100 protein-coding genes and 1 tRNA gene (2 of these 101 running past the window's edge) are annotated in these 115343 nt (G+C 37.3%); 63 read left to right on the forward strand and 38 right to left on the reverse strand.

Annotated features, from left to right (window positions below; translation table 11 throughout):
• From RM573_RS07065 to lpxC, 12 genes are all read left to right on the forward strand, one after another.
• A protein-coding gene (locus tag RM573_RS07065) for a UDP-N-acetylmuramoyl-L-alanyl-D-glutamate--2,6-diaminopimelate ligase (RefSeq protein ID WP_311579373.1) crosses the window boundary here: on the forward strand, nt 1-564 show its end. Its footprint begins 966 nt before the window's first position; the window shows 564 of its 1530 coding nt (coding positions 967-1530); the start codon falls outside the window, past its left edge; it ends in the stop codon at nt 562-564.
• A complete protein-coding gene (locus RM573_RS07070; protein ID WP_311579376.1) occupies nt 561-1958 on the forward strand; it encodes a UDP-N-acetylmuramoyl-tripeptide--D-alanyl-D-alanine ligase in 1398 nt (465 codons plus the stop codon). The genes RM573_RS07065 and RM573_RS07070 overlap by 4 nt, the downstream gene beginning before the upstream one ends.
• Nucleotides 1958-3040, forward strand: coding sequence for a phospho-N-acetylmuramoyl-pentapeptide-transferase (gene mraY, locus RM573_RS07075; protein ID WP_311579379.1), 1083 nt, complete (start codon nt 1958-1960; stop codon nt 3038-3040). The genes RM573_RS07070 and mraY overlap by 1 nt, the downstream gene beginning before the upstream one ends.
• 38 nt (nt 3041-3078) lie before the next feature.
• A complete protein-coding gene (murD, locus tag RM573_RS07080) occupies nt 3079-4443 on the forward strand; it encodes a UDP-N-acetylmuramoyl-L-alanine--D-glutamate ligase (RefSeq protein WP_311579382.1) in 1365 nt (454 codons plus the stop codon).
• 23 nt (nt 4444-4466) lie between these two features.
• Nucleotides 4467-5654 (forward strand): cell division protein FtsW, encoded by a 1188-nt coding sequence (gene ftsW / locus RM573_RS07085; protein WP_432280227.1) that lies wholly within the window; start codon nt 4467-4469, stop codon nt 5652-5654.
• Complete coding sequence (gene murG / locus RM573_RS07090; RefSeq protein WP_311579384.1) at nt 5651-6742, forward strand: undecaprenyldiphospho-muramoylpentapeptide beta-N-acetylglucosaminyltransferase; 1092 nt, start codon at nt 5651-5653, stop codon at nt 6740-6742. The genes ftsW and murG overlap by 4 nt, the downstream gene beginning before the upstream one ends.
• A gap of 20 nt (nt 6743-6762) precedes the next feature.
• Nucleotides 6763-8217: a UDP-N-acetylmuramate--L-alanine ligase gene (murC, locus tag RM573_RS07095; RefSeq protein WP_432280228.1), complete on the forward strand. Its 1455-nt coding sequence runs from the start codon at nt 6763-6765 to the stop codon at nt 8215-8217.
• Nucleotides 8210-9166, forward strand: coding sequence for a D-alanine--D-alanine ligase (locus RM573_RS07100; RefSeq protein WP_311579386.1), 957 nt, complete (start codon nt 8210-8212; stop codon nt 9164-9166). The genes murC and RM573_RS07100 overlap by 8 nt, the downstream gene beginning before the upstream one ends.
• 12 nt (nt 9167-9178) lie before the next feature.
• A complete protein-coding gene (locus RM573_RS07105) occupies nt 9179-9958 on the forward strand; it encodes a cell division protein FtsQ/DivIB (protein WP_311579388.1) in 780 nt (259 codons plus the stop codon).
• Between the two features lie 5 nt (nt 9959-9963).
• Nucleotides 9964-11199 (forward strand): cell division protein FtsA, encoded by a 1236-nt coding sequence (ftsA, locus tag RM573_RS07110; RefSeq protein WP_311579391.1) that lies wholly within the window; start codon nt 9964-9966, stop codon nt 11197-11199.
• 122 nt (nt 11200-11321) lie between these two features.
• A complete protein-coding gene (ftsZ, locus tag RM573_RS07115) occupies nt 11322-12485 on the forward strand; it encodes a cell division protein FtsZ (protein ID WP_311579394.1) in 1164 nt (387 codons plus the stop codon).
• A 121-nt stretch (nt 12486-12606) separates the two neighbouring features.
• A complete protein-coding gene (gene lpxC, locus RM573_RS07120) occupies nt 12607-13524 on the forward strand; it encodes a UDP-3-O-acyl-N-acetylglucosamine deacetylase (RefSeq protein ID WP_311579398.1) in 918 nt (305 codons plus the stop codon).
• 75 nt (nt 13525-13599) lie between these two features.
• Here the strand turns inward: lpxC and RM573_RS07125 are convergent, their stop codons facing one another.
• On the reverse strand, nt 13600-14067 hold the full coding sequence (locus RM573_RS07125; protein WP_311579401.1) for a DUF721 domain-containing protein: 468 nt from the start codon (nt 14065-14067) through the stop codon (nt 13600-13602).
• Nucleotides 14068-14178: 111 nt separating this feature from the next.
• On the opposite strand from RM573_RS07125, the gene RM573_RS07130 reads away from it, so the two are divergent.
• The 3 genes from RM573_RS07130 to mutT all read left to right on the forward strand — a co-directional run bounded on the left by RM573_RS07130 (nt 14179) and on the right by mutT (nt 18460).
• Nucleotides 14179-15036, forward strand: coding sequence for a M23 family metallopeptidase (locus tag RM573_RS07130; protein WP_311579404.1), 858 nt, complete (start codon nt 14179-14181; stop codon nt 15034-15036).
• A gap of 99 nt (nt 15037-15135) precedes the next feature.
• Nucleotides 15136-17838, forward strand: coding sequence for a preprotein translocase subunit SecA (secA, locus tag RM573_RS07135; protein ID WP_311579407.1), 2703 nt, complete (start codon nt 15136-15138; stop codon nt 17836-17838).
• Between the two features lie 223 nt (nt 17839-18061).
• Nucleotides 18062-18460 (forward strand): 8-oxo-dGTP diphosphatase MutT, encoded by a 399-nt coding sequence (mutT, locus tag RM573_RS07140; protein ID WP_311579410.1) that lies wholly within the window; start codon nt 18062-18064, stop codon nt 18458-18460.
• A 23-nt stretch (nt 18461-18483) separates the two neighbouring features.
• On the opposite strand, the gene yacG is transcribed toward mutT, so the two are convergent.
• From yacG to RM573_RS07185, 9 genes are all read right to left on the reverse strand, one after another.
• The gene (yacG, locus tag RM573_RS07145; RefSeq protein ID WP_311579413.1) at nt 18484-18720 is read right to left on the reverse strand and encodes a DNA gyrase inhibitor YacG; all 237 of its coding nucleotides are present in this window, start codon (nt 18718-18720) and stop codon (nt 18484-18486) included.
• A gap of 61 nt (nt 18721-18781) precedes the next feature.
• The gene (gene zapD / locus RM573_RS07150; protein WP_311579416.1) at nt 18782-19528 is read right to left on the reverse strand and encodes a cell division protein ZapD; all 747 of its coding nucleotides are present in this window, start codon (nt 19526-19528) and stop codon (nt 18782-18784) included.
• Between the two features lie 78 nt (nt 19529-19606).
• Nucleotides 19607-20242, reverse strand: coding sequence for a dephospho-CoA kinase (gene coaE, locus RM573_RS07155; RefSeq protein WP_311579419.1), 636 nt, complete (start codon nt 20240-20242; stop codon nt 19607-19609).
• Between the two features lie 56 nt (nt 20243-20298).
• Nucleotides 20299-21192 (reverse strand): prepilin peptidase, encoded by an 894-nt coding sequence (locus RM573_RS07160; RefSeq protein WP_311579422.1) that lies wholly within the window; start codon nt 21190-21192, stop codon nt 20299-20301.
• A gap of 93 nt (nt 21193-21285) precedes the next feature.
• Nucleotides 21286-22536 (reverse strand): type II secretion system F family protein, encoded by a 1251-nt coding sequence (locus tag RM573_RS07165; RefSeq protein ID WP_311579424.1) that lies wholly within the window; start codon nt 22534-22536, stop codon nt 21286-21288.
• Nucleotides 22537-22667: 131 nt separating this feature from the next.
• Nucleotides 22668-24377: a type IV-A pilus assembly ATPase PilB gene (pilB, locus tag RM573_RS07170; RefSeq protein ID WP_311579426.1), complete on the reverse strand. Its 1710-nt coding sequence runs from the start codon at nt 24375-24377 to the stop codon at nt 22668-22670.
• A gap of 127 nt (nt 24378-24504) precedes the next feature.
• Complete coding sequence (locus RM573_RS07175) at nt 24505-24957, reverse strand: pilin (protein WP_311579429.1); 453 nt, start codon at nt 24955-24957, stop codon at nt 24505-24507.
• 384 nt (nt 24958-25341) lie between these two features.
• Nucleotides 25342-26253 carry a carboxylating nicotinate-nucleotide diphosphorylase gene (gene nadC / locus RM573_RS07180; RefSeq protein WP_311579431.1) on the reverse strand — a complete coding sequence of 304 codons (912 nt, stop codon included), beginning with the start codon at nt 26251-26253 and terminating at the stop codon, nt 25342-25344.
• 36 nt (nt 26254-26289) lie between these two features.
• Nucleotides 26290-26814: a retropepsin-like aspartic protease family protein gene (locus tag RM573_RS07185; protein ID WP_311579434.1), complete on the reverse strand. Its 525-nt coding sequence runs from the start codon at nt 26812-26814 to the stop codon at nt 26290-26292.
• A gap of 152 nt (nt 26815-26966) precedes the next feature.
• Here RM573_RS07185 and ampD point away from each other — a divergent pair, with 152 nt between their 5' ends.
• The 7 genes from ampD to RM573_RS07220 all read left to right on the forward strand — a co-directional run bounded on the left by ampD (nt 26967) and on the right by RM573_RS07220 (nt 37837).
• Nucleotides 26967-27554, forward strand: a complete 588-nt coding sequence (ampD, locus tag RM573_RS07190; protein WP_311579437.1) for a 1,6-anhydro-N-acetylmuramyl-L-alanine amidase AmpD — start codon at nt 26967-26969, stop codon at nt 27552-27554.
• Nucleotides 27555-27656: 102 nt separating this feature from the next.
• Complete coding sequence (ampE, locus tag RM573_RS07195; protein WP_311579440.1) at nt 27657-28586, forward strand: beta-lactamase regulator AmpE; 930 nt, start codon at nt 27657-27659, stop codon at nt 28584-28586.
• A gap of 293 nt (nt 28587-28879) precedes the next feature.
• On the forward strand, nt 28880-29650 hold the full coding sequence (pdhR, locus tag RM573_RS07200) for a pyruvate dehydrogenase complex transcriptional repressor PdhR (protein WP_432280224.1): 771 nt from the start codon (nt 28880-28882) through the stop codon (nt 29648-29650).
• 146 nt (nt 29651-29796) lie between these two features.
• Entirely contained in the window at nt 29797-32472 is a 2676-nt protein-coding gene (gene aceE / locus RM573_RS07205; RefSeq protein ID WP_311579443.1) for a pyruvate dehydrogenase (acetyl-transferring), homodimeric type, read from the forward strand.
• 20 nt (nt 32473-32492) lie between these two features.
• Nucleotides 32493-34154 (forward strand): dihydrolipoyllysine-residue acetyltransferase, encoded by a 1662-nt coding sequence (aceF, locus tag RM573_RS07210; protein WP_311579446.1) that lies wholly within the window; start codon nt 32493-32495, stop codon nt 34152-34154.
• A 198-nt stretch (nt 34155-34352) separates the two neighbouring features.
• A complete protein-coding gene (gene lpdA, locus RM573_RS07215; RefSeq protein ID WP_311579449.1) occupies nt 34353-35783 on the forward strand; it encodes a dihydrolipoyl dehydrogenase in 1431 nt (476 codons plus the stop codon).
• Nucleotides 35784-35884: 101 nt separating this feature from the next.
• Nucleotides 35885-37837 (forward strand): alpha/beta hydrolase family protein, encoded by a 1953-nt coding sequence (locus RM573_RS07220; RefSeq protein ID WP_311579452.1) that lies wholly within the window; start codon nt 35885-35887, stop codon nt 37835-37837.
• A gap of 74 nt (nt 37838-37911) precedes the next feature.
• Here RM573_RS07220 and RM573_RS07225 read toward each other — a convergent pair whose 3' ends face one another.
• Nucleotides 37912-38997 (reverse strand): OmpA family protein, encoded by a 1086-nt coding sequence (locus RM573_RS07225; protein WP_311579454.1) that lies wholly within the window; start codon nt 38995-38997, stop codon nt 37912-37914.
• A 200-nt stretch (nt 38998-39197) separates the two neighbouring features.
• Here RM573_RS07225 and RM573_RS07230 point away from each other — a divergent pair, with 200 nt between their 5' ends.
• Nucleotides 39198-39530, forward strand: coding sequence for a hypothetical protein (locus tag RM573_RS07230; RefSeq protein WP_311579457.1), 333 nt, complete (start codon nt 39198-39200; stop codon nt 39528-39530).
• A gap of 78 nt (nt 39531-39608) precedes the next feature.
• Here the strand turns inward: RM573_RS07230 and RM573_RS07235 are convergent, their stop codons facing one another.
• Together RM573_RS07235 and RM573_RS07240 are read right to left on the reverse strand one after the other, a co-directional pair.
• Nucleotides 39609-42416 (reverse strand): bifunctional aconitate hydratase 2/2-methylisocitrate dehydratase, encoded by a 2808-nt coding sequence (locus tag RM573_RS07235; protein WP_311579460.1) that lies wholly within the window; start codon nt 42414-42416, stop codon nt 39609-39611.
• Nucleotides 42417-42851: 435 nt separating this feature from the next.
• Nucleotides 42852-43133 carry a peptidylprolyl isomerase gene (locus RM573_RS07240; protein ID WP_311579462.1) on the reverse strand — a complete coding sequence of 94 codons (282 nt, stop codon included), beginning with the start codon at nt 43131-43133 and terminating at the stop codon, nt 42852-42854.
• A gap of 324 nt (nt 43134-43457) precedes the next feature.
• Here RM573_RS07240 and RM573_RS07245 point away from each other — a divergent pair, with 324 nt between their 5' ends.
• Genes RM573_RS07245 through RM573_RS07255 form a run of 3 tightly spaced genes read left to right on the forward strand, consistent with a single transcriptional unit; the run spans nt 43458 to nt 45677 of the window.
• Complete coding sequence (locus tag RM573_RS07245) at nt 43458-44006, forward strand: RNA polymerase sigma factor (RefSeq protein ID WP_311579465.1); 549 nt, start codon at nt 43458-43460, stop codon at nt 44004-44006.
• Entirely contained in the window at nt 43999-44733 is a 735-nt protein-coding gene (locus RM573_RS07250) for a hypothetical protein (RefSeq protein ID WP_311579468.1), read from the forward strand. Before RM573_RS07245 ends, RM573_RS07250 begins: the two co-directional genes overlap by 8 nt.
• Nucleotides 44734-44738: 5 nt before the next feature.
• Nucleotides 44739-45677, forward strand: a complete 939-nt coding sequence (locus tag RM573_RS07255; protein ID WP_311579471.1) for a hypothetical protein — start codon at nt 44739-44741, stop codon at nt 45675-45677.
• Between the two features lie 102 nt (nt 45678-45779).
• Here the strand turns inward: RM573_RS07255 and RM573_RS07260 are convergent, their stop codons facing one another.
• From RM573_RS07260 to RM573_RS07280, 5 genes are all read right to left on the reverse strand, one after another.
• Nucleotides 45780-46196: a hypothetical protein gene (locus RM573_RS07260; protein WP_311579474.1), complete on the reverse strand. Its 417-nt coding sequence runs from the start codon at nt 46194-46196 to the stop codon at nt 45780-45782.
• A 277-nt stretch (nt 46197-46473) separates the two neighbouring features.
• A complete protein-coding gene (locus tag RM573_RS07265) occupies nt 46474-48651 on the reverse strand; it encodes a malate synthase G (RefSeq protein ID WP_311579477.1) in 2178 nt (725 codons plus the stop codon).
• A gap of 314 nt (nt 48652-48965) precedes the next feature.
• Entirely contained in the window at nt 48966-49676 is a 711-nt protein-coding gene (locus tag RM573_RS07270; protein ID WP_311579480.1) for an LrgB family protein, read from the reverse strand.
• A complete protein-coding gene (locus RM573_RS07275) occupies nt 49669-50025 on the reverse strand; it encodes a CidA/LrgA family protein (protein WP_311579483.1) in 357 nt (118 codons plus the stop codon). Before RM573_RS07275 ends, RM573_RS07270 begins: the two co-directional genes overlap by 8 nt.
• Before the next feature lie 9 nt (nt 50026-50034).
• Entirely contained in the window at nt 50035-50979 is a 945-nt protein-coding gene (locus tag RM573_RS07280) for a LysR family transcriptional regulator (RefSeq protein ID WP_311579485.1), read from the reverse strand.
• A 332-nt stretch (nt 50980-51311) separates the two neighbouring features.
• Here RM573_RS07280 and RM573_RS07285 point away from each other — a divergent pair, with 332 nt between their 5' ends.
• The 5 genes from RM573_RS07285 (at nt 51312) to RM573_RS07305 (ending at nt 58606) form a co-directional block, all read left to right on the forward strand.
• Nucleotides 51312-52913 carry an isocitrate lyase gene (locus RM573_RS07285; RefSeq protein WP_311579487.1) on the forward strand — a complete coding sequence of 534 codons (1602 nt, stop codon included), beginning with the start codon at nt 51312-51314 and terminating at the stop codon, nt 52911-52913.
• 350 nt (nt 52914-53263) lie between these two features.
• Nucleotides 53264-55243 carry a methyl-accepting chemotaxis protein gene (locus tag RM573_RS07290; protein ID WP_311579489.1) on the forward strand — a complete coding sequence of 660 codons (1980 nt, stop codon included), beginning with the start codon at nt 53264-53266 and terminating at the stop codon, nt 55241-55243.
• A 173-nt stretch (nt 55244-55416) separates the two neighbouring features.
• Entirely contained in the window at nt 55417-55860 is a 444-nt protein-coding gene (locus RM573_RS07295; RefSeq protein WP_311579490.1) for a hypothetical protein, read from the forward strand.
• Nucleotides 55861-55982: 122 nt separating this feature from the next.
• A complete protein-coding gene (locus RM573_RS07300) occupies nt 55983-56522 on the forward strand; it encodes a hypothetical protein (protein WP_311579492.1) in 540 nt (179 codons plus the stop codon).
• Between the two features lie 482 nt (nt 56523-57004).
• Nucleotides 57005-58606 (forward strand): protein adenylyltransferase SelO, encoded by a 1602-nt coding sequence (locus RM573_RS07305; protein ID WP_311579494.1) that lies wholly within the window; start codon nt 57005-57007, stop codon nt 58604-58606.
• A 13-nt stretch (nt 58607-58619) separates the two neighbouring features.
• Here the strand turns inward: RM573_RS07305 and RM573_RS07310 are convergent, their stop codons facing one another.
• The gene (locus RM573_RS07310; RefSeq protein ID WP_311579496.1) at nt 58620-59054 is read right to left on the reverse strand and encodes a CBS domain-containing protein; all 435 of its coding nucleotides are present in this window, start codon (nt 59052-59054) and stop codon (nt 58620-58622) included.
• A 319-nt stretch (nt 59055-59373) separates the two neighbouring features.
• On the opposite strand from RM573_RS07310, the gene RM573_RS07315 reads away from it, so the two are divergent.
• The 6 genes from RM573_RS07315 (at nt 59374) to RM573_RS07340 (ending at nt 66999) form a co-directional block, all read left to right on the forward strand.
• On the forward strand, nt 59374-61512 hold the full coding sequence (locus RM573_RS07315; RefSeq protein WP_311580346.1) for an ABC transporter permease subunit: 2139 nt from the start codon (nt 59374-59376) through the stop codon (nt 61510-61512).
• 15 nt (nt 61513-61527) lie between these two features.
• Entirely contained in the window at nt 61528-63165 is a 1638-nt protein-coding gene (pstA, locus tag RM573_RS07320) for a phosphate ABC transporter permease PstA (RefSeq protein ID WP_311579498.1), read from the forward strand.
• 78 nt (nt 63166-63243) lie between these two features.
• Nucleotides 63244-64068, forward strand: a complete 825-nt coding sequence (gene pstB, locus RM573_RS07325; protein WP_311579500.1) for a phosphate ABC transporter ATP-binding protein PstB — start codon at nt 63244-63246, stop codon at nt 64066-64068.
• Nucleotides 64069-64089: 21 nt separating this feature from the next.
• Nucleotides 64090-64776, forward strand: coding sequence for a phosphate signaling complex protein PhoU (gene phoU / locus RM573_RS07330; protein WP_311579503.1), 687 nt, complete (start codon nt 64090-64092; stop codon nt 64774-64776).
• A gap of 237 nt (nt 64777-65013) precedes the next feature.
• Nucleotides 65014-65694 carry a TIGR00153 family protein gene (locus RM573_RS07335; RefSeq protein ID WP_311579505.1) on the forward strand — a complete coding sequence of 227 codons (681 nt, stop codon included), beginning with the start codon at nt 65014-65016 and terminating at the stop codon, nt 65692-65694.
• Nucleotides 65695-65703: 9 nt separating this feature from the next.
• Nucleotides 65704-66999 carry an inorganic phosphate transporter gene (locus RM573_RS07340; RefSeq protein WP_311579507.1) on the forward strand — a complete coding sequence of 432 codons (1296 nt, stop codon included), beginning with the start codon at nt 65704-65706 and terminating at the stop codon, nt 66997-66999.
• Nucleotides 67000-67084: 85 nt separating this feature from the next.
• Here the strand turns inward: RM573_RS07340 and RM573_RS07345 are convergent, their stop codons facing one another.
• Together RM573_RS07345 and RM573_RS07350 are read right to left on the reverse strand one after the other, a co-directional pair.
• Nucleotides 67085-67822, reverse strand: coding sequence for a hypothetical protein (locus RM573_RS07345; protein ID WP_311579509.1), 738 nt, complete (start codon nt 67820-67822; stop codon nt 67085-67087).
• Between the two features lie 77 nt (nt 67823-67899).
• Nucleotides 67900-68640: a substrate-binding periplasmic protein gene (locus RM573_RS07350; RefSeq protein ID WP_311579511.1), complete on the reverse strand. Its 741-nt coding sequence runs from the start codon at nt 68638-68640 to the stop codon at nt 67900-67902.
• Nucleotides 68641-68804: 164 nt separating this feature from the next.
• Between RM573_RS07350 and RM573_RS07355 the strand changes: the two genes are divergently transcribed.
• On the forward strand, nt 68805-69182 hold the full coding sequence (locus RM573_RS07355; RefSeq protein ID WP_311579514.1) for a YacL family protein: 378 nt from the start codon (nt 68805-68807) through the stop codon (nt 69180-69182).
• Nucleotides 69183-69277: 95 nt separating this feature from the next.
• Nucleotides 69278-70441, forward strand: a complete 1164-nt coding sequence (locus RM573_RS07360; RefSeq protein WP_311579516.1) for a PQQ-dependent sugar dehydrogenase — start codon at nt 69278-69280, stop codon at nt 70439-70441.
• Nucleotides 70442-70548: 107 nt separating this feature from the next.
• On the opposite strand, the gene RM573_RS07365 is transcribed toward RM573_RS07360, so the two are convergent.
• Nucleotides 70549-71391, reverse strand: coding sequence for an HDOD domain-containing protein (locus RM573_RS07365; RefSeq protein ID WP_311579519.1), 843 nt, complete (start codon nt 71389-71391; stop codon nt 70549-70551).
• A 221-nt stretch (nt 71392-71612) separates the two neighbouring features.
• Here RM573_RS07365 and RM573_RS07370 point away from each other — a divergent pair, with 221 nt between their 5' ends.
• Nucleotides 71613-72701: a WD40/YVTN/BNR-like repeat-containing protein gene (locus RM573_RS07370; RefSeq protein ID WP_311579522.1), complete on the forward strand. Its 1089-nt coding sequence runs from the start codon at nt 71613-71615 to the stop codon at nt 72699-72701.
• 88 nt (nt 72702-72789) lie between these two features.
• Here the strand turns inward: RM573_RS07370 and RM573_RS07375 are convergent, their stop codons facing one another.
• Nucleotides 72790-73908 (reverse strand): NF038122 family metalloprotease, encoded by a 1119-nt coding sequence (locus tag RM573_RS07375; RefSeq protein ID WP_311579525.1) that lies wholly within the window; start codon nt 73906-73908, stop codon nt 72790-72792.
• A gap of 605 nt (nt 73909-74513) precedes the next feature.
• Between RM573_RS07375 and RM573_RS07380 the strand changes: the two genes are divergently transcribed.
• The 10 genes from RM573_RS07380 to RM573_RS07425 all read left to right on the forward strand — a co-directional run bounded on the left by RM573_RS07380 (nt 74514) and on the right by RM573_RS07425 (nt 89435).
• A complete protein-coding gene (locus RM573_RS07380) occupies nt 74514-78461 on the forward strand; it encodes a hybrid sensor histidine kinase/response regulator transcription factor (protein WP_311579528.1) in 3948 nt (1315 codons plus the stop codon).
• A 122-nt stretch (nt 78462-78583) separates the two neighbouring features.
• On the forward strand, nt 78584-80041 hold the full coding sequence (locus RM573_RS07385; RefSeq protein ID WP_311579531.1) for a hypothetical protein: 1458 nt from the start codon (nt 78584-78586) through the stop codon (nt 80039-80041).
• A 14-nt stretch (nt 80042-80055) separates the two neighbouring features.
• Nucleotides 80056-80442, forward strand: coding sequence for a hypothetical protein (locus RM573_RS07390; RefSeq protein WP_311579534.1), 387 nt, complete (start codon nt 80056-80058; stop codon nt 80440-80442).
• A gap of 74 nt (nt 80443-80516) precedes the next feature.
• The gene (locus RM573_RS07395) at nt 80517-80735 is read left to right on the forward strand and encodes a hypothetical protein (RefSeq protein ID WP_311579536.1); all 219 of its coding nucleotides are present in this window, start codon (nt 80517-80519) and stop codon (nt 80733-80735) included.
• Between the two features lie 185 nt (nt 80736-80920).
• Nucleotides 80921-84871, forward strand: a complete 3951-nt coding sequence (locus tag RM573_RS07400) for a S8 family serine peptidase (RefSeq protein ID WP_311579538.1) — start codon at nt 80921-80923, stop codon at nt 84869-84871.
• Nucleotides 84872-85786: 915 nt separating this feature from the next.
• The gene (locus RM573_RS07405) at nt 85787-87121 is read left to right on the forward strand and encodes a site-specific integrase (RefSeq protein WP_311579540.1); all 1335 of its coding nucleotides are present in this window, start codon (nt 85787-85789) and stop codon (nt 87119-87121) included.
• A complete protein-coding gene (locus RM573_RS07410; protein ID WP_311579543.1) occupies nt 87118-87747 on the forward strand; it encodes a hypothetical protein in 630 nt (209 codons plus the stop codon). The genes RM573_RS07405 and RM573_RS07410 overlap by 4 nt, the downstream gene beginning before the upstream one ends.
• 89 nt (nt 87748-87836) lie before the next feature.
• Complete coding sequence (locus tag RM573_RS07415) at nt 87837-88040, forward strand: helix-turn-helix domain-containing protein (RefSeq protein ID WP_311579546.1); 204 nt, start codon at nt 87837-87839, stop codon at nt 88038-88040.
• A gap of 1 nt (nt 88041) precedes the next feature.
• Nucleotides 88042-88518, forward strand: a complete 477-nt coding sequence (locus RM573_RS07420; protein ID WP_311579549.1) for a hypothetical protein — start codon at nt 88042-88044, stop codon at nt 88516-88518.
• 278 nt (nt 88519-88796) lie between these two features.
• Nucleotides 88797-89435 (forward strand): YagK/YfjJ domain-containing protein, encoded by a 639-nt coding sequence (locus RM573_RS07425; protein ID WP_311579552.1) that lies wholly within the window; start codon nt 88797-88799, stop codon nt 89433-89435.
• On the opposite strand, the gene RM573_RS07430 is transcribed toward RM573_RS07425, so the two are convergent.
• On the reverse strand, nt 89432-89653 hold the full coding sequence (locus tag RM573_RS07430; RefSeq protein ID WP_311579555.1) for a hypothetical protein: 222 nt from the start codon (nt 89651-89653) through the stop codon (nt 89432-89434). The genes RM573_RS07425 and RM573_RS07430 overlap by 4 nt on opposite strands.
• Nucleotides 89654-89724: 71 nt before the next feature.
• On the opposite strand from RM573_RS07430, the gene RM573_RS17510 reads away from it, so the two are divergent.
• The 3 genes from RM573_RS17510 to RM573_RS07440 all read left to right on the forward strand — a co-directional run bounded on the left by RM573_RS17510 (nt 89725) and on the right by RM573_RS07440 (nt 91207).
• Nucleotides 89725-89958 (forward strand): recombinase family protein, encoded by a 234-nt coding sequence (locus tag RM573_RS17510; protein ID WP_432280225.1) that lies wholly within the window; start codon nt 89725-89727, stop codon nt 89956-89958.
• A 99-nt stretch (nt 89959-90057) separates the two neighbouring features.
• Nucleotides 90058-90582, forward strand: coding sequence for a hypothetical protein (locus RM573_RS07435; protein ID WP_311579558.1), 525 nt, complete (start codon nt 90058-90060; stop codon nt 90580-90582).
• Between the two features lie 55 nt (nt 90583-90637).
• The gene (locus RM573_RS07440; protein WP_311579561.1) at nt 90638-91207 is read left to right on the forward strand and encodes a hypothetical protein; all 570 of its coding nucleotides are present in this window, start codon (nt 90638-90640) and stop codon (nt 91205-91207) included.
• A gap of 131 nt (nt 91208-91338) precedes the next feature.
• On the opposite strand, the gene RM573_RS07445 is transcribed toward RM573_RS07440, so the two are convergent.
• Nucleotides 91339-91415: transfer RNA gene (locus RM573_RS07445), tRNA-Ile, on the reverse strand.
• A gap of 189 nt (nt 91416-91604) precedes the next feature.
• On the reverse strand, nt 91605-94352 hold the full coding sequence (locus tag RM573_RS07450; RefSeq protein WP_311579564.1) for a choice-of-anchor B family protein: 2748 nt from the start codon (nt 94350-94352) through the stop codon (nt 91605-91607).
• Nucleotides 94353-94561: 209 nt separating this feature from the next.
• On the opposite strand from RM573_RS07450, the gene RM573_RS07455 reads away from it, so the two are divergent.
• Nucleotides 94562-95335: an MbnP family copper-binding protein gene (locus RM573_RS07455; protein ID WP_311579567.1), complete on the forward strand. Its 774-nt coding sequence runs from the start codon at nt 94562-94564 to the stop codon at nt 95333-95335.
• Nucleotides 95328-96500: a methanobactin export MATE transporter MbnM gene (locus RM573_RS07460; RefSeq protein WP_311579569.1), complete on the forward strand. Its 1173-nt coding sequence runs from the start codon at nt 95328-95330 to the stop codon at nt 96498-96500. Before RM573_RS07455 ends, RM573_RS07460 begins: the two co-directional genes overlap by 8 nt.
• Nucleotides 96501-96611: 111 nt before the next feature.
• Here RM573_RS07460 and rpoD read toward each other — a convergent pair whose 3' ends face one another.
• The 4 genes from rpoD to rpsU form a co-directional block, all read right to left on the reverse strand.
• The gene (gene rpoD, locus RM573_RS07465; RefSeq protein ID WP_311579571.1) at nt 96612-98453 is read right to left on the reverse strand and encodes an RNA polymerase sigma factor RpoD; all 1842 of its coding nucleotides are present in this window, start codon (nt 98451-98453) and stop codon (nt 96612-96614) included.
• Between the two features lie 147 nt (nt 98454-98600).
• Nucleotides 98601-100355 carry a DNA primase gene (gene dnaG, locus RM573_RS07470; RefSeq protein WP_311579573.1) on the reverse strand — a complete coding sequence of 585 codons (1755 nt, stop codon included), beginning with the start codon at nt 100353-100355 and terminating at the stop codon, nt 98601-98603.
• A gap of 190 nt (nt 100356-100545) precedes the next feature.
• On the reverse strand, nt 100546-100992 hold the full coding sequence (locus tag RM573_RS07475) for a GatB/YqeY domain-containing protein (RefSeq protein ID WP_311579576.1): 447 nt from the start codon (nt 100990-100992) through the stop codon (nt 100546-100548).
• Between the two features lie 42 nt (nt 100993-101034).
• Nucleotides 101035-101250 (reverse strand): 30S ribosomal protein S21, encoded by a 216-nt coding sequence (gene rpsU / locus RM573_RS07480; protein WP_076420232.1) that lies wholly within the window; start codon nt 101248-101250, stop codon nt 101035-101037.
• Between the two features lie 229 nt (nt 101251-101479).
• Here rpsU and tsaD point away from each other — a divergent pair, with 229 nt between their 5' ends.
• The gene (gene tsaD / locus RM573_RS07485; RefSeq protein WP_311579584.1) at nt 101480-102523 is read left to right on the forward strand and encodes a tRNA (adenosine(37)-N6)-threonylcarbamoyltransferase complex transferase subunit TsaD; all 1044 of its coding nucleotides are present in this window, start codon (nt 101480-101482) and stop codon (nt 102521-102523) included.
• 59 nt (nt 102524-102582) lie between these two features.
• Here the strand turns inward: tsaD and plsY are convergent, their stop codons facing one another.
• Nucleotides 102583-103179 carry a glycerol-3-phosphate 1-O-acyltransferase PlsY gene (plsY, locus tag RM573_RS07490; protein WP_432280226.1) on the reverse strand — a complete coding sequence of 199 codons (597 nt, stop codon included), beginning with the start codon at nt 103177-103179 and terminating at the stop codon, nt 102583-102585.
• A 189-nt stretch (nt 103180-103368) separates the two neighbouring features.
• On the opposite strand from plsY, the gene folB reads away from it, so the two are divergent.
• The 4 genes from folB (at nt 103369) to RM573_RS07510 (ending at nt 106515) form a co-directional block, all read left to right on the forward strand.
• Nucleotides 103369-103725, forward strand: a complete 357-nt coding sequence (gene folB, locus RM573_RS07495) for a dihydroneopterin aldolase (protein ID WP_311579586.1) — start codon at nt 103369-103371, stop codon at nt 103723-103725.
• Nucleotides 103725-104216, forward strand: a complete 492-nt coding sequence (gene folK / locus RM573_RS07500) for a 2-amino-4-hydroxy-6-hydroxymethyldihydropteridine diphosphokinase (RefSeq protein ID WP_311579590.1) — start codon at nt 103725-103727, stop codon at nt 104214-104216. Before folB ends, folK begins: the two co-directional genes overlap by 1 nt.
• Nucleotides 104217-104226: 10 nt before the next feature.
• On the forward strand, nt 104227-105054 hold the full coding sequence (locus RM573_RS07505; RefSeq protein WP_311579593.1) for an undecaprenyl-diphosphate phosphatase: 828 nt from the start codon (nt 104227-104229) through the stop codon (nt 105052-105054).
• Between the two features lie 303 nt (nt 105055-105357).
• A complete protein-coding gene (locus tag RM573_RS07510) occupies nt 105358-106515 on the forward strand; it encodes an acyl-CoA dehydrogenase family protein (protein WP_311579596.1) in 1158 nt (385 codons plus the stop codon).
• Nucleotides 106516-106589: 74 nt separating this feature from the next.
• Here the strand turns inward: RM573_RS07510 and RM573_RS07515 are convergent, their stop codons facing one another.
• Nucleotides 106590-108020, reverse strand: coding sequence for a diguanylate cyclase (locus RM573_RS07515; protein WP_311579598.1), 1431 nt, complete (start codon nt 108018-108020; stop codon nt 106590-106592).
• A 190-nt stretch (nt 108021-108210) separates the two neighbouring features.
• On the opposite strand from RM573_RS07515, the gene RM573_RS07520 reads away from it, so the two are divergent.
• A complete protein-coding gene (locus RM573_RS07520) occupies nt 108211-109050 on the forward strand; it encodes a tetratricopeptide repeat protein (RefSeq protein WP_311579600.1) in 840 nt (279 codons plus the stop codon).
• Between the two features lie 101 nt (nt 109051-109151).
• Here RM573_RS07520 and msrA read toward each other — a convergent pair whose 3' ends face one another.
• Nucleotides 109152-109691: a peptide-methionine (S)-S-oxide reductase MsrA gene (msrA, locus tag RM573_RS07525; RefSeq protein WP_311579602.1), complete on the reverse strand. Its 540-nt coding sequence runs from the start codon at nt 109689-109691 to the stop codon at nt 109152-109154.
• 175 nt (nt 109692-109866) lie between these two features.
• Nucleotides 109867-110979, reverse strand: coding sequence for a DUF3083 family protein (locus tag RM573_RS07530; protein ID WP_311579605.1), 1113 nt, complete (start codon nt 110977-110979; stop codon nt 109867-109869).
• Between the two features lie 188 nt (nt 110980-111167).
• On the opposite strand from RM573_RS07530, the gene RM573_RS07535 reads away from it, so the two are divergent.
• Both RM573_RS07535 and rmf read left to right on the forward strand, forming a co-directional pair.
• Entirely contained in the window at nt 111168-111386 is a 219-nt protein-coding gene (locus RM573_RS07535) for a DUF3820 family protein (RefSeq protein ID WP_311579608.1), read from the forward strand.
• 291 nt (nt 111387-111677) lie between these two features.
• On the forward strand, nt 111678-111851 hold the full coding sequence (gene rmf / locus RM573_RS07540) for a ribosome modulation factor (RefSeq protein WP_311579611.1): 174 nt from the start codon (nt 111678-111680) through the stop codon (nt 111849-111851).
• 129 nt (nt 111852-111980) lie between these two features.
• Here the strand turns inward: rmf and RM573_RS07545 are convergent, their stop codons facing one another.
• The 4 genes in view from RM573_RS07545 to modA are tightly spaced (at most 55 nt apart) and all read right to left on the reverse strand, a layout consistent with a single transcriptional unit that may run on beyond the window.
• On the reverse strand, nt 111981-112730 hold the full coding sequence (locus RM573_RS07545) for a HesA/MoeB/ThiF family protein (RefSeq protein WP_311579614.1): 750 nt from the start codon (nt 112728-112730) through the stop codon (nt 111981-111983).
• Nucleotides 112731-112785: 55 nt separating this feature from the next.
• On the reverse strand, nt 112786-113883 hold the full coding sequence (modC, locus tag RM573_RS07550; RefSeq protein WP_311579617.1) for a molybdenum ABC transporter ATP-binding protein: 1098 nt from the start codon (nt 113881-113883) through the stop codon (nt 112786-112788).
• Between the two features lie 17 nt (nt 113884-113900).
• Nucleotides 113901-114593: a molybdate ABC transporter permease subunit gene (gene modB, locus RM573_RS07555; protein WP_311579619.1), complete on the reverse strand. Its 693-nt coding sequence runs from the start codon at nt 114591-114593 to the stop codon at nt 113901-113903.
• Nucleotides 114586-115343 carry the 3' portion of a molybdate ABC transporter substrate-binding protein gene (gene modA, locus RM573_RS07560; protein ID WP_311579622.1) on the reverse strand. Its footprint extends 82 nt past the window's final position, so only the last 758 of its 840 coding nucleotides appear in the window; its start codon lies off the right edge, out of view; its stop codon occupies nt 114586-114588. The genes modB and modA overlap by 8 nt, the downstream gene beginning before the upstream one ends.

Genomic DNA, 115343 nt, shown 5'->3' on the forward strand with positions numbered 1-115343 from the left:
AACCTACTTGCTGCGATTTCAGTGCTAATGATTGAAAAAATTGCCTTGTCGGATATTGCAAAAGCCGTGCAGTCTTTAACTGCCGTTATTGGTCGTATGGAGGCATTTTCTGCGGCTAATCAACCGGTTGCAATCGTTGATTATGCCCATACACCTGATGCGTTAGAAAATGCTTTGCAAGCATGTCGTCAACATTGTCATGGTGCACTTTGGGTCGTATTTGGCTGTGGTGGTGACAGAGACAAAGGTAAACGTCCATTGATGGGGAAAATTGCCGAAGCAAATAGCGATCATATTATTGTTACTAATGATAACCCTCGAACAGAAAACGCAGAAAGTATTGCGCAAGATATTCTTGCAGGGTGTCATCAACCAGAGAAAATTACTGTGCTACTTGAGCGCCAACAGGCGGTGATGTCAGCACTGAAAAAAGCTAAAAAAGAAGATGTGGTATTGCTTGCCGGAAAAGGTCATGAAGATTATATCATCATGGGCGATCAACACATTCCCTATAACGAGAGAGCGCTAGTACGCTCATTTTATGCTCATGGAGCAGCATCATGATCCCTTTACATTTATCTGAAATAGCGCAAGCGTTGGATGGTCAACTTATTGGTGAAGATAAAGAGATCCATCAAATTGTTACTGACAGCAGGGCGTTACAATCAGGTGAGGTATTTCTTGCGTTAAAAGGTGCCAACTTTGATGGCCACCGTTTTTTATCGCAAGTACAAGAAGCAGGTTGTTCGGCGGTGATTGTTGATCATGATTGCCAGTTAACGGTTCCACAAATTATTGTCGCGGATACCCATAAAGCACTCGGTAAAATAGGTGCGTATGTAAAAGCAAAAGTTGCTCCTAAAACTGTCGCTATAACAGGCAGTAGCGGTAAAACTACCGTGAAAGAAATGGTTGCGGCAATTTTATCGCGATTAGGTCATGTTTTAGCAACGAAAGGCAATTTTAATAACGATATTGGCGTACCACTTACCTTACTACGTTTGGAAGAAAACCATGATTTTGCCGTGGTTGAATTGGGGGCGAATCATATGGGAGAAATCGCCTATACCTCAGCACTTGTTCAGCCTGATGTTGCGGTGATTAATAATATTGCGGCTGCTCATTTAGAAGGGTTTGGTGATTTATGTGGCGTAGCGCGAGCAAAAGGTGAAATCTTTGAAGGCATGAAAGAAGATGGCGTTGCGCTTTATAACCAAGATTGCAAATTAGCCAATAAATGGCAATGGCGTTTAGTGGATAAAACGGTGCGCCGTTTTTCTTGTTTTAATCAAGCCGATTGTTACAGCGCGGATGTTGTGCTTGACGAGAATGGCTGTGCCAATTTCACATTAAACAGTGCGTTAGGTAGCGCATATATCGAATTAACGGTTCCAGGTAGACACAATGTCTGCAATGCCGTTGCCGCCGCCTCTATTGCCATTGAGTTTGGTGCCAGCATTGATGATATCCGTTTAGGTTTAGCGGAGATGGAGCCTGTGAATGGTCGATTGAATCTGCATCAATTAACGGAACATTTTAAACTTATCGATGATACCTATAACGCGAATGTTGAATCGATCAAAGCGGCAACCGATCTATTAGCCAGTTACCCAGGTCGTCGAGTATTAATATTGGGTGATATGGGTGAATTAGGTGCGGAAGCACGTAGTTATCATCAAGAAGTCGGTGAATATGCTAAAGAGCGTGATATTGATGATCTCTTAACCTTAGGTGTCTTGAGTCAAAACACGTCAGATGCTTTTAACCAAGGTAATAGTAGTAAAGGTAGTCATTTTAGTGAGCGAGAAAATTTGCTCGCGAAACTACAAGAATTATTGGCTGATGAAAGACAGCAAATTTCTATTTTAGTGAAAGGATCACGCAGTGCACACATGGAACACGTGGTAACCGACATTATTAATTGGCAAAACAGTCAATTAAAAGAGGAATCAGCTTAATGTTACTTTGGCTTGGCGAGTATCTCACTCAGTATTACAGTGCGTTTAATGTATTTTCCTACTTAACTTTTCGGGCGATTATTTCTACGTTGACAGCATTGGTGATTTCTTTGTACTTCGGGCCGAAATTGATCCGCGGATTACAGCGCATGCAAATTGGCCAAACGGTACGTGATGATGGCCCAGAAAGTCATTTATCAAAGTCAGGTACGCCGACAATGGGGGGGATTTTGATTTTAGCCTCAATAGTCGCAAGTGTTTTATTGTGGGCAGATTTATCAAATACTTATGTTTGGGTTGTCCTTTTTGTTGTGGTCAGCTTTGGTATTATTGGTTTTGTTGATGATTACCGTAAGGTGATCCGCAAAGATTCTAATGGCTTGATTGCTCGTTGGAAGTATTTTTGGCAAACCATTATTGGTTTAACTACGGCTTTATTTTTGTTTTACATTGCCCAAGGCCCTGAAGAAACTTCACTGATTATTCCGTTTGTAAAAGACGTATTACCGCAATTAGGTATTTTTTATGTAGTGATGACGTATTTTGTCATTGTTGGAACCAGTAATGCCGTCAACCTAACTGACGGCTTAGATGGTTTAGCGATTGTTCCCACGATCATGGTGGCCGGCGCTTTTGCTCTTTTTGCCTATGTAACAGGTAATGCCAATTTTTCTGAATATTTAAATATTCCCCATATCGCAATGACGAGTGAGCTGGTTGTGGTTTGTACTGCCATTGTTGGTGCCGGTTTGGGATTTTTATGGTTTAACACTTATCCCGCACAAGTATTTATGGGCGATGTTGGTTCACTTGCTTTGGGGGCTTCATTAGGTGTGATTGCCGTATTGGTTCGCCAAGAGTTAGTGTTATTTATTATGGGTGGCGTGTTTGTCATGGAAACTGTGTCCGTTATTTTGCAGGTTGGTTCTTATAAATTAAGAGGGCAACGTATTTTTAGAATGGCACCGATCCATCATCATTATGAATTGAAAGGTTGGCCTGAGCCACGCGTGATTGTCCGCTTTTGGATAATTTCCTTAGTGTTAGTGCTTATTGGCTTAGCCACGTTAAAACTTCGTTAAAAAATACTAATAAATAGTGATATGAAAAGAGAGAAAAGATGTTAGAGCGAGTTATCGCACAGTTAAAAAACAAACAAATACTGGTATTAGGTGCAGGCCTTACCGGTATGTCGTGTGTGCGTTTTTTGACTAGTCATCAGCTTGCTTGTCATGTCAATGATAGTCGCGAAACGATTATTGAAAACGAAGAATTTAGCCAAAAGTTTCCGGCCTGTTCATTGTCATTAGGGGCATGGGATCACCAAAAAATACATGAGGCGCAAATCATCTTAGTTAGTCCTGGCATTGATTTAGCCGCTGAAGGCTTGATTGACCATATTGCCAATGATTGTCAGGTTATCGGGGATGTTGAACTTTTTTGCCAAATAACCGACAAGCCAATAATCGCAGTAACCGGCTCTAACGGTAAATCAACATTAGTGACACTCTTAACGCATATCGGCACAGCGCTTGGTCACAAAGTTGCCTTAGGCGGAAATATTGGTGTTCCTGTGCTTGAGCAATTATCCAATCAAATAGATTGCTACATTCTTGAATTATCGAGTTTTCAGCTTGAAACCTTACAGAGTATGAATGCGGTTGCGGCATCGGTACTGAATGTCAGTGATGATCATTTAGATCGACATAAAACACTTGAAAATTATAGTGAGATTAAACAGCGAATTTATCAACAATGCGAAACCGCTGTGATCAATCGAGATGATCCCTTAAGTTTTTCACAGGTCAATAGACAATCAAAACCAGTTATTTCATTTGGAAGTGATGGTGGAAAAACGGGTGAATTTGGCTTGATTCATCAAGATTCGAAACTGTATTTAGCGCTGGGCGAAGAAAAATTAGTTTCACTCGAAGCTTTGCCATTAGCAGGCGTACACAATGCATTAAATTATTTAGCCGCATTAGCACTAGGTCATTGTTTAGGTTGGCCTATTGAGGAAATGATCAGTCATTTATCTTCATTTGAAGGCTTAGCGCATCGCTGTCAACGTATTGCTACCAGTGACAATATCACGTGGATCAATGACTCCAAAGCCACTAATGTAGGTGCGACGTTAGCGGCAATTAACGGTTTATCGTCAACCTTAATTGATAATAAGTTAATTTTAATTGCTGGTGGTGATGGCAAAGGTGCTGATTTTTCACCATTAAAAACGGCAATTAATAATGCGGTAAGTTACGTTTTTACCTTAGGTAAAGATGGCGAAGAAATCGCAAAACTTACTGAAAATAGCCAACAAGTAGGTAGCTTAACGGAAGCCGTAAGTTTAGCCAAACAACAAGCAAATGCCGGCGATATTGTGCTACTTTCACCCGCGTGCGCCAGTATTGATATGTTTAAAAACTTTGCACAACGTGGTGATATGTTTACTGATGCGGTCATTGCATTACAGGAGGCTAGTTAATGTCAGCAACTAGTTTATCGTTTATGCAATTAAAATTACCTGACTGGATGCTGATGCAGCCGTCAGCCACATCTACTTTTGACCGTAGTTATTTAGTCTTAGCTGTTGCTATGTATGCGATAGGCTTGGTAATGGTAATGAGTTCATCAATGCCGGTGGCTGAGCGATTATTTGATAATCCGTTCCACTTTTTTATTCGTCATGCCATTTATATTGTATTAAGCATCGGCATAGCGGCATTTGTTTTACAAATACCAATGAGTCGCTGGCATCAACATAGTGGTCATTTATTGATTTTAGCCATTAGTTTATTGATTGTCGTTTTACTCGTTGGTCGCACGGTAAATGGCTCCACTCGTTGGATTGTTATTGGACCTATCACTATTCAAGCGGCAGAGCCTGCCAAGTTATTTTTCTTCTGTTATCTATCTGCGTATATGGTAAGGCGTCGTGATGAAGTCATGGAAAACGTGAAAGGCTTTATTAAACCTTTAGTGGTTTTTGGTGCTCTAGCTGGCCTACTGTTATTCCAACCTGACTTAGGCACAGTAGTTGTAATGTTTGTAACTACATTTGGCTTGTTGTTTTTAGCGGGGGCGAAACTATGGCAGTTCATCTCCATTGCTGGTGTTGGTTTAATGGCCATTGGCGCACTCGCTTATTTTTCACCTTACCGATGGGCTCGTGTTACTGGCTTTTTAGACCCATGGGCTGACCCTTTTGGCACGGGATATCAATTAACACAATCGTTAATGGCTTATGGTCGTGGTGAATTATTGGGCCAAGGTTTAGGTAACAGTATTCAAAAATTAGAATATTTACCAGAAGCACATACCGATTTCGTCATGGCGATTTTAGCGGAAGAGTTTGGCTTTGTCGGTGTTTCAGTTGTATTGATTTTGAGCATGATTTTAGTAGTTAAAGCGTTGATGTTAGGTAGAAAAGCAATTCAAAAAGAAAAGTATTTTGAAGGCTTCTTTGCCTTTTCAATTGGTATTTGGTTTAGCTTTCAAACGGCAGTGAATGTTGGGGCAAGTGCAGGAATTGTTCCGACTAAAGGGTTAACTATGCCCTTGATCAGCTCAGGTGGTAGTTCAATGATTATTATGAGTATGGCCTTAGCTGCTTTGATTCGTATTGATCACGAAATTCGTTTGCAAAGTATTCAAGCTACGGCAGGTTACGGCAAAAAAGGGGGGCGCAGTAAATGACAACGGCTAAACGTCCCACGTTATTAATTATGGCTGGTGGTACAGGTGGGCATATTTTCCCAGGTATTGCTGTGGCCGAATATTTACAACAGCAAGGTTGGGATATTCATTGGTTAGGTACAGCAAAAAGAATGGAAGCTGAAATTGTACCGAAACATGGTTTTGATATTTCCTTTATCAATATTGCTGGATTAAGAAATAAAAACTGGCAAGCGTGGTTGAAAACACCGTTTAAATTAATGCAGTCGGTGATGCAGTCAATGGCGGTTATTCGCAAAGTAAAGCCGGATGTTGTGTTAGGCATGGGTGGGTATGCCAGCGCTCCTGGTGGTGTTGCTGCTTGGTTACTAAGAAAACCCTTAGTATTGCATGAACAAAATGCGGTGGCGGGTATGAGTAATCGTTTTTTAGCCAATATAGCCACAAAAGTGTTAAGTGCATTTCCGGGGGCATTTAAGTCGCGGGTTAAGCATCAAGTGGTTGGTAATCCTTTGCGTAGTGGTATTGTTGCACTAGAGCAAAATACTTCTGACAAACCCGCGAGCAGTAAAAAAGTGCTAGTAGTGGGTGGTAGCTTAGGCGCGCAAATATTGAATGAAACAGTGCCGCAAGCAATGAAACAAATTAAATTGCAAAATATTACCGTGTGGCATCAAACCGGTAAAGGCAATCAAACTTCGGTACTAAATAGTTACCAAGCATACGGTTTGCCAAAAGAGAACATTAAAGTAACTGAGTTTATCGAGGATATGGTACAAGCCTATGCTTGGGCTGATGTGGTTGTTTGTCGTGCAGGTGCGTTAACGGTTTCAGAATTAGCAATGGCGGCAAAACCTGCGATATTTGTTCCTTTGCCGCACGCGGTTGATGATCATCAAACAAAAAATGCCATGTATTTAGTCGAAAGAAATGCCGCAAAACTTATCACACAAAAAGAATTTAATGGTACTAGCTTAGCGCAAATGTTGAACAGTATATTTGTCTCCGATTCAGTAGTTAAGTCAATGTCTAAAGCGGCACATGATGCCTCACATGCTGACGCCACTATTCGAGTCGCTCAAACGTGTATTGAGTTGGTATCACCATGAGTAATGAAATGAGAAAAACGATAACTAAAACGTCGAGCAATGCGATGAACGCTTTGATAAAAATACCTGAAATGCGCCGAGTAAAGTCAATCCATTTTGTTGGTATTGGTGGTGCAGGTATGGGAGGTATTGCCGAAGTTTTACTGAATGAGGGTTATCAAATTACCGGTTCTGATATCGGTGAAAATCAAGTGGTGGCACGACTACGTAAACTCGGCGCTACTATCGCGATTGGTCATCATCAAGATAACGTTAAAGACGCTAGTGTTATTGTGGTATCAACGGCAATTGATCAAGAAAACCCTGAAATAAAACAAGCCGCAATATTACGTATTCCGGTAGTACGCCGTGCGGAAATGTTGGCTGAATTAATGCGTTTTCGTCATGGTGTCGCTATTGCTGGTACGCATGGAAAAACGACAACCACGAGTTTAATTGCCAGTATTTTTGCTGAAGGAGGGTTAGATCCAACCTTCGTTATTGGTGGTTTATTAAATAGTGCCGGCACGAATGCACGCTTGGGCACGAGTCGTTACCTTATTGCTGAAGCCGATGAAAGTGATGCGTCATTTCTTCACTTACAGCCTATGGTTGCGGTGATCACCAATATTGATGAAGACCACATGGAAACTTATCAAGGTGATTTTGAAAAGTTAAAAGATACCTACATCGAATTTTTACACAATTTGCCGTTTTATGGCCTTTGTGTGGTGTGTATTGATAATCCTGTTGTGCGAGAAATTTTACCTCGGATCGGTCGTCAAGTGATCACTTATGGCTTTTCAACCGATGCAGATGTCGTGGCAACAAATTATCAGCAAAATGGCGGAGTTAGTTACTTTACCGTTGAAAGAGAAGGTATGCCAGAACTTGATCTAAGCGTGAATTTACCGGGCCAACATAATGTTTTAAACGCGTTAGCTAGTATTGCAGTTGCCACCGATGAAGGTGTTGATGATGAAGCCATTGTTAATGCGCTGGGCAAATTTGCTGGCATCGGACGTCGCTTCGAACAATTAGCTGATTTAACGACCGATAAAGGAAAAATGGTCTTAGTTGATGATTATGGTCATCATCCTCGAGAAGTGGCAGCGACCATTAAAGCAATGCGCAATGGCTGGCCTGACAAACGTTTAGTGATGATTTTTCAACCTCATCGTTATTCTCGAACCCGTGATTTATATGAAGACTTTGTAGAAGTGCTGTCTCAAGTTGATTGTTTATTATTACTCGATGTATATGCCGCGGGAGAAACACCAATATTAAGTGCAGACAGTAAAAGTTTAGCACGCAGTATTCGTCAACGAGGACAGTTAGAACCTATTTACGTTGGCGATGTTGCTCAATTAGCAGATTTATTAAAAGCCCAGTTACAAGATGGAGACATGGTCATTACTCAAGGTGCTGGGAATATCGGCAGTATTTCGCGTCAATTAGCGGTTAACCCTTTATTTATGGAGGGTGAAAATGACTAGTACACCGATACATTGTGAAAAAATAGCCGTGTTATATGGTGGTGACTCTGCAGAGCGCGAAGTGTCTTTACGTTCGGGTGAGGCGATAGCGAAAGGCTTGAAACAGTCGGGTTATGATGTCGTGCTGGTTGATACAAAAGGTTACTGCTTATCACAGTTAAGCCAATTAAAAATCGATAGAGCGTTTATTGCGCTACATGGTCGTGGTGGCGAAGACGGTTGTATTCAAGGAGCTCTTGAGTTTATGGGGATTCCTTATACTGGCTCAGGTGTTCTAGGCTCGGCACTATCAATGGATAAAAATCGTAGTAAGCAAGTGATGCAAGCCGTAGGTTTGCCAACTGCACCATTCGTTATTGTTGAACAAACAGATTTTCACTCAGAAAACGTTAGCGAAATCCTTAAGCAATTAGGCGGCAAAGTTATGGTTAAACCCGCTCATGAAGGCTCGAGCATCGGCATGGCGATGGCGGAAACTACCGAGCAATTAAGCGAAGCTTTAAACGAGGCATTTGTTTTTGATGATGAGATTCTTGTTGAAGCCTGGATTAATGGCCCTGAGTACACCGTAAGTATTTTAGGTGATGAAGCCTTACCCGCGATACATATGGAAACTCCTAACGAATTTTATGATTATGATGCGAAATATCAAGCCAATACCACGCAATATCATTGTCCTTGCCATTTATCTCACAGTGATGAATCAACATTAAAGACATTAGCATTAAAAGCGTTCAAAGCAACGGGTGCGAAAGGTTGGGGACGCGTTGATGTAATGCGTAATGAAAAAAATGAATGGCAAATTTTGGAAGTGAATACTGTACCGGGTATGACAGAAACGTCATTGGTACCTAAAGCGGCTAAGGTACATGGATTAAATTTTTCAGAACTGGTTTGTAAGATTATAGAACTGAGTAAACAGCAACGTAATAGTGCGAAAGAGCATTAAAAGCTAATACATATGACTAAGAAGAAAGAGCAATTAGCAATCACTAAAAACAATGAAGAAACATTGCATTGGAGCTTTTGGCTAGGTGTTAGTTTTTTTGTGTTAGTGATTGTTGCGATTTGTTCTTTAGGCTGGTTTGTTACCGATAAAATGTCAGCAGACGAGTCAGCTCCTGTTACCTCTGTGGTGATCAGCGGTGAAATGGTTTACACCCACAAAGCGGATATAGAACAAGCGATAGAGAGCATTAATTTAAGTAACTTTTTTAATGTGGATGTTAACCAAGTACAAAATGAAGTGGCTAATTTACCTTGGGTATTTTCGGTTTCTGTACGGAAAAAATGGCCAAATGAGTTAAAAATTTATGTGGTGGATCAAACGCCAATTGCTTATTGGAATGGTGATTTTTTGATAAACCAACAAGGTGTTGCTTTTCAGGCAGATATCACTCGAATTCAACATCCTTTACCGGCATTTTATGGCCCAGAAGGTACTGAACTAGTAGCACTGGATAATTATATTAATTTAAGTGAATTACTTAATTATCGGGCTTTAGGGATAGATGAATTAGTGTTGTCGGAACGTTTTTCTTGGCAGTTAACCTTGAATGACGGCGTTACATTAAATTTAGGCAGAGAAAAAAGAGTACAACGTATTCAACGATTTATGGATGTATACCCATTAATCAAAAAGAATAAAAAAGCAGATCAACAAGTTGATTATGTTGATTTACGTTATGACACAGGGCTAGCCGTTGGCTGGAAACCCTCAACAGAAAAAGAAAGAGTTTAACGTTAATGTCAAAAGTACATGAAAGAAACCTCGTCGTAGGTCTAGACATTGGAACATCAAAAATATCTGTGGCTGTTGGAGAGATTACCCCTGACAAAAAATTAAGTATTGTCGGTGTAGGAAATCAACCAGCGAGAGGCATGGATAAAGGTGGCGTTAATGATCTTAATTTAGTGATTCAGTCGATTCAACGAGCGATTAATGAAGCTGAATTGATGGCAGATTGTCAGATCACCTCAGTGTATTTAGGGATTTCAGGCAAACATATCAGTTGTCAAAATGAAAACGGTATGGTGCCAATTAATGATAAAGAAGTGATCCAAGAAGACGTTGATAATGTGATTCACACCGCGCGTTCAGTACCTATTTCTGCAGAGCGTAGAATGTTGCATGTGCTTCCTCAAGAATACTCAATTGACTGTCAAGACGGTATCAAAAGCCCTATTGGTATGTCAGGGGTAAGAATGGAAGCAAAAGTTCATATTGTCACGTGTGCCAATGATATGGCGAAAAATATCGTCAAATGTGTTGAGCGATGCAACTTAAAAGTGGATCAACTGATATTTTCTGCCCTTGCCTCTAGTTATGCCGTGGTAACAGAAGATGAGAAAGAGCTGGGTATTTGTGTCGTTGATATTGGCGCTGGAACTATGGATATTTCCGTGTTTACTGGTGGTGCACTTCGCCATACAGCAGTGATCCCTGTAGCGGGTAACCAAGTAACGAGCGATATAGGTAAAATTTTTAGAACACCATTGAGTCATGCCGAAGAAATTAAAGTGCAATATGCCTGTGCGTTACGTCAATTGGTAAGCATGGAAGAAAATATAGAAGTGCCAAGTGTTGGTGGTCGTGTTGCTCGTTCTATGTCTCGTCATACCTTAGCTGAAGTTGTTGAACCGAGATATCACGAATTATTTGAACTGATCCAAGAAGAATTAAGAGAAAGTGGTTTAGAAGATCAAATTGCTGCAGGTTACGTGTTAACCGGTGGTACGTCAAAAATGGAAGGTGTCGTTGAGTTTGCAGAAGAAGTCTTTCAAATGCCGGTGCGAGTTGCTGTGCCACAAGATGTCTCAGGATTAAAAGAATACGTTAACGATCCAACGTACGCCACGGTTGTTGGTCTATTACATTATGGCATGCAAGCAAGTGAACAAGTGAATAATGAAACAAAATCAACGGAAGGCGTGGCAAGTATTGGTGCACGAATTTTAGCTTGGTTTAAAGGCGAATTTTAATTGTTGTTGAGTGGATATTTGGCTTAACGCAATTTTAACGAAAGAAGTAAAAAGAAGTACAAAGAAGTATTTTTAAAAAAGAAGTTTTGGTGGAACAAAACGATAATAATCGGAGAGAGAAAATGTTTGAATTAATGGAAGACCATAACGAAGAAGCAGTAATTAAAGTCATTGGTGTTGGTGGAGGCGGTGGAAACGCTGTTGAACACATGGTGTGTCAAACCATCGAAGGTGTAGAATTTATAACTGCCAATACTGACTCGCAAGCGTTACGAAATTCTTCAGCTAATGTCACCTTACAAATGGGCGGTGACGTGACTAAAGGTTTAGGTGCTGGAGCTAACCCAGAAATTGGCCGTCGTAGTGCTGAAGAAGATAGAGAAACCATTAAAGAAACCTTACAAGGCGCAGATATGGTTTTTATCGCTGCTGGTATGGGTGGTGGTACAGGTACTGGTGCTGCTCCCGTGGTTGCTGAAGTTGCGAAAGAAATGGGCATTTTAACGGTTGCTGTTGTTACTAAGCCTTTCCCTTTTGAAGGTAAGAAGCGAATGAATTATGCCGAGCAAGGTATCGAATTCTTATCAAAAAATGTTGATTCTTTGATCACTATCCCTAATGAAAAATTATTAAAAGTACTCGGGCCTGGTACTTCATTATTAGATGCTTTTAAAGCCGCAAATAATGTTTTATTAGGAGCGGTTCAAGGTATTGCGGAACTTATTACGCGTCCTGGACTCATAAATGTGGATTTCGCCGATGTTCGCACCGTAATGTCTGAAATGGGCACTGCCATGATGGGGTCTGGTTTAGCATCAGGTGAAGATCGTGCTGAAGAAGCTGCAGAAGCCGCTATTTCAAGTCCATTACTTGAAGATGTTGATCTTGCTGGTGCTCGCGGTATTTTAGTCAATATCACAGCTGGTATGGATATTAGTATTGACGAATTTGAAACAGTAGGTAATGCAGTAAAAGCATTTGCTTCTGAAAATGCGACTGTTGTTGTAGGTGCGGTGATTGATCCAGAAATGACTGAAGACTTACGCGTAACGGTAGTTGCAACGGGTATTGGTGCTGAACGAAAGCCTGATATCACTTTAGTGAATCCAGCGCCTGCTATGGAACCCATTGCGGTAGGTCAAGAGTTTATTGCTAATCCACAAACGGAAGTGAGCTCTCAACCAGTAACAATGCAAGAGGCAAATGCACAAGCACAAAAGGTGCCTGCGGCGGATCTAGATAATTACCTAGATATTCCTGCATTTTTAAGAAAACAAGCGGATTAATTTATTTTTTAAATTAATAAATGCTGAAGTTTTGATTTTGTTATGCTTTTTTGCTATATTATGCGCCCGTCATTATTCGACGACGTATTATAAGTAAAATATAGGCTTAAGAAGGCTGTTTATGATTAAACAACGTACCATTAAAGAAAGTATATCGGCAGTAGGTGTTGGTTTACACAAAGGCGAAAAGGTGCAGATCACTCTCCGACCTGCGCCAGCAAATACGGGTATCGTATTTCGTCGTGTAGATTTAAAACCTGTCGTTGATATTAAAGCGACACCTGAAGCAGTAGGTGAAACGACTTTATGTACATGTTTAGTGAATGAGCAAGGCGTTCAGATTTCCACCGTCGAACACTTGCTTTCTGCTGTTGCAGGTTTAGGAATTGATAACTTAGTTATTGATGTTGATTCTCCTGAAATTCCAATTATGGATGGCAGTGCACTACCGTTTGTTTATTTAATTCAATCGGTAGGCATCGAAACCTTAAATGTTGCTAAGCGCTTTATTCGTATCACGAACACCATCCGTGTCGAAGAAGGTGACAAATGGGCAGAATTAAAACCATATCAAGGTTTTAAGGTTAATTTTGCTATCGAATTTGAACATCCTGTTATCGCTAATACTTGCCAAACAATGAGTATGGATTTATCAAGCTGCTCATTTATTAAAGAAATTAGTCGCGCACGTACTTTCGGTTTTATGAAAGACATAGAATTTTTACGTTCTCATAATTTAGCCTTAGGTGGCAGCTTAGAGAATGCGATAGTACTGGATGAATATCGTATGTTGAACAAAGATGACTTACGTTATGATGATGAATTCGTAAAACATAAAATCTTAGATGCCATTGGTGATCTATACATGTGTGGTAGTAGTATTTTAGGCGAATTAAATGCGTTTAAATCAGGCCACGGTTTGAATAACTTATTACTGCGAGAAGTATTTAAACAAGTGGATTCATGGGAATGGGTTACTTATGAAAACGAAGTAGAATCTCCTATTGAATTTCAAGAAATAAGTGCCAATCAATTTTAAGAACTAAGTGTCTTACTAAAAAACTAGCGAATAAAGCTAGTTTTTTTATGTCTGAAAATTAACGAGATTGTAAAGTTAATTGGGTTTATTCGCTAAACGGGCGAGCTTTTGTAATTTTTTCTTTAAGCTTTCTGGCGCATTTTCTGCAATTTCATTTAATTGATTTGCGGTTTTTTGTGAAATATTCCTGACAACAGGAGGGTTAATTGGTTGTTTAATCGGCTGTTGGTTGCGATAAGGTGAAACTTTTATTTCAATCTGATTAAATTCCCCTGCAGACACTTCCGATAACTTTTGACTGATTTTTACCCGTTCAAACTGTAATCGCTGGCCCCAAGTAGCAGAAATCACCTCAATAACGATAGAATTTTGTTTGAAATTGGCAATATGCCATACTTCTGCTGGCAGGTCGGGGCATGTTTGTCGTACAATATCTGCTAAGATAGTTAAAGAGTTGGTTTTTGCCGCTATTTGTGCCAAAGTGCCCGATGAAGATTTCATCAAGCTTGATGTGTCGAGTGGTTTTTTAGTTTTTCTAACCATAAATCAACCAGTTATATTTTATCATTCTGAATGACAAGAGTGATACTAAACGAAATAAAGAGAGTTATGAGTTTAACACTACTATACCGTGGAAAAAATGTTAGATTTTCAATGAAATTAAATAAATTTCATTGGTTATCAGCCATTGTAATTTTTTCTATCGTATCAGGTTTTGTTGTACACCTGCTTATTTCTTCAGACGCCAAACCTAATTTACCGCTTTATAGTATCAAAGATAATACTCACCAAGTCGAAAAACCTAGTGAGATTAACGATCAACAAGTGGTTGCTTTAACCATGAAGTTGGCCGAATTACAAAGCCAAGTTTTACGGTTAAATGCATTGGGCGATCGCCTTGCAGAGCAAGCTAATATTCCTGAAAATGAATTTAATTTTGAAGCCTTACCGCCTAGTGGCGGTCCAATGGTTCAAAGTCAGGGCAGTGAAAAAAGAAGTTTAGTTGAGTTATTAGCCGATATTTCAAAAGTTGAATTAGCACTGTCATTTGAAGAAAAACAACTTGAGATGCTTGAATCTATTACTTTGGGTCACCATATAGAAAGTATGAGCTATTTATCGGGTAGACCAATTAAAAAAGGGTGGCTTTCATCTTATTTTGGTACCCGTAAAGATCCGTTTAATGGTCAACCTGCAATGCACAAAGGTATTGATTTTGCTGGTAAGGAAGATGCTGACATCATTACTACTGCATCAGGCGTTGTCACTTGGGCCGCAAAACGTTATGGCTACGGAAATTTAATAGAAATAAATCACGGTAAAGGGATAAAAACCCGATACGGTCACAATAAAAAAATATTGGTAAAAGTGGGTGATGTTGTCAGTAAAGGGCAAGTCATTGCTAAAATGGGAAGCACAGGTCGTTCTACAGGCCCTCATGTACATTATGAGATTCTCCGTAATAACACTCAAATAGACCCAATTAAGTACGTTTATCGAAAAGCTAAATAGTTTTTTGTATAATATTTTTTCTGTGATCGGCCTTGGCCGATCACTTTTATTTTGAAGCAAACAATATGCTTCGCGATTTTATAAAATGGTTAAAACAAGATGTTTGTAAATTTAATGACAAAACTGTTTGGTAGTCGTAATGATCGATTAATCAAACAAATGCAAAAAGAAGTTGTAAAAATAAATGCACTAGAGCCAGTTTTACAAGCACTGAGTGATGAAGAATTAAAAGCAAAAACAACTGAATTTAAAGAACGTATTGCTAAAGAAGAAACATTAGACAGCATATTGCCTGAAGCATTTGCCGTTGTTAGAGAAGCAAGTAAACGTGTTTTTGGTATGCGCCATTTTGACGTGCAAATGATCGGCGGCATGGTGCTTAACAATGGTAAAATTGCTGAAATGCGTACCGGTGAAGGTAAAACGTTAACCGCTACTTTACCGGCATATTTAAATGCATTAACAGGCAAAGGTGTTCACGTAATTACCGTCAACGACTACCTTGCTAGTCGTGATGCCGATTGGGCTAGACCACTATTTACATTCTTAGGAATGACCGTTGGTTGTAATATTCCTGGCATGTCTCCACAAGAGAAGCAAGCGGCTTATCAATCAGATATTACTTACGGAACCAACAATGAATTTGGTTTCGATTACCTACGTGACAATATGGCGTTTTCGCCAGAAGAACGCGCACAAAAGCCATTAAACTTTGCCATTATTGATGAAGTGGATTCAATCCTGATTGATGAGGCGCGTACACCACTTATTATATCTGGCCAAGCAGAAGATAGCTCTGAACTTTATAAAATGATCAATACCGTTGTTCCTACATTAGAGCAACAAAATGAAGAAGATAAAGACGAAGAAACAGGCCAAAAAGAAGACTTTGTTGAAGGTGACTTCACTATTGATGAAAAAGCCAAACAAATTTACTTAACCGAACGCGGTCAAATTCGCATTGAACAAATCATGCAAGAAAAGAATTTGATTGAAGAAGGCGATTCATTATTCTCCGCCAGTAATATCACTTTACTTCATCATGTCATGGCCGCTTTACGTGCTCATAAATTATTCCAAAAAGATGTTGATTATATCGTTAAAGACGACGAAATTATTATTGTAGATGAGCACACAGGTCGAACAATGGAAGGACGTCGTTGGTCTGAAGGTTTACATCAAGCGGTAGAAGCGAAAGAAGGTGTTAATATTCAAAATGAAAACCAAACACTGGCCTCTATTACTTTCCAAAACTTTTTCCGTTTATACAATAAATTATCTGGTATGACAGGTACTGCCGATACAGAAGCTTTCGAATTTAATCATATTTATGGTTTAGAAACGGTTGTTATTCCAACGAATCAGCCGATGATCCGAAAAGATTTACCTGATCTAATTTATTTAACCGCAGAAGAAAAATTTGAAGCCATTCTTGAAGACATTCAAGATTGTGTGAAGCGTGGTCAACCTGTCCTTGTCGGTACTATTAGTATTGAAACGTCAGAATTCTTATCTTCATTTTTGAAGAAAGCTAAGATTAAACACAAAGTACTAAACGCTAAATTTCACCAACAAGAAGCCGAAATTGTTGCCGATGCCGGTAAAGTTGGTGCGGTAACTATTGCTACCAATATGGCCGGTCGTGGTACGGATATTGTCTTAGGGGGTAATTTTGATGCCATTGTTGATAAGTTAAAAAATCCTACAGAAGAAAATATCGCGAAAGCGAAAGAAGCTTGGCAAGCCGAGCACGATAAAGTACTTGAATTAGGCGGCTTACATATTGTTGCCACGGAACGCCATGAATCGCGTCGTATTGATAACCAATTACGTGGTCGCTCGGGTCGCCAAGGTGATGCTGGTTCAACACGCTTTTACTTATCGATGGAAGATGGCTTAATGCGTATTTTCGCATCAGAGCGTATTACCAACATGATGCGTAAGCTTGGTATGGAACGTGGTGAAGCTATTGAACATCCTTGGGTGACGAAAAGTATTGAAAATGCGCAACGAAAAGTGGAAGGGCGTAACTTCGATATTCGTAAACAATTATTAGAATTTGATGACGTTTCTAACGATCAACGTAAAGTTATTTACGAACAACGCAATGAATTAATGGATGAATCTGATATTAAAGAGGTTATCTCGGCAATTCGCGCTGATGTTGTTAATGGTATTATTGATCAACATATTCCACCTCAATCGTTAGAAGAGATGTGGGATGTTGCTGGCTTGGAAGAGCGTTTTAAAGGTGACCTAACCATTGAAATGCCGATAGCGCAATGGTTAAAAGAAGACACTAAGCTGCACGAAGAAACACTCAGAGAGAAAATTTTAGCGACGGTTGAAGAGCAATACGAAGCTAAAGAAGCTATGGTGGGGCCTGAAGTTTTACGTCAGTTTGAAAAAGCCGTTATGTTGCAAAGTTTAGATTCTCATTGGAAAGAACATTTAGCGGCAATGGATCATTTACGCCAAGGTATTCATTTACGTGGTTATGCTCAAAAGAATCCGAAACAAGAATTTAAACGTGAGTCATTTGAATTGTTTTCTGAATTATTAGAGAACTTAAAATATGACGTCATCGGGATTTTAAGTAAAGTGCAAATTCGTGCTGAATCGGATGTTGAAGCAGTAGAAGAGCAACACCGTAAAGCGGATGAAGTGCCAAAAGAGTTTTCTCATGAATCATCAGAGGCTGCCACTTCACCAAAACCGCAAACTCCACGTGTTGGACGAAATGAACCTTGTCCGTGTGGCTCAGGTAAGAAATATAAACAGTGCCACGGTAAATTGAGTTAATTAAAATTCATCTTGTCGTTGTAAAACTTAATTTCATTGTTAGCAGTACTCATTGACGAGCGTCAACTCCGTGCTTCTTCCTCGAAATTAAACCATACAACTTAAAGTTGAATATTTAATGGAACAAATAAAGAAGCTTTGAAAATGCCAATCACATGATTGGCATTTTTGTTTAAAGAAAGTGATTTATCACAGCGTGTGAAAAATTAAATTGAGAGAAAATATGAAATTAGTACATGTTGCCGTTGGTGTTATCGTTTCCGAGGGTGAGGTTTTTTTGACTAAACGCTTAGAACACGTCCATCAAGGTGGAAAATGGGAATTCCCAGGTGGTAAGGTTGAAGCAGGCGAATCTGTCGCTCAAGCGCTTCATAGAGAGCTAAAAGAAGAAATTGCTATCGATGTATTATCATGTATGCCTTTACTTGAAATCGTCCATGATTATGGCGATAAGGCGGTGAAGTTAGAGGTTTTCTTAGTCGATAACTTTCAAGGAGAGCCTACGGCACAAGAAGGTCAACAACAAGCTTGGTTTCATGTTAATGAATTGAGTGAAATTGACTTCCCTGACGCGAACATTAGCATTGTTGAGAAACTTAAAGCATTGTACGCTCAACGTTAGTTGAGCATACTCGCTATGTCATACTATTCTGGTTCGACAAAAAATTTATTATGTTGTAAAAATTCATCTTCTAATGCATCTAACATTTCTTCGCTAATTTGCACATCTTTTTGAACGGGTTGAGAAATTTTATGGTTTTCATCAGCCCAATCGCCTAAATCAATCAATTGGCAACGTTTGCTACAAAATGGTCGAAATTCATTTTCTGGTAACCATTGAACTTGTTTATCACAGGTAGGGCAAGGGACTTTTAACGTCATAAGAATATTTCTTTGGAAAAATAACAAGGATTATAAAAAAAACACCACTGGGTTACTAGCACTAACAACGCGCTAATTGAAATAGCACTTGTTGATCAAAATATTTTCGTCCGGTTTCATTACATGGCAGCATGAATCGAATGGAATAACGGAATTTATTGCCACTGACTGTCGGGTAATAATTAGCACCTTTCGCTACTTTGATGCGTAGTAGCAAGATCCCTTCACCATTGTCTTGATAAAAGCCACTTTGACATTGAACATCTTCAAAATTGGTCCGTTGTCTAATAAACTTTAAAATCAGGGCTAATGATGAAAAAATTTGTGCTAATAATGATAACCAATGATGAATATCTTTTTCGATGTCAGCGTGTGGACGATTAAGCCATAAAGTCAGTTGTGGCAAATCAAAACTACAACTACCGCCTTGCATGGCATAACGTTGCTTTAAAGTAGAGAGAAACTTATCTTCTTTAAGTTGCGCCCATTGTGGCGTTGGGTTTTTTAGTTGGCACAGTAAAGAAACAGATTGTTTTAAATTATCTTCTAAAATGCTGTTATCTATATTTGGTGCTCGCGACCAAATGACAAGATTTTGTTCTAATTTTTCCAGATCTTTGATTAACTCGCCTCGAATATCATTTCGTTCTAAAGTGTCTAAGATGGCAAAGAAAGAAGAGAAAAAGATTTGATGGCTAAGGTTGATATCGCATTGCAAACAATCTTTTGCTTGAGAATATAATTGCTCAAGTTTTAAATAGTTTCTAATACGCTCATTGAGCGGATGTTCATACAATACAGACGACATTTTGAAACGCTTTAGCTTAATGATTTAACAGAGTATTATTTCTATACTACCTATAGACTTAACAAATGGCTAATATTTTTACTTTTTGAAAGATTGTTCAGCTAGATCATCTGTTTTGGCTTGGTTTTGGTAATGTTTATGTAAAGTTGTCACCTGAGCTTTTACTTGTTGTAAATCCGCTGATTCATTATCAATCACTTGATTCGCTAACCCTATGCGTTTTTCCCTACTAATCTGACTATTGATAATGGCGTTAACTTCTTGTTGATCACTGTTATCTCGCCGACAAGTTCGCTTTAGTTGTGTATCGACAGAAACATCAACCACTAGCACAGTATTGACTAAAACGTGTAAGTTATTCTCTAGCAATAATGGGGCTGATAAGATGCAGTAATCTCCTGAAGCTGCTGCTAATGCCGATAAAATTGATTGTCTAATTAACGGGTGTAATAAAGCGTTTAGCCATTGTTTTTCGTCATCATTGGCAAATACTTTACTGCGTAAGGCGCTTCTATTTAATTCACCGTTTTCAAGTAAAATTTCTTGGCCAAAATGTTGCGCGATTGCTGTTAAGGCTGCGCTGTTAGGGGTTACGACTTGACGCGCGATAATGTCTGCATCTATGATTTCGATTCCTAAGTCAGCAAACATATTTGATACGGTTGTTTTACCGCTACCAATGCCACCTGTTAAACCAACAATGTACTTTGCCATTATTAAACTCGTTAGATGTATTTAATCGTTTTTATTTTGTTATAGGCTCATTGGCTTTAAGGCATGATGAAACTTAAATAACTTTGCCAAATCCCTTCACCCCAAAGCAAACAAATCCAACCCGCAATGGCTAAATATGGGCCAAAAGGAATGGCTTGTTCGCGTGCGTGATTTTTAAAAATCATTAATGATATGCCAATAATGGCACCGACAGCAGAAGCCATGAGTATTAATAAAGGCAATAACTGCCAACCCATCCAAGCACCGAAGACAGCCAATAATTTAAAATCACCATGACCCATACCTTCTTTACCTGTGATTAGCTTGAATAACCAAAAAACCGAGAATAAACTCATATAACCTGCAACAGCACCAATAACAGCTTGATCTAAAGGAACAATCAAGCCATCAATATTAATGAGTAAACCCAGCCACAAAAGAGGATAAGTAAATTGATCTGGCAGTAACATATGATCGAAATCAATCATGGTTAAACAGATAAGGCCCCACGTGAGAATTAATACGAAAAAAGTAATGGGAGCAACGCCATAATGCAAGGCTACTACTAAACTTAATAATGCCGTAACACTTTCAACAATAGGATAACGAATAGAAATAGCGGTTTTACATTGACTACATTTACCTTTTAACATTAACCAGCTGAGCACAGGAATATTTTCATAGAAACGAATTTCATGGTTGCAATGTGGGCAAGTTGAGTTTGGTTTTGATAAGGTGATTGATTCCGTTTTCTTTGCTTTTTCCGTGGTATCTTTTAGTTCATCAGCCAGAAACTCTCGGCATTCTTTATACCAACCTTGTTCTAACATCTTTGGCAAGCGAAATATAACGACATTTAAAAAGCTGCCAATAGTTAAGCCAACAATAACAACGGTTATATAAAAACTTAAAGGGTAATACTCAAAGGCAGTAATAACATCAGAAAACACGGAGAACCTACTTGCAATACTTGAATTGAAAAGAGTGTGGCGATACGTTCTCGCCACAGTGAATTACGTGATACTTTCATTGATAAAAAGTGATTAAACGACCATACCAATTTGGAATATAGGCAGGTACATTGCCACTATTAAACCGCCGATAACCACCCCTAAAACCGCCATTATCATTGGTTCTAAAAGAGCGGTTAAATTGTCTACGGCATCATCGACTTGTTGTTCGTAGACCGTGGCTACTTTTGCTAACATATCATCAACCGCGCCTGATTCTTCACCAATAGCCACCATTTGAATTACCATATCAGGGAATATACTACAGTTTCGCATGGCTAAGTTCATTTGCATCCCTGAAGTTACTTCTGAGCGAATTTCTAAAATGGCATCGCGAAATACCGCATTGCCTGACGCGCCAGCTGCAGACTCTAAAGCATCCGGTAACGGTACACCGGCAGCAAAGGTAGTGGCAAGGGTGCGAGCATAACGCGCGACGGCGGCTTTTTCTAAAATATCACCCACCACAGGTAATTTTAAAATTTTCTTATCGACACTATCACGAAATTTTTGACTTTTTAAATGCGCTTTTTTGAAAAGGTACATCGCCGCAAAAATAGCACCGAGTCCTATATACCAATAAGCCTGCATAAAATCGGATATTCCTAAAACAAATAAAGTGAAGGCAGGTAATTCTGCGCCGAAACTATCAAAGATTTCTTTAAACACCGGCACAACAAAGATTAATAAAATAGAGGTAACAATAGCGGCAACGACTAATACCGCAATTGGATAAGTCATGGCCTTTTTTATTTTAGCTTTTAATGCTTCGGCTTTTTCTTTATAGGTAGCAACACGATCATAAATGGTTTCTAAAGCACCCGATTGTTCCCCTGATTGCACTAAGTCGCAATACAAACTATCGAAATATTTAGGATGTTCACGTAAGCACTCTGACAAGGGGATACCTGATTGTAATTTGATACTAATATCACCTAACAGTTTTTGCATATTACCATTACTGTGACCTTTACCGATCATTTCAATCGATTGCACTAAAGGTACACCGGCGCCTAACATAGTGGCTATTTGACGAGTAACTACTGCGATATCGGCGGGGACAATCTTTTTATCGCCACCTAAGCCAAATAAAGCCTTAGGTTTTTTCTTCACTCTTCCTGGGGTAACGCCTTGTTTTCTTAATTGCGCTTTTAATTCCAGCATACTCGCAGCAGGCAGCTCGCCACTTACTTTTTTGCCTTTGCGATTCACCCCTTGCCATTGAAAGACATCGAGTTCTTTTGTGGTGGCGATTTTTTGTTTTGCTGAAGCTGCAGCTGCCATATAAACCCCTAGTAGTTATACTCGATTAACGCTCATCTAATATTCGAACTTATATCAAATATTAGCGCATAGCAATTGTTGCTAACCTACTGCTTACATTTTGAACGCTAAAATCTAGTTGCAATTTTGCTTTATGAATTTGTCACGCGATTAATTTCTTCTAAACTCGTCATGCCTTGCATGGCTTTTTTAATGCCAGATTGCCTTAAGTTATCAAAACCTTCTTTTTGACATTGGGCGGCAATATCTAATGAGTTACCGCCTTCCATAATAATATTAGCCACTTGTTCGCCAATTTTTATCACTTCATAAATACCGACGCGGCCTTTATAACCACCAGTACATTGATCACAACCGACAGGTTTAAATAAAGTAAATTGGCCAATTTTATCTTCTGGGAAACCTTGTTTAAGTAATTCCGCTTCTGGAATAACTTCTTCTGCTTTACATTGAGTGCATAACCGACGTGCTAAACGCTGAGCAATAATAATACTAACAGAGCTGGCTACGTTATAGGAAGGCACTCCCATATTAAGTAAACGAGTCAAGGTTTCAGCGGCTGAATTAGTATGTAGGGTGGATAATACTAAGTGACCAGTTTGAGCAGCTTTGATAGCAATTTCAGCGGTTTCTAAATCTCGGATTTCACCTACCATAACAATATCGGGATCTTGACGAAGAAAAGAGCGTAGTGCGCTTGGAAACGTTAAGCCAGCTTTAGTGTTTATTTGTACTTGGTTAATCCCTTCTAAGTTGATTTCTACCGGATCTTCGGCGGTGGAAATATTACGCTCTTGGGTATTTAATATATTTAAACCGGTATAAAGAGAAACGGTTTTACCCGAACCGGTTGGCCCTGTAACTAATATCATGCCTTGAGGCTGGGCGAGAGCATCCATATAGATTTTTTTCTGCTCTGCCTCGTAGCCAAGCATATCGATACCAAGCATAGCACTGGAAGAGTCTAAGATCCGCATTACAATTTTTTCGCCCCACATGGTGGGTAGAGTACTGACTCGAAAATCGATGGATTTACGTTTGGATAACGCCAATTTTATCCGGCCATCTTGCGGCACACGACGCTCGGCAATATCAAGCTTAGACATGACTTTTAATCGGGCTGCCATTCGAGATGACAATGAAATAGGCGGTTTAGCAACTTCGGTTAAAATGCCATCAACGCGAAATCGAATACGATAAGATTTTTCGTAAGGTTCAAAATGTAAATCTGAGGCGCCTTTTTTAATCGCATCGAGCAGTATTTTATTAATATAAACAACGATAGGGGCATCTTCTTTACCGCCAGTAGCACCGTCGCTGTCATCTTCAGTTCTTTCTTCTTGAACATCAATGCCAGAGAGTTCTTCAGTATCAATATCACTGATATCTAATGCATCGCTTTCTTCTTCTAATACTTTATCAATACAGGCATGTAAACTTTTTTCATTGGTCAGTACTAATTCAGTGGTAAAGCCGGTATTAAATTGAATTTCTTCAAGTGCGTCTAAATTGGTTGGATCAGACATAGCAACAAATAACACTTTACCACGTAAAAATAACGGTAAGGCATTATGTTTGCGGATCAGCTTTTCATTGCGAATACCTTCTGGGACTAGGCTTGTATCGAAATGTTGTAAATCTATGAGCGCATAGCCAAAACTTCGCGATAAAATACTGGCTATATTTTGGGCGTCAAAATTTTTATCTTCAACCAGATAACGTACAAAAGGTTTTTTCTGCTGAATAAAATCAGCACTGATTTCATCCAGTTGCTCAGAAGTCACTAAATTATGCTTAGATAAAGCTGATAAAACACTAGATTGTTGATGCAGTCCTTTCATAACGCCTTGGTTGTACTCAATTTAATAGTAACGTTTTACAGTGTAACTCATTTTTGTACACAAAGAAAAAGAGTTGTTTAGAAAGTAAAAAAGCTCCCGTAGGAGCTTTTTTTAAATTATATTAATATTAACATAGACCAGCGGTTAAACAAGTGCCGCCTTCAGTCCAGACAATACCACCTTGCGCATCAACTGTTGCTGTAAGAGTGTATGTAGCATTAGTAACACCACCAGCACTTAAATCAGAAGTGATTGTAATTACACCGTCAGCCATATTCGCACCAGTTACATGTGTTGCTGCAAGAGCGCCTGGATCATCTTTGGCTGGAATACCAAACTTGGCAGCGTCTAAATCTGTTTTTGCTGCACCTTTGGTTTGAGCTGCAATACTAGCTGCATTCTTGTATATCCCTGAAGCTAATATAACTTCAGCGAATTTAGCTCTATCAGCATATGTTTGATAAGCCGGTAATGCTACCGCGGCTAAAATACCGATAATCGCAACTACGATCATCAATTCAATTAATGTAAAACCTTTGTTAGTTTTTGCTGTTGCTAAGTTTTGTAATGTTTTTTTCATAATAATTAAATCCATACTCTAATTACGGGGGCTGACTTCATACTGCGACAAAATTTGTGAAATGTAAAATTTTGTATCGACTTTTTTTGCATTTTTTTACTTTTTTTTCAAAAAAGTCCATTTTTAGGTGAAATCAGCTTGATTTTTAACAGAATGTTTACGAATTTTTTTTGCCTTTAATGGTAAAAAAATTGGTTCAAGTAAAAAGTAGTTGAAAAATAGTTAAATGATTACTGCTAACATGCCAAGAAAATTTATGATTTTGATTGAGGGAGTCAAAAAGTTAGTTAAGCAAGTATTTACTTACCGAATAAACTGTTTGGTATAAAAAAAAACGGGCCGATCGTGAACAATTGGCCCGTTTTTTTGATGATATGAATTCAATCAGACAAAACGCATTGAAAGATCAACGGCGTTGACATGTTTTGTAAGCGCACCTGACGAAATAAAATCAACGCCAGCTTTGGCATAGGTGGTTAATGTTTCTATGGTCATATTGCCGGATACTTCTAGCTTTGTTTTACCTTGAGATATATCGGCTGTTAACTTAACCGCTTGTTCTATCATCTCAGGAGTAAAATTATCTAACATAATGATGTCAGCTTGGGCATTTAACGCTTGAGTTAGTTCTTCAATACTCTCTACTTCAACTTCAACGGTAATGCTAGGGTGGTTTGATTTTGCTGTGCTGATCGCTTTTGCAATACCCCCACAAGCGGCGATGTGATTTTCTTTAATTAAAAAAGCGTCAAATAACCCAATACGATGATTAACGCCACCGCCACATTTTACCGCGTATTTTTGTGCGCTACGTAAACCTGGTATCGTTTTTCTGGTATCTAATAACTTCGTATTAGTGCCTGATAAACATTCAACATATTTACAAGTAGTTGTTGCTGTACCAGATAAGCTTTGTAAAAAATTGAGCGCGGTACGTTCACCGGTTAGTAGAGCTCGTGCATTGCCTGATAATTCAAATAAGGTGGTATTGGCTTTAACCGCTTGTCCGTCAGTAACGAACCAAGTGATTTTTGTCGCTTGTTCTCCGGTAAAACCAAAGGCGTTATCAAGTTGTAAAAAAACTTGATTTACCCACTCTACGCCACAGATCACACATTCATCACGGCAAATAATATTAGCAACTGCTTGATTGTCTGCCGGGATCAGTTCGGCAGTAATATCAAGGGTATTGGTTATTTCTGTAGGTTGAGTGACGCCAAGATCTTCACATAATGCCCAAGCAACAGTTTGCTCAATATCGTGTTGAAGTTCTGATGAATGTTGAGAAGAGGTCATTAAATTTTCGCTTAATAATTTTAAAAGGGTAAAACACTAACGCTCACGTAAAATGAGCAAGTTTCCTGATTGACTAAATTCTACCTTTTTTAAGGCACTCATGCCCAATAGAATTTCATTTGATTTCATACCTGGGTTAATACTTGCACTGATATTATATAAAAACAAATTGCCAATATTAAGTTGGTCTATCATCGTTTTATACACTCTGACATTACCATTAGCGGTTTGTGCAATATGACTTCCTTGACTAGTTAATTGTAATTTGTCAGCAATATGAGCAGGAATTGATACATTTGTCGCGCCCGTATCAAGAAGAAAGGTTACGTTTTGATTATTAATTTTGCCCTGAGTAACATAGTGACCTTGCTTATTTTGCAATAATCTCACTTCTGCTTTTCCAGATTCAGTTAGACGATACTCAGGTTGTGCATTCGGATTCCATTGCTGTTCCAAAATATCTTGAAAGACAAACACCAGTAAAGCTAACACTATCAACCATGCAATCCAGATAAATATTTTGCCCATTTTATTGGTACTTATTTCTGGTTGTGATGTCATTAGCTTTAATTTCCTTGCGATCATTTAACGTTGCGGCTGTAGCGTGTTACAGCAATTGCGTGATTTGTCGTTGCACTTTATAACCTTGGCTTTGAATACACGCATACAAACAGTATGATAGTGAGTATATCAATATTTATTGTGCGATTTGTATGCCTAAACCAACAATTTCTCAATCTGACGCAATTATGACTATCAATCAAGGATGGTTAGAGCAGGCTGAAAAATGTATTTCACCTCATTATGACCAACGTGAGCACTGTGCAAGTGACGAAATATCTTTACTTGTGATCCATAATATTTCACTTCCTGCAAGGCAATTTGGTGGTCAGTATATTTCTGATTTATTTTTAGGTCGGTTAGATCCCCAAGCTCATCCGAGTTTTGAAGAAATTTATCAATTACGCGTATCAGCCCATTGCCTTATTCGTCGTGATGGCCAGATTATTCAATATGTTTCTTTTAATGACCGAGCCTGGCATGCGGGTGTGTCAAACTATCAAGGCAAAGAAAAGTGCAATGATTTTTCCATAGGAATAGAGCTGGAAGGTGCGGATGATATTCCTTATACTAACGAACAATATCAACAACTTAGCCAGTTAACTTTATCACTGATCACCACTTACCCTTTAATAGCGGGTAATATCACTGGTCATTGTGATATTGCACCGAGTAGAAAAACAGATCCTGGTGATGCCTTTGATTGGCAAAAGTATCAGCAAATGATATTAAATAACTAGTTCACGAATAAATAACGACCGAGTGTAAAGCTTGTTACTTACTTTTTTGCTTTTTAAGCATAATAATATAATAAATACCGATAACATTAATGGATAATAAACATGAGCCTAATTAGTTTACTTATTGCTTTAGCGGCAGAACGCTATTTATCTTCTTCTGCTTGGCAGTTTTCTGCATATTATTCTCGTTATCATGCGTTATTTCAGCGCTATTTAGCCTTGGGCTCGCCTAGCAAGTCAGTGTTAGCTAATAGCATATTTTTACTTTTACCTGTTATCGGTTGTTACTTTCTATTAAGTGTTGTTGACAATAGTTTAATACACCTTGTGATCTCAACATTACTCTTAATTTTGTGTTTTGGCTGTGTAAAAACGCGAGATATTTATAAACAATATTTAATGGCTGCTTTTCGAGGGGAAACAACCACGTGTGATATGCATCATAAACAATTATTACAGGATAAAAACTTACCTGATATGGGCTTTGGGCAAGCGTTAATTTGGCTCAATTATCGCTACTTTATTGCAATCATGATCTTTTTTGTTGTTTTTGGTGCACCGGGCGCTTTATTTTACCGACTGTTAAGTCAGTTAAATGAAGCAAGCGATGAACAAGAAAGTGAGAAAAATGAAACCGATGAGCCTGAAATTAGCAATGCGGATAAAAGCGTCGATGACACTATTGAAGCGACAACGGAATATCAACGTAGCGAAGATGAACTAAAGGTCAGTGAATATAATCAGCAATTACTTTTCTGGTTAGATTGGCTACCTGTTCGGATGCTTGCTTTTGGCTATATGCTAGTAGGGCACTTTTCACGAGCCTTACCTGTGTGGTTGGAAAACTTCTTTGATGTAGGAAAATTACCACATAATGTATTAATTAGTGTTGCCGAGAAATCTGAAGATTTTATGGTTGATGTCAATGATTGTACTGCTGAGCCCTGTTTGTTGGTTCGATTAGCAAAACGATCTTTATTATTGTGCTTTTCAATTATTGCATTGCTGATTCTTACTGGGGTTATTAGTTAAATTATAATTATTTTCTTAACGTTATAGCCGTAACTTCTATCCCTATAAGTTACGGCTTTCTCACTCTTTTTTAATCTGTTTTACTCTTTTTAACGCAGTTCTTTCACTAAAAAAAGCGACTTTACTGATCAATTTACAGTTGTTTTTTTAGCCAGCTGAACTATGTTCTATTTACAAAATCAAAATATTTTGTTATTTTTACGTCACTTTTTACAATGGTAATACCAATTGACCGCGAGTTTTTTGCTTGTTTTTAAAAGAGTATTTATCAAATTAGGTAAAGATTTTACATTATGGTCCTAGCCAATATTAAACAACCAGTGAAGCAAGCAAAACTCTCAGATGTGATTCAATCACAACTGGAAGCGATGATCTTGGAAGGTAGTTTAATCGCGGGCCAAAAATTACCACCTGAACGCGAATTAGCCATTCAATTTGATGTTTCTCGCCCCTCGCTTCGCGAAGCCATTCAAAAATTAGAAGCCAAAGGTTTAGTGACACGCAAACAAGGCGGTGGCACTTTTGTCAGTGAACAAATTCTCAAAGGCTTTTCTGATCCTCTTTTTGATTTAATGGCACAAAGTAATGAGTCGCAATTTGATTTATTAGAGTTTCGTCATGGTATCGAAGGAATGTCTGCTTATTATGCGGCAATGCGTGGCACGGCCGCAGATTTTGATGAAATTAAAAGCAAACATGAAGCGATTGGCAATGCCCAACTTGAAAATGACTATTGTGATGAAGCGAAAGCGGTATATGAATTTTATTTAGCGATATGCTCGGCATCACATAATGGTGTGATTTTGCATTTAGCGAGAAGTATGTCTTCAATTGTCATTGATAATATCGAGCAGAACTTAACAATACTGGCTCAACGACCTGATATTTTTGCGAAAATTGCTGAGTATCGAACCCGTTTACTCGACGCAATTGTCAGTGGGCAACCTCAAAAAGCTTGGGGTGCCAGTCACCGCCATTTAGCTTTTATTGAAGAAGTATTATTGAATTTAACGGAAGAACAGAGTCGGATGCAACGCTCAATGCGTCGTATGCAAAAGATTTGATAAAAGAAATTGGTTTTTATTTGTTTTCTAAGAACCTAACAAGAAATAGGTAGATTAAAGAGACTAAAGTTATGTTTGAATTTTTAGCACTTTTTAATCTACACCTTATTTACCTTAACTAACGAAAGAATGGAGACTAAGTAATTATGTCTGAATTCCCAAACATTGATATTGATTCATTAGAAACCCAAGAGTGGTTAGAATCAATGGAATCGGTTTTAGAAAATGAAGGTCCAGAACGCGCACATTTTTTATTAGAAAAACTAATTGACCATGCTCGTCGTAGCGGTACACATTTACCTTTTGACGCAACGACTGCGTATGTGAACACTATCCCTCCAGGGCAAGAACCACATATGCCAGGCGATCAAACGATCGAAGCGCGTATTCGTGCGGCTATTCGTTGGAATGCATTAGTATTAGTACTTAGAGCGTCAAAAAAAGATCTGGAATTAGGTGGCCATATTGGCTCTTTTGCATCATCTGCGATGCTTTATGATGTAGGTTTTAACCACTTCTTTAAGGCCGCGTCACCAGAAGATGGTGGCGATTTTATTTTTGCTCAAGGCCATATTTCTCCGGGGATTTATGCACGTTCTTTCCTTGAAGGTGCATTAACTGAAGAACAATTAAATAACTTCCGTCAAGAAGTAGATGGTGGTGGTCTTTCTTCATATCCTCACCCACATTTAATGCCAGACTATTGGCAGTTTCCAACTGTTTCTATGGGCTTAGGTCCATTGCAAGCTATTTATACTGCACGTTTCTTAAAGTATTTAACGGATCGTGGTATTAAAGATTGTTCTGGCCAACGTGTTTACGCTTTCCTTGGTGACGGTGAAACAGATGAGCCAGAATCATTAGGTGCGATTGGTTTAGCGTCGCGCGAAGGTTTAGATAACTTAACGTTTGTTATTAACTGTAACTTACAACGCCTTGATGGGCCTGTTCGTGGTAACGGTAAAATTATTCAAGAACTTGAAGGCACGTTCCGTGGTGCAGGCTGGGAAGTTACGAAAGTTATTTGGGGTTCATACTGGGATGCTTTGTTAGCTCGGGATACTTCAGGTAAGTTATTGCAGTTGATGAATGAAACCGTGGATGGTGAGTACCAAAACTGTAAAGCGAAAGGTGGTAAATATACTCGCGAGAACTTCTTCAATAAGTATCCTGAAACGGCTGAAATGGTTGCAAACATGTCTGATGAAGACATCTGGCGTTTAAACCGTGGTGGTCATGATCCTGTTAAAGTTTATGCTGCATATGATAAAGCCATGAAAACTAAAGGTCGCCCAACGGTTATTCTTGCTAAAACGGTTAAAGGTTTTGGTTTAGGTACTGCCGGCGAAGGTTTAAATATTGCGCATAACGTAAAGAAAATGGACGTTGAGTCAATTAAATATTTCCGTGATCGTTTTAATATTCCAATTGCTGATGAAGATATTGGCGATTTACCTTATTACAAATTTCCAGAAGATAGTGTTGAATACAAATACATGAAAGAGCGTCGTGAAGCATTAGGTGGTTCATTACCTGCACGTCGTCAACAAGCGGAAGAAACGTTAGAAATTCCACCGCTTAAATCTTTTGATGCGATTTTAAAAGGTTCAGGTGAGCGTGAAGTTTCATCGACGATGACTTTTGTTCGTGTATTAAACAGCTTATTAAAAGATAAGAAAATTGGTAAGCGTATTGTGCCAATTATTCCTGATGAAGCGCGTACTTTTGGTATGGAAGGTTTATTCCGCCAAGTAGGTATTTATGCGAATGAAGGTCAAAAATATATTCCTCAAGATGCCGACCAAGTTGCTTATTATCGAGAAGATAAAAAAGGTCAGGTATTACAAGAAGGGATTAACGAATTAGGAGCGATGGCGTCTTGGGTTGCATCTGGTACTTCATATTCAACTTGTAACGCGACAACGATTCCATTTTATATTTATTACTCAATGTTTGGTTTTCAACGTGTTGGTGACTTAGCTTGGGCGGCAGGTGATTCGCAAGCACGTGGTTTCTTATTAGGGGCAACGGCAGGTCGTACTACGCTAAATGGCGAAGGTTTACAACATCAAGATGGCCACTCACATGTGCAAGCGGGATTAATTCCAAACTGTGTTACCTACGATCCAACATATGGTTATGAAGTGGCGGTTATTGTGCGCGACGGTTTACGTCGTATGTATGAAAACAATGAAAATATTTTCTACTACTTAACGTTAATGAATGAAAATTACCAACATCCTGCTTTCCCTGAAGATAGCAATGTTGCGGATGAAATCATTAAAGGTATTTATAAGCTTGAAACTGTTGCATCTAAAAAATCTGTTGCGAACGTTCAGTTAATGGGCTCAGGTACTATTTTATTACAAGTGCGAGAAGCTGCTCAGATTTTAAGTGCTGATTACAATATCTCAAGTGACGTTTATTCTGTTACTTCATTTAACGAATTAGCGCGTGACGGGCAAGAAGTGACTCGTCAAAACATGCTTAACCCTGAAGCAGAGCAAAAAGTACCTTATATCAGTACCGTTATCACTAAAGAAAATGGTCCTGCTATTGCTGCAACTGATTATGTGAAGTCTTATTCTGATCAAGTTAGAGCATTTATTGATACTGAATATCGTTGTTTAGGAACTGACGGTTTTGGTCGAAGCGATAGCCGTGCTAACTTACGTCGTCATTTTGAAGTTAATGCGGCTTATATTGTGGTAGCGTCATTATTTGAATTAGCCAACCGTGGTGACATTAAGTATTCGGTGGTTACTGAAGCGATCAAACGCTTTAATATTGATACTAACAAACTTAACCCACTTTACGCTTAATAAGGACTAGGAGAATAATTATGTCTGATATTCAACAAATACTAGTCCCAGATGTTGGTGGTGACGAAGTTGAAGTTATTGAAATTTGTTTTGCGGTTGGCGACACCTTAGAAGCTGATGAAGGTATTGTTACCGTTGAAACCGATAAAGCCTCTATGGATATTCCGGCACCCGTTGCCGGAGAACTCACTGCGTTAAATGTTGCCGTTGGCGATAAAATCAAAGAAGGCGACTTAATTGGTGAAATGAAAGTTTCTGGCGGTTCATCACAAGAAGCGCCGGCAGCTGAACCAGAGCCGGCTCCTGCAGTAGAAACGCCTGCTGAACCAGCACCAGCTGCTGAAGCGCCAGCCGAAGCACCTGTTGCTGCTGGCGGTAGTGAAGTGATTGATGTTGTAGTGCCAGATATTGGTGAAGATGGCGAAGTAGATGTCATTGATGTCTTGATTGCTGTGGGTGATGAAATTGCAGAAGAAGACGGTTTAATCACCTTGGAAACTGACAAAGCAACCATGGATGTACCTTCTTCACATGCAGGTATTGTTAAAGAAGTGTTAGTAGCTACTGGCGATAAAGTTAAGCAAGGCTCGTTAGTGATTAAATTAGAGACTAACAGTGGAGCTCCTGCAGCAATTGAACAACCAGCGGCGCCAGCACCTGCTGCACAAGCACCAAAAGCTGAAGTTACCGCGCCGGTGGAAAAGAAAGCCGCGCCAGTACCTCATCATCCTCAATCAGGGGTGAAATCTTCAGGCGCAATTTATACTTCTCCTTCTATTCGTCGATTAGCACGTGAATTTGGTGTTGATTTAACGTTAGTGAAGGGGACAGGTAATAAAAACCGTATCTTAAAAGAAGACGTTCAATCGTATGTTAAATATGAATTGTCTCGTCCTAAAGCGAGTGCTTCTAACTCAGTATCGGGTGGCAGTGGTGGTTTACAAGTAGTGGCGAGTAAACCTGTTGATTTTTCTAAGTTTGGTGAAATTGAAACGAAAGAATTATCACGTATTCAAAAGATATCTGGGCCATTTTTACATAAAAACTGGGTGACTATTCCACATGTAACGCAATTTGATGAAGCTGACATTACTAATGTTGAAGCATTCAGAAAAGAGCAAAATGTAGTTTGTGAAAAGCAAAAGCTTGGTTTTAAAATTACGCCGCTAGTCTTTATATTAAAAGCAGCGGCAGATGCACTGAAAACTTTCCCTACGTTTAACTCAAGTTTGAGTGAAGACGGCGAAAGCTTGATTTTGAAAAAGTATATTCACATTGGTGTAGCGGTTGATACACCGAATGGCTTGGTTGTTCCTGTAGTGCGTGATGTTGATAAAAAAGGCATTCATGAATTATCTCGTGAATTACTTGAAATTAGTATCAAAGCACGTGAAGGAAAATTAAAAGCGGCTGACATGCAAGGTGGCTGTTTTACTATTTCAAGTCTTGGTGGAATTGGTGGTACCGCGTTTACACCAATCGTTAATGCTCCTGAAGTGGCTATTTTAGGTGTTTCTAAATCTGAGATGAAACCTAAATGGAATGGTAAAGAATTTGAGCCTAAACTAATGTTACCTTTATCTATGTCATACGATCATCGTGTAATTGATGGCGCGTTAGCAGCACGATTTACGGTACATTTAGCAGGTGTGATGAGCGATATTCGTAAATTAATTTTGTAAAAGTAGTGATAAAAAAGTGAGAATGAGACAATCTTTCTCACTTTTTACTACTTTGGTCAAAGAAGGTACGATAAAAGATAGCGATTTGGTGCGAGTTTAAGTAAAATTCCGCCCAGAAAAATCATAAAAATTTATATTTGCTGCTTAACGTTGTAATAAAGTGGTGAGTGACAAAACAACAAGTTAATTGAGGTTAGCATGAGTAACGAAATTAAAACTCAAGTAGTCGTTTTAGGTGCAGGTCCAGGTGGTTATTCAGCAGCATTCCGTGCCGCTGATTTAGGTTTAGATGTCGTATTAGTTGAAAGCCGCGCTACGTTAGGTGGTGTTTGTTTAAATGTTGGTTGTATTCCTTCAAAAGCATTACTTCACGTAGCTAAAGTAATTGATGATGCAGCGGCAATGGCGTCTCATGGGGTTACCTTTGGTCAACCTAAAATTGATCTTGATAAAATTCGTAGCTGGAAAGAAGACGTTATTGGTCAATTAACGGGTGGCTTAGGCGGTATGTCTAAAGCGCGTAAAGTTAAAACAGTAACAGGTTATGGTAAATTCACTTCAGATAAAACGGTTGAAGTTGAAGGTGAAGACGGCAAGACTACAATCACATTTGATAATGCGATTATCGCCTGTGGTTCATCAGTTATCGATTTACCATTTATTCCAAATGATGATCCTCGTGTTATTGATTCAACGGGTGCATTAGAGTTAGAAGACGTACCGGGTGAAATGTTAGTACTTGGTGGCGGTATCATTGGTTTAGAAATGGGTACAGTTTATAACGCCTTAGGTTCTAATGTATCTGTGGTAGAATTTGCGGATCAATTAGTACCAGCTGCTGATAAAGATATCGTTAAAATTTATACTAATTTTAATAAGAAAAAATTCAACATCATGTTGTCTACTAAAGTGGTTGCAGTTGAAGCGAAAGATGATGGTTTATACGTAACATTTGAAGGCAAGAATGCGCCTGAAAAACAAGTGCGTTATGACAAAATTTTAGTAGCGGTTGGTCGTAAGCCAAATGGTCATTTAGTGGCTGCTGACAAAGCAGGCGTGAATGTTGACGAGCGTGGTTTTATTAACGTTTCTAACGAATTACGTACAAATGTAAACAATATTTTTGCGATTGGCGATGTGGTAGGTCAACCTATGCTTGCACATAAAGCGGTACACGAAGCACATGTTGCTGCTGAAGTTATTGCGGGTAAGAAACACGTATTTGATCCACGTTGTATCCCTTCAATTGCTTATACTGATCCTGAAATGGCTTGGGTTGGTGTGACTGAGCGTGAAGCGAAAGAGCAAGGTTTAAATATTGAAGTTGCTAACTTCCCATGGGCTGCTTCTGGTCGTGCTATTGCTTCAGCGCGTACCGAAGGTAAAACGAAAATGATCTTCGAAAAAGAAACTGGCCGAGTTCTTGGTGGTGCTATCGTTGGTATCAATGCTGGTGAAATGCTAGGTGAAATTTGTTTAGCAGTTGAAATGGGTGCTGACGCTGAAGATGTGGGTTTAACTATTCATGCTCACCCAACGTTAAACGAATCTATTGGTTTAGCGGCAGAAATTTTTGAAGGTTCAATTACTGATTTACCTAACGCTAAAGCCGTTAAAAAGAAAAAGTAATACGTACTTTATCAATATAAAAATAAAAGCCAGCATAACGCTGGCTTTTTATTTTTATTAACTTTAATATATTTATACATATAAATTATTCATGGAAGAATATGAAACTTATCACATACCTAATCGTAGTGATGGCGTTGATGTCAGCCGTTACGTTTGCAAAAAATCCCCCCCTTACTTATAAAGAATTCGGCCATTTACCTATGCTCGAATCACCTACTGTCTCACCCAATGGTCAGCTTATTGCGTCTGTCTTTAATTCTGAAGATGGTCCTAAAGTTGTGTTAAGTGAGTTTGCTTCAACTGAAATCACTACTTTAGTCCAATTGAGAAAGTCTGAAGATAGAATAGAAGATATTTATTGGGCGAATAATAATAGGCTACTTATTTCAGCAAGCTACTCTGAAAAAATAGTTAACAGATATTTTAGAATGAACCGTATTTTTTCTGTTGGAATAGACGGTAAAGAAATACGTGAATTGAAAACAAAAGTTGTTAAAGAGCTTGCTCCTTGGGAAAAAAGAGCGATGGCTGATATTCATTTAGTGTCATTACTAAAAGATGATAAAGAGCATGTTTTACTTCAAATGTATGATGTTAGAGATGAGGCCCAAGTTGTTTATAAAGTAAATGTATATGATGGTAAGTTTACTAAATTATTTGCGAATAGGTATAACGTTTTCAACTGGGTAGTTAATGAAAACGATACAGTAACCTTCGGTTATGGAGCGATGAAAGAAGATCCTGAAATTCGAACGATTTGGCATCGAAACAATGAGAAAGATGAGTGGCAGTTGTTACATAAACAAAAAGCTTTTGAAGGAGAAACTTTTATACCCATTGCTGTAGAAGGTAATAAATTGATCGTTTTAACGGATCATAAAACTCGACGCACGTCATTATGGGAATACGATATTGTTAGTGGAGAATATACTAAGTTAATTTATGGTCATGAAAAATACGACGTAAATAATGTCATTTATAATACTGGTCGTGATGAAATTATTGGTGTCACGTATTTTGAGCACTTTCGTCAAGATCATTATTTCTCTGAAAAAAATAACCAATTAGCAAAAATTGTAAATAATACGTTCAAAGGCTTTTATACCAATATATACAGTAAAAACAAAGATGATACTAAATTGCTTATTTTCGCTGCAAAAGATAATAGTCCGAGCAAGTTTTTTTGGTTAGATCTCGCAAATAAAAAAGGTGGCTTATGGTTCAGCCAGTTTCCATATCTTGAAAATCAACCTCTTGCTAATGTTATACCGATAAATTTTGACGCTCGTGACGGTGTTCCATTAAGTGGTTATTTGACTATGCCAATTAAGAATATGGCAACTAAACCGCCATTAATAATTTGGCCGCATGGTGGTCCTATAGGTATTCGAGATTACCAATACTTTGATCCTTATGTGCAATTTTTTACTAATAAAGGGTTTGCCGTTTTACAAGTCAATTATAGGGGGTCCGGAGGGTTTGGCTCTGATTTCCAGACTTCTGGCTATCATGAGTGGGGACAGAAAATGCAAGAAGATCTCTATGATGGTATACATTGGTTGCAAACTAAAAATTTAGTTGATGAAGATAATTCATGTTTCGCGGGTTATAGTTATGGCGGTTATGCGGCATTGACTGCTGCTTTTCAACAACCTGATAAATATAAATGTATTATTAGCATTGCAGGGGTAAGTGATTTATTAGAGCTTGCTGAGAAAGATTATAAATGGGAAGGTAGAATTAGAGCTCATATAGTTAACACTATTGGAGACCCCACCAATGATGAAATTGCAAATACTTTAAAAGAAAACTCAGCTATATATCATTTAAATAAAATTAAAGCCCCCATTTTATTGTTGCATGGAACGCACGATACGCAAGTTAGATTAAATCAATCAAAAGAATTTTATGAGAAAGCTAAGTCAGCAGGGTTAAAGGTAAAATATGTTGAATTTAAGCATGGAACTCATTACTTAGACGAGTCTGAAAATAGATTAAAAGCTTTTGGTGAGTTAGATGCCTTTTTATCAAAACATTTATTAAATAAATAAATAAATAAATTAAATCCTGAAAATAAAAGCCAGCATAACGCTGGCTTTTTAATGTCTTAGAAAGTGAGCTTGAATTATCTTTTTATCGCAACTTTCTTAGTCGTTTGTACTTTTGCTTGAATACGTCTGTTTTGAGCATGAGCCGCTGGCGTGTTAGCTTCATTCACTAATTGTGCTTCACCGTGACCAATTGCCGTTAATCGGCTTTGTTCTATAGCAAAGTTATTCACTAATACATCAACGATTGCTTGAGCACGTTTTTCAGAAAGTTGCTGGTTGTAAGCCGCTTCACCAACAGCAGAGGTGTGACCATTGATCGTTAAATCAACATGAGAATATTGCTTCATAAACTCAGCAACTCTAGCAATTTCAGATAAATACTGCTCATCAACATCACTCTTATTGTTAGCAAAGTTAACAATTAAGTTAATGGTTTCTTGTTGCTCTGTAAAAATAGTACAACCGTTAGCATCAACTTTGTCAGTCATTGGAGTATTTGAACATTGATCGTTTGCGTCAAATACACCATCAGCATCTGAGTCTTTTGGAGCAGAAACTGCCTTGTTAGTTGGCTGAGCAGCTACTTTTTTAGCGCGTTTAATAGGTGCGGGTTTCGTACCAAAATAATAAACAAAACCAATTTTAGAAGAGTAATCAACATAGTGATCATCGAATTGGTAATGACTTTTTCCTTCAATATAAAGTGCAGTGTTCTCACTTAAGTAATGACGATAGCCCATACCTAAATCAGCAGATAGATTAGAATGATTGATGTCTAAAAAGTCAGCACCGGCAACAAAGTAAAAATTTGCTTTTTTAGGGAAATATAATAAATCAAAGGCGGTACTCGTGCCTGACGGTACATCGAAACCTTTATGACCGGTATCTATGTTTAATTTTGATAATGATAAACGTGCTTCATAAAAAGGGGTGATACGGTAACCGAATTCACCACCAAATCCCGCAGCGCCATCAATAGCTGACTTACTATCCGAAGTGAATAAACGGTCTAGGTCAGTTTTGAAGTACGTTAAATGTCCACCTAGGTAAGTGTTCCCTACTAATGAATCAGCATCAGGCTGTTCGCTTGCTGAAGCGGTGAAAGATAAGGTTGCAAAACATAAGGCTTGGCAAAGCCTTGAAGCATTAAATAGACGCATTAAATATATTCCTTTTTCGTCGTCAAAATGAAGTAAATAATTATGGTGTATTTTACTTTATTCTTTATAGCAAGTGATATAAATATTTCCAAATTGCCGATAAATAGCTGTTAAATTACCGAAAAAGCAGTAGATATTAAGCAATGTGTTATATTCAATGAAGGAAGTTATGAAAACTGAGATTAGTTGAGGAGAGAAAAATGAAGAGAATATTTGTGATAATTTTATGTTTACAAATTTCATCTTGTACTTTGGTAAAAAATGATTCAAATAACTGGGATTTTGATCATGATTTACAGTTTAATCAACAACAATTGTCTGAAAATGTTTACCAAGTCGTGATTCATCGCAAAAAAAATACTCGATTTACTCAGCTTTCCTCTTTTTTACTTCGTCATGCTTTAGAGGTGTGTCAGGTGTATGGTTTTAAACTTGAGCTCTTAGAAGGTGTGGAAGGTTTTTATGATAAACAAGTGGCGAAAAGTTACATTCAACCGGATTTAAAGGCAATAATAGAGTGTCCTAAAAAATAGCAAAAAAAAGGGTTACTTCTAAATATTTCCAAGAAGTAACCCTTTATTATTTTGTAGTGTAAACCTTAGATAAGTGGATTAAACTACTTTAATTGGAACCGCTTGAGCAACGTACTTAGTGCTCATTGCTTGTGTTGGCGGAGCAAAACGTGTCAAATTAATACCTTCAACAGCGGCGAGGTACTCATCCATTGTCGGGAAACGACCCAATACGGATGATAGTACTACAAGCGGTGTAGAGCCTAGTAAAGATTCACCTTTTTTCTCGGTAGTATCTGCCACAACTCGACCTTGGAACAAGCGTGTAGACGTAGCAATAACGGTATCACCTGGTTCAGCTTTTTCTTGGTTACCCATACATAAGTTACAACCTGGGCGTTCTAGATAAAGAATGTTTTCATATTTAGTACGTGCTTCGCCTTTAGGTTTAGCATCATCAAATACAAAACCTGCGTATTTCTCTAAAATATCCCAGTCACCTTCAGCTTTTAACTCGTCAACAATATTATATGTTGGTGGAGCAACCACTAATGGTGCTTTAAATTCAATCGCACCATTTTGTTTCTCAATATTACGTAACATTTGAGCGATAATTTGCATATCACCTTTGTGAACCATACAAGAGCCCACAAAACCTAAATCAACAGGTTTGCCATTATAGAATGAAACAGGGCGAATCACATCGTGGGTATAACGCTTTGATACATCTTCGTTGTTTACATCAGGATCGGCGATCATCGGCTCATCGATAGCATCTAAATCGACTAATACTTCTGCGTAGTATTTAGCATTATCATCCGGTGATAATGCCGGTTGCTCACCAGACTGAATGCCAGCGATACGCTCATCAGCTAATTTAATAAGTCCTTTTAACATGCCCGCTTCGTTATCCATACCTTTGTTGATCATGATTTGGATACGACTTTTTGCAAGTTCAATAGACTTAATTAACGTTTCATCGTTAGAAATACAGATTGAAGCTTTCGCTTTCATTTCTGCTGTCCAGTCTGTGAAAGTAAATGCTTGGTCAGCTAATAAAGTACCAATATGAACTTCGATGATACGACCTTGGAATACGTTTTCTCCGCCAAACTGCTTAAGCATTTGTGCTTGTGTTGCATGAACAACGTCACGGAAATCCATATGACCTTTCATATCACCTTTAAAAGTAACTTTTACAGATTCTGGGATAGGCATTGCAGACTCACCGGTGGCAAGCGCAATAGCAACCGTACCCGAGTCAGCACCAAAGGCAACACCTTTAGACATACGAGTATGAGAATCACCACCAATAATAATAGCGCGATCATCAATGGTAATATCATTTAATACCTTATGAATAACGTCAGTCATTGCATGGTATTCGCCTTTTGGATCACGAGCTGTGATTAAACCAAATGCATTCATAAAGCTCATTAACTTAGGGATATTCGCTTGTGCTTTGCTATCCCACACTGAAGCGGTATGACAACCAGATTGATAAGCACCGTCTACTAATGGAGAAATAGTTGAAGCAGCCATTGCTTCTAATTCCTGACAAGTCATAGGGCCAGTTGTATCTTGAGAGCCAACGATATTTACCTTAACACGCACGTTTGAACCTGAATGTAGAGGTGTTTCTGAAGCAACCCCCACAGCATTTCGGTTAAATATTTTTTCAACAGCCGTTAAGCCTTGTCCTTCATGTGATATTTCTTTCGAAGGTGCATATACTTGAGGGGCTTCAATTCCTAATGTTTCAGCAGCAAAGGTTTGTAATTTTTTACCAAAAGTAACCGCGTAAGAGCCACCAGCTTTCATGAATTCCACTTTTTGCGGAGTGAATGCTGAAGAAACATCGACTAATTCTTTATCGCCGTTATATAATTTTTTCGCTTTTGTATCGATCGTAAGCACAGTGCCTGTGGCAACTGAATATGCTTCTTCTAATACTGGGTCGCCATTTTCATCTGTAACCGTATTACCGTTCGCGTCTACTTTCTTCACCCAATTTTTAAGGTCAAGACCAATACCGCCCGTGACATCAACGGTAGTTAAGAAAATTGGAGCAATACCGTTAGTACCAGCAACAACCGGTGCGATGTTAATAAAAGGCACATACGGACTTGCTTGCTTACCCGCCCAGAGTGCAACGTTATTGACACCAGACATACGTGATGAACCTACACCCATAGTACCTTTTTCAGCAATAAGCATAACTTTTGCATTTGGGTGCTTGGCTTGTAACGCTTGAATTTCTTCTTGAGCTTCTGGAGTGATCATACATTTACCATGCAATTCACGATCAGCTCGAGAGTGGGCTTGATGACCAGGAGAAAGTAAATCAGTTGAGATGTCACCTTCACCAGCAATGTATGTTACTACATCAATTTTCTCTTCAATATCAGGTAATTTAGTGAAAAACTCTGCTTGAGCAAAGCTTTCTAAAAGTGCTTTAGCAACAAGGTTGCCTGCTTTGAAAGCTGCTTCGATACGCGCCATGTCAGCGTCGTATAAGAATACTTGAGTTTTTAACACGTCAGCAGCTGGGTTTGCAACCGTAGGGTTATCGCTTAAGGCAAGATCAAGTAATACTTCAATTGAAGGACCGCCTTTCATATGTGAAAGTAATTCAAATGCGAACTCAGGCGTGATTTCTGCTACTGATTCTTGACCTAAGATGATCTCTTTTAGGAATTTTGCTTTGACACCAGCAGCACTGGTTGTGCCTGGTAATGTGTTGTAAATAAAGAAGTTCAGTGAATCTTGGCGATACTGATTTTCTTTATCTTTAATTTGCGTGATAATTTCTGATAATAAATCTGCGCTATCAATTGGTTTAGGAGCTAGGCCTAGCTCATTTTTACGATTTTCAATTTCTTTGATGTATTCCAAATAAAGACTCATTTAATACTCTCTTTAGGATTGATATGCTAATGTAAATTTAACGAGGGGATAATTAATCTCCCTAGTTTACCTTATTTCCTATCTGACATAAATCATTTGCTTTAATACACGTTATTCACGATATTTATATTAATAACAAAATGTAGTCATGCAATTTATATACTCTTGACTTTAAAATAAGAATAAAAAGCAATAATTTTTATCAGTTACTTTGCCATTATTAACTCTTTAGTATTGATGAAAATTGTCTGGGATCAAATAAATCGTACAAAAAATCATCAAGGTGTTTTTACTTTAAACGTGACTGCTTGAAAGTGGCTTTAACGTAAGAATATATAAAGGGTTTGAAGCATGATACCGTCATCATTTTATTGGCCATAAAAAACCACTGATAACAGTGGTTTTATGAAGATAATAAAAAGTAACCGATAAAAATTAATCAGTTCTTTTCGTTACTTCGACTAAATGATAACCAAATTGCGTTTTAACGGGTCCTTGTACTTTATTGAGTTCAGCGTTAAATACCACCTCTTCAAATTCTTGCACCATTTGTCCTTTTCCAAATGAACCTAGCGCTCCGCCTTGCATTTTTGACGGACAGTTAGAATGCTCTTTGGCAACTTCAGCAAAATCGCTGCCTGATTCTATCTGACTTTTTAATGTTAGACATTGTTCTTCTGTATCGACAAGAATGTGTCGGGCTGATGCTGTGACCATTATTCACCTTTAATTTGAACTAAAATATCGGCTAACAATATCGTATTATTCACGTAAGGAATACTGGTTTTTCATTATAATTTATTCTTAAGTTAGTTTGTTGGTTTTTTGAACTAATTGATTGTTATTTATGATAATTATCGTTTTTAATCGGCTTAATTAAATACCTGTTTTTTAATTGCTTGATATCTAAAGAAAATGTATTCACACTTTTCATAATTAAAGTATTTAAAAATTAATGTAAATATTTTCAAACTATTTTCACTTCGTACTCTACTTTAATAATAACGAACAAGTTATTTAACTAAAACAATAGGACATTGCGTGTTTGAACGAAGCGATGAAACGCTAGTAAAGCAAGCGCTTAACGGGAAAAAGTCAGCATGGATAACGCTGGTTAAGCGTTATGAAAAGCATTTATTTAATTACACCTTGCGAATGGTCAGTAATAGAGAAGATGCGATGGATCTGATGCAAGATGTGTTTGTCGCAGTCTTTCGTAATTTGTCATCTTTTCGTGGAGACAGTCCATTTAAAGGTTGGCTCTTTAAAATTGCTCATTACCGCTGTATTGAATTTTATCGCCGGAAAAAACCGATGCAATCTCTTGACGATACACCGGAACAAGAAGAGGTAGATGATAGTACATGCCCAGAGTTTAACTTTTCATCTGGACAACAAGCGCAAGATATTCAAAAAGCGTTACAACATTTACCTTTTAATCAAAAAATAGTGGTTGAGTTAAAGTTTTTTCAACATGCAACATTTGAAGATATTTCATATCAGTTAGGAATTTCGATAAATACCGCTAAATCGCGACTTTATAGCGCGCTAGATAAATTAAAAGATCATTTGGAGTTGGATTATGTCTGAAATTAAAGATACCGACCTTGAACAAAATTTTGCTCAGTGGTTAGCCAGAAAAACGAGCGATAAAAATAAGCAAATCGATGATGTAGAGTTCGAGCAAGATAGCCAATGGCATGACAGAATGGCCACCGTTAATAAGCTTGCGCATTATGTTGATATTGCGAATGAACACAATGTGCCTCATTGGGACAGAGGCTCAACATTTACGTCTGATAAAAAGCCTTGGTGGCAATGGAGTGCTTTACCTGCCATGTCATTTGCTTTTTCGTGTTTTGCCATAGCGTTAGTGTTATTAAAAGTAGAATTAATTGTAAAACCGGAAGGTGTGATGTTGAGCTTTGCCGACAATTACCAAGCAAGTCATCAAGCGAGTCAGGATGAAAGAATTGCTCAACTTGTTGATCAAAAATTACAGGCATTTGCCAGCGAACAACAAGTGATTCTTGCGAATTATGCTGCGGATATCAAGGTAAAACAGCAAGAGAGTAATTTACAATTGGCCAGTTATGTTATTGGCGCATCGCGTCAGGAACGTAAAGAAGATCTGTCTGATTTTATTAAATATATAAACGAGCAACGAGCTGACGAGCAATTTCAGCAAAAAATGAAATTTAAAGAGTTAGAGCAAACGATTAACTATCGCACAACTCAATTAGATAAACGTTTAGATAGAAATTTATCAAATTTAGGTTTGCAGCCGACACCTGCAGACTGGACAACAGAGGAATGATCATTATGAAAAAATTAACACCCGTAGTTTCCGCGTTAGTTTTAGCTTTTTCTGGCAATGTAATTGCTAGTGAATTTGAGACTATGCACAAACAACTCAATATTATGAGCAAGATTATTACCTCATCAGTTGCAGTTCAAGAAGGACGGAAAAGTTCGAAAATAAACAGTGTAGAAAGTACTTATTTGAAAGGCCAGGGCGTTGTTTTTACCATAAACTCAAGCTCACGTTCAAATAACTGGGGCAACTATAAATTTGATTTTGTCATGCCTGATCTACTGCCGGTAGCGCCATTACCACCTACGGCTGAAATAGCCAGTTCCGTGATAGTTGAAATGTCACAAGACGAAGAGTTTCAAGAAAATATCAGTGAACAGGTTTCAAATGCTATGGAAATAGCGGCAGAAAGTTATGAACGTGCCATTGATTCACTAAATAACGATAGAGAGCTTTCCCGAGAATTACGAGATCAGCAACGTGATATAGCTTATCAAGTAAGAGATCTTGAACGTGAGAAGCGTGACTTAGAATATCAGATGCGTCGAGCTGATGAAAATTCTAAAGAAGAGTTAGCCGAAAAAGTGAAAGCGCTAAAAGCAACGGAAAAAGAAATCGAGAAAGAGCGTTTGAAGTTGATTGAAAAATCCAATGCTTTAAGCAAAAAACAAATGGAAAAGAAATTAGCGCAAGAGCAAGAACGTGTTAAATATTATCAAGGATTAACCGCTTCTTTAGTCGATACTTTTTGTTTATACGGGAATGGTTTAAGGGCTGTACCAAAAAATGAAAACGTCAGTTTGATTATTAAATCAGCGGGTGATAAAGAAGCTCGTCGTTATAAAGATAAAATTTATGTATTTAGTAAACAAGACATAAGTGATTGTGCTGCGGATAAGATCAACGTGGCAAAATTGCTAGAAAAGGGCAAAGGATATCAATTTTAAATCAATAGGTTAATTTATGAACCTGGAGAAAAAAGCCGTTCATTGAACGGCTTTTTTAGTATTCGATTTTGTGTATCTAGGCGACATAAAAAACTAACAGTGTTAATAAATTCGAACGTTAGTGTTGATATTTAAATCATCCGTTGAATCTTTTTTTTCGGCGATTGGATAGTCTTTAGCATTATCAATATACGATAAAAACATCTGTAACTTATCGTTAAATATGGCAGAAAGTTCGTAAAGTTCGTTTTTCTTCTTTGACTGACAGCTTTTATAGGTGACTTTTTTCGATGAAATACTCGGTAAAATAAAGTTTTTATGAGAATACGCTATTTTTTTGGTTGCAATTTCTACTGATTTTTTAGCGTTGTTTTCTACGTTTACCACAAACATGAGTAAATCGTCTTGTTGAATAATTTTCTCGTTCACCGTAGTTATTTTATGGTTTGTTGCATTGGCAACAGTACATGCAAGCGTAAATACGCCAGTTATCAGTAGAGTTTTCCCCAGTGATATCATTGTTCCATCCTCGCCCAAGTTTCACTATCTATTGCTACATTTATTTAACATATGAAACAACAGTAGTTGCATTTTAACTGTAAATGCAAATTGATGCTATTGCTATTTTTATGGGATAAGAGGTCAGTTTTATGGGATTAAATGCTTATAACGATGTCTTTCTTCAGCTAAAAAGCGTGGATTGATATGTTTATAGAGTGTTAATTATAGATTTACTTTGACATCACAAAATGTAAAAAATCCGTTTTTTACATTTTGAAAGTCAGTTGGTCAGCTGTTATATCGAATTGCTTTGCTTTTTCTTTAGTCTAAATTGATGTAACAGAGGCTCTGTGTAGCCGTTAGGTTGAATTTCACCTTTAAAAACTAAGTCACAGGCTGCTTGAAAAGCAATGCTGTTGTCTAAATCGTCAGACATCTTAGTATATAGAGGATCTGTACTATTTTGTTCATCAACGATTTTTGCCATTTTGCTAAGGCTCGCCAAGACCATTTCTTTGCTACATATATTATGTTTTAACCAATTAGCCATATGTTGACTTGAGATCCGAAGTGTTGCTCTATCTTCCATTAAACCAACATCGTTTATATCTGGCACTTTTGAACAACCAACACCTTGGTCTATCCATCGTACAACATAACCTAGAATGCCTTGGGAGTTATTATCTAGTTCATGTTGAATTTCACTAGTAGACCAGTGGGTATCTTTGGCTAAAGGTATAGTTAAAATATCATCGACATTGGCAGGTGTACGTTTTTGAATCTTTTTCTGTAAATCAAATACATTAACCCGATGGTAATGCAGTGCATGAAGCGTTGCTGCTGTCGGTGAAGGAACCCAAGCAGTATTTGCACCAGCTTCAACATGATTAATTTTCGTCGCTAACATATTTGCCATTTGATCTGGTATTGGCCACATACCTTTACCTATTTGGGCTTTGCCACTAAAACCGCAGGCTAAACCTACATCAACATTATTATCTTCGTATGCATTGATCCAAGGTGTTAGCTTTATGTCGGCTTTACGTTCCATAGCACCGGCAGACATAGACGTATGTATTTCATCTCCTGTTCTATCTAAAAAGCCTGTATTAATAAATACCACTCTTTCTTTTGCGGCAAATATACAAGCTTTTAAATTCACACTGGTACGTCTTTCTTCATCCATAATGCCAATTTTTATGGTGTTTTTGGCTAAAGATAAAGCTTGTTCAACTTGTTCAAATAGTAAGTTTGCAAAGGCAACTTCTTCAGGGCCGTGCATTTTAGGTTTAACAATATAGATTGATTGTTCGGCACTATTGCTTAATTGAGTTTTTTCTTGAATATCGTAAAGGGCGATTAATGAAGTGATCATCGCGTCTAGAATACCTTCAGGTACTTCTTCGCCAGTTGATGTTAAAATGGCATTATTCGTCATTAAATGGCCAACGTTTCGAATAAACATTAAGCTTCGACCTTTTAACTTCAGCTCGTTGCCGTCAGTTGTTTTGTAGTAACGATCTGGCGCCATGGCACGAATAAAACTTTGACCGTTTTTAGAGATGTTTTCAGTTAACTCACCTTTGTTTAAACCTAGCCAGTTTTTGTAGGCAAGTACTTTATCTTCGGCATCAACCGCTGCAACTGAGTCTTCACAATCCATAATGGTGGTTAACGCAGATTCTAAAGTAATATCACTGATTCTTGCTTTATCACTTTGGCCAATAACACTTTCTTTATTGAAATTTATTTCAAAATGCAGGCCGTTATTCATAAATAACAGGCATGAAGGATCACTGGCTTCTCCTTGAAAAGCTAGGTATTGTTGAGCTGATTGTAGGAGAGTTTCATCACCATTATCTAAGGTAATGGTTAACGTGTTATTCTTTAAACCATAATGTTTAGCTTGATGATGTGAGCCAGATTGTAATGGTAAATGTGTGTCAAGAAAGTCGCGTGCGAAAGCAATCACTTTAGTGCCGCGAACCGGATTATAATTGCCTTGTCGCTCTGCACCATCGTCTTCTGAAATGATGTCTGTACCATATAAAGCATCATATAAACTTCCCCAACGCGCGTTCACGGCATTGAGTGCAAACCTTGCATTCATTATAGGTACGACTAATTGTGGTCCTGCCATGGTTGCTAATTCTTTATCAACATTTTCTGTTGAGATGTGAAAATCTTCTACCTGAGGTACTAAGTAACCAATTTCAGAAAGGAAGGCTTTATATTCTGAAAAATTAAATGCTGGCCCTTGATGTGACTGATGCCATTGATCAATTTGTAATTGCAATGTATCTCGTGTGGTAAGCAATTTTTTATTTACCGGCATTAAGTTTTCTATAATCTTGGCAAAATTGTGCCAAAAGTTATTAGAATCAATAGATAAACCAACCAGTACGTCTTGCTCAATAAAATCATAAAGGCATTGTGCTACTTGTAAATTGGCTATGTTTTTTCTTTGAGACATAAATAATTCCTTTAATGATTTGAATTGGAAAGTTTTCATTATTCGTTACAGTTTCTAGCGATGAATGTAAAAATTTTCTGGCAAACAAGCAATAGCTCTAACTAGTCAAAAAAAATTATAATGAGTATTTCCAAGTAAGTGATTTTTTAAAGTGTGTATAACTTATTGTAAAATATGTGTTTATCTTTGGTGTTTTTATTTTTTGTGCTTCATTGAGCATTGTATTGTCATTTTCAATATCTACTATTGATTTTGTGAATATTGATGGTTTTAACGGTTTTTCATATGAATATGAGTTTTAAGAAAGGGATAAATTAGAACAACAATAAATCAAGCTGATGGATCAATGAAGGAGAAACGATAGCTGTGATTGTTGCTGAAATAATTAACGCTAACGAACTATAAGCGGCATGTTGATAACTTAATTGACTAACGGTTGCTGTGCCTAGAGCGTGACTTGCCGTTCCTATCGCTAATCCTTGTGCTTTTGGAGAAGATACCTTAATAAATGTTAACCATTTTATGCCAAAAATAGCGCCAAAAAGCCCGGCTAAAATTATTGCAAATGCGGTGATCGCCGAGTTGCCATTGAGTTGTTCTGTTAAAGCTATACCTACAGGTGTAGTTATAGATTTGAATGATAATGACACGGCGATTGACGGTGATTTTATCAATAGCATGGTCAATATATAGCTTATAGAGAGTAATAAACTGATTGATATGGTTAAAAAACTGACTATTTGTTTCCATTGTGACTTCATCGAATTTAAGTGTTGATAAAGTGGAAAACCAAGGGCAATTACAGCAGGTTCTAATAAATTACTCAAAATACTGGTGGATTGGCGATATTGTTGAAAATCTATTTCAAAGGAAGTGATCATGAAAATAAGCACAAATATACATAACAACATGGGGTTTAGCCATATTTTTCCGGTTTTCTGTTGCAGTCGAACAAAGCTGTGATAAACCGCTAATGTAAGGCCACTATATAGAAGTACATCAGTGAGTAATGATAAATCAATCAACTGTATTACCTTTATTTTCAAGGTGTTGAAATAACAATCCAACGAAAGTTAATACCATTAAGGTGCCGATAAAAGTAATGGTGACTAGCATCAAACCATGAGTTTTTATTAATTGATAATGGTTGATAATACCTACCCCTGCCGGGACAAAGCATACCCCCATATTTTTAATGCCCCAGGCAATTGATGCTTTAACTCGACTGGCTTCACAGACACGAAAATGTAGCAATAAAGTAAAAACTACCATGCCATATAAACTGGCCGGTAAACCGCCTAAAAGATGATTAAGGAAATATCCAATTAATAGACAAATTGAAATGAATAATACTGTATAAATAGAGTTAAACATAAGTAGGCGCTAACTATTTTCATGTTCTTTAGCCGCTTCTATCACTAACTGTCTGAACCAGATATGACTAGCATCGTGATGTAATAAAGGGCTCCAAATCATTTTTAATTCGATATCTGGGATCTCAAAAGGAGGCTTTAAAATAGTGTAATTTGCATCATCTTTATGCAACATGGCGGCTTTGGTGGGTAACGTGGCTACTAACCCGTCTTCGTGGGCAAGCTTCATCGCAACATGGTAATTACGTGTAAAAACTTTAATATCACGTTTTTTACCTAAGCGCGCTAAGGCTTCATCTACCCAACCGAGTTTTTGAATATCTTTGGGATCCATACCAACGCCAATGCCAAAACCAGTTTTTGACACCCACACATGTTTAGATGCTAAGTAACTATTAAGGTTAAACTTAGTTACTACTTCATTATCAGCACTGAGTAAGCAGGCAAAAGTATCGCGCCAAATTGTTTTCTGATGAAAAGACTGGGGTAAATCATCAAAGCGATTAATGGCCATATCAATTTTTCCCGCCTCTACGTCATGAAAATTAACATCACTTGGCGTCATAATATCGATGATCACATTTGGGGCTACCTGATTTATTTTTCTTAATAAGCCAGGTAGAAGCGTTGATGCCGCGTAATCACTGGCCATGATTCTAAAGACACGTTGACTGTGTTGTTCATTAAATTCTTCTTCGCCTTGCAGAGCTTCTTCTAACTCTAATAGAATTTTTCTGATGATAGGTGATAAAGCACGCGCACGTTCGGTAGGAACCATGCCATCTGACGTTCTAACCAAAATAGGATCATTAAAAAGCGTTCTTAAACGTTTTAAGCCATTACTCATGGCCGGTTGAGTAATATTCAGTTGGCTAGCTGCACGGGTAACATTTTTTTCTCTTAATAAAACATCCAAATAAATCAACAGGTTTAAATCGATCTTAGATATATTCATGTACTAAATGCTCTTTATAAAAATCATAAATTTAGTATATGTCATTGTTGACTGACGTTTGCAAGTAGAAATTAGTACTAGAGCGGACTAATTGAGGTAAATTAAATTTTTTTAAATACTAATTGTGTCTATTACTTATTGAATTAAAAGCATTAAATTAGCATTGTTAACCTCACTATTTATATTGTGAATACTGGCGATAGGAAATATATATTTCATTAATGTTGTTTAGATCGATTAACCTTTTTGTTGTTCGGTATGACAACTTACCAATCGAATTACAAAAACTGGAAAGCTTATTGATAGCGCACTGAAGTGCCGGGAGAAATGAAATGACTAATTACCGCGAAGAAATAGCAACAATAGAAAACCAAATTAATTCACAAAATAACTGGCAAGCCATTGACGCTGAATCAGTAGCGCGTATGCGTTTACAGAATCAATTTAAAACCGGTTTAGACATTGCAAAGTATACTGCGGCAATCATGCGTAAAGATATGGACGCCTATGATAAAGATTCGAGTAAATACACGCAATCACTTGGTTGCTGGCACGGTTTTATTGGTCAACAAAAAATGATTTCTATTAAGAAGCATTTTGAAAATACTGATCGTCGCTATTTATATCTTTCCGGTTGGATGGTCGCCGCATTACGTTCTGAGTTTGGTCCATTACCTGATCAATCAATGCATGAAAAAACATCGGTTGCGTCACTTATTGAAGAATTATATACCTTTTTACGTCAAGCAGATGCTCGTGAATTAGGCGGTTTATTTAGAGAATTAGATGCCGCTAAAGAAGCGGGTGATCAAGTAAAAGAAGCGGAAGTGCAAAGTAAAATTGATGGTTATGTAACACATGTTGTGCCAATTATTGCTGATATTGATGCCGGTTTTGGTAACGCAGAAGCAACATATTTGATGGCCAAACAAATGATTGAAGCGGGCGCTTGTTGTATTCAAATTGAAAACCAAGTGTCTGACGAAAAACAATGTGGTCATCAAGACGGTAAAGTAACGGTGCCTCATGCTGACTTTTTAGCAAAAATTAATGCTGTACGTTATGCCTTTATGGAGCTTGGTATTGATGATGGTGTTATTGTAGCTCGTACTGATTCTTTAGGAGCCGGATTAACCAAGCAAATCGCTGTTACTAAAGAGCCAGGTGACTTAGGTGATCAATATAATAGCTTTTTAGATTGTGATGAAGTCTCTGAAAGTGAGTTAGGAAATGGCGATGTAGTTATTAAGCAAAATGGTAAGTTAGTTCGTCCTAAACGTTTACCAAGTAACTTATTCCAATTTAAAAAAGGAACCGGTGAAGCACGTTGTATTCTTGACAGTATCACTTCTTTACAAAACGGTGCTGATTTAATTTGGATCGAAACAGAGAAGCCTCATATTGGTCAAATTGGCGGCATGATTGACGAAATTAAAAAAGTAGTGCCGAATGCTAAACTCGTTTATAACAATTCACCTTCATTTAACTGGACGTTAAACTTCCGTCAGCAAGTATTTGATGCCATGGCAGAAGCAGGAAAAGATGTGTCTTCTTACGATCGTGACCGTTTAATGAGTGAAGAGTATGATAATACAGAATTAGCGAAAACCGCCGATGAAAAAATTCGTACTTTCCAAGCGGATGCAGCTAAAGATGCAGGAATTTTCCATCATTTAATTACCTTACCTACTTATCATACTGCAGCATTATCAACCGATAATTTAGCCAAAGAGTATTTTGGTGACCAAGGCATGTTAGGTTATGTGGCAGGTGTTCAGCGTAAAGAGATACGTCAAGGGATTGCATGTGTTAAACATCAAAACATGGCGGGCTCAGATATGGGAGATGATCATAAAGGTTACTTTGCTGGCGAAGCAGCTTTAAAAGCTGGCGGTAAAGACAATACAATGAATCAATTTGCCAATATTGCTTAATTGAAAATTAACCAAAATAAAAAGGAAATACACCTTTTTTGATAAAGAACTTTGTTCTTTTTAATGGTCACTTGTTCTCTTTAAAGTCGATTGAATATAAATTCAATCGACTTTTTTATTATCATGGCTTTTCAATACATGAGACTTAACCATCAAAAAACTTTACCGTTTTAATAATTTTTTATTGTATTTATGTATAAAAGAATCTGAAAAATCGCGTTAAATCAAATACAAAAAATATCATAGATGCTATGTTAATTATGTGGATGTTAATTTATCTACCCACCTTTCATATTTACCAGCTTGTTTAATTTTGTATACAACAATTATTCTTCATTTAGGGATGAATCATGGCGCTTTCAGATGTTTCTTTTAAAAATAAAATTCTATTATTACTTGCTTTACCGTTAATTGGTTTTGTTTGGTTAAGTATTTCTTCAATTTCACAAAGTTATTATGTGAACAAGGAAATGGCACAACTTTCACAATTAACTGAGTTATCAGTAACCTACAGTAAATTGGTCCATGAGTTACAGAAAGAGCGGGGCATGACGGCAGGTTTTCTTGGCTCAAATGGATCGAAATTCACTTCAGAGATAAAAAGCCAGCGCATTGAAACTGATAATAAACATGCTATTACTCAACAATTTCTCAATAAGAATGAGTTTGAGCAAGCTGGGGTGATTCAGTTAAATCAACACATTCAAACCGAATTAAATCAACTGAATCGGATCAGACAACAGGTAAGTAGTTTAAATATAGCTGTTGGCGATGCGATTGGCTTTTATACTGGTTTAAATGCAAAGTTATTAAAAGTGGCTAGTTTAATTGCTGAGTCGAGTTCCGATGCCGATGTGACAAAATCAATCACAGCCTATTATAATTTTTTACAAGGTAAAGAAAGAGCGGGTATAGAAAGAGCAGTATTGAGTAACACTTTTGCAAAGGATGAATTTTTACCAGGAATGTTTGTTAAATTTATTGCTTTAGTGACCCAACAAGATACTTACTTTGCTAATTTTATTGCTTTTTCAAACGAAGAAGAGATTGCACTGTACGAGCAAAAGTTAGCACATTCTTCCGTGTCTGAAGTGGATAGAATAAGAGAGGTTGCGAAGAAAACACAAAGCAATTTTTCTATCGATGCACTCTATTGGTTTAAACAGTCAACCCAGCGTATTGGTCAACTTAAACAAGTAGAAGAAGGGTTAACAAACCGCTTGTTAACCATGAAAAAAATGAAAAAAACAGATGCCTTTAATACTTTAATTATCAATATATTATTCAGCTTTTTATTAATTACTTTTGCCGCAATTATCAGTTTTTTTACTATTAAAGACTTATCGTCAAGAGTTAGCGCTTTAACGCAGGTCATGACGAAAGTGAGAGTTGATAATGATTTAACGGCACGAGTTGACGGTGAAAGTGACAGCGAGTTAGGACGAATTGCTTCAGGGTTAAACTTAACCTTAAGTACATTTTCTGGGGCAATTAATGAAATATCTTCATCAAGTTTAACCTTAGCCTCTGCTGCCGAAGAAACGTCACAAACTTGTGAATATAACTCTGCATCTATGTTAGATCAGCAAGAAAGAATTGGACTTATCGCCACTGCGGTAGAAGAATTATCCGCGTCAGTAAAAGAGGTGGCAAGTAATACTCAACTAACGGCTGATTCCGCGCGAGATGCAGATTCCCAAGCACAAAGTGGCTTGGCGGTTGTGCAACAGTCGTATCACTCTATTGAAGATCTAGCGCTTGAAATTGACGGTTTAGCGAAACAGATCACCAGTTTACATGAGAGTAGTAAAAATATAACTAACGTGGTTGATGTCATAAAATCTGTTGCTGAACAAACGAATTTACTGGCATTAAATGCTGCTATTGAAGCGGCAAGGGCTGGCGAGCAAGGACGAGGTTTTGCCGTTGTTGCGGACGAAGTAAGAACCCTTGCCCAACGTACTCAACAATCAACTGCTGAAATTGAAGGTTTCATCACTTCACTACAATCAGACGCAAATGCCGCCTTTAATGTTATCGAACACAGTCAGCAAAAAGCAGCTGATGCGGTTGAAAACTCTAAAAATGTTGAACATACCTTAGAGGGAATTTCCGAAGCGGTTAGTCATATTTTCACTATGACAGAACAAGTGGCGACGGCGATAGAAGAGCAATCGGTGGTGACTGAAGATGTCGCGCAAAATGTTGTTTCAATTGAAGAAAAGTCAACAGAAACGACAACAGGTGCTGCTCAAATTGCTGCAACAGCCAAAGAGCAGGCGTTACTAGCCACAACCTTACAAGATATTGCGAAAACCTTTAAAGTTTAATTGCTAACCTTTAACTAGTTTTACTTACATAGTGAAAGGGAGTCATCAGTAAATTTTATTAACCTTGTTTACGTATTAATTTAAAAATTATGAGCATGTGACGTTTTGGAGTATTACGAGAATGATATACTCTTAAACGTTAAACGCTATTTAGATTATTTCATATGAGTGAAGTGACGACAAAAAATATACCTGATGGGAAATTTAGTGCCCATGGGCGAGTTTCATTAGAAGTGATAAACAGTAACATTATTGTGTATCACTCAAAGGGGCCATTTAATCTAGAGCTACTAACAGCTTTAGAAGAAGTGGAACAAAATACCTTACAAGATTTAAAAAACAATGCGATAAATTGGTGCGAGATTGTAGTGTTTGAAGAATCATGTATGGCTTTAGACGAAGTCATTTTAGGCCTTACTGATTATTTAAAGGAGTTAAAGGCTAATCGTTTATCTCCATTAGCTTCGGCATTTGTTATTTCAGAAGGTGTTGAGGGCGAATACGTGATGAAAGATAAATATGAAGCATGTTATCGTGAAGCTAACATTGACTTCACTGTGTTTAATACTATACCTGACGCGATGCAATGGGTAGGTAAGTATTTAGAAAAACACTAAACAGTGATAGTGTGGCACTGTGATATTTAGGCTCAGTTTCGCTGCTATTCAGCCGTTAATCAAATAATATAATGTTAACTTACTTTTAAAGGGATAGGGAGTTAACTAAGCATGGAGTGCAAATGAAAAATAGTTGGACAATGATAGCGCTTTCGTTATTGGGCTTGTTTGCTTGTGGTGGCTCTGAAGAAGACTCTGAAACTGGGGCCTCGATAGACAACTCTAAAACATCGTTATTTAATACATACCGGGAAAAAGGTTGCTCCCCATACAATAAACTTGCAAGTGACGAATTAAAAGATGCTTGGAACGTAAAAATTGAACTGAGTATAGACTCTTCACTGAAAGCAACATACCGAACAGAGTACTTCCATCCCACTGATAAAACATGTGACTTAATGATGTTTGATACGCTGGATATGTCAAAATTTGATATTAAGGGGAAAGTAACAACTGATGAAGGCATTAAAGTTAACGCGTTAAATGAGACGTTTACTTATAATTCAGATAATCGAGATCTTCCGCCGAATTATACGTTAATTTACATTGCGAGTGAGAAATTATATTTTGGTTATCAGACGCCAGAAAATTCAGGTGAAACGCTTAAAAAAAGGCATTCGTCTATCTCTCTTGAAAATTATTTCAGACAAGTTTTAAAGTAATAATTAACACGAGCATGAGGCAGGGCGAAAGCAATTTGCTGTATTGGATTTTCAATCGTTTCAAACTATTATAATTTTTCGGTACTGATAGCTTTTTGTATAAGGAAATAGCTATGTTTAAGTGTATCCTAATAATGTTCTCTATATTGCTGTGTTCTTGCACTTCATTAACTTTTATGAATGAAGCAGGTGTAATTACAGTCGAAAAAGAAAAACCGTTTTGCGATATTAAGAAAGTTGACCCTAATTGTAAGCTTGAAAAGGAAGTAAAATAGACTCGCTCATCATTTATCATACTGTCAAAATTAGTTAAGTCTGTCTGATTTAGCTAAACCTTGATAGCTAAACCACCAACTCAACCTTGATTTCATGTATCTTTATTTGTTCATATATGTCGCATATTTCTCAATGTTTTCTCCAGATCATTAAATAGTTTCATACTTTAGACTGAGGTTGTTATACGGTAGAATCACGGTTAACTAATGTGCAATATTTTTGTGGCAATGATGAACCAAGCGTTTAATTTTCAAATCAATAATCAATTTACCCTTCAATTGCCTGCAGATACACAACAGCAGGTATTTCCTCGTCAAGTTGAAGGGGCAGCTTTTTCATATGTTTTACCACAAAAAACGCAGCAACCGTCACTTGTTTCACTGAATGAACCTTTAGCATTGGCATTAGGGTTTACCACAAAAGATTTATCTAATAACGAGATCGCCGAAGTATTAACGGGCAATAAAATTATTGATGGTATGCAGCCTTACGCGATGAATTATGGTGGCCACCAGTTTGGTCAGTGGGCAGGTCAATTAGGTGATGGCAGAGCGATTAACTTAGGGCAAATTCAAACAGACAATAGTGGTTTACAAACGTTACAATTAAAAGGCGCAGGAAAAACCCCTTATTCTCGCCATGCTGATGGTTTAGCTGTGCTTCGTTCGTCGATTCGTGAATATTTATGCTCTGAAGCTATGTTTCATTTAGGCATACCAACCACTCGTGCATTAAGTTTGTGTTTAACGGGGGATAAAGTAACCCGAGATATGTTTTATGATGGTAATCCTCAAGAAGAGCTAGGTGCTGTGGTTTGTCGAGTATCGTCTTCATTTATGCGCTTTGGCAGCTTTCAATTGCCTGCAATGCGAGGGGATAAAACGTTATTAAAACAAATGGTTGATTTCTCTATTAAACAAAATTTTCCACATTTAGGAGAACCTTGTTCTAAGGTTTACATAAAATGGTACCAAGAAATTAGTGAAAGAACTTGCCAATTAATTGTTGATTGGATGCGAGTTGGCTTTGTTCATGGAGTAATGAATACTGACAATATGTCAATTATTGGCGAAACCATTGATTATGGGCCATATGGTTGGATTGATGCGTTTGATTTAACTTGGACACCAAACACCACCGATGCTCAAGGTAAACGCTACAGTTTTGGTCGCCAACCTGAAATTGGTCAATGGAATTTATTTCAATTAGGAAATGCAATTTATACCTTAATTGATGATGCCGAACCACTGAATAAAATTTTAAATGATTATGCGGTAAAGTATCAAAGGTTGTGGCTAGAAATGATGCAAGCCAAATTGGGACTTGATAAGTTAATTGAAGAAAGCGACGCGCCATTATTTAATCGCTTAGAAAAACTCATGATGAGTATTGACGTTGATATGACGCTATTTTATCGGGCCTTGTCATCTCTGCCTCAACATGCTCATTTATGGCAAGCTCATTTTTTAGATTGTTTTTATCAAGATGAACCTTTAGTTGAACATTATTTTGAGCCATTTTCATTGTGGTTAAGCGATTATCAACAACGACTGACATTAAATAGCAGCACACAACAAGAACGCCAGCAGGCGATGAATTCGGTAAACCCTAAGTTTGTATTGAGAAACTACTTAGCTCAGCAGGCAATTGAAAAAGCCGAGCAAGGTGATTACTCTATGATTGAAGAGTTGTTACAAGTATTACAACGACCTTATGACGAACAAAAATCATACGAACAATATGCTGTAAAACGTCCAACATGGGCGAAGAATAAAGCTGGCTGTTCAATGCTATCGTGTAGTTCTTAATAGGTAATTGTGTTTAATTGTGTTGATTTGCTAATTTCATACGATATTGCAAAGCAATGATCTTAATAATGTCACGCCATGAAATAATGCCGATAGGCCGAAAGTGATCATCAACAATCGGTAAACATGAAATGTGATGATCATGAAACAATAACACCGCATCATTTAAGCTGGTGTTTTCTTTTGCGGTGATTAACTCTCTACTCATGATCAAGTTAATTTTTTTACTGAGTAAGAAGGTATCTTTGGGAGTTTCTTTTTTTGTACCAATATTTGGACTTAAATGTTTATACAAATCTCGATCTGTGATGATACCTGAAAGCTCTTTACCATTTTTTATCAAAATATGGTGGATATTATATTTATCGAAAGCTTGTTTCGCTTTCGATAAATTATCATCAATTTCTAGCGAAATAATTTCTTTTGTCATAAATGCGCTTAACGACATAATTCACCTCAAATATATTGACGGTTTTATATCATTTAACGATAAACAAATTTTTGCTATTAAACAATAACCTCCGTAATCATCGAGCAAACTTTGCTTTTATCTTGCCGGAAATATTGTTGGAAAAAATACGCTGTCACAAAAGTGTCACATAACTGTCTTATACTTGCGCCAATTGGATAATTTCTATCTTTTAAGGTGTTTATCAGTGTCAATCGCGCTTCAATCAGTCGGCATACGTCAGGTTAAGAATTCATTAGCCAAATGGTTAATAACACTCGGTGGTATTAGTGTGTTATTTACGTTAGTGCTGATTTTTATGTACTTACTTTATGTAATAAAACCAGTTTTTGAATCAGCCAAAATCTCACCGGTTGTATCTTTTGCTATAGAAGATCAGCAACAAGTACTCGCTACTGGTTTAGATGAATTACAGGAGTTAGCTTATACCATAACGACCAATGGTAAGATTAATTACTACCCATTAAAACCAGCACATCAGTCAGTTACGGGTGATAAAAAGGTTGCTCGAACCTTTCAAGAATCGGTAATTGACAGCAAAATAAAGCATGTGATTAAAGCGAGTGAAAATTATAAACTGTTACTCGATGAAAATAATCATGTCTTTTTAATTTCGCCTAAATTTCAATCCAGTTATGACTCGGGAGTAAGAGAAGTTATCCCGCATATTAGCTATCCGTTAGGTGAAGCGTTTATTGCCGTTGATGAGCAAGGCGCTGAATTTACACATTTATCATTTGCCATGAATGATGAACGAGCGGTGTTTGTTGGTTTTACAAAAGATAAACGATTAATTAAAACCATCTTAGTTGCTGAAGATGATTTTAACTATGATCCTGCTTATGAAATTGAATACCAAGCGATCGATCTTTCGACGAATCAAGTCGATGAAATTCTTGTCACGCCTGATCTTTCCATGGCATTTATTCAAAGTGGCGATCAAGTCTTAGTTTTTGATTTATCAGATGACAGTGAAGTCACGTTAAAAGCGACAATTATTCCACAGCTTGCTCAAGGTAGAGAAAACCCTATGCATATTACTGCCATGGCATTATTGTCAGGCGGAAGTTCAGTGCTGTTGGGTGACAGTAATGGTGTTGTGAGTCAATGGTTTGAAGTGGCAACAGATAATGGTCGTCAGTTTAAACAAATCAGAACTTTTAATGTCAGTGATTCGGAAGCTGTTCGCCAAATTCACACGGAACAATATCGAAAAAGTTTTTATACCCTGACCGATTCTGGCGAAATGGGCACTTTTTATACCACCAGTGAAGCCGATTTATGGCGTGGCAATTTAACAAATAATATTCCTGATGCTTTGGTCATTTCACCAAGATCTGACGGATTATTAATGTTTACGGATAATCAATTTCAATTATTTTCGGTTGTAAATGAACATCCAGAAGTGACATGGCAGGCTCTTTGGCAAGAAGTTTGGTATGAAGGTTATCCTGAAGCCGAATATATTTGGCAATCAACCTCAGGTTCAGATGATTTTGAAGGCAAATTTTCGTTAGTGCCAATCTCGTTTGGTACCATGAAAGCAGCACTCTACGCGATGTTATTTGCGGTACCTATTGCCTTAACTGCGGCAATTTATACAGCGTATTTTATGACCCCAGGTTTACGTAAAAAAGTGAAACCAACTATTGAATTAATGGAAGCTTTACCAACTGTTATTCTTGGATTTTTAGCTGGCTTATGGCTTGCACCAATCATTGAAACGAATTTACCTGCGATTGCGCTATTGTTTATTATGTTGCCCATTTCTGTGTTTATTACAGCGTTTGCTTGGCATAACTTACCTAAAGAAATAAAGTCTCGAGTACCTGAAACTTGGGCTCCAATCATTTTAATACCCGTATTAATTTTAGTGGCATATCTTGCATTCTCGTTATCGCCTGTCATGGAAACGTATTTTTTTGGTGGTGATATTCGACAATTTATTACTAATGATTTAGGGATTAATTTTGATCAACGAAATGCTTTAGTCGTTGGTATCGCAATGGGTTTTGCTGTTATTCCAACTATTTTTTCGATGGCTGAAGATGCTATTTTTAGTGTTCCTAAACATTTAACCAGTGGCTCTTTAGCTTTAGGTGCTACCCAATGGCAAACTTTAATAAAAGTCGTGTTGTTAACTGCCAGTCCTGGGATTTTCTCTGCAGTAATGATGGGGTTAGGTCGGGCTGTAGGCGAAACAATGATAGTGTTAATGGCAACAGGTAACACACCTATTTTAGATTGGAGTATTTTTCAGGGAATGCGTACTTTAGCGGCGAACATTGCGGTTGAAATGCCTGAATCTGAAGTTGGTAGTTCTCATTATAGAATTTTGTTCTTGGCAGCATTTGTCTTATTTGTATTTACTTTTGTGTTTAACACGCTCGCTGAATTTATACGTCAGCGTTTACGTGAAAAATATAGTTCGTTATAGGTTGAGGTCTGAAAAATGAATAAATGGTTTAAATCAGGCTCACCCTGGATATGGTTATCAGCGGGTGGTGTAAGTTTAAGTTTAATCTCAGTTTTGGGATTGTTATGGCTAATCGCCTCTCGTGGTCTGTCGTATTTTTGGCCTGCACAAGTGCATCAGTTTGAATTGATGGATAAACAAGGGAATGCAAGTATAGTTATTGGTGAGATTTATGATCGAGAACATATTCCAACTCAACAACTTGTACATTTAGACTTGGATTTAGATCCTAGCGAAGAAACGGTTGAGCGATTATTAATTAAAACCGGTAATCGTGAGCTTGTTAGCTTAGATTTTCGTTGGATATTAGTCCCAGAAATTACTCAGCAATCAACCCCTGAAAAGCTGGTTGTGGTTGAACGAAGAACCAATGGTAATTTTTATGGTTATATCGAATCTGTGATCCAAGACGGAAAAGTCGTATCAACAGATAAATTGCCGGAACTATTAACGCGTGTTATTGAAATTCAAGATAAAATCGAAACGCTTCAAAAAGTAGAGATTGGTGCCGTAAATTACCAACTTGAAAGGTTACGATTACGCGAGCGTAAACATAGGTTACAAGAAACGTTAACGCCAGATAAAGCACAAGATATAGCGAAAGAAGTCGCAGGCTTACAAACTAAGTATCAAGCGCTGGAAAAAACGTTATTAGCATTACGCGATAAAACTGAGCGTGATCAAATTACACTACGTGCAATGGATGATCAGGTTGTTACAGTAAGTTTTGCCGATATTTTAAAAGTCACCAATAATAATCAGATGAACTTTTTTGAAAAGTTAATGATGTTTTTCAGTCAAATTGCTGTGTTTGTTAGTGATGATCCCAGAGAAGCTAATACAGAAGGTGGCGTTTTTCCTGCTATTTTTGGTACTGTTTTAATGGTGCTATTAATGACAATCATTGTTTCTCCGATGGGGGTGATTGCGGCGATATACCTACATGAATATGCTGGAAATAATGCCTTAACTAAACTGCTAAGAATAGCGGTGATTAATTTAGCAGGTGTACCTTCTATTGTTTATGGTGTTTTCGGATTAGGCTTTTTTGTATATATGGTCGGGGGGAGTTTAGATCAGATCTTTTACCCTGAAACTTTACCAAGCCCAACCTTTGGTACACCAGGTGTTATGTGGTCTGCGATAACGTTAGCGATATTAACTTTACCTGTGGTGATTGTATCCACTGAAGAAGGTTTATCGCGTATACCGGCTGCGATGCGACACGGGAGTTTGGCTTTAGGGGCGACCAAAGTTGAAACCCTTTGGCGGATCATTTTACCGATTGCAAGCCCTGCGATCATGACAGGTATTATTTTGGCTATTGCCCGTGCTGCAGGTGAAGTTGCTCCTTTAATGCTCGTTGGAGTAGTTAAAATGGCGCCGAATTTACCGCTTGATGGAAACTTTCCATTCTTACATTTAGATAGAAAGTTTATGCATTTAGGCTTTCATATTTACGATGTTGGTTTTCAAAGCCCGAATGTTGAAGCTGCAAGACCATTGGTATACGCAACGGCATTATTATTAGTGACAATAATCATTTCATTAAATATGACCGCAGTATCCATTCGAAATAAATTACGTGAAAAGTATCGAATGTTGGAACATTAAACTGATTCAAACATGTTACTTCGAGTCGATTAACGACCAAATGAAACGATTAAAAAATAATGAATAGTAGAGAAAAATATGATTTCTGTTAGCCCTAAAACAATATTAGATACCACAACTAAGATTGATTTAAATAATATGTCTGCAGAGCAAAAAGCGCTAGATATTAAAAATTTAGATTTATACTACGGTGATAAACAAGCGTTACAAGATATCACTATGTCTATTCCTAAAGGACAAGTGACAGCCTTTATCGGGCCTAGTGGTTGTGGTAAATCAACCTTACTTCGCTGTATTAATCGCATGAATGATCTAGTTGATCATTGTCGGATTGAAGGCGAGATCAACCTACATGGTGAAAACATATATAACAAACATATCGATGTTGCTGCGCTTAGAAGAAAAGTAGGTATGGTGTTTCAACGACCTAACCCGTTTCCGAAAAGCATTTATGAAAATGTTGTATATGGTTTACGTATTATGGGTGAAAATAATCGCCGAGTTCTCGATGAAGCGGTTGAAACGGCGTTAAAAAGTGCTGCGCTGTGGAATGAAGTAAAAGATCGATTACATGACAGTGCTTTAGGTTTGTCAGGTGGTCAGCAGCAACGTTTAGTTATTGCCAGAGCAATAGCGATAAAGCCAGAAGTTTTGTTATTAGATGAGCCAACATCAGCGCTTGATCCTATTTCAACGTTGACCATTGAAGAATTAATTAATGATTTGAAGAAACAATTTACGGTCGTGATTGTTACGCATAATATGCAACAGGCTGCTAGGGTTTCAGATCAAACGGCGTTTATGTATATGGGGGAACTGATAGAATATAGTGACACCAATACCTTATTTACTACCCCCGTTAAAAAGAAAACCGAAGACTATATTACTGGGCGTTACGGCTAATTAAAGCGTTAGGAGAATTATATGGATAACATGAATATTGGCCGTCACATTTCCGGGCAATTTAATGAAGATTTAGAGCGTGTGATAAATCATGTCATGCAAATGGGTGGTTTAGTTGAAAAACAATTAAACGATGCATTAACCTCAGTTTGTGATGCTGATGAAGATCTTGCTAAGAAAGTATTAAAAAGTGATGAACCAATCAATGAGTTAGAAGTAAGCATTGATGATGAATGTACCCGTATTATTGCAAAACGTCAGCCAGCAGCTGGTGATTTGCGATTAATAATGGCCATTGTTAAAACTATCGCGGATCTAGAGCGGATAGGTGATGAAGCTCAGAAAATTGCGCAAGTTGCGTTAGAAAGTTTAACTAAAGATCATAAAGAATTACTTCTGAATTTAGATAATTTAGGCCGCCGAGTATTAGAATATCTTCAGTTAACACTTGACGCATTTACACGAATGGATGTTGAAGCGGCTATAAAAGCGCACAAAACCGATGATAAAATTGACCGTGAATATGAAGCAATAATGCGGCAATTAATGACATATATGATGGAAGATCCACGTTCTATCCCTCAAATTATGAGTGTTATTTGGTCTGCTCGTGCGCTAGAGAGAATTGGTGATCGTTGTCAGAATATTTGTGAATACATTATTTATTTTGTCAAAGGAAAGGTGGTTCGACATTCGGCTCCCGAATAACTAGTAAACTTATCGTATAACTTTTAATCAAAATCCTGCTTGAGCGTTTGTCTTCTTTGTGTTTTGATTAGAAAGTTTTAAAGAAAAAGGCTATGTTTTATACATGAGTGTACATAGCCTTTTTTATATGCGGAAATAAATATCAAATTCGTCATTATTTCTTTTGTTAATTCTGAGAAATGAGTTAATATCCGCGCGAATAATAACAAAGAGCGAAATTGCTCCTGGAAAACTATTATGGCCAGAAATTCAATTCTTGGTGTTTTTGCAAAATCACCACTAAAACCATTAGAAAAACATATTCGAATGGTTTCAAAATGTTCTAAACAACTTGTTCCATTCTTTGAAGCAGTAACCGAAGAAAACTGGAGCACAGCGGGAAAAATTAGAACAAAAATATCAAAATATGAGCGTGATGCTGATGATCTAAAGCGACAACTTCGTTTAGAGTTACCCGGCGGACTATTTATGCCGGTGGATCGAGCTGATTTATTAGAGCTACTTTCACAACAAGATAAAATTGCCAATAAAGCGAAAGATATTGCTGGGCGTATTTTAGGGCGTAAACTTATTTTGCCTGAAGTACTTCATGAAGAATTTAAGCAATATGTCAAACGATGTATCGATGCTATTGAAAAAGCCGCAGAAGCAATTAATGAGTTAGATGATTTACTTGAAACTGGTTTTAAAGGCCGAGAAGTAGAGTATGTTGAGAAAATGATCAGACAATTAGATACGATTGAAGATGATACTGACGCCTTACAAATTACTATTCGCAAAAACTTACTGGCAATTGAAGACGATTTAAAACCCGTTGACGTAATGTTTTTATATCAAATTATCGATTGGGTAGGAGACCTAGCAGATTTAGCCGAAAGAGTCGGTGCTCGATTAGAAATTTTATTGGCTAGAAAATAAGGCTCAGTCATGGATATTTTAGTACAACATGGTTCAATATTAGTCATGCTCGCCGCTGTAGTCGGTTTTTTTATGGCTTGGGGTATTGGTGCAAATGACGTTGCAAATGCAATGGGCACCTCAGTTGGTTCAAAAGCATTAACAATTAAACAAGCGATTATTATCGCAATGATTTTCGAATTTGCAGGTGCATATTTAGCGGGTGGAGAAGTAACTTCTACTATTCGTAAAGGCATTATCGATCCTGGTTTATTCGTTGATATTCCTGAATTACTAGTTTTCGGTATGATCTCGGCACTGTTTGCCGCGGCAACGTGGCTATTGGTTGCGTCAATATTAGGTTGGCCGGTTTCAACAACACATTCTATTGTCGGCGCTATCATTGGTTTTGCTGCAATTGGCATAAGCCCTGAAACGGTTGCTTGGGGAAAAGTCGGCGGTATTGTTGGTAGTTGGATTATTACACCGCTTATTTCAGGTGTTATTGCTTTTATTATCTTTAATAGTGCTCAAAAACTTATTTTTGATACGGATAAACCTTTAGATCAAGCAAAACGTTATGTGCCTTTTTATATGTTTTTAGCGGGCTTTGTTTTATCGTTGGTAACTATTAAAAAAGGCTTGAAACATATAGGTTTAGAGAATGTAAACTTAGGTTTTTATAATTTTGAAATTAAAGGTGCTGGTGGTTATTACTTAGCAATTCTTGTCGCCATCTTAGTCTCTTTGATTGGTAAATATTTCATTACTAAAATAAAGTTCGATGAAAAAGCCGATAAAAATACTCAATATGGAAATGTTGAGAAAGTATTCGCTATATTAATGGTTGTTACCGCTTGTTGTATGGCTTTTGCCCATGGTTCAAATGATGTTGCAAACGCGATAGGTCCATTAGCAGCCGTCGTAAGTATTGTTGATAATGGTGGCGAAATAGCGAAGAAAGCAAGCTTGGTTTGGTGGATATTACCTTTAGGTGGCTTAGGTATTGTTGCTGGTTTGGCTTTATTTGGTCATCGAGTAATCGCTACTATAGGGAATGGCATAACACATTTAACGCCAAGTCGAGGATTTGCGGCTGAGCTTGCAGCTGCTTGTACTGTGGTTATTTCCTCAGGCGCTGGTTTACCTATTTCAACGACACAAACCTTAGTTGGTGCTGTTTTAGGGGTAGGGATGGCGCGTGGTATTGCAGCAATTAATTTAGGTGTAGTACGAAATATTGTTATTTCTTGGGTAATCACTTTACCAGTAGGTGCTGGACTTTCAATTGTCTTCTTCTGGATAATGAAAGCGATATTTTCATAATCTTTTTTATGGAACTTAAATGAAAAACCAGCAATTTTGCTGGTTTTTTTCTGTTTTAAAATAGAGGAATGTTCAATTTTCTATTTTATTTACCAAGTTTTTTCAGAACTTTTTTCATGTGTTCTTGAAAGCTTTTATCAAATTTAGATTTACCACAATTAAAACCTTCAACTGATTTAACCCCTTCAATACCGACTGCGGTTAAATCTCTTTCTATAGTGCATCGTCCGTCATCTCCTTTCGTGATAAGGATGTCACTACTGATTTGTTGACTGTTATTTTCTTTGATTTCATCATCGTTTAATTGTTTCGTTGAATGCGGCACTAGGCTTGGCGTGCCATCTAAAATTGATGCTGACTTTTTTTGGCTATAACGATAACTTTCTTGCTCTATTATTTTGTTTTTTAGCTTGTTTTGCAGTTTATTCAGTTGGCCAAAGGCAGAAAAATTTCGTGGCAGTTGGCCGGTTTGACTGCTTTGAGAATTATTATCAATGCTTTTTGCTGTTGTCTTTTCAGGTACTTTTTTTGGTAACTCTTCAAATTCAGTAGATTTTTCCGCTATGATGTTTTTTGGTATTTCTTCCTGAATAGTAACGCTTGGTTCAGTTTCTTTTTGCTCAGTAGCTTGAGTTTTACTGTCAGCTTTTTTCTGCTCTATGTTGCTTTCTTGCTGAGGTGGAACGTAGAGAAAGCTTTTGATGGCTTGAGGGGACGCTTTATGTGAAATCGACGGGACGGTTGTTGTTAAACTGAGCAAATAAAAAATAGCAATATGTACAAGCAGTGAGAATAATATTGTTTTGTAATATCCCTTTAGCACAACTATTTTTCCAAATGATGAAGCAATAACTTTCTGATGTTTGATAGACCATAGAAAGTATTATTTGTTCAAATGAATTAATTATTGTCTCTAATAGCTTGAATATCACCATTTTTTATAAGTTGATTTTGCATAAGAGAAAATTGTTCAATTTCATTAATAAAAGTGGATTTCTTTGAAAATGCAATATACCCATCTACAGATTTATTATATAAATAATCAGCGAGTTTAATTTTTTGTTTATAATCAACATGGTCAATCCAAGGCTTTACAGACTCTTCTCGTTCTAAGAACGTATCAATACGATCTTTTAACAGCATTTGTATTAATTGATTATAATTGACCACTTCTACCTTATTTAACGATTGGTCACGATCAAAACGATCAAAGTAGGTTGCAGCCCTTAAGGTACCTATACGCAATTTTGCCAAATCTGAATAATTAGCAATATTTAGATCGCTGTCTTGACGGATATAAAACTGTAAAGGAAAGGTTTGTGTACTAATGGGTTGCTCTAAATAAGTTAAATATTGAAGTCTTTCAGTTGTCTTTCTAATGCCAATAATAACGTCAGCTTGGCCATTTTCTAAAAAAGATAAACATCGTGCAAAGGGGCATTGAACAAATTTGACTTGCTTGTTTAACTTTTCCGCTAATAGGGTGATAATTTTGACGTGAATGCCTGCAAATTCATCATCAATATAATAAGAATAAGGCGGTTCAATGTAGGTTGCCACAATAAGGGGGGCTTTATTTTCAGCAGACGCTGAAAACGCGATGACGATTAAACACAGTCCCCTTATTAAAATATATTTCACTAAAGCTCCCACCTTTGCGTCTTGTCTAATACATTATAATTTAAATTCAATAATCTGGCGAAACTATGTTGATTTAAGTCACTTCACTCGCCATTTTCTTCTATAATTAAAGCTGAACAATCATTTTATTACTGTGTTCTATCGTATATTTTTCTGAGGTGTTTATGGAATACGAATTTATTCATGATGCAATAACTGGTGGCGCTAAAGCCAAATTTTCATTAGAACATCAAATAGTAGGTCCTTGGTTAGAAATTGAATTAGGACAAAATACAGCTAAACTTGAAGAAATTTTGACTGCGATTGACCAAGTAGAGTCAGGAAAGTGCCAAGAAAAATTGATCACCGGTCATGAGTATTCCTTGGTGGTAAATCAAGATGACGTTCATATTCAGGCAAATGCTTTACTCAATGGTGAGGCTAATTTGCCCGAAGAGTTTAGCGAAGATGGAATGAACTTTGATGGTCAAGATAGCTCCTCTTGTGGGGTTGAAGATTTCCGTACCTTGTTATTATCGTGGGCAAAATTTACTAAAATTTAACGAGGATAAGCGGTTGTTTGTTATGTAACAACGCTGATACTGTTACGCTGGTTATAGTTGCCAAAAACCTATTAAACCAAAAAAGATTTAAGTTTATGTTTATAAAAGCTAACCAATTGAGTTGTTTATTTTTAACAATGGCAGTGATTACTTGTAGCTTATTTGTTGGTTCAAGTTTTTCCTTCGATTCACATCCTTTAAATACTTCTCGATTTTCTGAGCAATATCGATTAGTAGAAGTAAGTCATGGCTTTGATATTCCTTGGGCTATGGTGCAGTTGCCCAATCAGGATATTTTAGTTTCAGAACGTCGTGGTGAACTGCGCGTTATTCGCCAAGGGCAATTACTTAAACAACCGATCAGTGGCTTGCCGACTATAGACAATAATGGCCAAGGTGGTTTGTTAGATTTAGCCTTAGATCCTGATTTTGTTAACAACTCTTGGTTATATTTTACCTACGCAGATGGTTCCGGCCCTGGCAGAGGCAGTAATACAGCATTAATGCGAGCTAAACTCAATATTGCAACCATGTCGTTATCTAATCAAACACGTTTATATAAAGGTAAAGTTAACGCTTCTAAAGGACAACATTACGGCAGTCGTATTGCTTTTGATCAAAAGGGCTATGTTTATTTTTCTATTGGTGACAGAGGGAGTCGAGATGAAAACCCTCAAAATTTAAATAATGATGGTGGAAAAATATATCGTTTACATAAAGACGGAAAAATTCCTGCGGATAATCCGTTTTTGAATGACAAAGGGGAGAAATCTGCCGTATTTTCGTATGGCCATCGCAATCCTCAAGGCTTAGCGTTTGATAGTTCGACAGGAGTATTGTGGTCGCATGAACATGGCCCTAAAGGCGGTGATGAAATAAATGTCATTACTGCAGGGAAAAATTACGGTTGGCCAGTTGTCAGTTATGGAGTGAACTATAGTGGTACTTCATTTACAGAATTAACTGAAAAGCAAGGTATGGAAAACCCTGTATTGTATTGGCTTCCTTCAATAGCACCGTCGGCAATGGTTTATGTTACTTCAGATAAATACCCAAAATTGAAAGGGAAGTTTTTATTAGGTTCAATGAAGTTTGGTTATATTGTTGCCGTGAGTATTAATGGCAAAACCGTAGACCAACAATACAAGTTATTCAATAACTTAGGGCGGGTACGCAGCTTGATGCAAGGGGTTGATGGTTTCATTTATGTAGGATTAGACGGCGGAGGGATTAAAAAAATATTACCGATTAACTCTTAAACCTTGCTTGGCTAGTTTTACTCATAGCTCGACAAATTGACGAGCTAGTTTGTTCAGCTTAATTGTTTTTGCCTAATTCAGCGCTTCATTCGTTAAGAAATTACTCATTAATCTTGAAAATCAGCACTGTCTTCAAGTAAATCTTGATAATCTTCTTCGTCGATATCTAATAAAGTAAAAATTGAATCTTGTAGGTAAGCCCAGTCAGATGCATCCCGAAAGTGCTTATGGTTATGAACAATATTTTCTGCCATTTTAAGGGTAGCAAAGTAATATTGTTCACTTTGATTGGTTAAGATATTTAGAAATGTTCGGTCATGATGACAGAGAATTAACTGACAAATATCTTTTGGTAATCGCCATGATGAAGCAACATAATAACCTAATGTGGCATGATTAACTTGATAAATACTTTCCTCGATGGATGTTAATGTTTCACTAGGCGTTTTCATCGCATGTTCATAGGTTTCAGTGTAATCATCATATTTCATTGCCATGACAGGGATCCCGCAATCATGAAATAATCCGATGGAAAATAACTTATCTGAAGAAAGTGGCTGTTTAATTGATTTGCCAATAAAGACATTGGTATTAGCGATATTACTGGCATTTGTCCAAAATTCTTCTAAAGCAATCCCGCAGTCGTTTTGTTTAAAACTACGCTTGATTAATGTATTTGTCACTAATGAGAGAATACCGTTTACACCAATATAACGAGCGGCTTTGTGAATATCAGCAATTGAACGGGCTAAACCATAGACGGGTGAGTTGATGGTTTTAAGTACCGTCGCAGAAACGGCAACATCCTGAGCGATAGTATCTGCTATCACATTAATATCTGGATCATCCTCTGCCATAAGTGATTGTAATTTTAACAACAACTCAGGCTGTGCTGGCACTGAGAATCCGCGTCCGATATCTGCAATTACTTTGTCATCAATAGTTAGCATTTTTAAGGGGTATTATTTTAAGTTTATTAACTTACTGGGAAAATCAATGTATTAACTATCGCTTAAATCTTGCCAACATACAATGATAACCGCTGTTTATCATTACCATAAGCTTATTTTAAAGCACTAGATTTTTACCGTTCGTATAAAGTAATAAGCTTGTTATTTACGTAAAATTGTTGAATAGTAAAATGGTTTATAATTCATAAAAAATTTTCTATATGTTAAAAAAATCAACAACTAACCGGTTTAAAAGTTATTTCGGTTTGCCATTTCTACTGGCAATCATGTTTATGGGGATTGCTCAATCAGCATCAGCGACAATGTCGATTGATTTACCTCAATGGCAATATATCACAATGAAAGGCAGTCCTTCACTTCGTGGCAGCGCTATGATTGATCATTCATACTGGGTAACTGGTAGCAATAATAGTATTTTTGTTAGCCAAGACGGAGGTAAGACATGGCAAAATAAATCTGTTGACTCAACCATGAAAACAGATTTTAGAGATATTGCTTTATTTGACTATCAAACTGCAATCATTATGGGGGTAGGCAATGGTCAATCTTCGATGTTATATAAAACAGTTGATGGGGGAGAAAATTGGCAGTTACTTTATCAAAATACTGATGAACAGGGCTTTTTTGATTCAATAGCTTTTTGGGATCACAATACAGGATTGTTACTTGGCGATCCTGTTGATGGTTACTATGTGATTAAAAAAACGCTTGATGGTGGAAAAACATGGCGAAGAATAGCCAAACATAAGCTTCCGCCGATATTGGATAAAGAAGCTGCATTTGCTGCCAGTGGCAACACTTTGATTGTGGGAGAAAAGGGCAAAGCTTATTTTACCACTGGGGGATATTCAGCATCAGTTTATGTGAGCGAAGACTTTGGTGAATCTTGGCAACGTCAGGCGGTGCCATTGTATCAAGAAACACAAACGGCAGGCGGCTACGGTTTAGCACTAAATCATAAACAAAAACCTTTTGTTTTAGGTGGAGATTATCTACAACGACCTAAACAATATGCCAATATGGCAAGCTTCGATAATAACGTTTGGGTTACAGTGAATTCAGGTGAAAATGGTTTAAGGACTGCCATGAGTTGCCAAGGTAATATTTGTATAACTACAGGTAAAACAGGGATTGATGTCTCTTTTACTGCGGGGCAACATTGGCAGGTTTATCCTGGTCAAAATACCACAGAAGGTGATAACGGCTTTTATACGATAACTTCGGATAAGTTTGTATTTCTTGCTGCTGGTGCTGATGGAAAAGTAGGGATTTTGTCGTTTCAACGTTAATAAAAAACAAATGTTAAAATAAAAAACGCTAGAAAGTTACTTACTAGCGTTCCATATTTAAATGCTATTTTATTAAAAATAGTTTTTATTATTTTATTTTTCTGCGACGTGATGCTACTAAACCTAACGTCGCTAAACCAAATAATGCGATTGTTGAAGGTTCTGGAACCGTTGCGGTACGTAAATCCCAACCAATAACATCAAATGCCAATAAATCGTAACCAGTGACATCTACAAATTCACCTGGTGCCGCGGTTGGATCTAATGCGCCAATATCCAAATGATCTTTCCAATGACTTGCTTGATTGCCATCACCCGTAACTATGCCGGTAGACATTGGTGCTAAGTTTGTTGCGCCACCATCAATCGAGAAATAGCTATTTCCTCCCGCTCGAAAATCTTTAACGCCCGCACTTACTTGATAGCTTTCCTCTGAGTAACGGAATAAGTCTAAAGTAGCGGCAATCGCATAGTTATCTAAATCGAAAGCATAATCTGAGTTTGGATCGTTATCGTTATATCTATCATATACATCCACACCACTTACAAATCCTAATGCATGGCCAATCTCATGGATTGCTACGCCAACAAAATCCCATTTATCCGAATCAATACCGTCAGAAGGGTCAAAATCAAATGCAAAAGTGTTACTAAAGACAATATAAGCATCAGAGTTTGAGAAAGGATTGCCAAAAAGATCGGTTGTGAAACCTAATGCCTTAGCATTTGCTTGGGTCATATCTAAAAAAAAGTTATCGTTAGAGCCGTCTGCATCATGCTCTGTGATATCATTGCCATTAATATCTTGCTCAGTATCTAAAAAAGTCATCCCGCACATTGGTTCACCTTGTGGGGCACATTGTAGGTTATTAGTGGCAATTTGATCTCCTACAGATGTAGCATCGTCAATCATTTTATAGGCAGTATCGTGGTACGATTGCAGCGAATATGTTGAACTAGTACCACCTAAAGTGGTTTCTCCAAGAGAATCAAAGGCAATTGTTAAATTAACAGTCACACTGTCGGTAAACATACTTTCCCAAAATGATGCTGCTTGCTGGAAGCCAGCTAAGGCTTGTTGCCCTTTGGTGTCAGCAAATTGACTAGGCTCATAGTCTAAAGCAATGGTAGTCGCATTAGCCGTGGAAGTTGCTAACATTGCGCTTAAAACTGCGCCGGTAAGTAATGAAGTTTTTGACGTAAACATATATCGTATCTCTAAAGTTATTATTTTGATTATTACGGTCTGAAAATGTTAATTTTTTGTTAAGGTAGATGTATGCGATTTTTGTTCCAACATATTTTATTCTTTAAAAACAGGTTGTTAGCATGATGTTGAAATATTGGATTTTAATGTTGTAAAAAAACTCGACACTTAATTGTGATATTTCAGTTACATGTAGAATGCTTTTTATATTCGTTTAACTCAATATCTATAGGTTTTATCGGTTATTTATTCTTTGTTGGTAGTAAAAAGTGAAGAATACATACCACTAATAGAAAATGAACTAAAATTGGCGTAATAATCCAGTAAGAATATTGCGCTAACAAGTCAGCTAAAAACTCATAGGTAGATCTCCTGATACAATTCCAGAAATTGCTCAAATATAATTTAGGAAAAATTGTTTCCTAAGCTTACTAATGTTTGATCTTGGATAATTTTGGAATCGGAATTTTGCGAGATAAAAATGAAGGTTCAGTGTCTCTATGTGAAGCATTAAAAGTCACATTGTCGGATACCAACATGAGTTTGTCGGTTAAGTGTATGAGACAGAGTAAGAAATAAAGTATGATTTGTTTATCTTTATAATTTTGAAAAAATTAAATTCAATTATGGTGTTACTGCGGACATTTTTACTTTTTTTCTTCATCTATTCGACCTCATCAGGTGCGCAATTATTACCTAACCCTAATTACATCAGCTATAACATTGAAGATGGGTTATCCAATAGTATGGTATACACCATTAGTCAAGACGATGATGGTTATATGTGGTTCGGTACTGAAGATGGACTGAACCGTTTTGATGGTAAGAATTTCAAGGTTTACCGTTATGATCCGACTGATAGTAAAAGTTTGGCAGGGAATAGTATTAATCAGGTTTACTTGGCGCCTGATAATTCGCTATGGATCGCGACCCACAATGGGATTAGTCAATATGATAAGAAAATGGACAGTTTTAACAACTTCAGTGTTTCTAACGGCTTGTCTCACAATAACATTCAATCAGTGCTTAAAGTTGGTAAAGAACTATGGTTAGGTACAGATAATGGTTTAAATGTTGTCAACCTAATAACACAAGAAGTGACCGTTTTTCCTATTAATGATAACGGTCAAGGTACGAGCCATAAATGGATACGCTCACTCGCGCATCAAGGAAATTACGTTTGGATTGCTACATGGGGAGGCGGCTTAAATCGCTATGATCTTAGGTTAAAGCGTTTTGACTACTTTCGTCATGATTTGCATGATAATAGGAGCCTAAGTGCCGATACTGTATATACTGTATTTAATACGGCTCAGAATGAAATTTGGCTTGGCACGGTCCAAGGGGGCTTAAGTCGTTTTATCGCAAATTGTCAGTGTTTTGAACGATTAAACCCAAGTCAAGGCTATCAACTGGTAACAGTCCCTGATTTGGCTGAAGGTGCTAATTCGTTATGGGTTGCAACGAATAATGGTTTGAGTCAATTTTCATTTGAAACACAAACATTCAATCATTACTCAATGCTTAAACCTTTTGAGCTTGGCAATATCACCCGTGATATTCGCTCAGTATTTATAAGTCGTGATGGCACTATTTGGCTAGGTAGTTATCAAGGCGGTGTACTTGCTATTCCGGCGAATGGCTTTGCCATTCAAACCTATCAATATTCTGAACAGGCTCATAATAGCCTTATTTCTGACGATATAAATTCATTAATGTTCAAAAATGGTTATCTTTGGACAGGTGCCGTTGGTGGCTTATTTCGCTACCCAATCAGTGATAGCGGAGCGTTAGGTAAAGCCGAGTTAGTGCTTGATGCCTTCACCTTAAAAATAGAACCGTCCAGTGATGGCAGCTTTTGGTTGGCGACAAATAATGGTTTATATCACCTTGATGCAGAACTTAACACGATCTCCCTCAATGATCATACCAAGCTAATACCCGACAAAGCAGGAGAAGGAGCCGTTTTAGATGTAGTTGAAACTGCCCAAGGTCAGATTTTCGTAGCGAATTGGCGTGGTGGATTAACAACACTGCTGGATGAATATCAGGGGGAGTTTAAGCAAGTGGGTGTTAATGGTGAAGCACGTGGAATCAAAGCAAACTCTAATATTTATGCGCTTGCAGAAGACTTGAATAACCAACTTTGGATTGGCACGATGGACGGGGTGAATCGTTATGATATTGTAAATGATGAAATTCACCACTACCCATTACAATTAAGCGGTAACCAACCTCCAGTGACTGTGTATTATGTATATGTAGAAGGTGCAGAGCTATATCTTGGCACTAGCAACGGGGTTTATCAATATCAAACCTCTTCAGACACCTTTAAGCACTACCCCCTTCCTCTAAAAAGTCACTATATACAAGCAATAGCCAAAGAATCACAAAGCATTTTTTGGCTGTCGACTTTCAATGGACTGTATCGTTGGGATAAATCAACCAATCAAATAAAAGCATTTTATAAACGTGATGGCTTACAAAGTAGTGAGTTCAATACTAAAGGCGTTGCTATTGGAGATGATGGAAATCTTTATTTTTCTGGTATCGATGGTGTTTCGAGAATTCGTTCCGAACGATTATTGCAAAGTAATTTTGCTGCTAATTTAAAGTGGATTTCACCCGTTAGCCAAACTATAGTTAGTGATACCCTATATTTAGAACTCACTCAATCAAAAAACACCATTTCGCTTGAGTACTTCGTCGATGATTTTTTTCAACCAGAACAACGCCAATTTAGATATCGTTTAAATGAAGGTAGATGGATAAATAATGGTAATGCTAGCAGTATACAACTTGGTAGTTTAGCAAACGGTTTATATCGCATTGAGCTGCAATATTCACGCGATAACGAAGAATGGCAATACGCACAAAGCAATGTACAAATATTAATAAGCCCCCCTTATTATCAATCAAATGTTGCCCTAGCTTTTTACTTCTTGCTCTTCATATTAATGGGGTATGGCTATTATCGTTATAGAACAAGCTTTCTGTTAAGGAAAAAAGCGCAACTTCAGAAAACAGTAAATGAAAAAACGGCTGAACTAGCCGCTACGTTGGAGCAAAAAAATCAGCTGTTTGCCAATATCTCTCACGAACTTAGAACACCAATTACGTTAATAAATGCCCCAATTGAACAATTAGCTCAACAACCTAATTTAACTGAGCAGCAAAAAAAGCTTATTCACTTGGCTCAAAATAATGGCAAACGATTATTTGGTTTGGTTGAACGGATATTACATCTTAGTAAAGTTGAACAAAAAGAAAAGCAAGTTGAGTCCATTAATATTGATGATCTGCTTATTCGTTATGTCATTGCTTTTAATCCTTTAATGCAACAGAAGAAGATTGAACTGCAACAGCAGCTTAGTAGCAATGCAATTATAGAAGCTGATAGAGAAGATCTGGTCTCCATACTGGAGAATCTACTTTCTAATGCGTTGAAATACACCCAAGCTGGTGGTTGGGTAAAACTCAACTCAACGTTGAACGAAGGAAATTATCAGCTTAGTGTTGAGAACAAGCATTCAGGATTAACAGCTAAGCAAATCGACAAAATATTTGAGCGATTTGAGCGCTTAGGCCAATCCGATTCAGAGCAAGGCTTTGGTTTGGGTTTATCACTCGTAAGAGATATTTGCCGTCAAAATGGTTGGAATATAAAATGCTTAAGTAAAACTGGCTCTGTCATTTTTATTTTAACTATTGATGGTTTTTGCATAGAGAGCAATCAAAGCACTCCAGCTCAAAGGCAAATCGTAGAGCTGGGCGCTAATAAAACTAGAGCAAGTAAACAAGAGCGACAATCATTATTGATTGTCGAAGACAATGATGAACTTCGTGGATTTTTGGTTGATTTGCTATCAAGAGATTATAAAGTTACCAGTGAAGACAACGGTTCTAAAGGAGTAGAGGCTGCTATAGAGCAGATCCCTGACTTAATTATTTCAGATGTGATGATGCCTGAATTGAATGGTTTCTCGCTGGTTAAAGCCCTTGCTGAGCATGACAATACCAGCCATATCCCTACTATATTATTAACAGCAAAAGCGGATGAAGAAAGCGAATTAACAGGGCTAGAAGTGGGGGCGGTAGACTATATAACAAAACCTTTTGAAGCTCGTCAATTGCTCTTAAAAGTCAAAAATACACTAGAGCGTCAGAAACTAAAATTTAATGTTAAACAAAGTCAATATGAACCTATCGAAACCATTATGAATGAACGCGATCAACACTTCATTGAGCGTTTAAATCAAATCGTCGAACAAAGTTATGCGAATAATGAATTTACTGTAGAGAAGCTGGTTGATGCAGTGGCAATGAGTGAAAGGCAGCTACAACGGAAACTGAAGGCATTATTTAACCAAACGCCAGCCGAGTACATTAGAAATTATCGGTTGCTAAAAGCAAAAGAATTATTGCTTGAAGGTAAATCCATTTCACTGACGTCTGATTTTGTGGGATTTAATTCTTCAAGTTATTTTAGCCGAAGTTTTAAAAGCGCTTTTGGACTATCACCAAAAGAATTCATAACAAAGCATACCAAATAAAACATAGCTGACACTGAAAAAGTCGGCTTTGTACACTTATCTGTCGGATTAGTTCACCTTCAAATAACTGAATTTACTTACCTTTATTACTATTCCCTTTTAACTTGGACAAAGGCAATTGAATGAGAACATTACAATACTTTCTAATAACACTTTTATTTTCTATATCATCAGCTTATGGCACGGATTTCGCAAATATTACAGATAACGATGATGTATATGCTTTATCATTAACACCCTCATCTAAATTAAGCACTGCAATAACTGAAAACCTCGATGGCAGTTATGATTATCAATGGGATAACTTGATTGTTTGTTACAGTCCGGCACTTGGCGGTAATGAAGAGCAAGAGATGCTCAATAAAAGCGTGAAGTGGTTCTCTAAAACTAAAGTCACCCCTTTCTTCGAACCAATTCAATATGCGAGAAACATAGAACAAATCATTGAAACAATTGAACATATTAATGAAGACAAAAAAGAATTCTCTTTATCGAAAAATAGAAAAGTACTTGAGTGGGTATCGCATAATCAACTAGGGTTAGAGAAATTATTTAGTATTAAAGATGATATGTCAGCTCAAATTAAAGGCAAATATATAAACTTAAATAACAAAGGAAAAAGAAAATTAGGTTATGAATTTCAGGAAAGCCACTTTGCATTTCCCAAAAATTCTGATTTTGTCTTGGATGGTATTAGAGGTTTATATGGTCGGGTAAACTCTAAAAAATGCGATCGAATTCTTTTTACCGGAAATGAACTTGTCCTTTTAGTGCTAAATGAAATGAAAAAAGGTACAGATAAATTTGCAACAAAATATAGGACATATGGTTCCAAACACCTACTTAATGGTTACAAAAAATTTGTTACCGCGAAATCTTCATATCTGCATCAAGGTGACATCTACTACGATAATTTCGATGATGTTTTAGCTGACGCCAAGGTAATGTGGCAGTCTTCAGATATCTATAAGAGACAAAAAGTAAGTCCTTTGTCCTTAGAAAAAATTTTAGAGGCTGAAACTGGGTATTCATACTTTGATGAACTATCTCAAAATTTAGATAAAAAAATTAGTAACTTGACTGAAGTATACGATTCAGGTGAGGGGTACTTTTTAGGAAAAAGAGATAGATACAATGTCGATTATGAGTTTTGTAGTATCAAGTATATGGAAAATGAAGAAACGGGTTTTGCAGTATCAAGTCAATTGTTTCAGGGTGAACCTAAATCAAGTTATATTGCTCGAGACTTGAAAGCTTTATTTAATCACGTAATTAAGGATCTAAACCATTGTGGAATTATTTTAGCAAAAAACTCGGATCTAAAACTGCTAGAAAAGCCTTTTGAAAGAAAAAATATAAAATTCGAACTGCTACCTGTTTATAAAACCATCGAAGAATACGAGTTAGTAGATAAAAAAATTACTCAAGAAAAATTACAACGGAAAATATGGGAACAAGAACTAGCTACCCAGCAACGAGAAGTTATGTGCGGAACCTATTTAAAAGCATTACAAGCGGCATGTGCTGTAAATGGGGAAAACTGTTTACGATGGCAATATGTCAAAAATAGTTGTAATTAATTGCTGCTTGAAAATTGCAAAACTATAACTGCGATATATCTGATGACCCTTATTCATCAAGCAACCATTATGACCTAGGCTATACCAACGGTGGCTACGATGAAAACTATGATGGTAAAGTCGATCATATCGAAGCATTTTCTAGTTGGGATTTTTCCCAGCTAGAGCGTGTTCTTCATTCTGGTATAGAACATAAAGATTACTTTTGGGTGAATATTGATACATGCTTTCAATTTCACGTAAAGGCTAGCGATTTTTATGAAAACCAAACAATGCCAGTTTTTTATCAAACCTGCCGTGATTTCTCCTACTCAGTTTATTCACCTCAGAAAGAATTAATTGGCAAAGACACAGGAACAGGATGCCGCAACTTTACCAATCATAAGTGGGAAATTATGTAACTTGTCGGTTAAGTACAAGTGTAACGGAACATTTTAATTAGAAAGTGTCTAGTGAAATAAGGGAGGTCCAGTCTATGCCCAAAGTTCGAAGTGGTATTGGTAAATTACTGAACAGAATGGGAATTGAGTCAATTGGTAAAAGTGGGAGAGGTGCTCTTTATGAATTACTTGAACCAGATGTTTTTCGTGAAAAATTTAGTGCTTTATTAGGACATTCATCAAACGAAATATTTGATTATACCTGTACTACCTATATCACCTATCCAGATAAAAATTACTTGGATAGGTGGTAAAGGTGGGAGAGTTATAAATAGGTTTTAAATTGTCAAAGTCGTTAACTTGGAGTTCGGTAAATAACTGTACTAAGAAAATATATTTATGTTTGATTCACACATATTTAACATTAAGATATGATCAGAACAACTAATGGATTACGCTCTTGTTGAATCAATAATAAATATAAATGGATTTTCAAATTATGTCTAAGTTTCACCCATACTTCATCACTGATTATTTAAAGAATAATATTTTAAAAGTTACAAACACGATAATTTCAAAGTTCAGAATTCGGTTTATCTTTTTGTTGTTGGCTTTTCCCGTCACTACGCTCTTTGCAGCTCAATCAACGCCGCAAATCATTTTAAATATTCAAAAAGGTCACCAGATCTTTGATGCAAAAACGAGGATCCTAGTTGTTGATGAAAATAAAAATGAAGTGAGTTCGATTTCTAAAAACACCGGAAATACTGAAAGATACGTCATCGAATTTGAGTCAGCTAAAAACTCTTACGAAACAAAAGAAAGAAGTTCACCTCTTCCATACTCAACAACAAGAGTAAGTCAAAGGAAAGCACAACAGCTTCAACTTAAAACTCAGCTTGTTAAAGCTAAATTGATAGAAAAAGAAATTCGAAGCCTTAATCGCCTCTCAAACGTATTGGTTGTTGAAGCAACCTCTGAAAATGCGAAAGAAATAAGCATGTATAAAAGCGTTAAATCAATCCGTAAAGAGCACAAGTATCAAGTTTCGTTAGATGACAGTGTACCTTTAATTAATGCCGATGAAACTTGGTTAAGGCTGGATTCGGATGGGCAGTCAGTTACTGGTACTGGAATTAAAATAGCTATCATTGATACCGGTATTGACTACAGTCATAGTGCACTTGGTACTTGTATGGGAGAAGAGTGTAAAGTACTCGGTGGTTATGATTTCGTCAACAATGATAGTGACCCTATGGACGATCATGGTCATGGCACTCATGTGGCTGGTATCGCTGCAGCAAACAGTGATGAAATTAAAGGCGTTGCGCCAGATGTACTGCTATATGCCTACAAGTCTTTAGATTCAAACGGTTTAGGCTGGGAGACGGATATCATTGCGGCCATCGAGGCTGCAGCTGACCCAGATAATAACCCGGCAACAGACGATGCAGTCGACATAATAAATATGAGCCTTGGCGGCATTGATAATGGCTCCTCGCTTATGGATGAAGCGGTCAGAGAAGTAGTTGAAATGGGGGTAACCGTTGTAGTTGCTGCTGGAAATGATGGTATAAGGCCTGACTTTAGTATTAACCGCAACTCACTAGCAAATGAACCCTCTGTTATTACGGTAGGAGCAACTACCAAACAAGACCGTATAGCGTATTTTTCAAGTACCGGGCATGCGGAAACAACAACACATCTTAAGCCTGAAATTTCTGCACCGGGTAGTAGTATTCTGTCGTCGGTACTTGGTAATAACCTTGAAGAAAAAAATGGTACTAGTATGGCTGCGCCTCATGTTGCTGGTGCTGCGGCCCTTATTTTACAATCTCGCCCAGATACTAGCCCCGATCTTTTAAAGCGTTTTTTAATGGCTGGAGCGGTTGATTTAGGTGAATCGCCTGTTAGACAAGGTATTGGAAGAATTGACGTAGAGAAGAGCTTAAATGCACAATTTATTGTAGAAACTGACTTAATTCATTTAGGGAAATTGGTAAATTCCGACACTAATTCATGGTCTATCGACAAAACTTTTACCATCACCAATATTCATAATGAAGAATTGTCGGTTCAGCTAACAATACCAAGTGGCTACCCATCTGAAATCAGCTTTGAATTGTCTCAAACAAATGTAACTCTTGATGCCAACAGTTCGTTAGAAGTAAAGCTCAATGCAGTAATTAATGATGTGATAAATTTCCCATTCCCAAATAATGGTTCGTATATCTATTTTGATGGTGTTTCAATTGAGTCGACCAATCAAATCTACCAACTACCCGTCATTTTAGATCGTTCATACAGTCTTAACATCGTGAACTCTTCGAACGAAGAAATCAACATATCTGCCTTTCCTTTTAATGGAAATTTTAATTTTAATGAAGAGGTTGAACCTAATACTACCAAAACTATTCCGGTTGCGTTTGAAAAAGCGCTTATTAAAGCCCAATACGGAAATTCTTTTGTAGGCTTGACTACGAAGCCTGATTGGATGAATACAGACGCTGTTCTAGTCGGCTACGAGGTATTTACCACTGACTTTATAAATGGTCAAGATACTATCGAGCTAGACACTCAGTACCTGACACAAATTCTTGGCGTTGGAGAGATAAACAGCTCTGAAATTGATGTGGACCTTAGCTCGCTTAAATCCAAGTATTCAATCTTACAATTTGATGGCGAGTTTCATTATCCACACTCCGACATGATTTATAACAGCGACTTAGTTTACTATCAGTTTGGCCGTATTTCACCAGATGTGTCGGTAAATTATCAATCTATTGTTAATTTCAAGAACGATGAATTATTTAACGATAATAAGTCCCATTTTTACTCTATTTCCAACAAAGTCGAAGAATTAAATCCGGATTCTCTCATTAACCTCAACATAGATACAGATGTCCATTACGAGATATTATTGGATGAAACAGCCATGAGCATTCAAAACGTTACCCCAGCAATCAGCGCTTATGGAATTACAGGAATACAACTTCCACAAAATAGAGAAAGAATTGTATTCCACACCACAGAAACGAACTTATCAGAAAAGTTTTATATCGAATTGGGATTGGTGGGCGATGTGGAATCTGACTACATGCAAGTATCTTCAACTGGACGTATGTGGTTCACAAACGATGGACTTCATAAAGTCATTACCAATGATAATTACAATGTTGAAAAATCCTTGCTAACTATTAAGGAAAATGCCCTTGAAGTAAGAGCTAGAGGCTCCTTCTTTAACCCTCAAATATCTAAAATCTCTGACAACAAAATAGAGTTAACCTCGACCGGAAAGTTTAAAGGTAGCGTAGCCTTTATTCAAGACTTGTCTGGAAACTTATATTCAAACGCACTCAACCAAAGCTACATTTGGTATTGTGATGGTGAACTAGAAGAGCTTTCGGTTCCTCGCAGAGGTGATTATGAGTTTTCAATTGAATTGGTTTCAAGCCAAAATGGCTGTGCAGAAAGAAGCTTAACCATCTCTTTTGATACCTTCCTCGACTCAAGGAAGTTTACATCAAGCGTGAAGATTGACATAGAAGAGGGCTCATTTTTTGAGTTCCCCAGTTTTTTCCTGAAAGTAAATAGTGGTGATGAATTAGTTACTGACCAAATTGTTAATAAAGACAATTCAGTATTAACCTTAGTTAGCGACAGCGTTCTACCACAAGACTTGCAGGCTTATATTCGTCGAGATTCAGGTGAGTGGATAGAACTGCAAAAAAATGACTCTAATTCATTCAAATTACCCATTTCAGAAGGTTCATTCACTGCTGACATTAAACTTGTGACAACAAGTTACGAACAAACTTTAAATGGACTTTTTTACATCGGAACAGATGTTGGCGAGGTTAGTGACTTTGATTCAGACGGTATACCAGATGATATCGACAGCGACGATGATAACGACGGGGTAGAAGACCACGAAGACGCCTTTCCATTTGATTCTTCAGAACAATATGACACTGACAATGACGGTATAGGTAATAAAGCAGATACAGATGATGATAATGATGGTGTTTTAGATAGTAGTGATGCTTTTCCGTTAGATGCTAGTGAGTTTGTTGATACCGACGTTGATGGAATTGGTAATAATGCAGATACAGACGATGATAATGATGGTGTTTTAGATAGTAGTGATATCTTCCCATTAGATGCAAATGAAAGTGAAGATACGGATGGAGATGGTATTGGTAATAATGCTGATACAGATGATGATGGCGATGGTGTAACGGACAGCTCTGATGCGTTCCCGTTGGATTCAAGTAAGTCCGTAGTGCCAGAAACTCAAAGCCCTAGTAGTTCAGGAGGCGGAGGTTCTTCTAGTGGTTTTATATTCTTATTATTGTTTATGAGTATTATTCTTCGAAAATTTGAACGAAGCAGAAACGCCCACCCAAATGACTACATAAAGTCTACACATAAATCCGTAACACACGTATAAGGTTGATATTCAATGGCTTTATGGCGTTAAATGAAATAATAAGCTGTTATTCGTTTTAATTACTGATAACAGCTTATTATTTAAAGCTTAAAAAAACGATTAATATCAATATGTTTATGGGGTTTACTAGTAACCATGTAGACAATATGTAGTCTCATGAGATAGAGATTATCAATTATAATGGTGTTACCTATTTTTAAATCAAAATTAATGTTACGACAACAAATGCCACATAGCGGACATTAGCTCTAATGCTCTAGAATTGTATTTCGATTAGTTTTTATGTCGAATTGTAGTGATCAACAAATTTCCCCTTCGTTTAGACATAGTTCATCTAACCTCTGATTGATTTCAATTAGCCCATCAATGTCATTAGAAACCTGTAGATATTTTTTTATAATCTTTTCGGTGATGAGACGATAGCTAATGTCAACTAAGCGCACTTTGTTGTCGTTATATTATTAATGATTAGTACAGTTTATTAGAACTGCATTGACCAAGTCACTCTCATTCCCTCTATAGCCATTAGCCATTCAGAAACCTTAAAGTTCACTTAAAAAGATATGAGGTAATCTTTTGCTTATGAAGCTACATATTTGCTACAAAGTTAATTTAATTAGCTTGGTTGTTAGTAGGTAATTACGCTGTAAGGCTTGTTAGTAGTGGTGGCCCCTCCCTGACTTGAACAGGGGACCTGCCGATTATGAGTTCTTTTTTTGCTCTTTCTTTTTAAATCTATTATTATCTCTATATCGCTACAACTCAATTAAATCAATATCTATGGGCTGTTGTTGTTTTTAGGTTAAATCTATTTTTAAGGCGTCCATAAGGCGTCCACGAAAAAATAGGCGTCCATAAGGCGTCCAGATTTTGCTAAGAATAACGCCTGTATGTGACTTGAACAGGGGATCGCATATGGGTAATAGTAATTCACTACCTTTCAGAGATGACCGCATAAAAGCTTTAACAGAGCTTGGAGAATATAAAGATTCTTCATTGTCTGGTTTTGGCCTACGGATAACTAAGAGTAAAAAAACTTTCCAAGTTAGGCGCAAGCGTAAAGGTAAAGATATCCGCGTGAAAATTGGCGAGTACCCAGCCATGAACTTAAAGCAGGCAAAAGACAAAGCATACAAGGTACTGTCTGATATTGAGAATGGAATAAACCCTAATGAACAACGTAAAGAACATGAGAACCAAGCAGTCACTTTAGATTTTGTATTTAATGCTTATCTCGCCAGCAAGTCATTAAAAGAAAAAACGGTACTAGGCTATAAACAGGCCATAACTTGTTACCTTAAAGAGTGGCAAAATAAACCGCTTATAAAACTAAATGAAGATGAAGTTACTTATATTCACCAACAAGTAAGCAAGCGCAGTAAAGCACAAGCTGATTTGATGGCTAGGGTATTACGTGCAATTTTTAACTTTGCTAAATATGAATATCGCGGCACTGATGATGTGTTTATCTTTAACGAAAACCCCGTAAAAATTCTATCCCATAAGCGCCAATGGAATCACGTTCCAAGAAAGCAAACTCGTATAAGACCTACCGAATTAAAACAGTATTTAACCGCAGTAAATGAAGTTAGAAACAATCCTGAATATGATCGCTTTACCCGTTCAGTTTGTGATGCGGTGGAGTTTGCATTATTCACAGGTTTGAGAAAACAAGAAGTATTAAACATTGAATGGCAAAGGGTAAACTTAAAAGATGGTTACTTTTGGATTGATGAAACTAAAAACGGTGATCCGTTAGAGTTACCCATTACTGATACCCTAAGAAAAATATTAATGCGTTGTTGGTCTGAGCGTGATGAAGCAGCACGTTATGTTTTTGTTGGTAAAACTAACGGACAAGCGATTAAAGAACCTAAGTATGTATTGGAGAAAATCAATAACGCCACTAAGCAAGAGGATAATCAATTAATAGCTCACTGGCATGATTTAAGACGTACTTACGCCACACTTGCCGAATCTATCGGAGTTGGTGGTTACACGCTTAAAAGGCTGTTAAATCATCGTATCAAGCGAACTAATGACGTTACGGCTGGTTATGTGGTTTTATCGGCTGATGAACTCCAGGAGCCTGCAAAACGTGTTGAGCAATCAATACTTGAACACGCTAGCTTAATAGATAAAAAGCAAGGTGTAGACGCAACACTTCAAGACTTATTACAAGGTGTTAGCGAAGAACAAAAACGCGCAATAATATTTCAGTTGTCCCAAGTTAAGGAAAACTCTAAGTGAAATATTTATTAACTGATCATCAAAAGAATGAACTTGCTCATTTATTCAATATTGAGCTAACCGAACAATTTACAAAGGACTTATTCCTAAACATTGAATACATGATGGAAGAGCCTTTCTTACCTGATAAAGGTTCAAATAAATCAATTATGAAAGACAAAATAGCATTGCTAAAAGACGTTTCTAAAGCGGCCAAAAATTTGAGACGTCTATTAACCAGAGTTGATGCTTTTACACTTGAGAGTATTGATTCTAAGTTAGGCTCTCAACTTGGTAAGTCATATGAGCATGAAACCATTAAAGTTGGAGATAAAGCCGCAACATGCTGGGATTCAATATCATCAAAAGATGCTGTTAAAGAAATAGAAAATGAAGCTGAATTTCTGTCCTGCCATTACAAAGAAAATTACAAAACAAAATCTACTTGGGTTATTGAAGGGTTATTAAACTCTTGGCCTTATGAGTTAGGCATTAATATTACATTATCACCCCATAGTGTCTTTATTAAATATCTAGCAATTATATTAGATGAAGCTGGCTCAAATACCACTACCATCTTAAGCCAATGCCAGCGTTCTGGTTTGTTTGATCATATGGGTAATAAATCAACTTATGGCAAACTCTAAAAATTATCGCTAAGTTTGCCTTATTCAAAAAACACCTCTTTTTTTATCATTATTATTGTCGATTTGACATAGTTAAAAAGAGGTTACATATGAAAACAAATATATATCAGAACAAACTATTATCCGCAGGCGAAACTGCTGACATTCTAGGGCTCAAAGAATCAACACTAGCTCAATTTAGATGGCGAGGTGATAAACGTTTGCCTTGGGTAAAATTAGGGAAAAGCATTCGATATAAATTAGCAGATATTGAAGCGTTTATTGAGCGTTCAACTATTGGAAAAGGGGCATAGTATGAACAATAAAAAAATAGCCAGCACTCCCGAAAGAGCACCAGCCACTAGCAAGACTGATAATACACAAAATGCTCTTACTGAACAAACCATAGTTTTAAATCATATGCTAAACGGGTTGTCGATAAATCCTGATCAAGCATATTCAGAGCTAGGTATTAAACACCTTCATAGTGTCATACCTAAGATTGAACACTACATCAAAGTAAACCGCACAGAAATAAAAAGGCCGCACCCAAGAACAGGTAAGATTCGAATCATTACTAGTTACTGGATAGACGATAGTTTGATTAGGATTTATGCCTCAGCAGAGGCTAGAGAAGATCTTAAAAAACAACAAACCAGTGCTAACATTGCCAAGAGTCGAGCCAATGATAACAAGGCTTTAATAAGGCTTTGTAGCTACTGTAAACGTGAAACGATAGAGGCAAAACTGCAAGAAATATATGGGCAGCAAGCAGCAAACGATAGTAATTAGCTATATCGTTATTTAGAAGGAGCGGTAACTCGCTCCTTTTTTATATCTGCTAACTGTAAGGGTAATAACGTGTAAGTTACCTTTTAACTTCTACAACTAACTATATGATTATAAAGGGTTCGTATATTAATTGAATAGTAGAAGTAAAGCACATTATTACCTCGTAATATATTAATGGTGTATTACCGTAAGCCTGTTGGTAACGGGCATAGCAGGCTTTTCAATTAATCGTTTTATGGTGGTGTTAATAATAACACCCCTATTAGCTTGGAATATCTATGAGTATCAAACCAAGGCAATGGGCAAAGCAGCACACTAGCAGATCAAATACGTATGAGTTCAACGGTACTAAGTGGAGAGTTAAAGGTGGTGATGGAGGCCTTAACAAAAGACATCTAGCTAGACTCTTTCAACAAATGGACGTGATGCTAACTAAGTTTTCAAAAGTGTGCATTATTCAGTTTGATTTACACATGCTTGAGTACACTGCCGACAATAAAAATATGGCTGTATTTAAACGCAGGTTATTTGGAAGAATTAGCAGCAAATACAAAATACCAGAATGTGATATTGGTTACTTCTGGTGTAGAGAATATGAAAAAGGTAAGGGGCAGCACTATCATTGGGCTGTTATTGTCGACGGTAAAAAAGTTCGTTCAGGATTCCCAATAAATGCTATTGCTCAAATGGTATGGGAAAACATGGATGGTACTTTTCATATTCGTAGGTATCACCCTGTATCTCGCAATTCATATGTAAAGCAGCGTGATGCTATGGACCATTTAAGTTATTTAGCCAAGGTTAGAACCAAAGGCTATGCTGGCGATAAAGTTAAAAGTTTTTCATCGAGCAAAATTCAATACCCAGACGGTGATATTGATAACTTAAAAGGCTTGTTTATTGGATATAAAGACTAACGCCTAGCTGCTGCCATTCCTGCTTTTAAGCCTTCTCTATAGTCAGTTGAACCAATAGGAGTAATTGGCGCTATTGGGCAGATAGGAACAATAACCATATCGCCCTTTACTAATTTATAACCTTCGGCAAAACCAGCACAGAATTCTTTTTGTCCAGCTAAAGCTAGAGTACTAATCAAAAGAGTAAGAGTTGATATAAGGTAAATAAATTTTTTCATGGGTAAACGTCCAATGTTAAAATAATAATTAAACTTAGTTATAGCCTACTATTTTGAGGAATTACACTAAAATGAACAGGGATTCGCAAACAAAACACAATCAGGCGATCATTACTAAAATTTCTCTCATGCTAACCTACCCATATAAAAGGCCTAGCTATAGAGCTGTATGCCGTCGATTGAATGAAAGTGAATTTACAAGTAGTGTAGGTAATGCTTGGACTGAAAGAAGTATTTATAGAATGCTTCAAAGAAATGGCTATAGTGGGTTATGGGGACTCCAGAAATATTGTCACCATAATTAGACTACACGCCTTAAAAAGGGCATTTCTTCCTCTTATAAAAGGGCATTTTAGGACTACTAAGCTAGAATTCAACATGAACAACAAATAAGGGAATACAAAATGAAAATCAAGCTAGTTTTATTAATAATATTAATGCCTTTAACTTCACTGTGTAATGCTAATGATGGCGAATCTTATCATGCTACAAATAAAAAATTTCTGGAAATTAAGGATGTTAATCACCAGGCTCAAGCGTGGGGAATATGTTCTGCGGTTTTCAAAATAACAGCTACTTTTTTTCCTGAGCAAAATGCCCAAGCAAGACAACTTCTTGATTTTGCTAGAGGTGCTGAACTTGCTGTGATAATGACCCATGTATCTGATGGGTTGGACAAAGACATTTCACCCGAAAGGTTTTCTGCTTTATGGTCTTTTTCAAAACAATTGGGTGATTCTATTCCAGAGGCAAGCTTAACGGGAATACAAGCTGATATGGAAAGGTTAGGAAAAGATGGGCAAGAGCAATTCATTAATAAGTTAAGTGCCTCGATGAAAATTTGTAGTGATAACCTTAAAGCACAACAATCTTATATTGAATTATGGCGAGAGCTTGCAAAAAGTGGGTTATTGAAAAATCCCCATTAGGCTTTAACGCTGATTGCTGTGTATTTAAGTTATTGAATAATATAGGGATTATCTCTTGAATGTTTTTCTTTGTTTTTTACTTGTTGTAGGAATTATCGGATGGCTTTGTTCGCTGCCTTTTGGTCGAATAAAGAAAAAATATTACCCTCGTTATACTAGCGTTAGAGGACATTATAGGAAAGGAACTGGGTGGATTTCAGGGCATAAGCGTAGGATTTCTGATGGCTTCAAGTATGTTTGGATACCCCATGAAAGAAAAAGTAAAAACTTAAAAGCAGAAAACAACAAATCAAAAGCTACCTACCAACCAGTTAATGAAATATTGCCTAGCTCAAAGGTAATAAATAGAGATGAAATATTTGTACAACTAATTGAGATGATTTCTACCATTCACGGTGAGCCTAAAATTATAAGCACAGTTCTTTGTCAGCTAAGAATAGATGTAGATGGGTATGCTGGAGATGAAAATAGATTTTTTAAGGTTAATGAAATGGGGGTAATACAATTGTTACAACCTAACGGTGACGTTCTGTGTAATTTTAATAATTTATCAGAAGTAAAAGATTGGTTTATTCCAAAAAAAGACCTTGAATGGGAGCAAGCATTAAAAAAAACATTTAAATAATTTAATATTAATTGTGTCATTTCTCTAGCTGCTAATGGATAAAAGCGTCCAATAGGCGTCCGAAAAATAACTTTCTCGTTATAATACGTGAAAAATCTTTAAGTAACTAATTGATATCTAATGATTTGATATGGTGGCCCCTCCCTGACTTGAACAGGGGACCTGCCGATTATGAGTCGGATGCTCTAACCAACTGAGCTAAGGGGCCATTTAGATTTGAATTGTAATACAAAGCGGATTTGTAAAACGGCGTGCAGTATAAGCATTTTTTATTTTGTTGTCACTATCACTTAAATAAAAAATGATAATTTTAATGCTGTTAGCTCATTTGTTAAGCAACTAGCGCTGAAGTTACGCTAGTTGCTTTAAATACTCGCATTTATTGTGTTTTACTTGATCATTTAAATTGGCTATTTCGAAAACTTCTGAAAGGAAATATAAACATTAAACTAAGTAGTGTTAGCCATGTTGTGCTGCCTCCACCACTGCTTTTTTGCGGTGTCACTGTGATCACTTCTGTAGGCGCTACCACTGAAATGGTGATTGAGGCCGTCGTCGCAGCACCTCGGTAGTCTGTAGCGGTGAAATTAAACACTAATGAGTCTGCAGTAGTAGGAGCGATAAAACTTGCTGTTAAGCTATCCGCGTTTGTTAATGTGATACTTGTACCAGAGGTTTGCTCCCATAAATAGGTCATTTCATCGTCGTTACTATCTGAGGCTTCTGCGCTAAGTTCTACCGTTTGTTCGGTGTTTACTTGAAAACTCTCGCCTAGGGTAACTGTTGGCGCTTCGTTTTTATCATCATCTGTGATAGTAAATAAAATTTCACCATGTGTGCCAACACGTGCATTATCGACAGCACTTAAACTAAGTACAAATGTTTCATTTTCTTCTTCTATTTCGTCGTTAATAATTGTGAGCGTGATCTCTTTGCTGGTACTGTCGCCATCAGCCCATGAAATTTCACCTGATTTATCTTCAACATCACTGCCTAATGTGGCACTAGATGCGGTTAGTTGATAATTAAAAGTAAGCTCACCTGTGGTGCTACCGATGCGATTGACTTCAACGACATATTCACCAGTATTTTCACTTAAAGTTACTGCGTTTTCAGTAAATGTCCCCGAACCTGAATCGACGATTCCAATGATATTTACTGTCGCATAACTGTTTTCACCTAATACCGCACCATTAATAGGATTGTATAAACGAATAAAGAAACTTTCTTGAAATTCACTAGCCGTTAAATCGTCTTTAATTTCAATGTTAATTGTTTTATCGGCATTATCATTAGCTGCCCATGTGAGTGTATCGTTTGCTACCACAAAATCAGAGCCGGCTTGAGCACTGCCTTGAATGATTTGATAACTTACTGCCACAGCTTCATTGGTTTCAGTGCCATTTCGTTGTACATCAATGGATAAATTGACGCCTTGTTCCGTTGTGAATGTATTCTTAGTAAAAGCAAATTTCCCTTTAGCTGAGGTTTTAGCATTGTCTTTGAGTACGTATAGGCCACTGTTTATATCACTGACGAGGATATTACCCGATGGTAAAAATGGATAAACCCCCCATGCTCCGTTAAAGTTTGCACTATTGCTTGGTGTGTAAGTATCAAAAAAACCTACTTGTGTTGGCGAGGTAGGATCTGTGATATCTAATATAGTTAAACCGCGCTCATAATTAGACATGTAATATCTATTGCCACGAACAAAACCATTGTGGTCTATTGCTCTTGTTGGGCCTGTCCATTGTCCTACTTGTATTGGTGAAGTTAAGTTTTCGATAGAAAATATTCTTACCGTGGTATTTAATCCGCCGCGATTTTCGTCAAATTCGTCGTGTAATAAAACAAATTGCTTATCTTCCGTGCCCCAACCAGAGTGGACATATTGATTACTTTTCGCAACATCGTTGTACTCTGCGCTACCTAATTGTGTCGCGTTTTCTGGGTCAGTGATATTCCATAGTTTCATTTCTTTTTCGTTAAAATCAACAAAAACCGTACAACTACCTGAAAGTAGCGCACAGTCATTTACTGCACGTTGGTCATCAACCACTAAAGACGTGCCATCGTGGGTATAGCCATTTCCATAGTTTTTAGCACTGCTTAAATTGAGTGTTGTTGGTGTGGCTAACGAGTAATTTTGAAATGCGCCACTTTTAGTGTTGGCACCAACAAGTTGTAAACTGGCGGTTTGATCCGGTAAGGGGATATTTAAAGAGTAATCTACATTACTGATATAGATATTATGGGAAGTACTGACAACGTTGTTTTTTTCAATTAAGCTAACGGAATGCGGTAAGTTATTTAAATCAATAATGGAAACGCCGCCATTATAACCTTCTGTTGTAACATAAGCATAGGCCTGCCATAAGTTAATGCTTTCATCGAAGTGTTGATACACTTTTACATCGCGCCAAGATGAATTAACCCCTGAAATGGTGCCAACTTCAACAGGCTCACTTGGATTAGACACATCCACAATGATCACACCGTTGTTTATGGTCATTAAGGCAAATTCATTGCCGGTATTTAAGTCGACATGTCCCCAAATATCACTGCCTGAACTAGGTTTACTCGACATTTGTGTTAATGGAAGATGCGCAAGTAAATCAATATTTTCACAATCAAAAATATCGGCTTTACCGTCAACACAGCTGGCATCTTTTTGACTTTCACTCAATTGTTGATAACTTGCTAGTTTTGTTTTTAACTGTTTGTCGTTTGCAAAAGATTTACCATCAGCGATGATATGAAATCCCTTTTTTCGCAATGTTTCTGTCATATCATAAGGGACATTTTTCAACGTAGTTACATTTGATTGTGGACTTTGCGATTGAAAATGATCAAAGCGATTATAGCCACCATAAATTGGCACTAAGGCGCTTTTCAAATAAAACAATTCATCACTTGAGGTGATTTGGAATTCTCCAGCGGAAAGCAAAATTTTATCGCCTTTATTGGCTTGGCTGACTGCGTATGAAATAGATTTACAAGGTCTTAACACGTTGTCGCATCGGCTATTGTCTGTGCCATTAGGAGATACAAATCGAGACTTATCATGCTCAGAGTGACTGTAAGCACTGATACTGATAGATAACAGCCCAGTTAGGGATAAAAGCGTAAAAAACTTATTCATGTAAATTCCTTTTTCATTGCTCTGAAAATGAAATAATCAACAGGGCAGGTGAAAACTTATGTAACTTAAGTAAGGTTGTGGTTAACTTAAATGGTTTAACGATAATTATAACTTAGCATTAACGTCTCATATTTTGAATGTTTGCTCTGTTTTAAATGTTAATTTATTGTAAAATAAAATGTGCATCAACGAAGTGTCTAGGAATTTTGATGATAAGAAAATATACAGTCTATCTGTTTGTCATGTTGGTTATATGTGGCTGTAGTGAACAAAACAGCCAGACAAAATTAGTGTTTGAGCCTTCATATAATGGGCAAGCTATTGCATGTAATAACACGATTAATCATCAAAATAATGAGTGGTCCGTTAATCAATTGCAATTTTTTATTAGCCAAATTCAGTTGCAAAATAAACAAGGCACATGGCAAAACATGTCGCTAGCGAAAACAGCTAAACAAACTGAAAAAATCGCGTTAATTGGCAGTACTTGCCAAAAGACAGAGTTTGAACAGTGGCAATTAATCTTCAATAATGTGTTTGATATTACTGATTTTCAAGCGCTGCGTTTTTCATTAGGCGTACCTTTTGAGCAAAACCATGTTAACCCTCTGGAACAACCGAGCCCACTTAATGATTCTGCTATGTTTTGGGTGTGGCAAACGGGTCATAAATTTCTTCGACTTGAACTAAGTAGTGGGGCTGACAATTGGCTATTTCATTTAGGCTCAACAGGTTGTCGCTCGCAAAGTGTGATGCGAGCGCCTCGCGAGGCGTGTCTTTATCCCAATTTTTTTCAATTTGAACTGCCCTTGGATGATTCAAATACAATTGGTTTTGAGCTCAGTAAATTAATTGATGGATTAGAGCTTACAATGGAGACAAGTTGCCAATCTGAACATGATAACTTAGCGTGTCAGACTTTATTTTCACGGTTAAATGAAAGTGGCGAACAAGCGGTATTTCGAGTTCCAGTTAATGATTAATCGATGCGGTTTATTATTAAAAGGATCATTGACGACGGCTACCTTGATGATAGTCATGTTGACTCTTGTGAGTTGTGGCGAAAATAAAAAATCAACAGCTCAATATCAATGGTCAATTCCACAAGGTTTTCCAAAGCCGCAAGTGCCAAGCAATAATGAAATGTCTACTGAGAAAGTCGCATTAGGTAAACGACTTTTTTATGATAAAAATTTATCATTTAATCGGCAGCAATCATGTGAAAGTTGCCACCAACAAGCGTTCGCCTTTGCTGAGCCTAAAGTAACTTCGGTGGGAACAAGTGGTGAAACTCATCGACGAAACGCCCCCGCACTTGTCAATATTGCTTATAATAAAACCTTAACTTGGGCGCATGATGGTTTAACCTCGTTAGAGCAACAAATTCTGATCCCTATGTTTGGAGAATCTCCAATAGAACTGGGGATTACTCATCATGATTCCGAGGTGTTAGCTCGTTTTAACACCGCAGAATATAAGCCACTGTTTAGCGCTGCGTTTCCAGGGCAAACGATAAGTTTTGATTTAATGGTTAAAGCATTAGCGAGTTTTGTGCGAAGTCTAATCTCGTTGAATGCGCCATTTGATCAATATGCTTATCAGGGCGATGATAGTGCGATTTCAACATCAGCGTTACGTGGTATGAATTTGTTTTTTTCGGAAAAGCTAGAATGTCACCATTGTCATGGAGGTTTTAATTTTACCCAATCAACTAGCCATGAAAAGCAATTAATTGACCGTCGACCTTTTCACAATACAGGTTTATATAATGTAAAGATTGGAAATAACGTTATCGGTTACCCTGAAATAGATGTCGGACTTGCCGAAATTTCTACGCTCGCTCGTGATAATGGTCGATTTAGAGCGCCAACGCTACGCAATGTTGAAGTAACTGCGCCTTATATGCATGACGGTAGCATTAGTACCTTGTCGCAAGTGTTAGACTTTTATGCCAGAGGCGGGCGTAAAGTTTCTGAAGGTAGCTATCAAGGAGATGGTCGGGAAAACTCATTGAAATCTCCTTTTATTAAGGGTTTTGAGATGAGTGCACAAGACAAAACTGATTTGATCAACTTCTTGAAAACACTAACTGATCAATCTTTTTTAGAAAACGCTGAATTTGCAAAACCGGTAGTAAGAAGCCAATGATATCTACAAAGTACTAAGTATCGCTTTAATTTAGAATCGGTTTATTTTAATGAAAAAAAACTCCAGCTAATAAGCTGGAGTTTTTAAAATATATCACATAACGGATTTTATTTATTCACCGTCTAAGAAGCTTTTCAGTTGTTCAGAACGAGAAGGGTGACGCAGTTTACGTAAGGCTTTCGCTTCAATTTGACGAATACGTTCACGTGTTACATCAAATTGTTTACCTACTTCTTCAAGCGTGTGGTCAGTATTCATGTCAATACCAAAACGCATTCTTAACACTTTCGCTTCACGAGCAGTTAAGCCTGCTAATACTTCATGAGTCGCATCTTTTAAGTTCTCAGATGTTGCCGAGTCAACTGGTAATTCACCGCTGCCATCTTCTATAAAGTCACCTAAATGTGAATCTTCATCATCACCGATAGGCGTTTCCATTGAAATTGGCTCTTTAGCTATTTTTAATACCTTACGAATTTTATCTTCAGGCATGATCATACGTTCAGCTAATTCTTCTGGTGTTGGCTCACGTCCCATTTCTTGCAACATTTGACGTGAAATACGATTTAATTTGTTAATCGTTTCAATCATATGTACAGGAATACGTATGGTTCTGGCTTGGTCAGCAATAGAACGAGTAATCGCTTGTCGGATCCACCATGTAGCATACGTTGAGAATTTGTAACCACGACGGTATTCAAATTTATCAACCGCTTTCATCAAACCAATGTTACCTTCTTGGATTAAATCTAAGAATTGTAAACCACGGTTGGTGTATTTTTTCGCGATAGAAATTACAAGACGTAAGTTCGCTTCAACCATTTCTTTTTTCGCACGGCGAGCTTTAGCTTCACCAATTGACATACGACGGTTAATATCTTTTATGCCATGTACATTTAAGAAAGTTTCTTCTTCTAATTGATTTAACTTATAAATACAACGTTCAACATCTAGTTCAATATCTGCCATTTTTGCAGAATGAGGTAAACCAGCGGCTTGTTGTTCTTCAAACCAATTTTTAGAAGTTTCATTACCTGGGAATATTTTGATAAAAGTGGCTTTTGGCATGCCTGCACCAACCACACAGTGCTTCATGATCAAACGTTCTTGCACACGTAAGCGATCCATTACGCTACGCATATTCTTCACTAATTTATCGAAAACCTTAGGTACTAAACGGAACTCTTTAAATACTTCCGCGAGTGCATCAATGGCTGTTTGTGCGTCTTTATGTCCACGACCTTTTGCCGCAATAACTTTGTTTGCACTTTCATAAGCTTCACGTAAAAGAGTGAATTTTTCGCGCGCTAATTCAGGACAAGGACCTGTATCTTCTTCTTCCTCGTCTTCGTCGTCATCATTGTTATCATCTTCATCTTTAAGTTCTTCTTCAGATAATTCAGAACCAATGTGAGTTGCTGCTGCTGGGATCTCTTCTTCTTCTGCATCAGGGTCTAAAAAACCAACAATAATGTCGCTTAAACGGCCTTCTTCTGCTTCAAAATTATCCCATTGCTCTAATAAATAATTAATTGCAGGTGGGTATTCAGCAACTGAACGTTGCACTTCTTTGATACCTTCTTCGATACGTTTAGCGATAACAATTTCGCCTTTACGTGTAAGAAGTTCAACGGTTCCCATTTCACGCATATACATACGTACAGGATCCGTTGTTCTACCAATTTCACTTTCAACGGTAGCAAGTGCCTGAGCTGCAGCTTCTGCCGCATCTTCATCAGTATTTGCTTCACTCATCATTAGCGTATCGCTATCAGGAGCATTTTCAAATACTTGAATACCCATGTCGTTGATCATACGTACGATGTCTTCAACTTGGTCTGAATCGATAATGTCTTGCGGGAGATGATCGTTAACTTGAGCAAATGTTAAATACCCTTGCTCTTTACCTTTGGTAATTAACTCTTTTAATCTAGATTGTGGGGCTTGATCCATTGACGAGTGTCCACCTAATTTATGGCTATCAAATTGAAAACAGTAAGCCGGAAATTATAGCCAATCAGTGACTAAATTACCAGCGATAAACTATTATCGTATTATTTATATGTTATATAGTTAAAATATGTTTTAACTTCAACCTGTTTAAGCTGTTAGCAGGCTATATAGCTCTTGTTTTTCTTCTTTGCTCAGCCCGTTTTTTTGCTCTTTCGCAATTAATTGTTCTGTGCGCTGTTCAATAAATTTATTCAAAAAACTTTCTAAAATATCTAAAAAAGTACTCTCAGCGTTTTCTGCTTCAACATAATGTTCAAGGCACATTAATTTTGTTAATTGCGCTCCTTCAGGTGTGCCGCGAAAATACTCAATTAATTGCGCACTATTAATCTTTTTATTTTCATTACACAACTGAACTAACCGGTTTAATAACGGCATTCCTGGCATGTCTAATTGCTGTAAAATAGAGCTGTCAGGAATTGCTTTTACTATATGGGGATGCTCAAGCAATAATGCAATAGCCAGACGAATTGGCGTGATTTTAGGTTGTTTGTTTTTTGGTTTGTGTTGTTCTTTACTATGATGGCGACGCAATTCTTCTAAGCGTTTTTCACTGCCACGGGCAAACTTATTGGCAATCGATGAAATAATACTTTGCTTAAGAAAACTCTCAGGTAATTTATTTAGATAAGGCTGAAATAGCTCAACAAGTTTTGATGTGCCTTCATTCGTATTTAAATCGGTTTGCTCAGATAAGTTATTGAGTAAAAATTCGGATAACGGCATGGCATTATCTAAAATATTTTCAAAGGCTTGTTGGCCTTGTTCGCGTATCAATGAGTCAGGGTCTTCACCATCAGGCAAAAAGACAAACTTTAACGAATAGCCATCGCGGATCAGCGGTAAGGCGTTGTCCATGGCGCGCCAAGCTGCATCTCGACCGGCTCTATCGCCATCGTAACAACAAATAACTTCTTTGACGGTGCGAAATAAAGTTTGCAATTGCTCTGGTGTTGTTGCTGTACCAAGTGAGGCAACGGCATAGTTTACGCCATGTTGTGCTAAAGCGACAACATCCATATAACCTTCAACAACCACTAGACGAGTAAGTTGTTTATTGGCTTTTTTAGCTTCAAAAAGTCCGTAAAGTTCTTGGCCTTTATGATAAATACGTGTTTCAGGCGAATTTAAATATTTAGGCGTGCCGTCGCCTAATACTCGACCACCAAAGCCTAATGTTCGGCCTCGTTTATCACGAATAGGAAACATAATACGGCCACGAAAACGATCATAAGGTTTGTTTTTATCCCCTTGAATCGCCATGCCTAAATCAATTAACTGTTGCGTTATGTCGCGGTTTTTTGCAAAAGCGCTCATCATGCCATCCCAAGCATCACTGATGTAGCCCATGCCAAAGTGTTTGACGATTTCTCCGCTTAATCCACGACCTTTTAAATATTCAATGGCGGTTTCTTTATCAGTTGCAACTTTAAGTTGTTGTTGATAGAACCGAGCAATACTGTCCATCAATTCGTAATCATTTTGCTTTTGTTGATAAGCTTGCTGTTGTTTTAATTGTTGTGCAGGTGATTGATTATTCTGTTCTCTTGGCACTTCCATATTATAATGAGAGGCGAGTTCTTCTATCGCGTCAGGGAACTCTAGTCGATCAAATTCCATTAAAAATGAAATGGCATTGCCGTGTTCACCACAGCCAAAACAATGATAAAATTGTTTGTCTTGGCTAACAGTAAACGAGGGAGATTTTTCGGTATGAAATGGACAGCAAGCTTGGTAGTTTTTACCTGCTTTTTTTAAGGGTACTCTCGAATCAATTAGTTCTACGATATCAGCGCGTGCTAATAAATCGTCGATAAATTGTCTGGGGATCATACCTGCCATGTCTTTTAAAAACCTATTTGAAAAGAGATTAGTGGTTCAAATAAATTTGACTACTATCAAAAATAACCTTGCTACTTTAGCGTAAATATAAAAAAACCGCATCTAAAAGATACGGTTTTATGTTCATCAAGAACGCTATAACGTGCTGTCATTGATCACGACAAACAACTAATTATGTTCCGATTGACTTTTAACTATTTAAGGCCGCTCTCACTTGACCACTTACCGAACCCATGTCTGCTTTACCTTGCATGGCAGGTTTTAATAGCGCCATTACTTTTCCCATGTCAGCCATAGAAGCTGCACCAGTTTCAGTAATTGCATTGGTGATCAATTGTTGGATTTCGTCTTGAGTTAGTGGTTGCGGTAGAAACGTTTCTAGTGCGACCACTTCTGCTTGTTCATTCGCCGCCATATCTTCTCGACCACCATCGGTAAACATTTTGATAGATTCTTTGCGTTGTTTAACCATTTTGGTTAATACCGCAATGATGTTCTCATCAGTTGCTTCCGTGTTGTGATCAATTTCAGCTTGCTTGATAGCAGACAATGCCATGCGGATAACGCCAAGACGTAATTTGTCTTTAGCTCGCATGGCATTTTTCATTTCATCTTTGAGTTGTATGAGTAAGCTCATAATAACTGGTTCAGTTAACTCAAATAATAACTAAGATTTTTCTTAGTACATGCGAACGCGACGAGCGTTCTCACGAGAAACTTTTTTGGCAGCACGTTTAACAGCAGCTGCTTTTTTACGTTTACGTTCCCAAGTTGGTTTTTCGTAACATTCGCGACGACGAACTTCTGAAAGGATACCTGCTTTTTCACATGAACGCTTAAAACGACGTAATGCTACGTCAAATGGTTCGTTTTCTCTTACTTTAATTACTGGCATGTACTGTTTTACCTTAGTTATGTATCTATATAAATCGGTGTTCGATTTCAGCCATTTGGCCTCATCTTCACCCACTCTATTAAAAATTGGTGCCGTATTCTAATGCTAAGGTAAGGTACTTGTAAAGTTATAAATGATTTTTATCCTGTAAAGCCGCTGGTGAAAAAAGTTGTTAACAGGTAAAATCGGCGACTTTACATTCATAGCAGAAAATCTGGGCTTATAAATAATGCGTATTTTAGGAATTGAAACCTCTTGTGATGAAACTGGTATCGCTATTTATGATGATGGAAAAGGCGATTTACCTGAAGGAATAGTTGCGCATCGATTATATAGTCAAATTGCTGTTCATGCAGATTATGGTGGTGTTGTACCTGAACTTGCCTCGCGTGATCATGTTAGAAAAACGATTCCGCTGATTAAAGAAGTCTTAGCGGAAGCTAATTTAACGCCGAAAGATCTTGATGGTGTCGCGTATACCTCTGGTCCTGGTTTAGTTGGCGCGTTACTTGTTGGTTGCTCTATTGGTCGAAGTTTAGCGTATGGTTGGGGGTTACCTGCTGTTCCTGTACATCACATGGAAGGACATTTATTAGCGCCCATGTTAGAAGATGATGTACCTGAATTTCCGTTTGTTGCTTTGTTAGTGTCTGGCGGTCATACCATGCTGGTTCGGGTTGATGGCATTGGTCAGTATGAATTGTTAGGTGAATCGGTTGATGATGCTGCCGGTGAAGCATTTGATAAAACGGCTAAATTATTAGGGTTAGATTATCCGGGAGGCCCAGCTTTATCAAAAATGGCAGAAACTGGCGTTAAAGGTCGGTTTAAATTTCCAAGGCCTATGACCGATAGACCAGGTTTAGATTTTAGCTTTAGTGGATTAAAAACCGCAACGGCAACCGCTATTCGTAAAGAAATAGACATACATGGCACTATGGATGAACAAACTCATGCGGATATTGCTTATGCATTTCAAGAAGCAGTGGTTGATACCTTGGCGATAAAGTGTCGCCGTGCCTTACAGCAATGTGAATTAACACGTTTGGTTATTGCTGGCGGAGTAAGTGCGAATACGGCCTTAAGAGCAAAGCTTGCACAAATTACGCAAAAAGTTGGCGGGCAAGTTTATTATCCTCGTCCTGAATTTTGTACTGATAATGGTGCCATGATTGCTTTTGCGGGCATGCAACGTTTAAAGGCTGGAACTAATTCTGATTTAACGTTTAAAGCAACGCCACGCTGGCCTTTAGATAGCCTTTCTGCTATCTAAGTAGTTGATATTACAATAGGAAGTTTATCGACAATAGATAAATTTTCTCTTGTAGTCGCTTAAATTTTCAGTTTGTTATTTACTTTAGGCTCTGTGCCTTTTATTAAGCGAACTATATTTCCTTTATGCCGCATGATGATGAGCACCGAAAGCATGATCACCGGATAGGTGTAAATAGGTTTTAAGAGCCAAGTATAAAATGGGGCTAACGAAACGGCGACAATTGCGGCTAAACTTGAAAATCGAGTAAATTTAAGAATGGTCAGCCATGTAAAAATTAATAAACCACCTAAGTCTAGTCCTATTGGTAATAATACTCCAAATGCAGTGGCAACAGCTTTGCCACCTTTGAAGTTAAAAAAGACTGGAAACATATGGCCTAAGCAGGTGGCTAATGCAATGACGCCTAAATAGATAGGCTCAACATTAACAAAGTATGCACCCCACACAGGTATTGCACCTTTTAAAATATCAAAAATTAAAACACTGATAGCCGCCCATTTTCCGCCGATGCGATAAACATTCGTTGCGCCGGGATTTTTTGAACCTGTGGTTCGAGGATCAGGAAGGTTTAATACTTTGCAAACTAAAACAGCACTGGATATTGAACCTAATAAATAGGCTGCAATTGTCAATGCAAAAGTGAGCAAAAGCATGTAAAAGTCCTTTTATCAGAGTGTATGGATGTTTATTAATTCAGTATTGTATAACTTAGTTCACTAGTTTTTCTACTCTTAGGCAGGTAAACTCGCCAATTAATTTGTAATATACCATTAAAATTTTATAAGTGGTTGACCTCATCCCAGAGTATTCAAGCCATTTATCGATAAAAGAGTAGCGTTAAGATGGATAAAGTTTTTATTCGAGGGTTAAATATTCAAACCACTATTGGCTTTTTTGCTTGGGAAAAAGAAATAAAACAAACATTAGTCATTGATCTTGCTATGGGTTGGAATACGCAATTAGCTGCTGAAAATGACGAGCTTGATAAAACCTTAGATTACGCTGACATATCGGAAAAAATAGCCTTGTTTGCTAATGACAACCCTGTTGATTTATTAGAAACACTTGCTGAACGTTTAGCGAATTATTTAATGACAACGTTTCATATTCCTTGGTTAAAGCTGAGTATAGGCAAGCCAGGTGCGGTTCATAATGCTGATACCGTAGGAGTAGAAATTGAACGAGGTCAAGCGAAGTAATGGTGCAAGTATATTTATCGCTTGGCAGTAATATTGATCGTGAAAATAATTTAAAGTCTGGGTTAACTGAATTAACCGCCATTTATCATGAGTTAACGTTATCATCATTATTTGAAAGTGAGGCGGTTGGATTTGATGGCTCACCTTTTTACAATATGGTGGTGGGGTTACAAACAAACCAAACGATAGAAGAATTAAGTAAAACGTTACGTGAAATTGAATATAAATTTGGCAGAGAAGCAAACGCGAAAAAATTTAGTCCAAGAACGTTAGATATTGATATTTTACTATATGGCGACCTTGTACAAAGCGAGCCAGTTCAACTTCCACGTGATGAAATTAGTTTTAATGCCTTTGTTTTATGGCCACTCGCCGAAATAGCGCCACAACTATTACATCCTGTTTTAAAACAAAGTTACCATTCGTTATGGCAAAACTTTGACAAAAACACCCAAAAATTAGCAATCATTCCGTTTAACTGGCAAGGATAATCACCAGAAAATGAGCACTATTGAGATTTTTTTATTAGCCATAATTCAAGGCTTAACTGAGTTTTTACCTATATCAAGTTCCGCACACTTAATTTTGCCATCTGCGATTTTAGGTTGGCAAGATCAAGGTCTTGCTCTCGATGTTGCCTTACATGTTGGTACCTTGTTTGCTGTGGTACTTTATTATCGAAAAGAAGTCGGTCGTATGGCGGTTGCTTGGTTTGGCACCGTAGGTATCGGCCCAGAAAAAAATAATCAATCATTCGATGGAAAATTAGCATGGTGGATTTTATTTGCCACCATTCCTTTAGGGGCGGTTGGCTTTATTGGTCATGACTTTATCGACGCAAACTTAAGAAGTGCAGCGGTGATAGCGGCAACCACTATATTGTTCGGCTTATTACTTGGCTTTGCAGATTTCTCAGCAGGTAAAAGAAAAGCAGAACAAAACGTCAGTATCGAAAACTTAGGCCTAAAGGGTGCGATGATTATTGGTTTCGCACAAATGCTAGCATTAATACCGGGTACTTCACGTTCTGGTATCACCATGACTTTAGGTTTAATGCTTGGTTTAAGTAGAGAGAATGCTGCACGATTTTCCTTTTTATTGTCGATTCCAGCGATTGCGATGGCAGGGGGGTATTTAACTTTAAAACTAGCTTCTTCTGCTGATGCAGTTGATTGGCAAGTACTAGGTTTAGGGAGTGTGCTAGCGTTTTTAAGTGCTTATGCATGTATCCATTACTTTTTAATTCTAGTGGGTAAACTAGGCATGATGCCATTTGTTATATATCGCTTAATACTCGGTTTTGGTCTTGTATGGTTTCTAATGAGTTAATCCGTGACTTATTGTTAGTGACAAATGACTTAAGATATCACGCGCTTTTATAGCGAGTTTTTATGTTCAGGATGAACGGTATAACGCAATCACATGGATGTGAAAGAGCGTATATGTTCAGGATGAACGGTATAACGTAATCACATGGATGTGAAAGAGCGTATATGTTCTATAGAAATACCTACCTTTTGATCATTATTCACGATTACACTTTACGTAAACGTTAAATAGTTGATGAGAAATTTTTAATCTTTGTTTAGTATAGTGGGATTGAAAACTACTTTACAAAAATGAGTGATCCTAATGAATCTTTCGTTAACTGAAGAACAGGTCATGATTCAAGACATGGCACGTAAATTTGCTGAAACAGAATTGGCACCTGTTGCTGCTGAGCTTGATGAAACACAAAACCAAACCATATTTCTAGAAAATTTAGCGAAGTTGACTGAATTAGGTTTTATGGGCTTAAACATAAAAGCTGAATATGGTGGCGTAGAAGCAGGCACTGTTGCTTTTAGTTTAGCGATCACTGAAATTGCACGCGCTTGTGCTTCAACTGCGGTAACTACCTCAGTAACCAATATGGTTGCAGAAGTGATCCAAGCCATTGGTAGTGAAGAACATAAACAAACATATTTACCTAAATTATGCAGCGGTGAATATCAAGCCGGCGCATTCTGTTTAACGGAAAGTGGCGCGGGTTCAGATCCTGCAGGTATGAAAACGACGGCTGAATTAGACGGCGACGAATATGTCTTAAATGGCAATAAACTTTATATTACCAGCGCAAGCTTTGCGGGCATTTATGTCGTTTGGGCGGTGACAGATACCAGTGCGCCTAAAGGGAAAGGCATCTCTTGTTTCTTAGTGGAAGCGAATACCCCAGGGATCACAGTCAGTAAAGCTGAAGAAAAAATGGGCCAGAAAGCATCGCCAACCAATGAAGTAAGCTTTACTAATTGTCGTATTCCAAAAAGTGCATTAATGGGTGGCGAAAATAAAGGCTTTGCGGTTGCTGTAGGTGAGTTAGCAGGTGGTCGTATTGGTATCGGCTCTTTGGCGTTAGGTATTGGCTTGGCTGCGATGGATTACGCCCGTGATTATTTGACTGAGCGTAAACAATTTAATCAGTCGTTATCGAGCTTTCAAGGCTTGCAGTGGAAACTTGCAGACCGTTACACCGAACTTGAAGCGGCAAGGTTGTTATTGATGCAAGCGGCTTATACTAAAGAGCAAGGGCTACCATTTGGTAAAGAAGCTTCAATGGCGAAATTATTTGCCGCAGAAAAAGCGAATATTGCTTGTTATGATGCACTGCAAATGATGGGGGGAGCAGGTTATATTAAAGAATATCCACTTGAACGTTTCGCCAGAGATGTGCGAGTTACCTCGATTTATGAAGGCACCAGTGAAATCCAAAAGGTGATTATTTCAAGAGCATTATTAAAAGAAGTGAGTTAATTATTCTCGAAAAGTACCGTTACGAACATAAAATGTAACGGTACTTAATTTTTTAATATCTCAGCATTAAGGAATTAAGTACTCACTTTATTGGTATTGCCCAATGTCGAAATTGAATTTTTTCCTTGCGCTTTGGCTTGATACATAGCGTTATCAGCAGAGATAAACCATTCATCCGCTGAGTCTTTAGTATGTAGTTCGGATATACCGATACTGCAAGTGACGTTAGGGCAAGCTTCACTTTTCATTTCTTGCAACGCTTGTTGAAAACGTTTTGCTAAAAGTATAGCTTTATCTATATCGGTTTCAGGACACAATAATACAAATTCTTCTCCCCCCCATCTTGCTACTATGTCTGAGTTACGGGCACATTTGATCAGTACATTCGATAGATTTTTAAGAATATCATCACCGACTTTATGCCCTAAGGTATCATTGATTTGTTTAAAGTCATCGATATCAATCATGATCAAGCATGAGCGTTTGTTGTATCGGTCTTTTAACTTAATTTGTTGATTGATCATTTCAGCTAAATGAGATCGATTATAAAGCATCGTAAGTGGATCTCTTATGGCTAGCTCAGCAAGCTGCTTATTTTTAGCATCTAATTGCGCATGTAATGCTTTTAATTTTTTATTTTTACTAGCTAATGCTCGACTAAAACGCACTGAGCGTGAATATCCCACATAAAGGATAATAAAAATTGCGCTGAAAAAACACGCTAAGCCAAGCACTAAAGTGTAATCTGTTTTATGAACAAAGTTCGTGGTTTTAAAATAATCAAAGACGGTTTGATGATCTTGCTCTGAAATTTTACTAATCGCTTGATTTAAATGAGGTAGTAAAAATTCTGAATGTTTATTGACACCAATTCGCAATTTATCTTCGAGTTCCGCGATACCAACAATTCTTAACTTGGAAAATGAAGCGTCTTGTATGATTTTATTCGCGCTATAATAAGAACCGACATAATAATCTATTTCTTTGGCTTCAACTTTTTCCAAACCTTCTAATTCATTATTTACAGCGATAACATTTATATGAGGGAAGTTCTTTTTCAAGTAATGATATAAGCGATAATCTAATACAACTGCAATTGATTGCGTGGTAATACTCGATAAATTGCCGATCATCGGTTGATCATAATGAGCATATAAAGCATTAGGAGCATGAAAATATACATCAGAAAACGTTAAAAAGTGATCCCTTTCTGGTGACTGATTAAGCATTGAAATGAAATGGCATTTGTTTGTTTTCACAAACTCTAAGGTTTGATGCCAATCTGTTGTGGGGACAAGCTGAAATGTCAGCGGCGACTTCTGACTAATAATGTCTAAATATTCTTTTGAAATTCCTTCATGCTTTTTATTGTGGATAGCTTCATAAGGTGCCCATTTAGGATCAACACAATATTTAATTTTAGTTAACTCTGCTTTTTGAGCCCAAGCAATGCTTCCCCAAAATATTAAAGTGACCACTAGTAGGCAAAGGATGTTTTTAAACAAATAAAACCTTCTTATTTTTATCTTTCAAAGCAGAAAAAGTGATTAATCCTTTAAACTACCTTAGCGCTGAGCTCGTTATACTTTAATATAGAAGGGTTTTATGAAAAATAAAACCCTTAATCTTACCTTGTTAATTATTGAAGCGTCCCCAAATAAAGTGTATTGAAATCTATTAAAGATTAGGTCGAATATGAACGTTGCGATGACAGTAGAGAATTTTCAAAAAATTATTGTTGAAGATTCTAAAGAAAAATTAGTTTTAGTCGATTTTTGGGCAGAGCAAGTGCCTGAAAGTGTTGAATTAAGAGATAAACTTGCCAGTTCACTTAACGCATTTGAAGCACATATTTTATTAGCGACGGTTGATTGCCAAACCGAGCAACAAATTGCCCAACAATTTGGTATTCAAGGCTTACCGACCGCAGTATTAGTGAAAGATGGTCAACCCATTGATGGTTTATCAGGGCCTCAAACGGATGACACTATCAAAGCATTTTTAGATAAACATTTACCAAAAGAAGAAGATCTATTATTTGCTCAAGCTCAAAAGTTAATAGAGGCGAATGATATCAATCAAGCCTTTACTGTTATTTCACAAGCATATCAACTTAATAATGAACGTGCTGATATCAAACTTTTATTGGCGGATGTATATATTCAAACCGGTAAAATTAGTGAAGCAGAGTCATTGTTATCAACGATATTAATGGTTGATCAAGGCAGTGAATATCAAGCGGTCATGGCAAAGCTTGAATTAGCGAGCCAAGCGGCAAATTCACCTGAAATTCAAGCGTTAGAAAGTGAATTAGCAAAAGCGCCTGATAACGTTGAATTACAACAAAACTTAGCGGCGCAATATAGCCAAGTGAATCGTCATGAAGAAGCGTTAACGCTTTTGTTTAGGTTGGTACAAAAAGATAGTAGCGATCAAAAAAGTAAAGACTTGCTACTTGATATTTTAAAAGCACTGCCAGACGGTGATCCGTTAGCAACCAAGTTTCGAAGAAAGTTATACACCTTAATGTATTAAAAAGAACTGTGCTTAAGCAAGAATGATTTATTGCTTAAGCACTTTTTTTTTGTCAGTTCTTAATTTTTCTGTACTCAATTTTTCTGTTCTTAATTTAGTCTTTATGCATCTTTCAATAGATGTGAAAAGTTGTTTAAAAACTTCTGTATCTTTTTAGCAACCACTAACTGACAATATTGATTGTCAGTGTTGTTGTTATAATAATCTTGATGGTAATCTTCAGCGGCATAATAATTCTTTTTATGCTCGACAACTGTCACAATGTCATCTTCAAATGCATTTGAGTCGGTTAACTGTTTGATTTTTTCTAATGCTGCAGCTTGTTGCTCATCATTTTCTACAACAATAATTGACCGGTATTGGCTGCCAATATCATTGCCTTGACGATTAAGTGTTGTTGGATCATGAATGGCAAAAAATACCTCTAAAATTGTCTCGAATGAAACTATCGCAGGATCAAATTCTACCTTTACTACTTCTGCATGATTCGTTGTTCCTGAACAGACTTGTTCATAGCTTGGGTTTTCTATATCTCCATTGGCGTAACCACTCACTACCTTTGTAATGCCTTTGACCCTTGAAAAAATATTTTCAATACACCAAAAACAGCCACCACCTAAGGTTATTTCTTCTAAGTTCATTGCTAAAGCCTATTTAGTAACTTGCTTCATAGATAAAGTGAAACAATCTTTAAAAAGAAAGGGCAATATAATCAATTGTCACGGCAAGGTCTATGTTAATTTAAGCGGATTAAATGCTATGACTGTTTGTGAAAAAGCTCGGTGCAATAATGATATATTGCACCGCAAGCGTTGATTATAAGTTGTACGCAACATGTTGATGAAATCGGATGATAAGTTCTTCTTTGTTGCCGGGTATTTCAAGCTCAGCGGCCAATAATCGCATCGCTTGTTCAATTTGATTAATAAAACGTCCGAAGCGATTGTCTGTACCATCAAGCTTAGTTGCAACAAAAATAAATTGAACATTATCAACAAGTTGATCTGCTTGCCATTTACTTACTAAACCGCAAGGACTTTGTTCAGGGTTATAACCTAACATTTGTAGTTCGCCGACACGAGATACAATTTCATGAAGGCTATAACGCACGATTGGTACTAAACCATTTGCTATTAAAGCACCATTATTTAAATTAAACCTTTTTGCTACCATAGAAAACGTATCAGTTAAAAAGGTGTATAACGGGTTGTACGGATCTTTCGAACTTGGGTCTATGTCGACCATATTTAACAAACGGTTATTAATGGTTAAGTTGATTATCGCGTAAGTAATCGCTGAATTTTCTGTCGGTAAAGTCACAGCTTGGCTTTGGTAGCGCTGATCAATACTACGAAGTTTATGAGCAACAGAGCTTGTGCAGCCTTTGTTCTTGGCAAAAATATCGTAAGTGATATGTTGATGATCTCTGACTCGAAGATCCCCTTCTTTTAATGCTAATTGTTGGCAATAATATTTTAGAAGTTTTGTGACTTTTTGGTGAAATTCAGCCGCATTAACCCTAATGTCATTGCCAGAGGCTAAAAATAACAAGGTAATTTTATTCGCTCTGGCATTGGCATCAAAAAATGAATTTTGTAATTCATGTATTTGCGGATCATAGTAAAACAATATTTGTTGGCTAGTTTGCCATTGGTGCATTTCTTGGCTATAGCGCACTCTAACGAGTTTATCATTGGCAACAAACACACTGCTCTTTATGTTAAAATCATTACTTAACGTAAACAGTAATTGTGATAAGTATTGATAAAACTGAAAGTAAGGTTGTTTGCTGTCTTCAGAAAAATCGGGAGAAATTTGCGTTAACAAAGCATCCGATAGTTGAAACTCTGCCAGGATATACTGATTATCACGATTGTTTGACGGAATATAGGCTTTATTTGCCGCACTTCTTTTTCGAACTATTGACATTGAATGTCCTTATTTGAATGCATAAATATCTAAATAATGCTGAAATTATATGGGTAACTTGTGACAAATTTATGTCAGACACTTTGTTAAAATAAGTTAAACTTTGGCGAGTTAGCCTTTACTATTTAGCGTATTAATTAATAATAATGCACAATAAAAACACTAATATTATTTACAGTTAGGAAATTATGCTTTCAGATCAACAAGCGCTTATTCGCGCCGTAAATCAAGTGATGCCTTTTGGGAAATATGCCGGACGAAAATTGCTGCAATTACCCGAGCCTTATTTAGTATGGTTTCATAGTAAAGGGTTTCCTGAAGGTAAATTAGGCGAACAATTAGCACTGATGTATGAAGTAAAATTAAATGGTTTGGAAAAAATGTTAGAACCCTTGTTAGAAAGTTAATGGTGATTATTTTAACTTTCGTTAAATGATTTTCTTATATAAAAATACTTTTTATTAGCTTTAGATCTAATCCAATTTTAATAACAATCTGTTTTTCAAACACTTCTTTTTTGTTCAAAAAACAGTCGAGTCTTAGCAGCTTAAAATTTCAAATTTTTGACACTTTTATGATCATTTTCAACTTGCTTTAAAAAAATAAATGTTCTTAAATGAAGTGTCAGTTGTTAATTCTTACTGATAAAGAAAACTAAAGAAAAACTATACTTATCATCTGGTTATGGAGACTCGTATATGAGAAGACAGAAAAGAGATCGTTTAGGTAGAGCGCATTCAAATGGTTACCAAGCAGGCCTGTCAGGTAAAAATAAAGAAAATTGTCCTTATCAAAATACTGATGCAAAATCTGAATGGTTAGGGGGATGGCGCGAAGCCGTTACTGACCGAAATTCTGGATTATTTAAATAGGCATTAATTTCTAATTACGCTAATTAATCACCTTAGAAAACGGGTAGAGCCCTCAATATTGAGGGCTTTTTTATGCGTATGTTTTTTAATTTTATCACACGTTATTATTTCGGTTATGCAATAGTAAAATTAATTGCTCTGGCATATGGGGCAATTTACTTGTTTTGTAATGTTGAATTGTTGCCATTGATTGTGTAAGCCATCATAAACGTTTAATTGATTATGTTTAACTTCAATGCCAGCTAATAACTTGATGGCTTGTAATGCTTGTAATCCGGCAATAATTGCTAAAACTGGTCCCATAATACCTACAGTTTGACAGTTGTTTTTGGGAGCTGTTTCAGAAATCGGAAAGAAACATTGATAGCAAGCCGCATTCTCTTTTCTAGCATCAACGACAAGTTGTTGTCCATCAAAGCCTGTTGCTGCACCTAGAATAAACGGTTTTTTGTGTTCAACACATAATCTATTGACTAAATAACGCGTCTCGATATTGTCGCTACAATCAATAACTGCATCAACTTGCGGTATATAAAATTGGCCGAGTTCTTCATCAAGCATTTCATCAATGACTTCAATGTGTGTATCGCTATTGTTTTTAGTGAGTTTTTCTGCCGCGCAATCGGCTTTATTTTGGTGTAAATCTGACTCGCCGAATAACACTTGTCGCTGTAGGTTTGTCACATCAACGTTATCACCATCGGCAATGATTATTTTGCCGACGCCTGCGGCATTTAAATACATAGCAACGGGGTTACCTAAGCCACCCATTCCAACAATAAGCACACTCGCATTACGCAATTTTAATTGGCCATTTTCGCCAATATGCTTAAGCATGGTTTGTCTGCTGTACCTTAGTTGTTCTTGTGATGTAAGCACATGGTTCTCGCTGGTTATAAAATAAAACTAATCAAAATAATAAACGTTATTCAAGCTAAATGGTCAATGTTCGCACCGCACTTGCCTTAAATTGAATATAGACAGCTTGGTTGATGCTTAACGATAACTTATCGAGAGAATAGCTTGAAATACTGGCAAAAAACGTTTGTTGCTGACAGGTTAACGTAAGTAATACTTGTGACTCAACTTGAGATATCTTTGTGATTTTGCCATAGAGTTGATTGACGATCGAACTACTCGTTGGCTCTATAGTGGCAATACTGATATCACTGGCAAAGATATAACAACGTAAAGAATTCAGTTGTGTTAACGCTAGTTTATCTTTCTCGGTTAAGTGATCAATCATCATAAAAATAAATTGGTCATCACATGCTAATTTTACTAAACCATATTGGTTATTTATCTCTGCAACTTTTACAGATAAGCTGGTTTGTTGCTTAATTAACTGTGTACTATTTAATTGGTGTAAAACTTGATGAACCTCGCCTGAATTTATGATTTTTCCACGCTCAATTACTATTAATTGTTCTGCAAGTTGCTGTAATTCTTCACTACTGTGGCTGACATAAACCATAGGTAAGTTTAATTTTTTATTAACCGTTTTCAGTAAAATTAATAACTCTTTTTTGCTTTGTCGATCTAAAGCACTTAGTGGCTCATCTAATAACAGTAATGCCGGCTCTGATAATACCGCCCGCGCTAAGGCGACTTTTTGCTGCTCGCCACCGGAAAGTTCAGTTACTTTTTTATTTAATAAAGTGCTGAGATTGGTTAATTCGATGATTTCTTGTTTAGTTAATTTACTGTGTTGGCAACGCTTAATCGCAAACTCTAAATTCTCTGAAACAGTTAAATGAGGAAACAATCTAGGCTCTTGAAACACCATGGATATATGACGATTCTCTGCGTTTATATTTTGCTTATTTTTAGTATCAAGTAACATACGGTCGTTAAAAGATATTTTGCCTTTAACGTGTTTATCAAGTCCGGCAATTGCCCGTAGGAGGCTGGTTTTTCCTGAGCCAGAGTGTCCAAAAACTCCAACAATGCCAGAAAAAGACAAACATTGCTGAATCACTAATGAAAATGGACCTTTAGTTGATTCAAGGTTAAGAGTTAAACGATTCTTCAAGAGAAATTATCCATGCTTTAACGTATCACTTTCTTTGATTTTATCGGTTGATGATTGAGCAAATAAATCGCAGATAATAAAACTAATGAGGCGATCACTAAACTGATGGCCAAAGTATGTGCTTGCGAATAATTAAACGCTTCAACATGATCAAATAGAGCGATTGACAGCACTCGGGTTTCACCCGGTATATTGCCGCCTATCATTAAAACTACGCCAAATTCGCCCACGGTATGTGCAAAGCCTAAACTGGCAGCGGTAATAAAACTCGCTCTTGTCATAGGGAAAACTAAAGTGAAAAATCGGTCTAACGGACCAGCTCTTAACATGGCTCCGGCTTCTAGATAATCATTTCCTAATTGTTCAAAGGCTTTTTGTAGTGGTTGCACCACAAAAGGTAAGGAGTAAAAAATAGATCCTATCACCAAAGCACTAAAACTAAAGGCTAACTGTTGCCCTGTAAGCTCTTGCCATATTTGCCCCGGGAGATATTGAGGTGAAAAAGCAATTAATAGGTAAAAACCCAATACCGTTGGCGGTAAAACTAAGGGCAGGGCAACGATTGCTTCAATAAATACTTTACTCCGGCTGGTCATTTTCGCTAAAAACCAAGCTAATGGTGTGCCAATTATCATCAGAAAAAACGTAGTTAGTCCAGCCATTTTAAGCGTCGTGACTAATGCTAAACCGTCGTCAGAGAGCTCAATCATTATCTCGTCCTTTTAAACTGATGAATGGAATGACCGGCTGATAACCTAAACTTGCAATGATTTGTTGGCTTTCCCTTGATAATAAATAGTCACTAAGCGATTGGCTTGGCGAAATATTTTTACTACCAGATAAGATAACGAGTTGTTGTTCAATAGGTTGATAATATTGATTTGGTATTTTGATACCAGATAAATTATTTAAGATCAGTTGGCTATCGGCTAATATACCGAGAGCAACAGCGCCACTTCTTACTTGTTGGAATGTTTGATTAATATTACTGCCCATAATTAATCGTTTTGAACTGATTTTTGGCCAAAGCTCTGTAGTTTCTAAAGTTTGCTTGGCGGCAACACCGTAAGGGGCAATTGCTGGGTTGGCAATAGCCATTCGTAAACTGTTTGCTTGTATTTCCTGTAACAAGCTTTGAAAAGTTGGCAAATTATTTTTCGTTTTGTTATCGCTTTGCCATGAGGATGACCAAAATGAAATAGTCCCAAAAGCATAAGTTTTTAAACTGTTTTCAAGGGCGAGACCAGCGGCGACAAGCCTAGAAGGTCTTAATTTATCGGCAGCAATAAAAATATCAAAAGGAGCGCCGTGATGAATTTGTTGAAATAAATTACCCGTAGAGCCAATAAATAACTGTGTGTTGATACCGCTTTGTTGTTCAAATTTAGGTAATAACTTTTTTAAGGTTGGGGCAAAATTCGCTGAAACGGCAATATTAAGTTTTTTTTCTAGCAGCGCTG

The organism is Thalassotalea castellviae (assembly GCF_031846185.1).
Lineage (GTDB): Bacteria > Pseudomonadota > Gammaproteobacteria > Enterobacterales > Alteromonadaceae > Thalassotalea_H > Thalassotalea_H castellviae.

Excerpts from the sequence above, each read along its gene's own strand:
- RM573_RS07070 (WP_311579376.1), top strand. The coding sequence starts at position 561 with ATGATCCCTTTACATTTATCTGAAATAGCGCAAGCGTTGGATGGTCAA.
- mraY (WP_311579379.1), top strand. The coding sequence starts at position 1,958 with ATGTTACTTTGGCTTGGCGAGTATCTCACTCAGTATTACAGTGCGTTT.
- murD (WP_311579382.1), top strand. The coding sequence starts at position 3,079 with ATGTTAGAGCGAGTTATCGCACAGTTAAAAAACAAACAAATACTGGTA.
- ftsW (WP_432280227.1), top strand. The coding sequence starts at position 4,467 with ATGCAATTAAAATTACCTGACTGGATGCTGATGCAGCCGTCAGCCACA.
- murG (WP_311579384.1), top strand. The coding sequence starts at position 5,651 with ATGACAACGGCTAAACGTCCCACGTTATTAATTATGGCTGGTGGTACA.
- RM573_RS07100 (WP_311579386.1), top strand. The coding sequence starts at position 8,210 with ATGACTAGTACACCGATACATTGTGAAAAAATAGCCGTGTTATATGGT.
- RM573_RS07105 (WP_311579388.1), top strand. The coding sequence starts at position 9,179 with ATGACTAAGAAGAAAGAGCAATTAGCAATCACTAAAAACAATGAAGAA.
- ftsA (WP_311579391.1), top strand. The coding sequence starts at position 9,964 with ATGTCAAAAGTACATGAAAGAAACCTCGTCGTAGGTCTAGACATTGGA.
- ftsZ (WP_311579394.1), top strand. The coding sequence starts at position 11,322 with ATGTTTGAATTAATGGAAGACCATAACGAAGAAGCAGTAATTAAAGTC.
- lpxC (WP_311579398.1), top strand. The coding sequence starts at position 12,607 with ATGATTAAACAACGTACCATTAAAGAAAGTATATCGGCAGTAGGTGTT.
- RM573_RS07125 (WP_311579401.1), bottom strand. The coding sequence starts at position 14,067 with ATGGTTAGAAAAACTAAAAAACCACTCGACACATCAAGCTTGATGAAA.
- RM573_RS07130 (WP_311579404.1), top strand. The coding sequence starts at position 14,179 with ATGAAATTAAATAAATTTCATTGGTTATCAGCCATTGTAATTTTTTCT.
- secA (WP_311579407.1), top strand. The coding sequence starts at position 15,136 with ATGTTTGTAAATTTAATGACAAAACTGTTTGGTAGTCGTAATGATCGA.
- mutT (WP_311579410.1), top strand. The coding sequence starts at position 18,062 with ATGAAATTAGTACATGTTGCCGTTGGTGTTATCGTTTCCGAGGGTGAG.
- yacG (WP_311579413.1), bottom strand. The coding sequence starts at position 18,720 with ATGACGTTAAAAGTCCCTTGCCCTACCTGTGATAAACAAGTTCAATGG.
- zapD (WP_311579416.1), bottom strand. The coding sequence starts at position 19,528 with ATGTCGTCTGTATTGTATGAACATCCGCTCAATGAGCGTATTAGAAAC.
- coaE (WP_311579419.1), bottom strand. The coding sequence starts at position 20,242 with ATGGCAAAGTACATTGTTGGTTTAACAGGTGGCATTGGTAGCGGTAAA.
- RM573_RS07165 (WP_311579424.1), bottom strand. The coding sequence starts at position 22,536 with ATGGCAGCTGCAGCTTCAGCAAAACAAAAAATCGCCACCACAAAAGAA.
- pilB (WP_311579426.1), bottom strand. The coding sequence starts at position 24,377 with ATGAAAGGACTGCATCAACAATCTAGTGTTTTATCAGCTTTATCTAAG.
- RM573_RS07175 (WP_311579429.1), bottom strand. The coding sequence starts at position 24,957 with ATGAAAAAAACATTACAAAACTTAGCAACAGCAAAAACTAACAAAGGT.
- nadC (WP_311579431.1), bottom strand. The coding sequence starts at position 26,253 with ATGACCTCTTCTCAACATTCATCAGAACTTCAACACGATATTGAGCAA.
- RM573_RS07185 (WP_311579434.1), bottom strand. The coding sequence starts at position 26,814 with ATGACATCACAACCAGAAATAAGTACCAATAAAATGGGCAAAATATTT.
- ampD (WP_311579437.1), top strand. The coding sequence starts at position 26,967 with ATGCCTAAACCAACAATTTCTCAATCTGACGCAATTATGACTATCAAT.
- ampE (WP_311579440.1), top strand. The coding sequence starts at position 27,657 with ATGAGCCTAATTAGTTTACTTATTGCTTTAGCGGCAGAACGCTATTTA.
- pdhR (WP_432280224.1), top strand. The coding sequence starts at position 28,880 with ATGGTCCTAGCCAATATTAAACAACCAGTGAAGCAAGCAAAACTCTCA.
- aceE (WP_311579443.1), top strand. The coding sequence starts at position 29,797 with ATGTCTGAATTCCCAAACATTGATATTGATTCATTAGAAACCCAAGAG.
- aceF (WP_311579446.1), top strand. The coding sequence starts at position 32,493 with ATGTCTGATATTCAACAAATACTAGTCCCAGATGTTGGTGGTGACGAA.
- lpdA (WP_311579449.1), top strand. The coding sequence starts at position 34,353 with ATGAGTAACGAAATTAAAACTCAAGTAGTCGTTTTAGGTGCAGGTCCA.
- RM573_RS07220 (WP_311579452.1), top strand. The coding sequence starts at position 35,885 with ATGAAACTTATCACATACCTAATCGTAGTGATGGCGTTGATGTCAGCC.
- RM573_RS07225 (WP_311579454.1), bottom strand. The coding sequence starts at position 38,997 with ATGCGTCTATTTAATGCTTCAAGGCTTTGCCAAGCCTTATGTTTTGCA.
- RM573_RS07230 (WP_311579457.1), top strand. The coding sequence starts at position 39,198 with ATGAAGAGAATATTTGTGATAATTTTATGTTTACAAATTTCATCTTGT.
- RM573_RS07235 (WP_311579460.1), bottom strand. The coding sequence starts at position 42,416 with ATGAGTCTTTATTTGGAATACATCAAAGAAATTGAAAATCGTAAAAAT.
- RM573_RS07240 (WP_311579462.1), bottom strand. The coding sequence starts at position 43,133 with ATGGTCACAGCATCAGCCCGACACATTCTTGTCGATACAGAAGAACAA.
- RM573_RS07250 (WP_311579468.1), top strand. The coding sequence starts at position 43,999 with ATGTCTGAAATTAAAGATACCGACCTTGAACAAAATTTTGCTCAGTGG.
- RM573_RS07255 (WP_311579471.1), top strand. The coding sequence starts at position 44,739 with ATGAAAAAATTAACACCCGTAGTTTCCGCGTTAGTTTTAGCTTTTTCT.
- RM573_RS07260 (WP_311579474.1), bottom strand. The coding sequence starts at position 46,196 with ATGATATCACTGGGGAAAACTCTACTGATAACTGGCGTATTTACGCTT.
- RM573_RS07265 (WP_311579477.1), bottom strand. The coding sequence starts at position 48,651 with ATGTCTCAAAGAAAAAACATAGCCAATTTACAAGTAGCACAATGCCTT.
- RM573_RS07275 (WP_311579483.1), bottom strand. The coding sequence starts at position 50,025 with ATGTTTAACTCTATTTATACAGTATTATTCATTTCAATTTGTCTATTA.
- RM573_RS07280 (WP_311579485.1), bottom strand. The coding sequence starts at position 50,979 with ATGAATATATCTAAGATCGATTTAAACCTGTTGATTTATTTGGATGTT.
- RM573_RS07285 (WP_311579487.1), top strand. The coding sequence starts at position 51,312 with ATGACTAATTACCGCGAAGAAATAGCAACAATAGAAAACCAAATTAAT.
- RM573_RS07290 (WP_311579489.1), top strand. The coding sequence starts at position 53,264 with ATGGCGCTTTCAGATGTTTCTTTTAAAAATAAAATTCTATTATTACTT.
- RM573_RS07300 (WP_311579492.1), top strand. The coding sequence starts at position 55,983 with ATGAAAAATAGTTGGACAATGATAGCGCTTTCGTTATTGGGCTTGTTT.
- RM573_RS07305 (WP_311579494.1), top strand. The coding sequence starts at position 57,005 with ATGTGCAATATTTTTGTGGCAATGATGAACCAAGCGTTTAATTTTCAA.
- RM573_RS07310 (WP_311579496.1), bottom strand. The coding sequence starts at position 59,054 with ATGTCGTTAAGCGCATTTATGACAAAAGAAATTATTTCGCTAGAAATT.
- RM573_RS07315 (WP_311580346.1), top strand. The coding sequence starts at position 59,374 with ATGTACTTACTTTATGTAATAAAACCAGTTTTTGAATCAGCCAAAATC.
- pstA (WP_311579498.1), top strand. The coding sequence starts at position 61,528 with ATGAATAAATGGTTTAAATCAGGCTCACCCTGGATATGGTTATCAGCG.
- pstB (WP_311579500.1), top strand. The coding sequence starts at position 63,244 with ATGATTTCTGTTAGCCCTAAAACAATATTAGATACCACAACTAAGATT.
- phoU (WP_311579503.1), top strand. The coding sequence starts at position 64,090 with ATGGATAACATGAATATTGGCCGTCACATTTCCGGGCAATTTAATGAA.
- RM573_RS07335 (WP_311579505.1), top strand. The coding sequence starts at position 65,014 with ATGGCCAGAAATTCAATTCTTGGTGTTTTTGCAAAATCACCACTAAAA.
- RM573_RS07340 (WP_311579507.1), top strand. The coding sequence starts at position 65,704 with ATGGATATTTTAGTACAACATGGTTCAATATTAGTCATGCTCGCCGCT.
- RM573_RS07355 (WP_311579514.1), top strand. The coding sequence starts at position 68,805 with ATGGAATACGAATTTATTCATGATGCAATAACTGGTGGCGCTAAAGCC.
- RM573_RS07360 (WP_311579516.1), top strand. The coding sequence starts at position 69,278 with ATGTTTATAAAAGCTAACCAATTGAGTTGTTTATTTTTAACAATGGCA.
- RM573_RS07365 (WP_311579519.1), bottom strand. The coding sequence starts at position 71,391 with ATGCTAACTATTGATGACAAAGTAATTGCAGATATCGGACGCGGATTC.
- RM573_RS07370 (WP_311579522.1), top strand. The coding sequence starts at position 71,613 with ATGTTAAAAAAATCAACAACTAACCGGTTTAAAAGTTATTTCGGTTTG.
- RM573_RS07375 (WP_311579525.1), bottom strand. The coding sequence starts at position 73,908 with ATGTTTACGTCAAAAACTTCATTACTTACCGGCGCAGTTTTAAGCGCA.
- RM573_RS07385 (WP_311579531.1), top strand. The coding sequence starts at position 78,584 with ATGAGAACATTACAATACTTTCTAATAACACTTTTATTTTCTATATCA.
- RM573_RS07395 (WP_311579536.1), top strand. The coding sequence starts at position 80,517 with ATGCCCAAAGTTCGAAGTGGTATTGGTAAATTACTGAACAGAATGGGA.
- RM573_RS07400 (WP_311579538.1), top strand. The coding sequence starts at position 80,921 with ATGTCTAAGTTTCACCCATACTTCATCACTGATTATTTAAAGAATAAT.
- RM573_RS07405 (WP_311579540.1), top strand. The coding sequence starts at position 85,787 with ATGGGTAATAGTAATTCACTACCTTTCAGAGATGACCGCATAAAAGCT.
- RM573_RS07415 (WP_311579546.1), top strand. The coding sequence starts at position 87,837 with ATGAAAACAAATATATATCAGAACAAACTATTATCCGCAGGCGAAACT.
- RM573_RS07420 (WP_311579549.1), top strand. The coding sequence starts at position 88,042 with ATGAACAATAAAAAAATAGCCAGCACTCCCGAAAGAGCACCAGCCACT.
- RM573_RS07425 (WP_311579552.1), top strand. The coding sequence starts at position 88,797 with ATGAGTATCAAACCAAGGCAATGGGCAAAGCAGCACACTAGCAGATCA.
- RM573_RS07430 (WP_311579555.1), bottom strand. The coding sequence starts at position 89,653 with ATGAAAAAATTTATTTACCTTATATCAACTCTTACTCTTTTGATTAGT.
- RM573_RS17510 (WP_432280225.1), top strand. The coding sequence starts at position 89,725 with ATGAACAGGGATTCGCAAACAAAACACAATCAGGCGATCATTACTAAA.
- RM573_RS07435 (WP_311579558.1), top strand. The coding sequence starts at position 90,058 with ATGAAAATCAAGCTAGTTTTATTAATAATATTAATGCCTTTAACTTCA.
- RM573_RS07450 (WP_311579564.1), bottom strand. The coding sequence starts at position 94,352 with ATGAATAAGTTTTTTACGCTTTTATCCCTAACTGGGCTGTTATCTATC.
- RM573_RS07455 (WP_311579567.1), top strand. The coding sequence starts at position 94,562 with ATGATAAGAAAATATACAGTCTATCTGTTTGTCATGTTGGTTATATGT.
- RM573_RS07460 (WP_311579569.1), top strand. The coding sequence starts at position 95,328 with ATGATTAATCGATGCGGTTTATTATTAAAAGGATCATTGACGACGGCT.
- rpoD (WP_311579571.1), bottom strand. The coding sequence starts at position 98,453 with ATGGATCAAGCCCCACAATCTAGATTAAAAGAGTTAATTACCAAAGGT.
- dnaG (WP_311579573.1), bottom strand. The coding sequence starts at position 100,355 with ATGGCAGGTATGATCCCCAGACAATTTATCGACGATTTATTAGCACGC.
- RM573_RS07475 (WP_311579576.1), bottom strand. The coding sequence starts at position 100,992 with ATGAGCTTACTCATACAACTCAAAGATGAAATGAAAAATGCCATGCGA.
- rpsU (WP_076420232.1), bottom strand. The coding sequence starts at position 101,250 with ATGCCAGTAATTAAAGTAAGAGAAAACGAACCATTTGACGTAGCATTA.
- tsaD (WP_311579584.1), top strand. The coding sequence starts at position 101,480 with ATGCGTATTTTAGGAATTGAAACCTCTTGTGATGAAACTGGTATCGCT.
- plsY (WP_432280226.1), bottom strand. The coding sequence starts at position 103,179 with ATGCTTTTGCTCACTTTTGCATTGACAATTGCAGCCTATTTATTAGGT.
- folB (WP_311579586.1), top strand. The coding sequence starts at position 103,369 with ATGGATAAAGTTTTTATTCGAGGGTTAAATATTCAAACCACTATTGGC.
- folK (WP_311579590.1), top strand. The coding sequence starts at position 103,725 with ATGGTGCAAGTATATTTATCGCTTGGCAGTAATATTGATCGTGAAAAT.
- RM573_RS07505 (WP_311579593.1), top strand. The coding sequence starts at position 104,227 with ATGAGCACTATTGAGATTTTTTTATTAGCCATAATTCAAGGCTTAACT.
- RM573_RS07510 (WP_311579596.1), top strand. The coding sequence starts at position 105,358 with ATGAATCTTTCGTTAACTGAAGAACAGGTCATGATTCAAGACATGGCA.
- RM573_RS07520 (WP_311579600.1), top strand. The coding sequence starts at position 108,211 with ATGAACGTTGCGATGACAGTAGAGAATTTTCAAAAAATTATTGTTGAA.
- msrA (WP_311579602.1), bottom strand. The coding sequence starts at position 109,691 with ATGAACTTAGAAGAAATAACCTTAGGTGGTGGCTGTTTTTGGTGTATT.
- RM573_RS07530 (WP_311579605.1), bottom strand. The coding sequence starts at position 110,979 with ATGTCAATAGTTCGAAAAAGAAGTGCGGCAAATAAAGCCTATATTCCG.
- RM573_RS07535 (WP_311579608.1), top strand. The coding sequence starts at position 111,168 with ATGCTTTCAGATCAACAAGCGCTTATTCGCGCCGTAAATCAAGTGATG.
- rmf (WP_311579611.1), top strand. The coding sequence starts at position 111,678 with ATGAGAAGACAGAAAAGAGATCGTTTAGGTAGAGCGCATTCAAATGGT.
- modB (WP_311579619.1), bottom strand. The coding sequence starts at position 114,593 with ATGATTGAGCTCTCTGACGACGGTTTAGCATTAGTCACGACGCTTAAA.